Source organism: Flavobacterium shii (assembly GCF_025847235.1).
In the GTDB taxonomy this organism is placed as follows: Bacteria; Bacteroidota; Bacteroidia; order Flavobacteriales; family Flavobacteriaceae; genus Flavobacterium; species Flavobacterium shii.
On sequence record NZ_JAOZEW010000001.1, the window covers coordinates 288,357 to 403,699 of the forward strand.

Genomic DNA, 115,343 nt, shown 5'->3' on the forward strand with positions numbered 1-115,343 from the left:
CTAATATTGTTGATTTACCCGCTCCCGTGGCTCCTGTAATGGCAAAAATCCCAGCCGAACATAGAGGCTCAGTCATAAAGTTAATCTTAGTCTCTCCTTCTAAAGAAGCTAGGTTTTTTATTCGTATAGCTAATATCTTCATTTTATTCCTCTGTTTGATTTACTTCTTGGTCTACCTGTTGAAAAAGTTGCAATATATCTTCAGGGACATTGGTGCTGTACTTCGATTGATATATTTTGGTAAACACTTCTAAAGGCACTAATTCGTTAAGCTTTTCTTGTGTAATAAACTCAGTAGCTTGGTGAGTAGATTCGGGATATTTCACGTCAATCTTGGCAAGTCTTATTTTCTTGCCTACTAATGCTGTTTCTACCTTATGTCGTAAAGCAGGTTCGGGTCCCTCAAGTAATACCCGAACTTCAAGGTAGGGAGCTGTTTCTGGAGTAGTATCCATTGCAGGTAATTGCTCTAGTAGCGCAATGACTTCTGATAAGGGTCGTGAGGTTAGCGGAATTCTTTGAAGTTGAACAAATAATGGAATTTCAAGCGATTTCATATTGCTAATCTCTTCATCTAGTTCGAAGACTATAACTTGATGCTTATAGTTAAGCTCGGAAAAAGACATGGGTAAAGGACTACCAGAATATCGGATATTTTCTTTTCCGCCAATTCTTTGTGCTTTATGTATATGACCTAGTGCAACATATTTGATGTCTGGATCAAAAGCTGAAGCAGGAATACATTCTACACCTCCCATTATCAATCGCTCAGTTTTATCCAGATCTGTTATTTCTGCATGATGCGTATGCAAATGTCCCATTGCAATTATTGTTTGTCCTTCTTTTTTCTTCTGTTGGGCATAATCAAAAGCTTCTTTATATAGTGTCGTGACTCCTTCCGTATAAGGATTTGCACAATCTGGAATTGCCGTATAATCACCCATACGTAAAAATGGAATAGCAAGGCACCATACTTTGACATTTCCCAATGCATCATGTATAGGAATAATCAATTTTCCGAAATCTATATTACCCTCGGAATCTTTTTCAACTAATCCTATAATGTAGACATTTGAAGACTCTAGTAGTGGTTTAGGAGCTTCTAAACGTGAGGCAGAGTCATGATTCCCAGCAATGATGATAATCTGCAAATTAGGATTTACTTTTGTTGCTCGATTCAAGAAAGTATAAAACATTTTTATCGATGTTGCAGCTGGATTTGAAATATCAAAAACATCCCCACTGATAAGCAGAAGGTCAATTTGCTCTGCTTGGAGTGTCGCAACCAGCCAATCCAAAAACTGTTGATGTTCATAGTTACGATCATACTCATGAAATAATTGGCCTATATGCCAATCCGCAGTGTGTAATATTTTCATATTAAAAAGATATTGAATTGGACATATTTAGAATAGCTGGATTTACTATGTTAAGTAAACTTATTCACGATATTTATTAAAAAAGTGACTACCATGTTACTTTCCTTATCGACTGCCCTAAATCGAAAATTAGTGAGATACATTATCTATCACAAAATATTAATTATAATCTAGTTATCTGTTAATGTAATACTATATGTCAACACAACATTGAGTGATCTAATTTTTTCTTTTATTGTTTTACTTATTCTAATATTTCAACTATGAGTAAAACTACAAGATTATCATTAACCATATTTATGGTTTTCCGTAATCATTTAATATTTTGTATAAATTACTCATACTTTACTAAGTAATTTTTGTAAGATCACGATGGATAATTAATGTGAGTAAAATGATTATTTTCATTTCCAAACTTCTGATCTAAAGTTGTCCAAAACCGTGAAGGACTGTACGGATGAGTTTTTGGACCATATTTCGTATCGACTGTAAACTTCTCTGATCTAACCAAAATACAGCTCTTTTTTGCCCTACTTACACAAACATAGCACAACCTTTGAGCTTCAGCTAAAAGTATAGGATTCTTAACATCTAAATAAAATGGAAAATGTCCTTCTTCCATGCCTAGGAGAATAACCGTTTCAAACTCTAAACCTTTAGCGCTATGCCTAGTGGTAATTGTTACTTCATTGTTAGGAATACCAAGATGTGCAAATCGTTCCAAGGGCATATCCTTTAGATTGTGGCTGGTGGCTTCATCTAACAAAATTTGAAGATTTGCAATCTCATTTGGATACATATCCGAAAGCTCCAGAACTTTTGCAAGTTCTAGATTATTAATCATCAGGCTTAACCAATCCAATACAATTTCCTTTTCTTTTCCTTTCTTTAAAAGTTTATGAAAATCGACTTTTAGATCAATAGTTTCAAGAAATTTTCGTGGATCATTATGATTAATCAATAAGTTCTTCCAATATTTAAAAAGATTTTCAAAAGACTGTTTATCAGGATCTATACACCAATTAGCGCATTCTTGCAGCCAAGTTACTGTGGCACTTTTTTCAAAATCCCACTTTGAAATATAAAAAGGAATATTATTCTTTCTTAAAGCAGCAGCCATTAATCTGACATCAGTATTTGACCATGTAATGATACCAATTTCATTTAAGGCAACGTCATTTTGTATTAATAACGGCACAACCTTATTAGCAACTACATCGTATTGCTGATCCATCTGATGATTGCAGGTGACAAATGTAAAATCTGGATTTTCCTCTAATCTTTTTTTTGCAAAATATGATAAAGGTTTGGATGGTTCAAGAGTTTCTAAAGAAGCCGCAATGATATGCTGGTTGCTTCTATAATTATTAGTCAACAACACAGGATGAATATCATCCCGTTCCATAAGTTCCATCAGAAAATCGGGATATCCGCCATTAAAGCCATAAATTGATTGGTTCATATCACCGACCGCAAAAAGTTTTATATCTGCATTAAAAACAAGTTCCAGTACCATTTCATGTAATGCCTTCCCTAAATCCTGATATTCGTCGACCAGTAACCAAGGAAATCTGCTTCGAAGAGCCATTCTAACAAACTCTTGTTCACGAATTATTTGAGCAGAAATATTAATTATACTTACAAAATCGAGATATTCTGTTTCCAAAAGCTTCTCTTCGAAACATCTTGCAGCATTTACAATCAGATCTGTTGAATCAAATGTAACCTGGCTGACGCCCACTATAGAAAGACTTCTCTGTCTATTGATCTCCATCAATTTTAACTCTTTGCTCGAAACTTGAAACTCTGCAAGTACACTGTTGAAAATTTTTAGCTCGTTCTCTTTTTTAATAATCCTGACTGGATATTTGACCCCATACTGAGGATAAAGATGTGCAAAAGGCTGTATGACATGTAAGAGTGTAAAACTGTGAACAGTACCAATATAATCCTTATTAGTTGGTTTGTAACCATATTCTTTAAGACGTTTTTTAATTTCTCTTACAGTCTCCCTGCTATAACTGATACATGCCAGACCAGAAGGTTTTTTAATGGTGCCATGTGCTAAGCTAGCTGCTTTCAATGCAAGTACTCTAGTCTTTCCGCTTCCTGGCCCAGCAATTACAACTGTATTACGTTGAGAATTATAAGCCTCAATCTGACTTTGGTCTCTTTTAATCAGCTCTAAATCTTCAAAAAAGGAACTATTCATAATCTTCTTTTACTTCTTTTACAAAATTTTCAATCCCATCTTTAATATATTTAGGTATCAGTTCTTCAGTTAGATTTCCTGCCAAACGCTGAGCAAATCTTCCTTTACTTATATTCGATTCAATTTTTTTCAAGGCTGACCAATAGTCAACCGCGTCAAGTGCTTCATCAAAATTTTTCTGCATTTGATCTCCCCCAAGAATAAGTTCCCCGTAGATTTTCTTAATTAAACTTTTTCCATGTGCACTCGTCTCGTTCATCATATCCACCTCAAAAGTATATGTACCTACATTGGCACCACTCTGTTTGAAAAATTCTTTTATATCTTCAGGTGATTGTGGAACATCTGCAGGATCTACAATATTTAGATCTACGAGAAGTGCATTCACATTTTCAATTCCTCTGTACCCGAATGGTCGCCCAGTAAGATCATCCATTATATGATATATTCTTTCCTCTACGACACTTCCATCAGCCTTAGTATTACTGTTAATTTCATAATAATCTCCATCCGTAATTAAATGCCATGGTATATTCAATGCCTGCAATAATTGAATATATGGCTTAAAATTGGTTGAATCTATGTTGCAAACCACAATACCAAAGTCATCCAATGGTATGTTTAGTATATTGGCTGCTGCCGGAATAATATATTCTTCTGTAATTCCTTCAACAAGAATAACTCCTTTTCCAAAATATAATTCTCCTCTCTTTGCATCAATGTATCTCTCTATATCCTTTCGTTCTCTATCATTAATCATCAAATTTGCTGTTGAAAAAACATCACTAGCATCACCAATTTTTCTGATGTGTACTATTGATGACAGCGGTGCCACAGAACTAATAAAAGTAGAGTGTGTGGTAAATATCACTGATGTATTGCTTTTATTTAGTACTTCCCTAAATATAAGCCTTTGAAGAATTGGATTTAAATGTGCTTCTGGTTCTTCAATGGCTAGAATGGTAAATGTTTGCTGTACACCATTATTTTCATCCATCCAAGAATATAAAATTTCCATATCTTCATCGGCAATCTGGGACTTTAATATATACTTTGATTGGGCACTTATATCATAAAAATTATTGATTATTTGTGTTTCATCTAATAGTAATAGTTCCTGGAATCTTTCAGCCTTGATAATGGGAGGAATAGTCCTATCTTTCAGTAAAACAAGCATTAATGTAATGTAGAGGATATTACCAAGACCCAAACTGAGTTCCCCTACAGGCCTTTCGCTCACACCAAAATAGACTTGAAGTGTATACAATAGTCTCTCTGTGTCGATATCGAAAGTACTTAAAGTAATATCATTGTCGGTTTGCAGACCAGAAAGTGAAGCAAATCTATCTTGTATAACATCTTTAATATGGACAATTTCATCCAATTGCAATAAATCATCGGCAGCAGCTTTCATTGATTCGGAAATATTTTCTAAATCTTCCTTTGAAATATCATACTTCTTAACCAGTTTATAAAGTGGGGAATTTTTATTAGCCTTTAATTCGCGCTCTACGTCTCTCAGTGCCTTAACAACATAGATGTTAATAAATCCACGGTCTTCACTTGTAAACTTAGACAACTCTTTGTTTCCTTTGTAAATCTCATATTTGTAATTAAGAATATTTCCTAATGGTCCAACATTTGGGAAAAATCTATATACAAATTGAAGTGTGGGTGGTGCATCATCAATTACAGCATCAACAAATTGTCCTATTAACCTTGAGTTGTGCTCAAAACCTTGGATTTGAATCATAATTTCGATAATTTGTCCATTTACCATAGGATCAGGTAAACTTTCATGAAAGTCACTTTCAGATAACTGTCGGTCATTATCTGAGAAGTCTTTATCTAATATCAATTGAATAGCTCTGAGGAAATTAGTTTTTCCTATATTATTTTCTCCAATTATGACCTGTTTGTGATCCAGAGTAACATCTACATTCAAAAAATTTCTAAAGTTTTGTATTTTTACCCGTGAAATATAAGGATTCTTGTATTCTGCCATAAAATGTATTTTAGTTTTTAATCTTCTATTTAATTCGCGTAATAATATGAAGCAACTTGCAATATAATTTTAAATTAAAATTGAGGACGATTTGAAGATTTTTGATCGAGCAGAATATTTATTTAAATTACTTTATTTTTTGTTAAAATTATGGCAATTTAACAAAAAATAAAGTACGAATAACACTATCTAAAAAAAATCAGTTTTTCTTTTTTAGATTCCCAGATGGTTTTTAAATCTAATACTATATAAACTTAAAGAATTGTCTATAACTAATTTGCTTTCAGAAAGTGTTGAACTCAATTTTGGAAATTTAATTTTGAATCACTTAACATTTTTATTTTCATTTTTGAAAATAAGTTAATAAACACGTGTCCGCTAGCGTGAACTGCCAATAAAGGCATGTTCTGTGCAAGCGGGCGCATCCGATTAGAACGCCCCGCAATTGTCCCGACGAAGGAAGTGGAATTGTGGGGCGGCGGGCATCAGCCCACCAGTATGGGTTCTGCCCTGAAAGTACCCAAATTTAAAAAGAATCCTCTTTGGGCGGTCATACCTTCACGGAATAGCTTCCAAAGTAAAGAAGCCCCCATACTGGCTAGTGTAGCATTAATAAACAAATCCTGTTTTTCGAGTGCTTCGGCTAGGGAACAACTCGGTTCATTGTTTTCGGTTTGTGCTTCGAGAAGTTCCCTAAATTCATCCGTTACCATTGGAAGATTGGATACAGTCCTGTATAGATTAGAGATTGGTTGCCTGATTGCTCCAATAGTAGACAATAGCGCCTGTCCAGTATTTCGGGAATTACCAAGGTCAAGCCAGTACAATGCTTTGTTACGTTCCCAACTGCTATTTCCTGTACAGTCCTGTAATGCTTTTGCAATATCAAATCGTGCTGATACAGTATCGACACAACTGATATACATATTTGCTTTTCCACGGTTGGGTAGGGATTTGAGATTTGTTGTAGAAAACTGCTCCGTTACAGCTTTCCAATTCGTACCGAAAAAACGATTCGTTCGGTTAATAAGTGCTACCGATTTGTATAAGCCAACCTCTGCATCTGCAAAAAGCTGTCTTCCCTGATTGGCTTGGGTTACTTTATCATCATCGTATAAATTAACCTGCAATCCTGTATGCCCTAAAGCAATAAGGCTATGGTTCATTCTTGCGAGTTCTGTGAGCATCCTACTTCCTGTTCCTCCTGCGCCAATCAGGCTTATCGTGATTGGATTGGTTGGATTTATCAGGTAATTATCTGCGTAATGCATGGTTTTTAAGGTGTTCATGATAGTAGTTTTTTAAGGGTTTGACCATTTTTTATTAGGACTTTCATAGGAAACTTTTTGCGGGTATTTATAAGGTTCTGCCACAACTGGATAATGTTTCCTTTTACGGGACTTTTCTCGCTAATGAGGTGGCTGAAATAACTGTTGAAAAAATACTGTTCCCACAAAGCAATAAATTCTTCCAAGAGGCAATCTGTCTTAATATTTACTGAAACTGTACCCATACAAACCCTACCATCTTCATAAAGATTAAAAAAAGGTGCATGGTATAAAGGGGTAGCTTCTGTAATGGCTGTAGTTTCCTCCAAAGCATATACCCAAAGTGTGTTTTTAGAAGCTTTCCAAAGCAAAGACGGTATTGATGCTTTACCGTTTGAAATGCCCAAACTCTCGACAAAAAACAAGTCTGCCTTTTGGGATGGTGTGTGCCAAATGGCATAGCCATCATGGTCGGGACTTATGTACAGTACATTTTTAGGAAGCAGTCCTAAAGGTTTCAAAAAGTTGCGTTTAAGTTCATCAGAAGTATCTAAGGCATTGGCAAGCTGTGTACTTTCTTTTAGGCTCAACGGATGGGCATTGGTAGGATAACCATTTTTATCCATGTCATAACTCTCCAGATAAATACTTTTATCGGGCGAATTTTTCTGATAGATTACCAAGGCTTTTACAGGAGAATACAATGTTCCGAATGTTGCAGTTATATCTTTCATGGTATATGGTTTAAAAGAGAACATAATTCATTAATCAAAGGAAAAATTCGGTATTCGAAATCAAGTGCTTCTTTAGACGGACTATTTTGGTTATCATAGATTTGCTGTATAGTGGGTTCTTCTATTTCCCCACATTCATTAAATTCATCATTCACAACACGGGCAATGTTCTCATACAGCAAACCATCGCTATCGGCAATAAAAGAGATGTATTGTTCTGCGTGTATGATGTTATCCTCCTCATCACGTTCCTGATTCAGGGTATTTCGAAAAATGGAAGCATTGGGATACTCTGTCAGCAGGGCAAACGCTTTTTGTACAACGTCTAAACAGTCCCTACCGAAAGAAGACTTTGGCTTGTAGGTAGCAATGCGCTGTTTAAAAACATTGAGATGATAGGGATTGTATATTTTTCGAAGCATAACATCACCATAGTAGCTTGCCTGATTAAACTCCGAAGTTTCATGATTCTCATCACTTTCCAAATCATCTATTATCCATTCTTCCATACATTCATATTGATAAAATAAATAGGTGTGGGATTCCCTGTAGTACGGAATCCCTGCAATATGGTAGAGATAACTAAACACAGACAAGAGAAGTTCGGCAGTTTGTTTCTGTTTTTTGTCCTGTAACAAATGGTACAAAGGCAATACAGGAATATAATATAGGGTCGTGCCTGTATTGTAACTGTGGGTGGTTGCGAGTTTTACTGTTCCATCAACGTCCTGCATAATGGCAAGTTCAATATCCTGTCCTGACTTTTTAAGTTGTCTCTGAGCGTACTGATGCGCCAATAAGATATTGTAAGGGTACGGTTTGCATGCTACTTCTAGCTGTTCGAATCCATATACCCCTGTCAGGATATTCAACGAATCGAAAAATCCTTTTTCAGCTTGGTCAGCATTTGGTGTTTCTTTACCCTGTTCAAATAGCGGGAGAAACTGGTGTTTTAGAAAACCATCGGCAAGAGTTCCAAAGGAACTGAGGCTGGCTTGTTGTTTTTGAGTTCCTGCGCATCGGGCAAGCGGTTGGTGTTTTCTGCCCATGTGCCTAACTGTCTGTATAGTTTGCATAACTTTTTGTTTTTAGGCAGAATGATACTGCCTGTTATGGATTTCGTTTTCATGGTTTATCCTTTAGTTCCTATCTGTGATACAAATTTGTATTGCACAGCATCGTCATTTATTACAGGTCCTTCGATGGTTGCTGTTGTTAGTATGGGATAAGTTTGCGCATAAAAATTGAGTACCGCTTCGGGGCTGAATGAGGGAGATGGGTCGGCAAGTTTAATATCCTGTTCTTTATCCTTAAAGGAAAAGACTCTTTCTAGTAGTGTGGCTGTTAACATGGTTATTCGTTGTTAGGGTCGTTAAAAAGGTCTATTGGAAATTTATCGGAAAGTTCCGCTTTGCGTTGGTGAATGATGTCCTTATGTTCGGGATAGAGGTTAGCTTGTGGTACTTTCATCCATGCTTCTTTAAATTTACCGAGTGCTTCGAGTTCATCGGCTTTTTTCATCGCTTCTTCGTATTTTTTCTGCATTTCAGTTTTTTCCTTGCCCATCTTAAGGATGTTGTCTTTTTCCATTTGTGAGCTGATTTTTGCCTGTGCCGATTCTTTTAGGAATTGCTCCATATTGGCAAAAAGCTGTGCCGTATCTTTTACAGGCTGTTCTATAGCCTCAAAAAATCCTGCATCCAGTTCCTCTGCTGTGCCTTTAAGCAAAATGGGTGGTACTTTTTTACGTGCCTCATCGCCGATGGTATCATTAAAAAACAATACCGATACGATAAGCCTGTCGGCAGTTTCTTTGACTATGTTTATTTTCCAGTCGCCCGCAACCTGCAAGGCGATTAGGGATTGAAAGAAATTCATAATATTACGTTTTAAGTTGATAAAAAAAGGTACAGGCAGGATGTGCCTGTACCCATTGGATTAGTTTAGAAGTAATACATCAGAACCTTTGCACGAAAAATCCATGCACAAATTAAATGCAGTTTGTGTGCGTAGCTGTCCTGTACCACCCATTAAAAGGGAAGTTAGTTTTGCTTCATCGTCTTTGTAATTTCGGACATTCTGAAAGTAGCCCGTCACAGCATTGTATGCCCCAAACACAGTTCCTTTGGTGGTGTCCATAAGTTGAGTAGGGTCACTCATGGCATATTCAAAAGCACTATCAACCATATTGGTAAAACAGGTAGAAAGTTCCTCATCTTTTCCGTCCTGTATGGATTTTAAAACCTCTTTATTGGGAACAAGAGCGGACTGTATTAGTTTTTTTACTTCGTTGTCCGTGATGCGCACTTTTGCCCAATCGTTAAAAATGGTTTCCATTTGTGACGATAGCATATCGGATATGCCCATTACCTTATGTGCCTGTTCCAAGCGCTGTTTGGCATTGGAGGTATGACGAATGCGTACCGTATTGGTTTTGCTGTTCATAGCAGCATTAAGGGTATTAGCGCATACAATTCGTATGGGGGTAAAAGCAGCGGTTATGCTTCCGCTTCCATCATGCGAAGTGGTAAGGAATAAGTATTTTTCGATGAGGTCGTCCTTGCCGACCCTAATGTAATCGGGCAGTTTAGCGGTTATAAAAATGCGTTCGCCCTTACCCAAAGCCCCTGCGGTTTCGTATAGAATACCGTCACCGCCTACGATGTTGTCAAAAAAAGAAAATGCATCCCTGTTCTGTACGATTTGATAGTCCTTACCCACTACACCCAAGACGGTATTATTATCAGTACGTACCGTACTGAAATAATTAGGTACTTCAATTTCATTGCGGAGGATTTCGCTTTCAAAATCTATTGTATTTGAACAGGGTGTAAATAGCTTGCGTTTTTCGACTTCGTAATCCAAACCTGCGTGTAGTATTGCTTCTGCACTTGTTGGGTAATCCGAAATTATCTGTCCCAGATTGTGCCATGCTTTTTCTTTTACACTGAAAAAACTATGTTTTTGGCTTTGCTCGTTATAATTTATATGATGTGCCATGATGTTTAAATTTTAAATGTTATTGTTTGAATGAATTAAAAAGGCAGGTCGTCTGCGGTTTCTTGTTTTACTCCCTCGGTGGATTGAGGTATTATTTCGGTTGGGGTCTGTTCTGCTTTTTTGGCAAAAGCCAAAATTTTGATGTTGTTGGTATGAAATGTTAGGCTACCCAAAGCCTTACCATCACTACTACTATATACATTCAGACCGATACGCCCTGTTACTTGTACCAGTGCGCCTTTTTTAAGCCACTCGGCAATCTTTGCATTTAGCCAATAGGAGCAATCGATGTAGGTTACGATTTCTTTTGCCTTATCACTGTTTTTAGGCTTGTAAGTGTCGTTGATGGCAATGGAGAAATTGACTACTTCTTTGTCCTTGTTCACTTTGTAAATTGTGGCATCTTTTGTAATGCGTCCTGTGATTTCCATGATGTAAAATTTTAGTGATTACTACTGTTTAGATTTCTTCCCCAGTCCCCGCATAAATGTTTTCAAAAGAAAAAACGGAAAAAAAGAAAGCAAGAGTCAGGTGTCCGGTTTAAGGATGCGGAGTGCTATAAGTCCCGTAGGGTGGCAAACGCAGTACTGCCATTATGCGCATGCAGCAGCCGGCGGACACTATCTTAGCTGCCCTTTTAGTCCGTTTCGAATGAAAACTTCACTTAAAATAATTTTGAACATGACTTCAGAAGATGCGCCATTGCGCAGAAGTACAGTATAAATAAGGTTAGAAGAAAGACGTCATAGCAATTATTAATACTAAAAAGACATCAATGATAATGGAAATCCTTTTCTTTTTCGAAAAAGGTTAAAATGAAAACTGCAACCTACCTTGGGAATGCACAATGATTGATAAGAATGTTGATTCATTTTTAAATAAATATTTGAATCCATTTCTTTTAGGAAGAAACAAAAATCTCAAAAGAAGAATCTGAAAAAGGCAACTTAAGTAAATTCCTTATCTTTATAATTATTATGCATAACAAATTATCAGTAAAACAACTTTAAAAATAAACGTATGACATTAAAAACTAAAATTCTATCAGTAGCATTTTTTGCAGTTTCTTTTATCGGGTTTGCACAAAGTAATTGTAAAGAATTAAAAGGATGTGAAAGGAAATTATGTGAATTAAACACAAAATTAGAATCTGCTAAAAAAGCTGGCAATCAAAACCAAATCAAAGGAGTTGAAGATGCTATATCTCAAACCAAAAAGAACTGTACTACAAAAACAGTAAATAATGACCTTGACAAAAAAGTCAAAGAAAAAGAGCAAGAAGTCAAGGAAAGAACCGATGAGCTGAATAAAGCGATTAAAAATCAGGAAGCGAAAGAAAAGATTGATAAAAAAAGAAAGAAATTAGATGAAGCCAAAGCTGAATTGAAGAAAGCAGTTACAGCTCAAAAAACGAAATAAAAGACACTATCTCAAATAGTTCCTACCATTTTTTGGGAATTCAAATTAATAACCGGTATTTTTTTACTTGTGTAAAAATATTTTCTTTACAGAAAACCTCATTATTATAATTTTATAAAAAAACCTAACTACTGGATTATTGCTCTAGTAGTTAGGTATAAATTATGGTTCAGAAATGTTCTTATTCTTTATGCTATTCTTTTCAGAATATGAGGCGCTTATAAATCTACATCTAATTGTCTTTGTATCGAGTAAGAAAATGCTAGTAAAGATTCTTTTATAATATAAAGTTATAACTTATAAAAAATGAGTAATGAGTTAACATACTCATTACTCATTTTTATGGCAATAGCCTAAGTGACAATTTGCACAATGAATAGTAATCTTATAACTAAATTAAGGATTAGGGAAACCAGTATGCTGAGGAAGTTTCTTTAATTCCGTTGCACCCCTTTTGGTCTGTAGCCTCGAAATATGGGGTTCTCGTTTGATCATCCATACCAGCAGGCATATAAGTAGCATCCCAATAAGCTGTAAAATTCCCTATATTATCAGTGGTTACGGTACCCGCACTCACAGGTGTATCCACCTTAGGCACAGGTTGATTAACAACAAATAAATGTATCACTGTTCTTATAGGATAGCCAGAACCTTTTAAGGTAAATTGTGTATTTGTTGATGTTCTCTTGGGCTGGACATCTAATGTGGCTTTACAATTATTATTGCATTGCTGTGATTGCAAAATAAATGAAATAAGAATGAGTACAACACCGACTCTTAAAGGGCGTATTGCACCCAACGATAAAAAGTTAATAATTTTCATGATAATTAATTTTAGATATTAATAAATAAAACAATACAACATCTCGATATCCCTTCCTATACCACCTATATTTCGATAGAAAGAGAATGGTAGGCAACGGTGACAAATATCTGTTCTAGATCTTCAAGATATTTTCTTTGTCTTTTTGAAGTGCTGGTTCATCCATAAAATACTTTATAGCAACCTTTTCCCATACATCCTACATCAGCTTGATATCGTTTGCATAGGGCGATTTTTCTCTGAATGATAGAGCAACTGGAGATTTACCTTGGAAAGAATCCCTTTGGCGTATATTGTAATCAGCGGTTTTTTCATCGTTTTCAATATGTCATCCCTATCGGGGTCACATTGTAATTAGCACCGTGTTACATGTAAATTAGTATATCGTGTAAATTTAGTAAATTAATCAATAGATTTACCAATTTACAAGACATAACTACATCAAAAAGAATATGTTACGTTTTTTTTATTTCAAACAATTGATTTATATAAATAAACGTAGATATCTATTTTATATGAAAAATGTAAATGGATGGGCATAGTTCTCAGATTTGTTTAAGGAAGATATTTATGAGGTCTCAAATAAAAAAGGACAAAAAAATTACAAACGACACAAACAACATAAAATCAATAACTTACGTTTTTGGATAAAATTCTTAAAAATCAAGAGCCTAGGAATGACGGGGGCTTTGCTTTAGGGACTAATCCGGTAATTTTTTTGTCCTTTTGATGATTAAGCATTAATTTATAGAAATAAAAAAAAATCATTATCAACCATATAAACTTCGAAAAACATAAAACACACGATTGATACACTACCCAAAAATTACATTTTATTTTCATGACCTATTTTGATACACTAGGTTACAACAAAAGCATTTTAAGGCTTTTTAAAAAACTAAAAATGGAAGAGACAACCAACAGGCAGTCTCTTTACTATTCAAAATTTATAATTTTATATTATTTTTCAGTTAGTTACATCGCCATTTTGTAAAAACACCTGATCTGATACATTACCATTATAATTGTAGGTTCTTTCATTTATTGAAAAGACCACAACATAATTATTTCTGTAGGATACTGGTAAAAGTGAGTACTGTAAATGTAGTAAATACTACTATATACCTAACAAAAGAAAGCAAGTAGTATTTTTATCACAAAATAAAATACCAGAAAATTGAATTTTCTCAAAGGACTTCATAATTAATGGATTAGTTTTATTCTCCGATTTACTCAATAAAAATTATCCCGGATGAACATCCTTATCGTAGATGACCACCCAATGAATGTAGAATTATATGAAAATGTACTTCTACACGATTTTGCATCCTATAAGCCTCTAGTTATTACAAAGGCTTTTAACTGCAAAGAGGGTTATACAGCAATTGAATCGGTAACGTTAGATCATGAATTATTTTTTGATTTAGCAATTATCGATTATTCCTTACCCATCTATCAGGAGAAGAATATTTTATCAGGAGCTGACCTAGCGCACCTGGTCAGGGATTATTTTGAAAACTGCAAAATAGTAATTATCACTTCACATACACAAAAGCTTTTGGTTTATGATATTATAAGGAAAATTAAACCCGAAGGAATTGCTATAAAAGCTGATGTAACCACTTCAAATTTCATTGAAATTATATCCTCTGTCTTAAAAGGCAATCTGTATCAAAGTGCATTAGTAAAAGAATATATAAGCGAAATCTGGAAAAAAGAATTAATAGTCGAAAAAACCAACAGACAGATTTTGTTTTATTTAGCCAAAGGCTACCGAGTTAAGGAGCTGGAAGAAGTAATACCATTAGCTGGCAGCACCATTGAAAAACGTATTGTAGATTTAAAGAAAATCTTTGCTGTATTAGATGACAGTACTCTCGTAAAAGAAGTAATTAGACAAGGTTTTTTATAAATGTTAAAAAAATTAACACAAACAAGGGTTCTACTATCTCATTTGTTAAATCTATATATTATTAAATTTTCACTGCTAATTTATTTTTATATTTCCAAATAATTAACAGGAATATTCATGTGCCTGTAAAATGAATTCGATTTTTAATAAAGTAAAATAAGCAATCTAAATACACCTAAAGTAATATGATCAAAAACAATGTAATAGTTGTCCTTCTTTTAGTTATTATTCTTTCTTGTAGTAGTATGAAAACCAAAGACAATTACACTGTCAAGAATGAAACTTCATCAAAAAATGAACTAAACTATATCCCATATTATCTAAAGATGTATAAGGCCGACAGCCTGTTTTTAATAAATAACTTCTCAGAAAGCTATAAAATACTAGATAGTTTATTTAGGGTTTATCCTCCACGGGCAACAGATAATTATGTCGAATATGGGATATATGTATGTTCCGCAGTAATGTCTGGTCATCTGGAGGATATTGAAAAAAAAGCTCGCTTTGGTTATAGTCATTTTGGGGGAATAGCTACGGTACATAAGGATGCTTATAACATGGAACAGGCTGTTATTAGAGCTGCGGCGCTTAGCGAGAATGAAATCAAATTTTTGAAAGCTATTTATCAAAAAAGTCTTAACCTAGAACTTAGGAAAAAGATGCTAATAATGTTTAAGGAAGACCAACTAGCAAGAACAAATGGGGATAATGCGCAGATGGATAGTATTGACCATATAAATAGAAGTCAACTGGAAGAAATATTTAAAGATTATGGCTATCCAGATATAAATTTAATAGGTGCTTCAAGTGCCTGGGATATGGCTGATGGTGATATACGTGAAGGAATTTTGTTTGTACATCAACCTGACGATTTTAAAGAAAAATATTTACCGTTCCTGCTCGAAAATATAAAAAATGGGAAATGTGACCCTGATACGTATGCTTTGGTCTACGACAGGATGATGATGGATAAATATGAAAAACAGTATTTCGGAACATATAATTGCAGTAGCACCGAGTTTTGTAATTTAATAGAACCTAATAAAGTAGATTCTATACGAATTTCAATTGGGCTTCCGCGTCTTAAGTATTATCCTTGGAGGATGATGCAACGTAGTTAGTAACCTTAAATTTTATATATTTATGAATGTACTTAAATCTTTGGAGGATTTCAAAAAGGAATCCAATGTGTTAGAAAGTGCCCAGCTTAAACAAGTTTCGGGTGGGTATATTAGGAAATGGCAAGAACCCACCTGTGTTGGTGATCGTTCTGACATTTCGTACATGGAAGCAGAATATCGCTATAACGGCAGAGAGTATGTGTTATATGGCGTTGCCTTTCAAAGGAAAGTAGTATGGGGCAGTTTAGAAGGAGGAACCTAAAACTACTAAGCCCGGTATAATATCGGGCTTAAATTATTTTGATGTGCTTGCAAGCCATTGAGTATATAGCTTATGGTATTAGGAAGTTAACTCAATACCCGATAATTATAATTTTTTGTAATAAATGATACTAATTATTTCGGAGGCATTTGATTCTTCAACCACAAACGTGATTGAATGGCTAGATTTTTTAGAAAAAAAATGGATTAGAATCAATGCCCAAAATGACCTAGAACTTAATTTTATAGGTAATGATGTTGTTTTTAAAACACAGGACACTACTTTTAAATTATCAGAAATTAGCTCTTGTTGGTACAGAAGAGGGTATCTACCGATGAAAAATAGTTACAAAACAGGTATCGCACAATTTGATAATTTGCAAGTTGGAGAGTTTGATAATGTGGTTCAATTTATTTACTATAAACTAAAAAAGAAAAAACATTTAAATTCCTTTTATCAAGCTGATGTAAACAAATTAATTGCAAATGATATTGCCTCTGAGCTAGGAATACTGGTCCCATCTGATTTAATCTTTTCTAATGCCCAAGTGTTGAAAAATGAATTATCAGCTTCCTCAAAAGACTTTATTACTAAAGTAATGAGTGGTAACTGTATGCAAAAGTTTCAGGGTTTTACTATTTATAATTACACGAAGGACTTAATAACAGATAATATTCCTGACGATTTTTTTCCATCCCTAGTACAAGACAAAATTGCTAAGAAATACGAACTGAGAATATTTTATTTAGACAATAAGTTTTACTCCATGGCTATTCTCTCTCAGAGTGATCCGCAGACAAATGTTGATTTCAGAAATTACAACAATGAGAAACCTAACAGAACAGTTCCTTATAAGCTACCTGAAGAAATTGAGGATAAACTGTCATTACTAATGAATAAATTAGATGTAAACTGTGGGTCTATTGACATGATAGTTACACCTAAACATGAGTACGTATTTCTGGAAGTAAATCCTGTTGGTCAATTTGGAATGGTATCCCATCCTTGTAATTATGAACTCGAGAATAAAATCGCTCAATTTTTATAAAATGGAACAGAAGAATATAGAAAAATATATTGATGATCATAGACGGAGTCTACCGTTATCATATAATAAAAATTTAGTTCTAAGGGAAAATAACAGCTCCAAAAGTTTGCCTGTTACTATTTCAAAAAAATATAACGATGGTAATCTTATTATAGAAAGATTTTATAAACCAATAACCCGTTTTTTATAATCTACAATTATGTACACTGATTCATATTTTAAAATCTTCACAAACTGTTTAGTTGTAAAAGGATTCAACAGGAGTTTAATAATTGATATTGGGAGAGACTATTTTACAACAATACCAGATTCAATGCATGAGGTTATAAATCATTTAAATAAAAAAAAAAGTCTCGCAGACGTATTTGATATGTATGGAGAAGATAACAGGGAAATCATAGATGAATATCTTAATTATTTGCTTGCGAATGATTTTGGAATTATAACTGATTACAATGAATTTGATCAGTTTATTGATATGAATAAGACATTTCGTTCGCCATCCTCAATCAATAATTGTGTTCTAGAATTCGGAAAGGAAAGTATTCTTTATCTGGATAGAATAATAAGTGATTTAGAGAATTTACATTGCAGTTATTTACAAGTGATTTGCTATGAAAAAATTGACCTATCAAACTTCATATTATTACTACAATCCACAAACGGTGGCAACTTTAGATCTATTGAACTTGTTCTAAGCTATTCTGAAGAGCTGGTCAGCTTTCTTCCGACAATTGTTACATATAACACCCGTATTACATCTGTGATTATCCATAATGCAATGGATAAACAAAAAAGTGTTGAAGAGAATTACTTCCCCATTTCTTTTATTGATAAGGAAATAACCAGCTTTTTGCATTGCGGAGTTATTGATACTAAATATTTTGAAGTAAACAGAGATAAGGTATTAGAGTCTTTAAGCTTTAATTCATGTTTAAACAAAAAAATTTCAATAAATAAACTTGGAGAAATAAAAAATTGTCCAGCAATGCCAACAAGTTTCGGAAATATAAAAAATACCACCTTGCAGGAGGCATTTGATGATATAAATTTTAAACAACACTGGCAAATCAGTAAAGAAAAAATAAATGTCTGTAAAGATTGTGAGTTTCGTCATATCTGCACAGATTGTCGGGCTTATGTTGAAGATCCCAAAAATATTTATTCAAAACCATTAAAGTGTGGCTATGACCCCTATACGAACGAATGGAGTGATTGGAGTACTAATCCGCTGAAACAAAAAGGAATTGAATATTATGAGTTGCAAAAAATGATACAAACAAATGCTTAAGAAGTTTCCTTTTTATAAGCAAGCTGACGAAAAAGATTGTGGACCTACCTGTGTAAAAATTATTGCCAAACATTACGAACGAAAACTCGATATTGAAAAGCTTAGGCAACTAAGTGAAACTACAAGAGAAGGAAGTAATTTACTATCCTTAAGTGAGGGGGCTGAAGAAATAGGATTCAGAACATTAGGAGTAAAAATATCACTAAAAAAACTTCAGGAAGCACCACTGCCCTGCATTTTACACTGGAATAAAAACCATTATGTTGTATTCTATAAGGCGCGCAAAAATACTTTTTATGTATCGGATCCAGCTTATGGTTTACTGGAATATTCCAAAGAAGATTTTTTGAAATTTTGGATTGGGAATAATGCAACAGAGGATACTGAAGAAGGGATTATCTTGTTAATGGAACCTACACCGAAGTTCTATGAAATAGAGTTTGATAAAGAAGAAAAAAGAACATTCAGTTTTCGTTTTTTTTCGAAGTATATTCTTCGTTACAGGTCTTTTCTAATGCAGCTTATTTTAGGGCTACTCGCTAGTAGTTTAATACAGCTTATTTTTCCTTTCCTGACTCAAAGCATTGTTGATGTAGGAATTCAAAATCAGAATATTCATTTTATCAACCTAATACTGTTTGCACAGCTTTTTCTCTTCTTTGGTCGTACAGCTTTGGAATTCGTTAGGAATTGGATATTATTACATCTATCAACAAGAATCAATATATCCCTAATCTCTGACTTTTTTATAAAATTAATGAATCTTCCAATTTCTTTTTTCGACATAAGAATGACAGGAGATATTATGCAGCGTATTAATGACCATCACAGAATAGAAAGGATTTTAACTAGCTCATCTTTAAATATCCTGTTCTCTTTTGTGAATTTAATTATAATGGGAGGAATACTGGCTTATTATAATTTACAAATTTTTGCTGTTTTTTTCATAGGTAGCTTTTTATATTTTGCCTGGGTACTTTTGTTTTTAAAGCGCAGAGAACTACTCGATTATAAACGTTTTTCTGAGGTAAGCCAAGAACAAAGCAAAGTTATAGAACTCATCAATGGAATGCAGGAAATTAAGTTGCATAACGCCGAAAAACAAAAACGTTGGGGTTGGGAGTACATTCAAGCTAGATTATTCAGGGTTTCAATTAAAGCACTTATACTTGAGCAAACTCAAAGTATTGGCTCAAATTTTATTAACGAACTTAAGAACATCATCATTATTTTCCTTTCTGCAAAACTTGTTATTGATGGAGAAATAACCCTTGGTATGATGATGGCAATTAGTACTATTGTAGGAAGTCTAAACGGGCCAATCGGTCAATTGATCAGTTTTATTCGTGAAGCACAAGATGCAAAAATATCGTTAGCAAGGCTTGCCGAAATACATGATAAGGAAGATGAAGTAATGAGCGATAACCATAAATCGCACGATTTCCCACACGATGCAGATGTTTTTATAAAAGACCTCTCATTTCGGTACACTGGCTCAGATGCCTTAGTTTTAGAAGAATTAAACTTACATATACCAAGAAATAAAGTTACTGCTATCGTAGGAGTTAGTGGTAGTGGAAAAACTACATTAATGAAAATATTATTGAAGTTTTACGAACCCCAGAATGGTAAAATATTACTTTCAAAAACCGATGGGGTAGAGATTAATCTTAGTGATATCTCACAAAAAACATGGAGAGCTAATATTGGTTCTGTCATGCAAGAAGGATATATATTTAGTGATACTATCGCAAATAATATTGCGATAGGAGTTGATATCATCGATAGAGAACGACTTCAATATGCAGCTGATGTTGCTAATATCAAAAGTTTCATAGAGGGACTTATACAGGGGTACAATACAAAAATAGGTATGGAAGGTGTTGGTATGAGTACAGGACAAAAACAACGGCTGTTAATTGCGAGGGCTGTTTACAAAAATCCTGAAATGTTATTTTTTGATGAAGCTACCTCTGCTCTTGATGCTAATAACGAAAAAGAAATCATAGAAAAATTAGATACTTTTTTTAAGGGCAAAACTGTTGTTGTAATTGCTCATAGGTTAAGTACAGTAATGAACGCAGACCAGATAGTTGTTCTTGACAAAGGGAAAATAGTTGAAAAAGGAAATCATAACGAACTTATTGAGAAAAAAGGTAATTATTATGAACTGGTAAAAAACCAATTACAACTAAGCTATGCCTAATCAAGATATTGAATTAAGAAGTGAAGAGGTACAGGAGATATTAACCCGGGTTCCTCATTGGATGATACGTTGGGGTAATGTCATTATTTTAATTATTCTGTTAATGATATTTTTATTGGCTTGGATCATAAAATATCCTGATATTGTTACCACTGATATTACTATTACCACCTTGACTCCACCAGAGAAACTTATCGCAAGAAGCTCAGGGAGACTTGAAAAGATTTTAGTTATTAATCAACAGAATATAAATAAGCACACGCCCTTAGCTGTTATCGAAAACACAGCTAATTATGAAGATGTTTTTTACCTGAAAAGTATTACTGACACACTAAAAGTTAATAATGTACATTTTGAGTTCCCTTTTGAGAAACTAAGAGGCTTACAATTGGGAGATATTGGGGCGGCATTTACTGTATTTGAAAAAGATTATATTGCCTATACACTTAATAATAATTTACAGCCCTATTCCGTAGAAGGTAATGCTCAAAGCTATGAGATTGTTCAGTTAAAACAAAGATTATCTTTATTAGTTGAACAAAAAGAGATTGCAGATAAAGAAATAGTAATAAAAAAAAATGAGATATCACGATATCAAAAACTATATGACAAAGGTGTTATAGCGACACAAGAATGGGACACAAAAAATCTTGATTATCTACAATTCGAAAAAGGATTACGGAATTTAAATGCCTCCATTTCTCAAACCAAATCTTCGATAAATGATTTGGATAAGAATACAAAAACAACAAGAATAAATGAAACTAAAGATGAAGTAAACCTTTTCAGGAATACCATTCAATCGTATAGCCAATTAAAGAAAGTAATTGGCGATTGGGAACTGGCTTATGTATTACGATCATCAATAGCAGGAGAAGTATCTTTTTTACAGGTTTGGAAAGAAAACCAAAGTGTAACTTCAGGTGATAATATATTTACTGTCATTCCTAGAAATGAGACCAATTATATTGGTAAAGTAAAAGCAATTGCGCAAAACTCCGGTAAACTAAAACAAGGTCAGAAAGTAAATATTCGTTTGGCTAACTATCCAGATCGTGAATTTGGTGTACTCAATGGAAATGTAGAAAATATTTCGCTGACTCCTGACAAGGAAGGCAATTTATTGATTGATGTTTCATTGCCCGAAGGATTGAATACATCATATAACAAAAAAATATATTTCCAGCAAGAAATGACGGGAACAGCCGATATTGTTACAGAAGATTTACGTTTAATAGAGCGCCTGCTTTATCAATTCAGAGATATCTTTAGCAGATCAAATACTCTCAAAAAAGAGACTAAAGAGTCTGCAAATAAATAATTAAGGGTTATTAATTCTTTATAAATTTATTTTCCCAACTTCCCTTATTTGTATGGAGTTGAACGTGGTATATACCTGGACTAAAACCACTCACATCAATTTGTTCATACTTTTGAGTATCAGAATACATCCTTTGTCCCAATGCATTCCAGATTGTGAGGTTTTGTACCTCAAAATTTTTATTTTCTGGCATACATAAATTTAGGATATTTGTTACTGGATTTGGATAGAGTGTGATACTATTTTTCGTACCGATAACTTCTTCTAGTCCCAAATTTTCTTCTACTGTAAGATGCAAAGGCATAGTGGTGGTTGTACCACATTCGTTTAGCATTTCGCAGGTATAATCACCACTATCACTAATGGTCATTGCTGTAAGATTCAAAATACCGGTGGTTTGTGCTGGAAGTACAACTCCATTTTTTTTCCAGATGTAAGAAGTTGCATTTGTATTTTTAATGTCAAATGTAAAAGATTCGCCGATGTTGGAGGTATGTGTATCAGCATCAAAATATTCATAAGTAGGCTTACGGCATATTTCAATAAGGTCGCTGCTGTCAGATGGATAAAAATAATCAATTGAGGTCATTCCGGTCAGAGTTACCTCATTAGTGATGGGATTAAATTTAAAAACACCATGACCGTTTATACCATATAAATTCCCGTCAGATGATAAGAGCAAGCTGTTAAGAGCTGGTGTGAGTCCGGTAGGGTAAGCATTACCTATTTTTGCGAAATAATGAAGAACTGTTATATTCCCAGTGGTAAGGTCATATTCATATAAAGATCCTTTTACTTCCTGTTCGGGGTTTTCCTGATTTTTTCCTTTACCAGTCAGTACTCCATAAAGTTTATTATTTGGACCAGCTGTTAATGGACCTGGTAAAGAACCCGTGGTATTGCCATTGAAACTAATTTTTTTTGTAAATGTATTTGTAGCTATATTATATTCAAATAATGTACCATCACCAATGCTATTGTTCTCATAACCATAGTCGCCACCTCTCATTGTTGTGCCATAGAGCTTTCCTGATGCAGTTTGTACTAATGAGCCTGTTGGGCCTGCACCGTCGTAATAGGTACAATTAAAAGGATAAATGTAACTAAACGAATTATTAGAAGGGTTAAATCGTATTATGGATCCTAAAAGAGGGGTTAATGTAGGACAGGAGGAGTAATATTGAGTTGTGCCATATAAATTCCCGTCAGATGCTCTTATAAGTTCTCCTGTTATTCTGTTAGGAAATGCATTCATTCCGTTGTAAGGATTAACTACCAATGAACCAACAGTAGTGATTTCATTCAGCATATTATATTTAAAAATACCTACTCCTGAAGCTACACCATAAAGTGTTCCATTGATTGGCTCTATTATACCAGACTGAGGATTTTTCATAGTAGGCAATTGAGTGTTTCCAAAGGAGGTAACAACCTTAAAACGGTTTATAGTTAAATCATATTCAAATAAAACACCACCTGTGTTATCTGTCTGAGGTATATTATATCCACCTTGTGATGCCGTACCATATAGTTTTCCGTTAGAAGCGACAAATAATCTGCCGTAAGGCTTCATTCCGTTCGTTGAATCAAAATTATATACAGGCTGGGGATTGGCGCCATTTTGATCTGTCTTAAAAATAGATCCATTACCATATAATGTAGTAGCTGCCGTTGTGCCATTTATCAGTCCCCAATATTCTTTTTGAGCCGAAGCATAAGTAAGAGAAAATAAACAATAAATAAGGAGTAATTTTTGTTTCATCATATTGAAATGAACTAATTTAAAACGGGAAAGTTCTGGTGTAATATACCAAAACTTTCCAATTATTTAAATATAATCTGTCTGGATTCTTTTTTGCCATCTAAAGCTGCAAAACTAATTTATCGCTCTAGTAAATATAATCCGATTACAAGTTTAAACCCATCCTGAATTACTTGTGAAGTTATTCTTTTTACAAGTTATGAGTAGAAAATCAATCAAAGAGTTAAAGTACTAATGTATTGGCATTTATCCCTGAAAATAAGAATGATTATATTGGAAAAATTAAGATTGGACCAGCAGTAAATATAAGGCTGATTAACTTTCCTTTTTCATACCGTGAACTTTCCCTGGATGTTTCTCCGCATACGTATAGATTAGCTGCATGATATAATGATTGCTTTTATAGGGTGTAATATAATCCTTGATCTCCGATGGCTGCGTAATTCCTACCTCCGATGCGATATATCCCATTCCATAAAAGTGCCCCTTTTCAATCCATATAAAACTACGTTCCTCTGCCGTTCTGCCTTTATCTTTAATAAAAAAGCTTGCCCTATTTTCTAAAACATATTCAATGGCATTTTCTATTTGCTGATTATGATGCTCAATTGCAGGCAGATTTGTGAGGTCATGTTGTTGAGGAGATTCTGCTTCTGTAGAGGTGCAGTACTTACAAAACCTGTAGTCGATCTCAAACTTTTCTGTCAAACTCTGTAGTACGTTTATGCCATCATAAATTGTATTGAAAACTTCGATGCAGTTCTGAAATTTATTCACCTTGCCAATTACCAGATACTTGTAGCCATTACGTGCTTCATATTCGTAAAGTCCAAATTTTGCCTCGAAGCGCTTCAATGCCTTGTTATATATTGGCCAAAGTTTCTTAATTTCAGTACACTCTAGTAGCAGTGCCATTAACTCAGTGGCACATATCTCAAAGGAAATAGCATATATGTCTCTTAAGAAATGCTGTCTTTGGGGCGTAATTTTGTGCCCACTAAAATGTGAAGCGACACGTTTTTTTAAATTGACAGCCTTACCTACATAAATGACTTTTTTAGCCTGATTATAAAAATAATATACGCCAGGTTTTTCAGGTAGTTGCTCAAAGTCAGCGGGAGGCAGATTTGGAGGCAGGCGCTGGTCTTGTGCAGTCATCTTTACCATTTTTGCAATCTCGCCTTCTTCGTCCCATTGCAGTAGTCGGAAAAATAATATGGCGGTAGCATCTGCATCCCCACCTGCACGGTGCCGATTCTCCAGAGGTATATCAAGTGAATGGCAAAGTTTTCCCAGACTATATGAGGCTAACCCAGGTCTTATTTTTCTTGCTGCCCGAACGGTGCATAGTTTTCTTGCTGTCCATTTAAACCCAGATTGCTCCAATTCATGGCGAACGAACGAATAATCGAAGTTGACATTATGGGCAACGAAGACACGCCCCGTAAGCATCTCTAATACCTTCTCTGATATGTCATCGAATATCGGCGCATTTTTTACCATTTCATTGTTGATGCCAGTCAATGCAAAGATGGGAAGAGGTATTTCCTTCTGCGGATTTACAAGTGTTTCGAAACGGTCAATTACGTTTGTACCATCATGGATTACAATTGCAATTTCCGTAATACAGCTGCCACTGGCATTACCGCCTGTGGTTTCTATATCTACTATGGCATATTCCAGTTTTTTCATCTATTATATAACGTAATTTTTTGCATTCTTGCTAATGGGACAATGTGAAATATCTTATTTTCACTGTCCCATTTTATGGCGTGGCATGTTGTATTCATGCTCTTGTGGGTATGGGGCGCGATGTGTCATACTCACATCTTCCCGAATATGTTCATGTACTTTAAATTGCCTGTCGTTAGTATTAGAATAACGTGGATCTGGTATAAAGGGCATCTTAGCCATTTTGGTAACGGTTATTGTTGGAAAATGATAATCAACCTCAACATTTCCTAATAGCAGATAACATCCTCCACCTTGGAAGGGATATTTTTCCAGTGAATCTGTAAAATGTGCTGTATCGAAATATTCACCTTCTACGTCGATCCAGGTACCAAAGTACATTGTTCCTCTTTTGGTAGGAACATGTTTTCGAGAAATCAGATAAGCGAGCATTTTTATCGATTTCTTATGGTGCTTTACCAAGTCTTTAGCCATTATAGTACCTCTATATGTCGTTTGCAAGAGATCGAAAGGAGAACAAGACACTGGAAAACTCAATAGTTCTATTTCGTCAAAGGCATCTTCAAAAGCAGAGCGTTCCAATACAGGTAGCTTATATTCTTTAACGGGTTCCTGAATGAGCATCAGATTTCTATTTTCCGGCTTAAAATTCACCAGTATTAACCGGGCAATTACCAGTAATTGATTTTTAGTTTTACCCGTAAAGTGAAATGCACCAATAAAAATCAAAATTTGGATGCCTTCAATTCCAATGGGAATGCGATTGATAAAGTCTTCCAGGGATTTAAATTCCCCATGCATATCCCTTTCTTTGACTATAAACTGAGCTATTTTGGTTTCTAAACCTTCCAGATGCATCAAACCAAGATAAATATCAATACCATACAGATTTGTTTCATACTCACTTTTGTTCACACAAGGATTATGCACAATAGCACCTGACATTCGTGCCTCATGAATGTATACCTCCGTACGATAAAAGCCACCTTGATTGTTTATAACTGCAACCATAAACTCAACAGGGTAGTGTACCTTCAGGTATAAACTTTGATAACTTTCTACGGCATAAGATGCGGAATGTGCTTTGCAGAAAGAGTATCCTGCAAAGGATTCTATCTGCCGATATATTTCTTCGCTTAATTTTATGGGATGTCCTTTTTGCAGACAAGAAGCAAAGAAGTTGTCCTTTACTTTTTGTAAAGCTTCTTTCGAACGCCCCTTGCCGCTCATGGCACGACGTAAAATATCTCCATCAGCAGCTGGCAGACCTCCATAGTACAAAGCAATTTTAATAACATCTTCCTGATATACCATTATTCCATAGGTTTCTCCTAACTGTTCTTTGAATACCTCATGAAAATATTCAAACTTATCAGGATAGTTGTGACGGAATATATACTCTTTCATCATTCCTGATTGAGCTACCCCAGGGCGGATTATGGATGAAGCTGCAACCAATGTTTTATAATTGTCACATTTTAGACGACGTAGCAATCCACGCATGGCGGGGCTTTCAATATAAAAGCATCCAATTGTTTTTCCACGTTCTAAAAATAGATTGGCATTGGCTTCATTTTTAGATAGTGAAGTATTGCGTATATCTACTTTAATACCACGATTCTTTTCGATTAGTTTCACACTGTCATCAATATGCCCGATACCACGCTGGCTAAGGATATCAAACTTTTCAAAACCTATATCTTCTGCAATATGCATGTCGAATAAAACAATCGGAAAGCCTTTGGGTGGCATTTCCAGTACTGTATAGTTCGTGAGTGGCTCTTCTGAAATTATTATCCCACAAGAATGCATACTCCGCTGATTAGGATATTTTTCAAGCATCATGCCATATTCCTGTATATACTTTACCACTGAATTTCCACCATGCAAAGCCATCGGATTTTTAGCCAGCATATCCAATTCTTCTTTGGGTAGTCCGAAGACTTTACCAACTTCCCGAAATATAGACCGGTATTTGAACTCTACATTAGTTCCGCAAAATGCCACGTGATCAGCACCATATCGATTGAAGATATATTCCAGTATGGTATCGCGTTCCTTCCACGACCAGTCAATATCAAAATCAGGAGGGCTTTTACGGTTTAAATTCAAGAAACGTTCGAAGTATAAATCGAGTTCTATTGGACAGATATCAGTGATACCCAGACAATAACTTACGATGCTATTGGCTCCACTTCCACGTCCAATATGCAAAAAACCACAACTATTGCTATAGCGTATAATATCCCAGGTTATTAAAAAATAGCCACTAAATTCCAGTTCTTCAATTACTTTTAATTCCTTTTCGACTCGTGCTATAGCCTGAGTGTTAGTAGTGCCATATCTCCAAAGAAGACCTTGCTTAGCGAGACTGGTAAGTAAAGCCATATCACTGGTTCTACTGTTGGTATAGTACTTTTTATTTTTCGGGGTTTTAAAATCAAATTCGAAATTACACTGGTCTATAATTTTTTCGGTATTACCAATAATCTGAGGATAATCGCTGAATTTTGAAACCAGTTCTTCAAGTGGTAGCATCACTTCAGATGTTTTGCAATAATCGTTTTCGGTAAGTTTCGATAGAATAACATTGGTATCAATTGCTCGAAGTATTTTATGCAGATTAAATTCCTTTTTAACCCGGAAAGTAACAGGTTGAAAAATAACCATTTTATCAAGTCTTTGTTTCCATTGGGAACCAAATAATTTAGAAAGCTCTTCGGGACGGATACCGATATACTCGTGTTCTTTCAAAGTTGTCGGAGCATTCTCAAAAGAATAAATTATAAAGACCTCTTTGAATTCAGGTGCTTCTAAAGGCAAAACTGTATTGTCGAAATTATGCTTGGTCAAAAAACGATTCATTTCTGCAAGACCTTCAGCATTCTTGGCTAGCCCAATATAACGCAGTTCATTATTGCAACGAAATTCGATACCAATAAGTGGTTTAATAGCTACTGTTTTGCATTCTTTGATAAAATCATAAATACCTGTAACGGTATTAATGTCCGTGAGTGCCATAGCTTTCACATTGCATTGCACAGCTTGCTGCACCAAGTCAGTCAAGGGTATCGTACCATAACGCAGCGAATGGAAAGAGTGACAATTAAGATACATGATGCGTTAGTGTTTACGTTTTAAAATTTCTGCTTTGTTGTTGGGTTTGAATGTAGCACCGGCGCAACGCATCACGGCATCGAAACCATAGCGGCTTTTCATTTTATCCATCGCCTGATATAATGCTAACATTTCTTCTGTATCCTCAAAGAGATTGATTTGATAGGTACCACGAACCAGTCCACTAAAACGAATACCTATCAATCTGAGACGCATACGACGTTGGTACAACTTATCGAATAAATCGGTAATACTTTTAGTTAATATATGATCTGCAGAAGTGTATTGTATTCTGCATTGTTTGGTTTCTGTATCGAAATTAGAGTACCGTATTTTAATAACTACAGTAGAAGTCAACCACTGCTCAGATCGCAATTGAAAAGCCAGTTTTTCCACCATACCCACTAGTATTGATTTGAGTCTTTGGATATCGATTGTATCCTGGGTGAAAGTATGTTCTGTTGAAATTGATTTACGCTCTGTATAGGGTTCAACGGGGTTGTTATCTATACCGTTGGCTTTCTTCCATAATTCGACACCATTTTTACCAATCATTCGCTGCAACACCTCAGCAGGCATTTCTGAAAGCGTCTGGATTGTTCGGATACCGATTCTGGATAATAATTGAAAAGTAACATCACCGACCATAGGGATTTTCTTAATTGATAGTGGATTTAAGAAAGGCTGAACCATTTTTTCGGTTATCTCCAGATTCCCTTTCGGTTTTCCCTCGCCAGTAGCAATTTTAGAAACGGTTTTGTTTACAGATAAAGCGAAACTTATTGGTAGACCTGTTTCTTTAGTAATCGACTGAGCCAACTCATTTGTCCATTTATAACCTCCATAGAATTTATCCATCCCACTAATATCCAGATAGAACTCATCAATACTTGCCTTTTCCATAACTGGGGCTTTCTCTTCAATAACCTGGGTAACATCATGGGATAATTTAGAATACAATTCCATGTCACCTTTCATCACTCTTGCTTGTGGACAAAGTCGAAGCGCCATTTTAATAGGCATAGCTGAACGCACTCCAAATGTGCGTGCTTCGTAAGAGCAAGAGGCTACCACTCCACGGTCGCCACCTCCAATAATCAAAGGAATTCCTTCTAGTTTTGAGTTCCCCAGTCTTTCACAGGACACAAAAAAAGTATCTAAATCCATATGTACAATTGCTCTTTCCATCGTCGTCTCATTTTATACATGACAAAATTAGTACAGATTATAACAAAATGTTTTACATTTGCTGTTACAAATTATAACAAAATCGACATGTCTTTATTTTCCGACAACATCAGAAGCCTTAGGCTGAAAAAGAAGATTTCACAGGAAAAAGTCGCTGAAAGTCTTCTAATAACGCGAGGGAGATACGTTAAGTATGAAGATGGTAGCTCTGAAGCTCCCTATGAAATATTAAAAAAAATTGCCCATTATTATCATATTAGTATCGACCTGTTACTTTCTGTGGATGTTCGGAAAATCCCGATGGATGATCTATTGAAATTGGAAGGTAATAGACTAGTATTACCTATCACTGTAAGTCAAGATGGCGAGAATTTTATTGAGGTTGTCACGCAAAAGGCTAAAGCTGGCTATCTAAGTGGTTACGCTGATCCAGAGTTTATTGAAAGTTTAAATCATATTTCACTTCCTCATTTGGGACCTGGAAAGTTCAGAGCTTTTCCGATAGATGGTGATTCGATGCCTCCCCATAAGAATACAACATGGATTGTCGGCAAGTATATTGAGAATCTGCGCGAAATACGCAAAGGAAAAACATATATCTTACTTACTTTCAATGAAGGAATGACCTATAAACGACTGGAAAAAAAGGGTCTGGATTCATTGACTGTATCATCTGATAATATCAATTATAATCCTTATGATATTAAGTTATCTGACATACTTGAAATATGGGAATATGCTGCCCATCTGGGAGGAGATGATAGCAAATTAGAAGCGGGTGATTCAGAATCTTTAGAATCTGTCATTAGAAAATTGCAAATTGATATAATGGAAATTAAAACTAAGATTTCAATATAAAATTAATACAAGACTAGAAAAGCTTTTAGAACTTATGTTTAATTAGTTCATAAGTAGGATAAAGAAGGTCAAAGCTTTTAATTATTGTTTCCAAAATATTTTTTTCTGAAAGTTTACTATCCCCTGGGTGTATTTCAACACCAATAATAAAATAAAAATTATAGTCGGCTCTTAGAAGATAGTCCGCCAGTTGATTCTCATTTTCGAAAGTTCTAACAAATCTTCTCTCGTTATTTAATTGGATAAAATATTCATCAGGAAATCTTTCAATCAGATTAAACATTTCTATTCTATATCCAGAATCATTCTTTAAATTTGATTTTAAATTGTCACGATCAATTTGACTTCCCCTGTCTTTCCCGATTCGATTCCAAATACCAATATTATTATGATGTATAATAACTTGGAGCCTCATATAATCCAAAGGGGTTTGGTTTTCACCATATTCCTTTATCTCATTCATTCCACGTCCATAATGAAGCCAAATTGCACTAAGATCTTGAGCAGTATGCTGACTATGAATAGCTGAAGAAACAACATGTCCAGGGCTATAATGACGATCTATATTCCATTTTTTTGATTCAACTAAAGGAAATAATTCTCTATTGAGTTTATAAAGTTTTTGCCTGACATTCTCTCTCTGTTTAACTGCATCAGGAGATTCATCCCATGGTTTTCTACCTTCAAATGCTTGAAAATGTTCTTTTTTAAAGAATTGATTTGCAAAGTCAATTTCATCTAAATTGAACACATCACTTTCATTTTTAAAAATCTTTTTTAATTCCGCACGATCCTCACGCATTCTTTCTTTGCGTTTTTTAAACAATATCTCATATGATTCTAAAAAGTCTTCAGTTATTTCATTTGAATGCTTATATAAAGTATTGAACCACTCTATTAATCCATTACAAAAATCTTGATCATGGATTTTAATGCTTAGTTCTATGTTTTTGTCAAAACCACCTTCAGTGCAATTACCAGAACCGACGTATGCAATTAAATTGTCATTTGTCCTAATAATATAGGCTTTTGGATGAAATAATGTCTCCGTTTTGTGATATACACGACTATTAAATCTGTCCAGAGCATTTAATTCTTTCAATTGTCTAAGTACCTGTGGTGAAGTTGGAAGTCCTATACCAACTAAAAAGTTCTGTTTTGCATCATTATCGATATGATTCTGAATATAATTAAAACCACTATCAGAAACCATCGCAACAGCAATCCAAATTTCATCACAATTTTGTAGCTCTATTTTTAAATCGCTTATAAGTTTTAACTTTCGTTGTATCATATCTTAAATATTATAGTTCAAAGCTTTTAGCCGATTGCCGTATATCTGTAAAAGTAGCCTTTGTCATTATGTAGATTATTCATTTGGGTATTCCGTAATATTCCGTTCAATTCTCTTTTCATTCTGGAACCATCCGAATTGTGCAGCTAGATTCTGTAAATAGTTTTCAGTTATTTCAGTTATTTCGGAAGCTTGAAATAATCCGAATTTCCATTGCTTCATTCCACGAGTGGAAGCAAGCATAACTATCTTGTCATTTTTTTTAAAGTACGCATATAGTTGTTGAGCACTAAACAAAATTGCATCAATTTCTTTTTGTTCCTTTTCGATGGGATAATATATAAAAAGAAAACCAATACCATTGAATACTGTATATCTTCTAGCTAGAATACCTTCTTGACCTTCATACTTATTTACAAGTTCAAATAAATTATTTGCCATAATTCTTCTTTCAAACCTACTCATGGTCATAAATTCTTTAGCCAAGAGTTCTCCGTCCTTTAATGGAAGTACATCAGTTTTTACTAAGTGATCGATAAAATAACTCTTCTCTTCTTCTAATTTTTTCAAAAGAACATCTTTATTAGCATGATATTTTTGCCATTTTCCCTGTAAAGATTTGGTAAAATTTTCAAAATCTTTTATTAACGCCTCTGGAAATTCTCGAGCATTCATTAAGTACTGTGCTATTAAATCTTTTTCGTTACAATTACAAGGAATTCCTTCATTAGTAATAAGCAATTCTTCTCTTACTTTTAAATACTCTGTCAAATCTTTAATTGTATCCAATTCGAAAATTATAGCTTCAAATGTTTCACGATTGAAAATATTGACTGTTCCTTTGACTTGATCATGGTCAATAAAGTCATAATTTTCAAAATCTTCACCAACACTAACAGTAATTTTAAACACATGCTTAAAATCATCGGGATTAAATTTTTTCTCGCCTTGCTGCATATGATGCAGAACTATTTCTTTAGAACCGAACAATTTTCTTTGGGCACCGAATAATTGTTTTGATGATTTTTCAACTACTCTTTTTAAGAATCGTTCATAATTACCATTAACATTATAGTTTTTAACCGATACAATAATAGCTGTATCGAAAAATAGAATGAGCAGGTCGCAAATTTCTTTTTTATCTCCAACGACATCCTTCGGATTAGGGTAACACCAATATTTTAAATAAGATGTTTCCGCAAGTTTTGTCACGAAATTTTCACCTTCAATACCTTTATCTACAATCTCTTCTGATTCCATTTTTTTTATTTATACAAATCCCATTGCTATTAATTTTCTGCAAAATCCGCTATTACTTCATTAATTTCTTTCATACATTAAAAAAAAAAAATCATTTATATAACGTATAAATAGTGAAGTAAGTTTTAGTATGCTATTCTTTATATGATTCTAAATATTCAATTGTGTTCGCTAATATTTCCTTAACCCTATGATGGTCAAAAGTTTTATTATCGCTTTTAAAAGTTTGTGTGATTCCTTTTTTAGTATTCTCAAAAGCTGTTTGATTTAAATTCCCTTTAATTAAGTGAAGTGCATATTCTTCTCCCATATCTGGATAAGGCTTTTTATAAGGGACTTTATAAAGCTTTGCAAATGGCTGTAAGAATTCTATAACATCGGTCTGATCAGCGATATTTTCAATTACAGTCTGATCAATTACAGAACCAGACCAATTTAAATTATCACCTTTAATATGAGCGTTCGCTAATCCTTTTCCATAAATTATGTTTGCACTATAAATAGAGCCAACTGTATTAGTTTGTTTTCCGGAAATCATTTCCAATTCGTCACAGTATATAACCCCTCTTATTGGAAAATTCAATAAAACTTCTTGCCCGTTAAATCTGTGAGCTACAATCAGTAATTCTTCAAGACTTTCAATACTATCATCGTTTGTCCAAAAAATGACTGTATCCGAAATATTCAAACAGTTAATTCTCGTTTGGCTTGTGTCAGATAAAATTCGACCATTCTTCGGTTCTTGATATTTCCCCTGTCCCAGTGCCATTTCAATATCTCTTAGAATATGACTTACTCTTTCTTTTAAATATTTACTATCATTATTAAGAATAAACTCCTTATATCCCAAAAAGTCAAAATATGCTATATATTTTTTCATATTGTCTTGATTTATATAATCCTATTTTTACTATTATTTTTTTTAACAAATCTAACTATGTTTTAAATATAAAAATGTTAATGAAAGTAATTTCTAACAGAAAACTATAAGGACTGTTTTTATCAATTGAATTATATCGGTAAATTGTTCTTATAGCATCATTTTACTGTTTACGTTTTTTACTAAGCCTTATTTTTTCTTAATTACCAAATAGATCTGTCTGGGATCATTAAGTAATCGCTCCATTTCAGAATGAATTATATCCTGAATGTCCTGTTTTATTTGAAGATAATTGCGCTGGATCATTGCGTTGTCCAATTTGCGCACCGGAGGTATTTCTTTATAGCTTTCTTCTTCTTTTTTAATTGCCTCATGGTCATTTACAATTTCGCAGTGGAAGGTTTTTAAATCAATTTTGCAATCGGGATCATCTGCGACCATCCCTACAAATTCACCAGAACTAAGACCGGAAATTTTGGAAGGTGGTACTGCCGATTCCAACTGTTTTGAACGACTGATTGAAGTATCCCCACTGTTAATTGATAGGCTTTCCCTGTCTTGCATAATCTTTCCAAAACGTTCCGATAATTGTTTGGAGGTATCTCCAGTTACTTGTCCACTGATGATATTTCCGGTAATATTCATAATCACATCAGCCTGTTCACGACCATAATCTTTACGCAACTGGCTAAAGTCCTGGATTCCCAAACAAGTGGCTACTTTATTGCTACGTGCAGTGGCAATTAGGCTATCTACATTATTGAGGTAAATAGTCGGAAATTCATCAAAGATGAGGCTGGATTTCATTTTACCTTTTTTGTTTACCAGCTTCACAAGTCGGTTTACATATAGCGATAAAACAGCTCCATAAATTTGTATTTTCTGTGGGTTATTCCCCATACATACAATTTTAGGTTCTAGTGGGTTATTAATGTCCAAAGTGAAGTCGTTTCCCGATAGTACATAATACAGTTGTGGTGATGAAAGCCTTGCCATTGCTACCTTTGCTGAAGCAATTTGTCCTTCTAATTGCTCCATCACATCATTGAGGTATGCGTTCACAAAGGGGTTAATCAGAACCTCAATTTCTTTTTCTGTCCTAAGTAATGTAAAGAGACTGTCGTAATCTACTTGCATGAGTTCAATTACATGAGGTAGGGTACAAAATTCCCCATCTTTATATCTCCTGAGATACCATATAATAGCCGATAAAAAGTTAATAGGAGATTCCACAAAAAAATCTCCTTGCCGTTTGATCCATTCTCTGTTCAGTCCCATTAAGATCGTACGGGCAGACTCAGAAGCATCGGTAATATCTTCCATACTCTGAGGGTCTAAGGGATTACAACGGTGCATGATTTTATCGAAATTTATAAAATAACATTTAGGCAGTACCTTATAAACATGCTTATATTTTTCAAAAGTATTATAGACTATTTTGGATAAGTCATCATACTTAAAATCATACACAAACATGCTGAATCCTTTTTTGATATGCTGAGTGATCACGTGCCTAATTACAAAGTAAGATTTACCGGAGCCGGGAGTGCCCAGAACCATCAGTGCTCTGAAGGGATTAATAATATTTATCCAGCTGTTTCGTACTTTATCTTTTAAATGATAGCGAGCCGGCAGATTAATAGAATATTCATTTTCAAGAAGCCGTTCTTCCTGAGGAAAGGTCTCGTTTTCTTTATTGAAAATATCCTTCTGGTTAAGTCTGTTTTTTATAATTCGGGATAGTAAAGTACCACCTGAAAGTATCAAGAGGAATCCAATTACAGTCAAGCTCATATAGATTGTAGCAGCTTGTACGATTTTTATTTTTAATAGCAAAGAAAGATAGCTTATGAAAAAAACCAACAGCCCTGTAATTATATAGGCAAAAGCCGTTTTATAATTGAGTTTTTCGTCCTTACGTCCTTTAGCTCCAATGAGTGAAATCAGTAAAAATCCTAAGGCAAATAGCTTGGACTTATGAAAATTACTAAACAACCCAGTGTTGTATACATTGCCCAGAATTTTATCACTAAAGGCACTAACAAGATGCCAATCCTTAAAAGCGGCATAACAATAATAATAAAAGTGAATACTTAAAATAATGATACTGATGAGTCTTGTCATATCCAAGATCTTTCGTAGCGCCTGTTCATTTTCTCCTGTCTGCATTGCCATGATTTCAATTTTTATTGATTATCAGATTGTCCTCTTCTTTTTTTCTTTTTTCGTTTTCCCTTAAGCTGGTTTGGAACATAATTGGCGGCATGCTCAGATTGGGTTAACAAATCGAGAAGTTGTCCCAGATTCATATTTAATTCAGCAGGTTTATTATTTTCAAAAGCATCACTTAAAGGAGTCTTATTACCATCTGATACTGCCTTTTGAAATATATTGTCATCTATTTTTTCAGTACCAAAAAACAATACTTTTTGTCCCACTAATGCAGATGCTTCGCAACGTTCCTGTATCGCTTTAGCACTGTACTCTTTTCCAAGTACACTGCCATTAAAAACACACTTGGTAGTGTGGTCTACATAAGTAATTCCATAAAGTAATCCTTCTGCATTTTTTCTAAAAACAGTATTGATACCGTCTTTTTCCAATAGTCCTACCAATTCAGTTAGTGACATTTTTGTCCTTAAAAATGCCTTGTCAATAGCATTTTTTATTCTGCTTTTATCCGAAATTTTATCAGTAGATTTTGATGTGAATTTGTCTTCTAAAAATTTTAGAGTTGGTTTGTCGTAAAAGTCACTAGCCTTTATGGGTACTCCCATAGGTTTTCCATTTTCATCCAGTATCCGATACACCAATCCTTTAGTTTTAAATATCCTTGAATTTTCATTTCCCCGGTCTGCCAAAACATTATATTGCTTTAAGATAGCATTGAGTTCAGCAAGACTACCATATTTATAAGACGAAAGTACCTCGGACAACACATTTGAAATTGCTTTTTTCGACTGGATTCTTCCGTATCTGACTTTACCCATAACAATAGGCTGGATTTCTATATTCTGATTTTTTCTACGTCCTTCAGCTATTACAAGACCAAAGGATTTTTCAATTTCTTTTCTTGCCGTTTCAGATTGATTTCTACCTATATTATGCGTGTCAATCCGACTACCATCAGCCCGTACTTTTATGGAGACCAAATGAATGTGTGGATGTCCCGAATCGTGATGCTGGTATACCAAATAAGGTTGTTCTCCAAAACCAATTTTATCCATATATGTATGGGCAATATCCATCAATTTTTCTTTGGAATAATTTTCTGATGGATGAAAATTCAGTGAAATATGAACACTGTTTCGCTTTACATTATCATTCAAAGCTGCTTGTTTTAAGAACCTGTTCACCTTCATAGTACCACTCATTTTATCCACATCCATAGGATAATTCCCTTCACCGATACATGCTGCTACACCCTGTTTTACTTTGTTTTCGTTATAGTTAAAAATGTTATGTATCGAATGTCCTGTCTTTATGATAGCAACCATCTTGCTGAAAATTTTTGGATGTATTCTTTGATTTCTTCCACTTTGTCCAAGAGCTTTTTTTTATCTTGTTCTGAACTGATAATCCAGACTTTAAATTCTGGAATTTTGTCAAGGGTATGGAGCTTTTTTACTACTTGGTTGAAGTTGTTCCCTAATGCACTTAACTCACCTCTGAGTCGTATAATCTCAAGCATAAATTCGTCAAGAGATTTGTTACGATAATTGGTCGTAATAGGCTTATTGAATAGGTGGTTGCGAATGTAGTCACTTAGCTTACGGGAGCTACTGGCTTTCCATTTACGCTCAATTTTCAAATACTCTTCGGGCGTAAATCGCAAGCCCACAATACGTGTCCTGTTTGAATTTTCTCTTTCCATCATCTTTCATTTTCATCATTATCAAACTCTTTTTATCCTTTCAGTACCACTGCGAACGAGTCCCGAGTATAGAGCAGCCAGAATCGGTTGTTTAACAACCGGACATCTGGCCGATTGCAGGAACGTGGCAATCTTTCTTCTACTTTAAATGTTTTTTAGACATTCCAAATATTTATAAAATGTTCAAAACTCAAATTTTTCATTTATAAGCACTTTTTGGAAATTTTGTATTCATAGTCCTATTTTCGTCATTCAATTCGGCTCTAGCTGACGCAATAAATATTTGCAGCTTCTGAGAAAATTATTTTTAGTTCTACTTTCAAGACTCAAGGAAAGTGCATGCTGTCGACAATTTTTCTCTGTTCTAATTACTGAACAGCGGAGCCAAATCAAATTCACTTTTCTCATTAAAAAAGACATGCTCTTTCAAAGAGATAACTTCTTTTAAAAACAATAAGATCCTGACTATTTTCGGGAAGGTTTTTATTGTTATTTTCAGGAATAAAAACAGTTCAAAGACCGCTTGAATTGAATTCGTTTTTGAAACAATATTTCTTAAAAAAGCAGCCTTAAAATTCCACTTTATACCCCTTATGGTTTTATGTAATTCTAATCAACTTAGTGAGTGAAACCTTTTATATTTTTTTTACTCTCTTTCTCCATTTCAAATGCGAAGTTAGATAAGCTAAATGAATCCAACCTATCATGGGTATATTATGCCCATGATACTTTGACAATGGCTTTATACCTTTGTAGAAAAGATTATTAACTTAAAACGTGAAGATTATGACAACAAATGATGCAGCCAAGATTTTAGATACTGTGCTTAGTATCCCTGGTATGAATGAAGTGGTGAAAATTGATTTAAAAATTTCACGAAAGAATGTATTGTTATTAACTCACGTTATTGAACGTGGATTATCTGTTAAAGACAGTGAAAAAACATCGATTCTTTTAAAGAGCCTTTCTGATGAAAATCTGCAAGAATTAAAACTACTTGCAGGTGAATGCCTTCAAAAAGCAGGTCTGATAGAATTCAGTGAAAAGCTTACTAATCTGAGTGAACCTAGTAAGTAAATCAAAGCTATTTAATTCAAAATGAAGTAATGCCATTCAATAGTAACTATTGAGTGGCATTTTTTGTTTTGCATAGTTTGTTTTGTAAGAAAAGAAATACTGTTTTTGTTTTCGATAGTAAAATGGCGGGATTTTCTATAATTTTTGGGGTACATTGGCGGGATTTTCGCAACACGTTGTAAAACAAACTACCATAACTTTGTTCCTGGTTCGATTTCAACTTACTTACCCAAATCCCAAACACTTAACATTTTACACCTTACAGAAATTGAAACCAGTACCAAAAGCATGTAAAAATCTTTACTCATAAAGTAGCACGCTAGCAAATAAAATTCTAATAAAGGTTATGCGCTTTTACATACCCTATAACTGTATTCGTTTTAAATTAAATACTCAAATGTTATGAGATTGAATAGGAATATCAAGAGAATCATTCTAGATGTAATTTGTATGTTATATGTCTTTTTATTTGTGTACGCCGCCTCAAGTAAATTATTTGATTTTGAGAACTTCCGTGTACAATTAGGACAGTCACCCTTATTGAGTGCATTTTCCGACTGGATTTCTCTACTTGTACCCATTATAGAACTCATAATTTGCGTGTTGCTTATTATTCCTAAATTTCGTTTTATTGGACTGTTCGCATCATATGGTTTAATGGTTATGTTCACTGCTTATATTTTCATAGTACTTCATTATACAGCTTTTGTACCTTGTTCTTGTGGAGGTGTTCTCGAAAAATTGAATTGGACACAACATTTAATTTTCAATTGCATTTTTATCGCAATGGCAATATTGGCAATAATCCTATATTACTGCAAGGATGAATCAGTAAAAGATAAAGTAAAATCAAAAACACTTTTTTCAATATTTTTCATTACTACATTTTGTAGTATCGCTATAATAATTATCTTATTCTTAATGTCTGAGAATATCATCCATTACCATAATAAATTAACCAGACGTTTTCCTCATACGCCGATTCAGACAACTAATAGCACCAATCTTAAACTTAATTCTTACTATATAGCAGGAGTTGACAATCATAATATATACTTAGGAAATACTACAGCTCCTTTATTGATTACTGTACTGGACCGAGAACTACATCAAACCCAAAAAAAAGTTATCGATCTTGACCGAAAAGATCTTCCTTTTCAAGCAGTAAATATTATAGTACAAGCACCATATTTCTTTGTGGTGGATGGAAGAATACCATGTATTTATAGAGGTAATATAAAAGATTGGAAAGCCAAAATTAGAAAAAAGGGAGGAGAGTATTTTACAACGGCAGAGGCAATCGATTCTACTGCAATTGCAGTACGAACCCATTCCTCAATAAATGGCGAAAGTATTTTGGGTGTAATTAATTTAGTGGATACTACACAAACAATTTTAAATCCTCAAGTTCTAGAAAAACAATTTGATGGTGTATTTGATACAGACGGTCAGCTACTGTATAGCACCGGTCTCAAAAGAATTATTTTCCTCTATGCCTACCGCAATCAATTTACAGTTGCAGATAATGATTTAAAAATTGATTTTAGAGGAAACACCATTGATACTATAACACGCGCAAAACTGAATATTGTAAAAGTTGAGAAACACCGTCAACGAAAATTTGCAAAACCGCCTTTATTCGTTAATAAAAGTAGTGCCGTTTATAATGACCTTTTGTATGTCAATTCAGCAATTCCAGGACGATATGAAGAAGATGATATGTGGAAAAGTGCCAGCATAATAGATGTTTATGATATCATTGGTAATCGATATCTGTTCAGTTTTTGCATCTATGATATAGAGGGCAAAAAAGTGAGAAATTTTGTTGTGTATGACAATAAATTGTTTGCCTTGATAGGTAACCATATTGTTCGTTGTGACCTGGATAAAAAAATTATTTCTAAGTATAAAAAATAAATGAACTGTATTAAAAATCTATTGGCCAATAGCAGGGATCTGATCGAAAACCTGTAAAAAAGAGTAGATCATTAACTATAAATTTTATTATTATGAAAACTAATTTTTTAAAATTCGTATTGCCAATGGCAGTAGTAGCACTTGGATTGACTAGTGCTATGAGTACTAACGCTATGGATAAAAGTAGCGAAGAATTGGCACCAATTATGGGATGGAAACATGTTTCTGGTCCGAACCCTTGTGAGAGAGTACAAGTATGTTCCAATTCAGGAAATTTTGACTGTACAACTCCGGATGGTGAGCAACTTTACGCCAAACCGATTTCAACATGTCTAACTCCTCTAAAAAGGAACGTACAATAGTTGAGACTTTGGTGTAAATTTTGATGCCGTCTATTAATTAGACGGCATCATTTTTTATTAGTCTAGGAAAGCTTTTTATTGAAATCCATTTTCCATCCAATCTTTTGGTTGGTCATTCTTTAAGTAATAACCAAACCATTGTTCAATACGTTCGTTGAGATCTTTTTGATTTTCTCGCTTTGATAAACTGTGACCTTCTTCAGGATAAACCAGTAGGATATGAGATCTATTAAGCCTTCGCAGAGCCAAATAAAACTCCATACTTTGAAGGTAATGTATATGCCTGTCCTGCTCACCTGTCCATCCAAGTAAAGGGGTCTTAACGTTAGCTGCTTTTAAAACTGGTGAATTGTTCAAATAGCTATCCATATCTTCGAATAGCGATTTACCAATGCGCAATTGATCGTGTTCAGCACGATAAAAATCAGGTCTGCTAAAAGTGCTTCCTACGTAGAGATAACTACTTACAAGGTCAGTCCATGCAGCGCCAGAAACGGCTGCTGCAAACCGGTCTGTCTGTGTTATAATCAGATCCGTCTGATATCCTCCAAATGAATGCCCAATTAATCCAATCTTTTTTTGATCAACAAAACCTCTCGCAATAACTGCATCAACTGCTGATAAGACGCATTGGGTTGCCGACTGACCTACGTTCCCTTTTTCAAAAACCATATCGGGGAGAAAGACAAAATAGCCTTGTGTGGTAAGATTTGTAATATTGAAACCATCACTGGTATAAGAAGTAGGATTCACATAATTATTAAAGTATTGAAACTGTCTTTCGTATATATGCACCACCATTGGGTACTTAATCCCTTCTTGATATCCAGCTGGAAAATATAAAATACCTGATAATTTTTCACCTCCAACAATAAAGCGAATAGGCTCGGTTTTACCCCAATAAAAATACTTTTGCTGGTTGTTCGTTTGGAAAACTTTTTCCGATGACTTCTGGTAAGACATAAGTGTTGGAGCTACTTCATAACTCTGTTCTACATAAATATAACTATCACTATTGAGAGCTTTGGCAATCTGATTAATCCTTTTTGATTCCCATACCAATTCTTTTTCTCCGGTTTTAAAAGTCCACTTAAAGAATCCGGATGCTCCTGAATTTTTATCCGCAGCATCAAGTAGAAGTCCTTTTTCTAATTGCAGGGATATACCCTTAGTTTCAATTTCATGTTCTGGGTAAATTGGGGCTTGTTTTAGGTTTTTAATTCGGTAGGTTCTTTCTATTTCTCTACCTCTTGTAAGGCGCTTTTTAATTTTACCATCCACTGATATTTGCCATAAATCATACTGATCGTACAGGACAATACAATTGTCCTGTACCGTCCACCCAGCATTTCCATAAGGAGTTGCTTCAATGGGTTTATCCTGATCCTGTCGAAAAAAAGACAGCGGTATTGAAGCAGTGATGTTGGCATGTGTGTCAGTATTTATATCATATATCCACCAGTTCCCTTCTTTTGGATAGGCTAAATATTTTCCATCAGGGGAAGGAATTGTTAGATTATCGCCAGAGTATTTTTCTAGAATTCGTTTTCTTTTTCCTAATTGTAGATTTACAATATACAAATCAAAAGGACCATCAAAATTACTTTGAGGTTCATAAGCTATAGGATCATAAATAAATGCATTTTTATAATCGCTACTGAGAAATCCTTTTGGAATTTCCCTGTCGGTAATTTGCACAAATCGGTTGCTTTTCACGAACCAGACTGCCATTTTATCCATAAGTGTATATTGTCCAACATACTTTTTGTGATCAAAGAGGAGTTTATCGGTAGTATTCCAAACTTGTACAGCCTTGGAATCAATATTTGGATGGTGTTTTATATCTTCTTTTATCCAGAAAAAAATACAATCTCCATCATCCGATATTGTAAGGGATTGATACGTCTCATTTGAAATTTTCATATCTTCTGGAAAATTATGCTGTTTACGTGAATCAAAACAATGTAGTCTACCGCTTACTACATTGTAACTAAAAAGTTGAGGAGCTTCTTCGATATTTTGTACAAAAGCAATTGTAGTACCACGCCAGTTCAAATTCTGAAATTTTCCTTTAGTGTCAGATAGTATATGATGGTTTTCCACCTTAGGTCCCAAAGTAAGATAGGCAATTTCATTACCCACTAAGGACTCTTTACAATAGAGTACACCGTTGCGATTGGGTTCAAGACGCCACTGGCTTACATTGGGTATTTCAAACTTCTTTTCTCCATTTAGATCCTGAACAACAAGTAGGTATTTATCATTGGATTGTTTTAGCAGCATTAACAAAAACCGGTTGTTTCCAGAAAATGAAAAATCTTGAACATTTGCTATTTTTGTTAGTGTACCCTTCTTTAGATTAGTAACAGTAAGTGTATCATTTGCAATACATGCAAACTCTGACTCACCGTTAAAAGTTCCATCTTTCGCACTGGGAAAATTGTATGTGATGTTGCCTTTAGTACTTTTTACAAACAAGCTATCTTTCTTAGATTCATACATCAATAGATAACTTACCCATAGACCGTTATTTGATAATTTTCTTGTCAGGATTTTGCTCCAAAGATGATAATCGGCTTTGCTCAATGCACGTTTTGGTATTTCCTGCCCCCAAGAAGTAGTAGCCATTACCAAAACTATAAAGCATATAAAAAACCTTAAAAAGTTTTTGTGTCTTTTCAATGTATCTGACATGCATATTTGATTAATATCCTGCATTTTGGGGAGCTAAATTTGGATTGAGTAATAGTTCCGATTCAGGAATTGGTAATAAACGGTCTGTTGTTCCCCATTGCGGTTTCACTGATGATAATGTGGTATCTAACCGACCAGTTCTTTTTAAATCGAAAAAGCGATGTCCTAATTCGGTAAAAAACTCCAAACGGCGTTCTAACAATACCTCTGTTATAATTTCTTCTGCGGTAGTAGCAGAAGTTTTATTTAACCCTGCTAAGTTTCTTGTTTTATCCAAATCTTCTTTTGCCCCAATAATATCACCCTGATGCGCACGTGCCTCAGCTCTTATGAGGTATTGTTCGGCTGTCCTCAGCACAATTGAATACTCAACTGAAGAACCCGTATTAGTCTGTTCCTTATACTTATTTGCATGATACCATATACTTGTACCATCAGTGACTGCTTTTAACCAATTATCCTTACGTAAATCCTGAGTAGTAAAAACTTTGACTAGTTCATCGTTGATTGCTAATGATGATGGTGGACCTTGTGTAAAAACAAATGTTTCTGCCTCATGTGTATTCATACCATCAATTGCCGGCATCAATTGCCATATGGTTGCGGAACTTCCTTTAAGAAATACTGAACTAAGATCTGTAGGCCATACATACAAACCTGTCTGGTTCAATACAGAAGAAGAAGCATCTGAAGCTTCATCCCATTGTTGTAAATAGAGACATATTCGTGCCAATAAAGCCTGTGAAGTCCATTTGTTAGGACGAACCCGCTCTGTGCCTGTATATTCTTCCGGTAACAATTTACTTGCCTGTTCCAAGTCTTTTTTGATTAAATCATATACTTCATTCTCAGGCATTCGATGAACAATACTATTTTGCTTGTAATCTGTTGTTATGATGTAAGGAATATTTCCGAAAACATTAGTGAGATAAAAATGAATTAACCCCCGAACAAACAATGCTTCTCCCATCAATTGATCTTTATCTTTTGCTTGGAGTGCATTAGATGCATTAACTCCTTCAATGATTGCATTAGCGGAATAGATTTGATTGTAACTGCTTGTCCATAATTCTGAAATTTCTGTATCGGAAGCCAAGAGCGAGTTATTATAGAAATTAGCCTGACCGCTACCAGATACACCATAAAAGGTAAGTTCATCTGTATAAAGCCCAAGCTGACTTGAAATACCTGATGGCCCTCCAGTAAGTAAGCCGTTTTCGCGAATTTTAGTATATATGTCAACCATTGCTGCATTTGCTGTAGCTTTATCTTCAAATACATCTTCAGCAGTTAGTTGTGAAGAAGGCAAATCTACATCAACAAAATTGTCGCATCCTGTTATAAAACAAGAAAGTATACTCCATATTACGAATAAGAATATGGCTCTAACATTATAATTTTGGTGATGCCTAAGACCTTGGAATAATTTACTATTTTTCATAAGGTTGTTTTTTGAGGTTAAAAAGTAACTTGCAGACTTGTTGTGATAATACGCAATGGCGGTAAATATCCAGATGATCGAAACTCAGGGTCAATACCTTTATAAGGCGTTATGGTTAGTAAGTTCTGCGCTTGCAGACTAATCTTACAGAAGAATTTCTTAGTCCAGTCTCGAGGTAAATCGAAAGAGATTGACACATTCTTTAAACGGATAAAAGAGGCATCGCTTATTGCTGCATCGCTTTGAGAGTACCTTATACTTGCAGCTCTTTTCTCAGCATTATTATTACTATAAGATTGATAAGGACCTTCATCCCCCGTTTTTTGCCAATGATTAATGACAGCTTCGGGTTGGTTGACCATAGTACCCGGCATCGATGTTCTGAAATTTTCATTAAAATTCTGCTGCTTCACAAACTGAAACATAAAATCTAATTGCACATTTCCATATCGTATTTGATTTTGAAATCCGCCATAAAACTTTGGGCTAAGATTTTTAATAATCTTTTTATCATCTGCTGCTGATAAATTCCCATCGTTGTTATAATCTTCAAATTGATAAGAACCTGTGGTTTGATTAAGTCCTGTATAATGATACACCTTTACGATATTAATGGGTTGACCAATTACGTATTGGTTTTTATAGGATGAGCCTTCCAAACCAGGAAAGGACAGTAGTTCGCTTTTGGCACTGGTAATATTAAAATTACTAATCCAACTAAAATCTTTGCCCTGTACATTTACGGTACGAAGGCTAAATTCCATTCCACTATTTTGAACTTCGGCATCCAAATTGGCTCGTAACTCTGCGAATCCAGTTGTTCCCGGCAATGGTATTCCTACCAATTGACTTGAAGAGCGATTGCGATACCATGCTATTGTAGTGGATATTCGGTCATTCAAAAATCCCATCTCCAGAGCAGCTTCTAATTTTCGATTGGTTTCCCATCCAAAATTCGGATTATAAAGGCGGGTTGGCTGCAAGCCGCTAACCCCCTGATAAGTGTATCCCGAAGTACTATAGGTATCCAAATATTGATAATCGCCAATCTGATCATTACCAGTGGTTCCATAACTAGTCCGTAATTTTCCAAAGCTTAAGAAATTTATATTTTGCTTTATGAAACTTTCGTCTCCAAAAAGCCATGCTGCACCAACTGCTCCGAATGTAGCAAATTGCCGACCGGGTCCGAAGCGGCTCGATCCATCCCTTCGACCTGTAAGATTTAAAATGTACTTTCCTTGCCAATTCAGATTTACACGCCCAAAAAATGCCTGATACTTGTACAATGTCTCGTCACTATTTAAAATAAGGTAGTTTGCTGCTGAAGCAGGATTTTCAATCAGGCTATTACTGGCAAAGCCTTCTGCGGCGCTAACTAACTGATTGCTTTTTTGTTGTTGGAAAGTCGCTCCGGCTAGCACTTCAATTTTTCCTTTACCAATTGTATAACCCCATCCCAGTTGTGGTTCTGCAATCCACGAATTACGATTAACTGTATTTGAAAATACGGCAGAAACTTCGCTTCCAAGTCCATATGCTGGATTGTAGGTCGTAGAAGGAAGTAAATTCATCTGACTTTGGCGAAGGTCTGTATAACCAAGGCTGGTCTTTGCGGTAAAGCCCATTCCTAAATCATATGAGAGCAGAATATTAGCCAGAAAGTCATACGTTTGTCCTTTTATTTTCCCTTCAAGTTTTGCCAGAGGATTTTCAAATGTATTGTTCTCCCAATTTAGTTTTCCAGCGGAATCATAAAGTGATGGAGCATTAGGTACTAAAGTAATTGCATCACGTGTGAGATCTACTGAGGGTAGGTTATTAAATTGCGCCGTATAGCCTGTAGTAAAAGTAACTTTGAACTTTTGGTCTAATGATTCATGGTTTAGATTAAAATGTCCATTGGCTTTGATGTAATCAAAATCTCCGGGATATACTGTAGTTTCTTTATTGTAATTTCCACTCAATAAAAACTGTGTTTGGGCTGAGCCACCCGATAGTGAGGACTGAATATTCGTGTAACTGGCTGTACCACCTATAAGCTGTTTCTGCCAGTTGGTGTTCCTATCCTGATTCCAAGTCCCATTAACATCATAAGCCTCCGCTGGATAGTCTGTAATGCCATCATTAGCAAAAGCTTCTCTTCGCATTGCTAAATACTGTGGAGTATCCATAAGATCGATAAAATGTGCTACCTGTCCGTATCCGTTTGAATAGTTCGTACTAAATGATGTTTTGCCTTCTCTTCCTTTTTTTGTGGTAATAAGAACAACACCGTTTGCACCGCGTGAACCATAAATAGCTGTAGCATCGGCATCTTTTAGAACTTCGATGTTAGAAATATTCCCCGGATTAATACTATTAAGCGGACTATTTTGCGCAGGCATATTACCTGATGTATAAGAACTGCCAATCTCCTGTGAAGAGTAAGGAACACCATCAATGATATACAGGGGACTGTTACCATCAAGTCTCAAACTATTTTGTCCACGGATTTCAATATCAAAACCTCCACCCGGCATTCCAGTATTTTGAGTTATATTAACACCTGCCATACGACCTTGCATGGTAGCAAGAACATTAGTTACAGGCTGCTTTTCGATATCTTTTGAAGTTATTTTAGTAATACTTCCAGTACGCTCGCTATCTTTTACAGAGTAATAACCAGCATTGATAGTTACTTCCTGAAGGTCGGTTGCATCTTCCTTCATTTCCAGATTGATAATAGATTGTGAACCAATCGGAATTTCCACCGTTTTATACCCTATATAAGAGAAGACCAGTATATCTGTATTGGTAGCATTGATTGTGTATTTACCACTTAGATCAGTAATGGTTGATATTGTAGATCCCTTTATTCCTACAGTGACTCCAGGCAAAGCACCGATACCATCAGTGATAGTACCGCTAATTTGCAACTGCTGCTGTGTGGGGGAATATTTTGTTGTGGGTTTAGCAAAGGTGTCTGGGCAGGTTAGATACATTGTTGAAATAAACGCATACCACAGAACCTCTCGACCCTTGCAAAATGAAAAATTTTTCATAATTTTGGATAAGATTAATAAACAGAAGTTTTTTAATTATGACTCTCTACTCTTGTTGCAAACTGTGGGTAGAGGGTCTTTTTTTTGTGCAGTTTAGATTTAACATTACATTAAATCACTACATCCATTCCTTTTTTAATTGCCTGCAACTGTACAGTTACTAACTCAAAAATTAAAAAAGACAGAGCAGGCATCAAAAAACAAACCAAGAGTTTTTTATATCATAAGCACACAAATTTAGTATTGGTTAAACAATAGCTAATTGCGAGACTTTGAAATTAAGGAAGTTATACGCGATGAATGAAAGCGGAGAATAGTCTATAAAAAATATAGAGGCGTGGGGTGTTCTCAGCTTACTATGCATTAAAGGTACTGGAGACCTGCGCGCAAATAAGTGAGCCCACGCCAATATAAATATGGCGTGAACATTCACACTTATCGTCTTGCGCGCTCAAAAATTTCCAGTTTTTTAATGCAAGATTCAAAGCGAATGCTTCAAATATTTTTAAATGAAGTATCGCAAATTTAACAATTCTATTCAAAAGTATAGAAAAAATTTATGTAATGCAAATGCATTACATAAAAATCATCAAAAAAAAGAAACTTGCTGTATGGGTAAATTAAGAGTAGAAGACATAATATTGCGAGATCAGATTAAATTAAGGCTTAAAGAGTTACGAGAAAAATCCAGTCAAAATAAATCTGACCTATCAAAAGATGTTGAGATAGATAGACAAAATTTTCAAGCATGGGAGAAACTTGAAATTGATAGAGGTATGAGTATTTATTCTGTTAGTAGAGTCTGCAAAGTTCTTGGAATAACTCTTAAAGACTTTTTTGATAGCAATATATTTAATGAAAAATAGAAAGATGCTTAGGCATCTTTTTTTTTAGGAATATTCGTCTGGATTAAAAAATAGAATTTTATTTATTAGAAAAATTTTAACATTAACTATAATGTCAGCTAACCGCAATTTAGAAAATTTAATTAGTCTTAATGCTAGACATCTCTCTCTTAAGCAACAAGATACATTTACTGATTCAGAAATAACAACAGAACTAAGAAAGCTCCCCTTACATATATATCTAATTTGCAGATCACCTAAAATACTTTTAGATATGTCTAATTCATTAATTACAACGGAGAATATAAAATTGAACTTTTATACCAACTTAAATGGAATACGTAAAGATATATTTGTTTCTACATTAAATAGAGCTGATCAACAAATCAAAGAAGTAGATTGCCCCTATCCTTATAATTATTTTCATGCTTATTCAGATAATAAATCATTTCATTCTGAAGGAAAAACAAATTTGCTTTTTAAACATTTTTCAGCCCAAAATGATGTCTATCATGATGAAGCAAATTTAGAAGTATTGTATGTAGGACAAGCCTTTGGAAAAAATGGAAGCAGGATAACTATAGATCGTCTGCAATCACATGAAAAAGCACAGAAAATCTATTTTGACACTCAGAATAAATATCCTGACTATGAGATATGGTTTTTAAGCCTGACTTTTGAACCAACCCTCATGACAGTCTTTGATCCACGTTCTTTCTATAATCCTGATCAAATGCATATTGATCTTGAACATCAAGTAAAAATAGAGTCTACTCCAATTAGTCTAGACCAGCAAATAACAATCCTTGAGGCAGCTTTGATAACATATTTTGGCACTTCAGAATTTAATAAGGAGTATTTAGGTTTTCCTTCAAACAAACATATATCATATAAAGAAGTATACGATTTGGATTTCAATTCAGTAGGATTCGAACTGTCGACTTATAGCATTTGGTCAAAACTCTTTAGTAAAACCGTTGATCCAAATTTTTTACATTACAAAAAATTCTTCCTACATAGTGATACGGAACGTAAAGAAATACTTCAAAGATTAGAAGAATAACATATAAGGAGTAAACACATATTTAAAAATAAGTAATGCTATAACAAAATAAAAAAAGTATCTAAATTATATTATGTTATTTATCAAATAATTAATTTACTACTTAAAAAATAGCTCATTATGGGAAACCGTAAAAGGAAATAAAAGATATGTTGTATGTTTAATATCAAATAAGAATATTTTGATGACTTTATACAAAACTTTGGAAATAAAAATACAATATGATAAATTTTGAAATTTTAATTGATGATGCTTTTTCTGTAATTACTGGTGATTCCACGCTAACGCCAATTGAAAATAAAAGAGTTTTTAGCTTAATTAATACATTTGAAGATGGTTTTTGGCATCATAGTAAATTTCACAAATTCATTTGGAATAATATAAAAGAAACCGCTTTAAGTTATAGAGAAAGACAAGCATTGGCTCTTGAAGGTGAAGATTCATTGTTGACGGAAGCTGCTATTAATTTAAGACTTTCAGAAAGTGAAAATGATATTGGAAGAGGAAGTGAAATATCTGAAATTTTACTTTATGGTATAATGAAGAAATACTATTATGCCTTACCGATAGTCCCAAAAATCTTCTATAAACAAAATACACAAGATAATGCCAAAGGTGCTGATAGTGTTCATATAGTAATTGAAAATGAAAATTCATTTTCATTATGGTTTGGCGAATCTAAATTTTATAACTCTATTGAAAATGCAAGATTAGATGTAATCATTGATTCTGTAAAGGATTCCTTAACTCTAAGGAAAATTAAGAAAGAAAATAAATTAATTACTAATCTTTCGGATATAAATGATTTTGATGAAATTTCAACAGAGTTAAGAGCAAAAATTGTACAATCCCTTTCACAAGAACAATCAATAGATTCAATAAAGCCAATTTTAAACATTCCAATTCTATTACTATATGAATGTAGTATTACAAATGGAACAAGTCATTTAACAGAAGAATATAAAACACAAATAGTAACTCATCATAAAGAGAGGGCTATCGAGTACTTTAAAAGACAAATACATAAATGCAATGATGTTGATTTATATTCTGAAATAAAGTTTCATATAATTCTTTTCCCAGTTCCTGAAAAAAAACCGATTGTTGATAAATTTATTGAGAAAGCACAAGTATATAGAAATTAGTTATGGAAGATATTATATTTGATAATTGTCACAAAATAAACGAATTGCTAATTTCTGATAAAGATAATGAAGCTAGGGAAGAATTAATTAAGCTGCTGGATTTTCATAAAACTGAAAAATTAGAGTATACTCCTTTAGTAAATCATTTAATTAGGGAAACTGGATTGTTTCCATATCTACAGCAAGAAACTTCTAATTGGGAAGAAAGGTATATTTATGAAATTTTTAAAGTAAATATTGGAGAAGAAAAACCTGTAACATTGCATCGTGAACAATCCTTTCTATTAAAAAAGCTTTTAGAAGGTAGAAATATTGCAGTAAGTGCACCCACAAGTTTTGGTAAAAGTTTTGTTATAGACGCTTTTATAAAAATTAGAAAACCCAAAAATGTAATAATTATTGTTCCAACAATTGCATTGACCGATGAAACCAGAAGAAGACTATATAAAAAATTCGCACATGAATATAAAATTATTACAACCACTGAAGTAGAGCCAGCAGAAAAAAATATTTTTATTTTTCCGCAAGAAAGGGCTATAAATTATTTAGAAAAACTTGAATACTTTGACATAATGATTATTGATGAATTTTATAAAGCAAGTAGTTTATTTGATAAAGTGAGATCACCAAGTTTAGTTAAAGCGATTATTAAGATTGGTAGCAAGTCTAAACAAAAATATTTCTTAGCTCCAAACATATCAACTTTAGAGGATAATCCTTTTACTGCGGATATGGAGTTCATTCAATTAGACTTCAATACTGTCTTCTTAGAAAAATACGAACTTTACAAAGAAATAAATAAAAATATAGAATTAAAAAGTAACATTTTAATAGAAATTTTAAATAAAAAACCTACAAAATCATTAATATACGCAGGTACATATACAAATATTGAAAATGTATCTAATCTGATTTTATCTAGTTTTAAAGAAAAAAACAGTATTCTATTGGACCAATTTGCAAATTGGTTAGGTAAAAATTATGATTATAACTGGAGTTTGACAAATCTTATAAAAAGAGGAACTGGAATACATAATGGTAGGTTACATCGTTCTTTGAGCCAAATTCAAGTTAAACTGTTTGAAGATAAAGAAGGTATTAGCAATATTATTTCAACCTCTTCAATTATAGAAGGTGTTAATACATCGGCAGAAAATGTAATAATTTGGATGAATAAAAATGGTAATTCAAACTTGAATGATTTTACCTATAGAAACATTATTGGGCGAGGCGGTAGAATGTTTCAGCATTTTATAGGTAAAATATATATACTAGATAAACCGCCATTAAATACTCAAACTGCTTTAAATATTGAATTTCCAGAAGAAATATTGGGTGATTTAGATAATAAAAAATATGATAAATTATTAACAAAGGAACAAGTTGCAAAATTAATTCTTTACCAAGATGAGATGGGTGTAATATTAGGCGTTGAAGTTTACAATAAATTAAAAGATGCCTCGGTATTCCAATCTAGTAATTCAGAATTAATTAAATCAATTGCAATTGATATGTCAGTTAACCCTGAAAGTTGGAACGGTCTCTCTTACTTAAATTCTACAACGCGCAGTCAATGGGATAAATCATTATATAAAATAATTAATTTACAACCTGGAAATTGGGAAGTAAAAAACAGCACATTTGTTGAATTTATTAAAATTTTACGTAATAATTGGTTCAAAACAATCCCTGAATTATTAAAAGATTTAGAACCTCATGATGTAAGTATTGATGAATTTTTCAAACTTGAAAAAAATGTAACTTTCAAATTTGCCTCTCTTTTAAAGGATGTTAATACGCTACAAAAAGAATTACTTAAAGGTAAAAATTATGACATATCTAAATTTATTTCATACATTTCTCATGCCTTTTTACCAACGGTAGTTTTTCAACTTGAAGAGTATGGACTACCAAGAATGATATCAAAAAAAATTCACAATTCAAAAGTTATAGATTTTTACAATCAAGAACTAACAATACACAATGTGATTGAAATTTTTAAAGCTATAGGCATAAATAAAATTAAAGAACATGTGAAATTAGATGAGTTCGATAATTACATTTTAGAATACTTTTATGATGGCATAAAAACAAATAATAACGGATAAACAATACTAAACTTTTCTAATAAATTAATTGTTTAAATTCAGATAAAAGAAGTTTTATGCGAGGAACAAATTCAGAAAATATAGTTTCAAAAATAAATTCAAGTGTGTTTTTTAAAGAGTTTACTTTTAGTAAAAATGACTTTAAAGAACTTGATACCAATCAGCAGTTAGAGTTTGCAGACAATGTTGTTTGGCTAGATGATTTGTTCTTTATATTCCAAATTAAAGAAAGAGAGAATGGAGCCTCAAGTGACGAAAAATGGTTCGATAGTAAAATAAAAAATAAAGCTGTAAAGCAGATTAAGTCTACTTTAAAATATATTTCAAAGTATCCTGAAATTTTTATTGAAAATGTGAAAGGACATAAGCTTGATATTACAAAAGCAAAAGCGAATACTAATGTCAAAAAAATAATCATTTATTCTACAAATGAGGATTTCCCCGAAGAGCTGAGGAACCAAAAATTTTACGAAAGTAAGGATGTAAGCCTAATTCATTTATTTCACTCTGAAGACTATTACTGGATTTGCAAATACTTAATTACTCCAACAGAAATAAATGAATACTTGAATTTTCGAGAAAATTTGTTTCGGTTTGATAAACTTAGTAGTTCAGTATTGCCCGAACAATATTTTTTAGCCCATTTTCTTGAAACTCCTGAAGCAGATCATTTTGATGCACGTTATATAGATAATCTTAAAAATAATGATATCAAAATTCAAGAATTCAATATTTCAGATCTCATAGAAAATTTCAACAAAAATATTAAGCTTATAAACCATCAAACTGAGTACTATCCAATAATTCAAGAAATTGCGAAACTGAACAGATCGGAACTTATTGAATTTAAAAAGCGTCTTAGCCTAAGTATTGAAAAGTCAGAAAGTGAAGAATTGATAACTCCCTATAGAATTTACTTACCAAGAACTGACTGTGGCTTTGTTTTCATCCCACTGCACTCCAGTAGGTCTGTTCATTGGCAAAATGCACTAAGTAACTATACAATGGCACATAAATATGATGCTAAAGCAAAGAAATGTATAGGCTTAGTTATTTTCAGAGATGAAAAACAATTAGACTATTTTGAGTTATTCTGGCAATATATTGAAGATGACTGGCAATTTGATGCAGAAATTGAAAAACTACTAAAAGAAAATTTTCCTTTCCGTGTTGTAAAAACAAAAATGGTTAACAACAGGTATAAAATGTAACGTCACATAGCCTTTTAATATAAAAATGAAAAAGTATGGTCAATCTTAATTTGAATGGAATTAGTAATACAGTAAATGAGAATAATTTTCTAAATGTTTCAGTTAATTTAAACAGGAAGAAAGAAAAGCAAACAATAGAACCGGTAGTTCCGGGATTAATTGAACTCGCAACATTTAAAGATCGAAAAACAACTTTAGGAGGTCCTGAGATTGAATTGATAGATAAAATAAAAGACGATATAATTGTGTATTTATTTATACAAAAGAACAAAGAACATAGCGCTTGGAATTTGATTGCCCCTGTGATAGTAGAAAGAGGAAGTGGAAAAACGTATCAATATCACTATAATTACTTTGCCCTTGAAGGCACAGGTGGTGGCTTATCAAATACATCTTCGATTCTTTACCACTTAAAAAAACATTCAGAAAAAGGTTTCCAAGTTTTAATTGCACCGAAAATTACAAATAACTTATTGATGAATGGTTTTGAATATGCTGACAGTGGCATTAAGCTAAGTGATTTGTTGGAAGACTCCATCGATTTACATAACTACAGAAAAGATTCGTTTGAATGGATATACAAACAGTATCAAGAATTGATTACAAAGCATAGATTGGAAGAATAACAATAGTTCTTCAACCTCATTAATAAAAAACAAACCTCGCTTAAAACGTCTAAGCGAGGTTTACTTTTAACCAAAAATATTACTTCTTAGATTCTGCCACAGAAACTTTTCTGAACTCTTTTAATAGCTTCTCCAACTCTAAAGTTGATTTACGAGCTCTTGCTCCTGCTGCTTTCACACCTTTCTCAATTAGTGAGTCAGATTCTGTTTTAAATGTCTCAAATTCTGCATTGATTTTTTCGAATAAATCTTTCATAACTGTCCTTTATTAAATTAGGGAGGTAAAAGTAAAAGTTTACATATCATAAAACAAAATTGTACTCAAAAATTAACGCAATATAAAGTTGGTATTGATTATCTCTTACTGAAGATTATGGTTTCATTTAAAAAAATATAAATATCACTAAAAGTGGGTATTGCATAAGCCTTAAAAGCCTCTTATGTTTGTGAGATAATATTTATAATTTAATTAAAAAGCAATCTAACTTATTTAAGCATATTAATAAGATAACTTTTTAGTAACATACTACTATTAAAAAACTTTAGAAGAACAAACATGGCGGGAAATAGTTTTTATGTGGCTGAAAGAAACGAAGATGATCACGATAAACACCCTATAAAAAAAGGTGACACAATAAAGAGTATTTCCGAAGAACTTGGTATTGAATGGCAAACTTTAAGAACCTATCACAATAGACATTGCGTCTCGGATGAGGATGTTATAAATGCGTATTTACCCAATCATCTAAAGTTTTTACTTTTAAAACCAATCAAATTACAAGCAAATGGGGAACCCGAACAAGAAGCTCTTAAAAAAGCAGTTTTGGGTAAAGGTTTCAGAATACCTTTTCATCACGTAACAGTAAAAACCAAATATGGCGTAATGTATACGGTTGAGAATGGTGAACAAGTTGATACCTTAAAATACGAAGTAAGTGTAAAGTGGCTAGCAACCGACGAAAATGGATACTCCTTTTTTGAAATTGATAGATTATCCAAATTATACATTAATAATATTGAAGCTGACATAATAGCTAATGAATTAGCGGAAAAAACATCCAGTGTTTTATATCCATTGCAGGTAGTAGTTGACCAAGAAGGAGAATGGATAGATATTCATAATTATAAAGAAATAAAGGAACGTTGGCAGACAAAAAGAACTAAAATTCTTCAAGACTATCCTGGAGAGCAGACTAAAAAATATTTGGCACTTTATGAAAAAAATTTAGAAAGCAACCAAACTTTATCATTAGTGCTTGCCAATGATTGGTTTATAAGAGCTTTTTTCAATGGAATCCATACTGAATATACCCAAGAATTAACTTTTAAAGGCTATACCTATTTCCCTTTTATTGCAAAAAGTGATGATTTGATATTTAGTATTGAGCAAAAAGTAGACAAATATCTTGATGAGAATGATTTGATAAATATTGACATGAAAGGTGTGTTAGATGACAACAGAATGAACACTGATTTTGAATATGAATTAGGACTTGCTTCACAGCCACTCTCAAATCAAGAAACTGTTGGTAGTTACAGAGCAAAATATTTTCTGAACCCTAATAACTACTCGATACAAACTTTATTTATAGAATGTATCCTTGCACTTGATATACCTCAAAAATATACTGTTATGGTTTCGAATCTAAATGAGAAAGAAAACCAAATTTTAAAAACAAACTCTCTTTATGTGGGAACAGAGAAGAAAAAAGATGATGGTATTTTCAAAATGATTGGAGATATTTTTAGAGGCAGATAATAATACAACCTATGAGTGAAAAACACATTGTAGTACAGGGTGCTACCTGTAAATGCAAGTTTAGTGTAGAACCTAAAACAGATAAGTTGAAGGTAAAAACACAAACAAAACATTATGCTAATGATAAAGATGGATCGGAAAAGCTAATTGCCACTGACAAAGATATTGGACAAACTTTAGAGAAAAACACCTTTGGTAAATGTAAGAAGCAACCGGCTGGTAACGATTACTTACCATGCCAAACACAAATTACAAAATGGAGTGGTTCTTATGAAAAAATGATTTTATCCAATAAAGGGAAAGCATTGTTGGAAGACAGTAAAGCTACCTGCCCGATGGGTGCACCCGATTGTATCGAAATCACAAAACATGGTCAAGTGGCAGAACCCAGTGAACAAAATTTTAAAAATGCAAATCCCATGATTCACAATCTTATAAATCCTATGGTAGATGTGAGGGATATGTACAAAAAACAGCCAACTTACAAGGGCATGGAAGATAGTGATGGAGAAAATATTAATGACATATATATCGATAAAAAAGACGGATCAGTTCTTGTTAATTTTAGCAAACTTGATGGAAATATTAGAATGATAGCTAAATATGATTGGGATGATTCGAATGAGATTCAGGACCATAAAACGAAAGTAGATGAGTTAATAAAATTAAGTACTATCGTAACTGTTGACAACGAGCAAATACAATTAAAACTTCAAGAAATACATAGATTAACTTATAAGACTGAGCAACAATTGTATATTGTGTTAGATAGAGATACAGCAAAAATTAAAGCGGTTTTGGGACTTGAAGGAATCGATGGAAGAACTACGATTGAATCATATGAGGACATAGATCCAGAAACAAAAAAAGTTATTTCTAAACCAATGGTTAAAGTTGACGGAATAAGGTATGCTATCTTAGGCCAAGCTCATACTCATAACTTAATGGAATCTACACCTAGAAATTCTAATCAAATATTTGGAGGTGAAACCACAGAAAATGGCTTTGGCACATCATCTATTGATAAAGGAACAGCAAGTTCTATGGGCATAAACATATACGCATTAGATAGTTGGAATTATAGCAGTAAAAATGCTCAGGTTAAAATTGGAAGAGTAACACCTTCGGGAATTGAAACAAAAAATATAGGAAAAACTCACGGTAAGGGAGATGGAAAAGAAACAATTAATATTGGTTTAGAATGTTTAAATTTAAGAGTAGGAAGATGAAAAACAACAACTTAATAATTATAATTCTATTGCTATTTAGCTTAAAAGCTAGATCACAAAACATTGATTCTTTATTAAACTTGAGTGACACATTAAAAAATAAATGTGAATTAAGAATTTATAAAGATAAAGGGATAACTAACAGTGGTTTTGTATTTATTTTATATAAAACCAAAAATGATGAATGGAAAACTGAATATATTCAATGGTTTGAACCAACTCATAATAATGAAAAATTTAGGTTTTATAAAAAGGAATTGAAATACAGTAAAAATTATTTAGAATTGTGGCTTACTATTCAAACTAAGAATATTGAATTTTTGCCAAACGAAAGCTATTTTCAATATAAAAAGGAAAAGAAAATCATTGAAAAAGAAAGAAATCAATATACGATGTCAATCCGGAAATTAAATATTATAGACGGGTATAGTTATAAATTAAAATATAAAAATGGTAATATAAAAAATGAAATTGAGTATAATAATCCAGAGAGTTATTTAAAAAGTAATCCTGAAATAGATGAATTATTTGATTTTGTAGAAATTTTAAGAATACTAAGAAGTGAATTTAAAATTGAACTATAAAATAGTTTTATAGCAATTTGATACCGTTTCCACTGAAAGTATTTGGAGTCATCATCCAGAAGTATTTATAACGACAGACAAACATCTTGTTATATTTTTTGAGAATAAGGATGCGAAAGGCTATTTTGATATAATTGATAACCATATAAATATAATATGTAAGAAATGAAAAAAACAATATCAATACCCTTTTTGCAATTATGTATTAGTCATTCATTACCTACTCTTATAATCAAATTGAAGAATATGGAGAAAAAAGAAAAACACGCAGTTAATGAGGATAATACTAAAAAAAATATTTTAATGTTATGGCAAAAGGTGTAAAAAAAATAAAATGGACTGGTGAGGGAACTGTAAAAAGTAGTTTATCCATTCCTAATAAAAAAGTAACGATTGATCCTGACCAATTTGTATTGTTTGCTGTTGGTCAATGGGATGAGGGTATAAGTGAAGCTGAGAAAAAGAAGAATCTAACCTGGATGTTACAAGACAGAAAGGCGAAAACTATAATAAAACAGAAAACATTACCATTCAATAATAAATACGGTGTAAAAATTCCAAGAAATCTTTGTGGTCCTTTTGAATATTATGTGGAAGCAAGTCTTTCGGGTAAAAGAGATATTTCTAGAGAAAGTGGACTTCTAATAAGCGGATATTGCGAACCAAGAATTAAAAATTGCAAATGGTGCACAAGCAATGATGGTGCAGATGTAAGTAAAACACATATCTTTTCGTATGGAAACACCATATACTTAAATGTTGAAACAGAAGGATTAAACGGTCATAAGAATTTGATAGTGGATGTATTTAGATTAGATACGCTAATATTTACTTATACGAGTGTCGATGTTATAGATGGCGAGATAAACCTTGCTATGTCAAATACCTTTTCATGGTATGGAAAAATAAGGCCTATGAAAGAGACCGAAGAGTTTTACATAAAAGTTAAAAACCCAGCAACAGGAAAATACATCGTAAATAATAAACAGCAAATAGAACATGCCAAATTTTTACGAATCAAAAAAAAGATAGCATCTCCTGATATTAAACCTCCAACAAATTTAACTCCCTTAAAAGTTGGCAAACCAAATGAAAATGCTGTTAGGTATGAACCTTGTAAGTTTGAAACAATTACTATAGAGAAAACTATAGTTTTTGATAAGGGTAAAAAGTTAGAAAAAGTAGCGCACCCAAAAGAAGCAATTAAAAAGACCCTTTTTTTTGATATTGACAGTTCTATCATAAATGAGGAGGGAAAGACTAGAATAAATAATGTTTTACAGTTTTTATTGGAACATGATCATTCTACAATTACTATTGATGGATATGCCTGTGTTATAGGAAAAGAAAATTATAACCAAGGATTATCACAAAGAAGAAGCGATGCAGTCAAAAAGTCTTTTATCAATGGTGGCTTAGATGCTCAAAGAATTGTTTCTAAAGGGCATGGTGAAATTAATGCAACCGATGATAAAATGGGGCGCGATAATATAAAATACAAAGATACCAGAGAGTATATTGATTCTCGAAAAGTCGATATTTCTTTTGTTTTTAATGGACATGATGCACAAACTATCATGTATGAAACCATTGCTCCAAGCCATGATAAAAATTTAACTATAGACATAACAGAATATCAGAATAAAGCCTGCTTTAGAGAAAAAGTCAAACATCAAAAGAAGATAATCGTAAGTTCTCCGGAGTACAGTAAACCATTAGAAAAAGCGGGATCTTCTTTGACTTTTTCTGTGCGATCAAATTTGGAATATCTGAATCCCGCTCCACTGCAATATATTTGGCCAAAGGTATTTGCCAACGAATATTTTGTTCATGCACATTCTTGCAGGTATTTCTCAAATGATAAGAATGCAACAATAGTGGTAAATGCATATCCTGACATAAAATGGGAATTAGCATTTGAGTTAAAAATAGATGTAGAAAACTATTCTCATAACCACATGCCCGCAAAATATAGAATTTTTGAAAAGCATCAGAAGATTGCAACAAAAGAGGGATACAAAAGATGGCTATTAAATAAAAATGGAGAAATTCCTATAGTAGTAGGTATTGGATTAAAAGCTGAATGGGATGATGCACAGCGAAAAGTAAGCTTAACAAAAGAATGGGAAAAGAAAACAGAAGTATTAGCTAAAGGACTAGCTAAATCTGTAGATCTAATTCAAGGTGCAATAAATGTGTGCCGAGGAGTATTAGAAGCGACAAGTATACCGATAAGTTTTGGAGTAAATTATCCGAAGTTTGAAGTCGTTGCCTCCTGGTATTTACAAAAAGAGGACAATTATTTGAATCTTGCAATGGTTGGAAAAGTGAATTTTGGAGCAAAACCATTTATAGGCGCAAATGCAACTATTGATCTTATTGCTGCAGCGGTAACTATTGCTTCATATAGTACAACAGGTAGTCCTGCCATTTCTAAAATTGTCTCAAAAATAAGAAAAGCGGGAAAGAAAGTTGGTGCTGAAATTTCTGCAGATGCAAAATTCTATGGAGAAATTGAAATAATGTTTGATGACCTTCTTATAAATAGTATAAAAGGAACTCAAGGCGGTTTTTTGATGATTGGTGGAGAAATGGGGATGAAATTAATTGTAGAAGTAAAAGCAGGAAACAATCCTTGGTATCGAAAAAAAGAACCAATCTTTAAATTTGAAGCAATAGCAAGAGCAACTGGAGATGCTTATTTTGGAGGAGATATGAAAATCGATTCAGACAAGAGAGGTATATATATTGAACCTACCTTAAAATTCTCAGGACTCGAAGTTACATTTGAAGCAGAAGTAACGGTTGGTTGGTTTAAGGACAGTGTCGAAAAGAAGTTATTAGAAGTTGTTCCACCAAAAGAAATTAAACTAAATAAACATTATCTAAACTAAAATATAAAATGGAAAATTACAATATAAAAAATCCTTATTACGAACTTTACCCAAACTTAAATTGTTCAGGAATAGTTTTAGTCAACGACGTACCTGTTTTTAGTTTTTTGGGAGAAGATAGCAAGGACGGTATCTTAGATGGATCAGTACCAATAAATCATATTGTTTTAGAAAGTGGTAAATATAAAGTTGTTGGAAAGTTACTACCAAGATTTGGACAAAAAACCTTAACACAAAATGACGGGATGAATATCAGTTTTAATTTATCTGACATTGACAATTGGAAGGAAACAAAACATAGCTTTTTTCCTGAGTTAAGTAGTCCTAAAGCATTTTTCGGTAAAGATAATAAAATAACAAGCCCAATAAAAGGACTCCCTTTCTTTGAAATTGCCACTGAAATTGAAATAAAGTTACCATTCGTTTTAGATGGTTGGCAAAATTCTGTTGATTTGTCCAAACAGGAAAAATCAAAAATAAAACAAAAAGTATTGGAATATTATATTCAAATTCATGCCATTTTAAGAGAACATAATGCTAGTAAATTTTTAGAACTATCCAAAGAAAAAGAAGATTTGCAAACCAAAGCTTTTTATTTTAACTCAAACAGAAAACAGGAAATAAGAGATAGTATAATAAACCTGTTTAATAAAAATCTGGAAGTACTTCCTTTAAATGAAGAAGAATTAAAGTTAGAGTTTTTTGGTTATGGAAAGTTAGTTTCGCTAGTTAGATTAGATGGAAGTTCAGCACTTCAATTCAAACGCAGTAATGCGGAAGGAGAGAGAAACATAGAATTGGAAATTAAACTTCATGCAAGAACCTTAGAAAAAGGATTAAGTATTATATAAAATTATGATTTCATGAATAGAAGAAAATTTATAACAAACATTGGAATTGGAACATTAGGTTTATACTTTACTCCCACTATAGTGAGTTGCTCAAACAAAGACAGTGTGAATCTAGACTCTATATTAGGTAAACCAATAACTTTACTTTCAAACAGTATTTATCTCGATAAGGAAGGAAATAAAGATTTTGGTTATTATCATTATGATAAAAATAATTTCACAATTGAAAAATATAAAGGAAAAGAATCCTTTATATTTTATAAAGATTCTAAAATTGTTGGCTATACATTGCAGATAGAAGGAGATGATTTTTTTAAACAAAATGTAGAAAGCATTTCAAAATCAATGGGAAACTATAAAACAAATTTTAAAAATGATTTTGGAGAAGAGCTACAATGGAGTAATTCAGGTACAATAATTAAACTATCAGTCACTAATTTCAAGGATTTACCGAAGCTAACCTTTTATAGTGAATTTTTAGAAAACGCTCATTTAGTTCTTTAATTATTAAGGGTATTTAAAAAAGTAATAGAGCAATTACTTTTGAAGAATTTGAGGAAATAAAAAAAATTAATGACGCATAAATAAAATGAGATTATAATAATGTACCAAAATATTATAATCTCGTTTTTATTTCCTCAATAAAATAAGCAGTCGGCATTCCAGTTCTCGCAAAAAAAGCATTTGCAAAACGTTGTGTACTGCTAAAACCTACTTCTTCGGCAAGTGCTTTATTCGTATATTTTCTTAGCTGCTTATTTTCCTTGAGCTGACTGATTAAATAATCCACCTTAAGGTCATTGATATATTCTACAAATTTTTTACCTCTATAATGTTGTATTATTTTTGATAAATACCTGGCATTAGAATCAAAAGCAACAGCAAGTTTTATTGATGTCAGATCTTTTTCTAAAAACTTTTTTTCTCTTTCAAATTTTTCTAATTGACTAAGAACCGAATTGACCGTTTCAGGATTTATATCCAGTACATTGGACTGTATACTTTTGCCTTCTGTTTTGGGCATTTCGTTTTTTTTCATAAGCTCATCAAACTTACGCTTGTAAACGCGCTTATTTCTAATGTATCTGTATGCTATAAATAATAGTAATGAAAATAAACCAACTATAATACTTGTAAGAATTAGATCATTGTATTTTCTATTCTCAAGAGAAGTTTCAATATTTTCTTTTTCAGCTAACAATTGTTTTGTATCATATTCTTTATGAATTCTTCCTGATAAATATCGATATCTTTTATTTAAAATACTGTCAGCCTTAATCAGTTTTCTAATGTAATGAAGTTGTAGCTTAAGATCCTTTTTTGATTTATAGTGATCAATGAGAATCTCAAAATTCTCTCGAAGGTCTGGTCGGATGTATCCTTTTTTTTCGAATATATTATCCACTCTTTTAAAATACGACAACCCTAAGTTTGTTTTTTTAAGATCCCAATAACTTTTTCCAATATAAAAATAACCCACAGCTTCATTACCAAAATCTTTGTTTTGCAGTAACGTTGGAAGCGCATAAGTTATTTTTTTAATAGATATTGACAAATTGTTTTTAAAATATTCATTGATACCTTCTGAATGAATAAAATAATCCTTCATTTCTTCGTTACCAAGTCGTTTCCCTTCAACTAATCCCAGATTGTTAATGTCTGTACATAGTCCATAATTTCCAATTTTATTATAACATAACCCCAAAGAATGAATTGAGTTTAGATAGGCACGGTCATTTTCTTTGTCCGTTTTAAAGTAATCAATACATTCCCTGAACAATGATATGGCTTCATTATAAAATCCCAAATAGTATTTTATACTGGCAATACTGTATTTCACTTTATAAATTAAATATTGATCGTTGGTTTGGGATATAAAATTATTGGCAACCAAATAATTATCCAAAGCTCGTCTGTGTTTCTTTTGTCCGTAATACACAATCCCTTTAGATAGGTACGCAGACCCAATTAATGCGTTGTCTTTTGATTTTACCGCCGTAGAGATCATACTATCGGCATACACAAGCTTTAATTTTTCCGGTAGATAAAATAAGTAGTTTCTGTAACCATTTATTATTTCCTTAGCATTTTTTTCCTGCTTAGCCTTAAGCAAAAAGTATTGGAGGTATAACAATTGTTTACTACTGTCCTTTTCCCATTTTTCGATTCGTTCATAAAGATAATCATAGCTCCTATCACGAAGCGTATCAGAAAATCTGAAATCAGTTTTCTGCGCGTTAATTTGTTCTACCAAACAAAGAGATAGTAATAAGAGGACCACTTTAATCATCGGTTCAATTAAGAATGAGGAATCTTTTTCTCTACAAAATCATTTTTCATTCCAAGATTTAAGCCTTTAGAAATCGTGTAAGGTGATTTTGCGAGAAATTCCCTCAAATATAACATAAACAATTGATTACTAGCGAATAATTTTAAAAAAGAGGTGTGGATTTTCGGAAAATCCATACCATTATTATCGAAAATCCATACCTATTGTGTTGTGAAACCGGAATGCTCCTTTTAGCTTTGCTTCGAATTCAAAAGCAAAAAAAATTTAGCATCGTGCTAAATTAAAGTTCTGCTTACCTGGGTAAAATGAACTGACCAAAAAAAGTCAGCCACATTTAACACATCTTAATCATGAAAACAATATCGTTATGGCTAGTGATTTTACCATCGCTACTAATCTCATGTACTAATGAACAAATTATTACAACCGGCGTTGAAAATATTTCAAAAAAAACGGCTCTAAATTCGAAAAGCTCAATTCTTAGAGACCCTGCTAATCCAGCCAATCCATACGATGCTGCTGGAAAAGCACATAATGCTATTCTCGAGATCTATGAAACGTTGGACACCAGCACTGATACTACAATCCTTAGGATTAGCCAACGCGTCAATGAAATAGCTTTGCAAAACAAAGAGTTAGCCACCTTAAACATGGGAAATGACACTTCTCTTATAAGTCCGAAAGAAATTGAAGAAATTTTAAGAAACCCTATGGTCAAATTTGACCAAAGCCTTTCAAAATCAGCTATGACAAATAGCGCAAAACTTTGCCTTTCCGATTTTATTGATTCGTTACTGTTATTAGAAAAGGAAGATTATGAATTAATTTATCAAACTATTGTTTTGTTTGAAGCTTCTGTTATAAATAATAAAAAATTTACTGCACTTGACAAGAAAATAATTTTGAGTGCGACATCTATTGCAAGATATCTTATTCAAGTTAAAAAGAAACGAAAAGATCCCGATTGGAAAACATCTACAGGTAATCTAATTGGAGGAGTAATAGGTGCAATAGACAATTCGTTTAAGGCAGTTACCGCCTCAGTTATAATTGGTGTTAGCAACCAAAAAAACATTCTAACCAAATGATGGAGCGAATATTTTTGATTGAAAAACAATTAATATGCATTTTTTGTGTGTTGTTAATCGTCTTCAATCTTGTCAGCCTTTACTTCATCATGGACTTACTAAGCTATGATGAAGTAATTGCTTATCTCGCCAATGGCGAGTTGAAGGGTAGTAATCCGAGGAATGTGGCATTTCTTTTCTTCGGAACTACGGTTTCAAACATGTTCTTTGTTGCTGTTTTTTTGATGGTAAAGTACTCAAACATACATGAGCCGTCTCTAAAGTAAGTGGAAATTTATTCATAGTACTTGAAAGCTAAAAATCTATTAGAGGTTATTATCGTGGGAAATAAAAATTTAATTAATCCGCAGTTAGGTTTAAAAGTCTCTGTTCTTGAAAATTTCACATCTAAGATTTCAATTAATGGACTATTTAAAGACAGTTTTTTTTCCATACTAATGGTAAATTCAGGTTCACTCTGTACTAAAATGAACGATGAAAAAATTCACCTATTTGTGAATGATATTATCATAGTTCCTCTCAAAGCTTCTTTTGAAATTCAACATAAAACCAATCCACTGCAAATTTGCATGTTATCTTTTAGCGAAGAGTTTGCTTATGAAAACAGTATAAGTAGGTCACATATGGGATACTTTGAGTTTTTTATTGCTAAATACCCTTTCAAAATTTCACTTAAGAATAAGGATACTTTGCACTTAATTTCTCTTTTTGAACTGTTGCATCGCAAAGCTGTACGAACAAATAAACAGGTTTTTAAAGAAGAAGTTCTTCTTCATAGTTTTAGTTTACTTCTTTATGAAGTAACAGAAAAATACAATAAGTATTATAAATTGAACATAAAAGACAGCCTTAAAGAAAAAATGATGATACAATTCTTCAAAATTTTGGAAACAAACTATAAAGAACAACATGGAGTAAAATTTTATGCTGCTGAGTTATGCATAACAGCAGATCACCTTACAAAAATTGTCAAGGATGGTACCCGAAAAACAGCCAAGCAATTTATTGTTGACGCAATAATTCTGGAAGCAAAACACCTGCTTCAGAAGGAGGATTTAAATATCATTAATATAGCAGAAGAATTGCAATTTGGCAATTCTTCTTTGTTTAGTAATTTTTTTAAAAAGCATACTTCCCTGTCCCCTAGTGAATACCGTTTAAGCTTAAATATTGAGAATACTATGAAATAATTGTTTTGACCGGGTTAGTAATGTTCTATTGCTTTAGAGTACTGAGGCTGCAAGTCTAGAGTACTATTTACTAATTAAAAGTAAAAAGAATGACTCAAACCTATCTTTTAGAATGGATTGACCTAATGGTGACTTCAACTCTTAATCCAAATAAAACAGATCTTACTATGATTACTACAATTCAATCAAGAGAGATTATTGAAAAAGCGACCCAGCAAACTTTATTTATTCAATCACAGTTCACTATCCAGGTATTTTCCTTAACCAAGGAAAAACAGATTAAAATTTTAGTTGGGAACTACTATTCTACATTGCTTTTTCTTCAAGACAAAATAATCGAAATAAACAGTAATAGCACTTTCAGTACGGATAATCTAAGGGAAGTTACATCTACCTTATTTTCTTGTTTAGATGAGCTAATAACTTTTGTAGAGTCAAGGTTTGCAAATTATCTAAGTGAACCTTTTCAAGTTATTGAAAGGAAGACAAATCGCACTATGGTGATAGATTATCCTTCTGGTAAAGTTTTATGCCAACTTTCTACAGATCAGACAGCATTAATACTTCGCGCTTCTGATGAGTTAAAAATTCTCATTTCAAAATCAATGAATCATTTATTTAAAACGATTGTTCCTTTCTTGTCTACACCAAACAAAGTAAATCTTTCGTATGATTCCATGCGTAGTAAAGCTTATGTTGCTGAAGAGCGGGATAAGGAAATTGTCATTGAAACATTGGAACGCATGATTAAACAGATTAAAGAATATTAACTGAATACTAATAATTTAAAATTTAGAAACATGAAAAAATTACCCTTTATTCTTACCGCAGTGATTCTTATAATCACAAGCTGCCAACCTAAAAAGCTAGATGAGAAATTGGCTACCGAACTTATTATAGACAAAAAACGTTATCCTAAAATTGTTGACCATGATATTTTCTGCAATGATCCAGCTCATGCATACACAATTTTTAAATCAGGACTCGTAGAAAAAGGATTTGTAAAAGTACTTCAAAGCAAGAAATTTGGAGATACAACTTCTTTTGTGAGCTTTACCTCAGCAGCAAAACCTTACTTACTGCCGACAACGGCAGATGATAAAATAAGTAAAATACAACGTGTAAAAGTTGCAAATGAAGAGTTTGGAGCAATTGGAGCAATCAGAATTATGAGTTCTGGAAATAAGGCAATTGTGGAATATACTACAATTCGAAGAAAAAATGATTTTGCTGCTGCTATGAAAAATGGCTTGCGAGATACGGTGAATCATGAAGCTTATTTTTTACGAACCGATGATGGCTGGCAACTAATGGATAAAAAGTCGGAAATTGAATTTTTATCATATTAGGATAAAGATAACCATCCTAAAATAGTTTATTTGATCATCAAATTAGCCTCCCATTCGGGAGGCTTTTTTATTTTTTCTACTTTTTTTTATTTTTTTTCTACCTGATTTTACTGGGGGTCCAACGGGGTACAACTGGGGTACAACAAAAAGTTGGACTTGTAGCGGGGATTCAACCAGCGTTTCTTTGCCCTGTAATTATGAACATCCGGATTTGGAACTATTCCCTCTTTTCGGATTGCAAGGAACTAATGTTAAACGATAAAATTACAGAGCGTATGTTTACAAACATTTCATGGACCCATTACATAGTTGTAATTGTCCTTCTAGTAGCAAGTTGGTATTTATTTGTTGGTTTACGATTTTACGTAAATGACATCAAAGAAATTGTAACTGGAAAACGAAAACGTCCAATGGGAGAATTAGGGGATACAAATTCTTACGAATCCCAAGCAATGCTAAATTCTCAGGAAGCACTACAAACTAATGCTGCACAATCTTCATTTGGAGAATTTGATTCCACTTTTCAGCAGGTGGATGGTTTAGTAGAGCGATTGAAAAGTGTTATCGCAAATGCTGCTAAAAGAAAGCTTCTGAAACAAGAATTCATGGATTACCTCAGATTAGTTCTTGCGGAATACCCAACAATCAAAAATTCCTCTTTTAGCCCTTCAGTTAGTGAACTAATTGTCTCAGAATGTGACAAACTCGATGCAGTCACTCTAAGCCAGGAGGAAGCGGAAGGATTATGGAATTAAAAAACTACAATTTTTTTAACGGAGGAAATGCCCCTGTCCGTCCCGGCGCGGTATGGCTTATGTGACAGGAAGAGGAATTGCGACAGCGGTAACTTCCTCCGTTTTTTTACCTAATTATTTGAACTTTAAAATAATGTGTCATGAAAAAATGCGAATGGAATTTTAGAAAGTTTACACCACACAAATTTGCGATTGCTGCTATCATCCTTGCATTGTTGGTATTTAATTATCAGAGCTACGGTCAAGATGGACTTGCGGGAATCAATGAAGCGAACCAACAGGTTAGAAGTTATTTCGACGCCGGTACCGACCTTATGTACGCCGTTGGAGCACTACTTGGATTAATAGGAGCTGTGAAGGTATATCAAAAATGGAATGCGGGTGATCCTGATACTGGAAAAGTGGCTGCAGCCTGGTTTGGCAGTTGTGTTTTTCTAGTGGTTGTTGCCACTGTAATTCAATCCTTCTTCGGTATTTAAAGCGCGGTGCTATGGAAAATCTTCTGAAAGAAAAGTTATGGTTCTATATCATCCATAACAATCCCGATCTGATGTTTACACTTCAGGAAGGGTACCTGGTAACAGATTACCTCAATGAAAAAGTAAATGGTGTACTATCCATTATAGAGGAAATGCAAGCAGACAACATACCTGCTTACATCATCGAAGAAATTTGTCTCAATCTACTTACTGAAGATTTAAAGCCATCTCGATTCCTATATATCAAGAACCTCTTGGAAGAAGAGTTTGAGGAAAGCTATTCCGATTTTCAGGAATCAGGCATTCTCACATATGAGGTAATCAACCTTATAGAAAGTTGCAAGCCCATTTTTGAAACTATCGGTTTTACAAAAGAAAATGAAGAAGATCCTACACTAAGGAATACCCTAATAGGTCAGATTGCTGACTATCTAAGTTGAGCTATTTATAGCAATATGTAGTATGAAAAGGAGTAATTATGGCGTACAATCTATCCCAAAAACTAAGTGCCAATATCAAGGCTATTTCCATTGCCATGCAATGGAAACCAGGTGATGCTTTATCGGAAGAAGCTGTTGCTGTTCTTATGGCATATGCTGGCTTTGGGGGAATCAAGGTTGTATTGTATCCTAATGGTACAATCGAAGACTGGATAAAATCCGGAGCAACTAACGAAGATTTGAAGCTGCATTCAGAGATGACTCGTCTGCACGAATTATTACAGGAACACTATTCTGAAAAGGATTATAATGCGATTGTTTCTTCGCTACGCAACAGTGTACTAACGGCATTTTACACTCCGGAAATTGTGCCCAAAACCCTGTACACTATTTTGCAAGAACAAGGCATAAGTCCCAAAAGATTATACGAACCATCAGCCGGTTCAGGTATTTTTATCACTGAAGCAGGCAAGGCTTTTCCAAATTTGGAACAAATTACGGCTACAGAGAAAGACAAATTGAGCGGTTTGGTTCTTTCGGCATTAAACAGTACGCTGACAATAAAAAGTACCACACATGTTACAGGATTGGAAGAAGCACCCACAAATGATAATAGCAGTTATGATCTGGTAGTGAGCAATATTCCCTTTGGTAATTTTTCAGTTTATGATGCAGCCTATCCCGATAAAGCAATTTCTGGAAAAATCCATAATTATTTCTTTGCAAAAGGATTGGATAAGCTTGCGGATGGCGGTCTTATGGTTTATATCACGACTGACGGTTTTTTAAATAGTCCTTCGAATCAAGGTGTCCGCACATACGTTTTTCAAAATGCAGATTTTGTAAGTGTAGCCGTTATGCCAGATAACCTAATGAAGGAAACAGGAAATACAGATGCCCCCAATCATTTGCTTATTATTCAGAAAAATGAACACAAAGAAACATTGTCTGAAAAAGAAAATGAACTGCTGCAAACTGTTGAACTGGAAAATGAGTTTGGAAAATACAATACCAATAAATACCTGCACAATCGACCAGAACTCATAATTGGAGATGAAGTGTTCGCAGGTAAAAACCAATATGGTCAGGCGCATCAAAGCGTCAGACAAAGTGGTAACATTAATTCTGTTGCAAATCCTCTGGCGCAAAATATTACTAGTGGACTAAAAGATAATTTCAGTTTAGAGCGTTTTGTGTTGGCTCAAAAAATTGGTATCATTCATCAACCTGAAATATCCGGAAAAAAATTCACCTACCTGGCTATGCCGGAAAGTAAAGCAAGTGGTATTTCCGTTCAGCTGGGATTGTTTGATACTGCACCAGCGGAGAATATCAACCGCGCGATGGATTATATAAATCCGCTCGATGAAACTGTAGTGGATAAAAAAACGGCAAGAATACTCAGTACAATCTGCACAAAAGATAATCCATCACATGAAAATGTGGTACTTATTACCGCCAAACAAAACAAGTCCAATAGGTACTTCTATAAATTGTATTCTAATGTAAAAGAAATTGATGGTTTTTCAGCCAATTGGATGAATGGCGGATTATTGCCTCATGAACTATTGGCGCTGTCCAATACTCTTCAAGAATATGACCACTCCTATGTATATCAAGGAGATAGAATACTTGAATCTGCCTTTTATTTAGAAAGACAGCTTTATGAAGAAAATCTTTCATCCAAACCTTTCTATAAAGAAGGAACACTCGTTAGGCTTGGCGAAGCTATAGGAATTATAAGTGACACCAATAGCAAGCACAAACAGGCTTTTTTTCTTCCATTAGCATCACAAGGCAATCTGAAATTTTACGATTCCTATATTAGGATTCGAGATAATTATTTAGAGCTATTTAAAAAAGAACAATCGGATGAAGCTGCAAGTAAGGAAGTCCGTGAAAATCTGGATCAGCATTATACAAAGTTTGTTTCTCAGTACGGTATTCTTAACAGCGCTGAGAATCGCAGGCTAATTATGCAGGATTCCGCTTTTGGCTTCACTATCCTTTCTTCACTGGAACGTAAAGAAGGAGAACGTTATGTGAAGTCCGATATCCTAAGTGAATCTATAGTACAACAACAGGAACGTTATTATACAAATGATCCGGTTGAAGCATTAGCCCGTAGCCTAAATGAAAAAGGAACTGTGGATTTAGGATTTATATCTGCTGCAACTGGACTTGAAGAAAATGAAGCCATAGAAAGTCTTAACCAGCATATTTATCTAAATCCGATACGTCAGGATTGGGAGACTTCAGATTTGTATCTAAGCGGTAATGTAGTAGAAAAATTGCAACAGGCTAAAAATGCAGTACAGCAATATCCTGAAAATATGCAATATTATAAAGCAATGCAGGCGCTGGAAAAAGTACAGCCAGAGCGCATTCCATTTGAGTTACTTGATTTTAACCTTGGGGAGCGATGGATTCCCATTCATTACTATGAAAATTTTGCCAGACAATTATTTGATCAGGCAACTGAAATTAATTATTTCCCATCACTGGATACTTTTAAAGTTAGCACAGGACATAATACTAAAATAGATAGGGAATTTGCAGTAACTCCAAAAAGTGGGAGAACCACTTATGGCTACACCATACTAGAACATGCACTCGAGAATACGGCTCCGTTCTTTACTTATGAGGTGGATGGACCAGCAGGAAAACCCATACGGTTGCCTGACAATGAAGCTATACAACTAGCACATCAAAAAATCGAGAACATCCGTAATGGGTTTATTGAATGGTTACAGGAATTACCAGTAAGTGATAAGAATGAATTGGAAAATTTGTATAACAATACATTCAACTGTTATGTATTACGTGAGTATGATGGCAGCCATCTCAGTTTTCCGGGCTTGGATAAAAAAGCACTTGAAATTGAAGACTTATACAGCTCTCAAAAGAATGCTGCATGGCGTATCATTCAGAACCGTGGCGCTTTAATCGATCATGAGGTTGGACTTGGTAAGACACTTACTATGATTGTGGCTGCCAATGAAATGAAGCGATTAGGAATTATACATAAACCTGCAATACTGGCGCTGCATGCCAATGTAGATCAAATAGCATCGACTTACCGCAAGGCATATCCCAATGCAAGGATTTTAGCTCCTGGAGAAAATGATTTTACTCCAGCTAAAAGAGTACGGTTATTTCATGAAATAAAAAACAACAACTGGGATTGCATCATTTTGACACACGATCAGTTTGGTAAAATTCCACAGTCACCAGAAATCCAGAAAGAGATACTGCAAAATGAACTGTATAACGTAGAACGAGATCTTGATACAGCAAAAGATTTAGGTGGGGATATATCAAAAAAAATATTAAAAGGTCTTGAGATACGAAAAAACAATCTCGATGGTAAACTAAAAAAAGTACTGAGCGATATAGAAGACAAAAAAGACAGTGGCATCAACTTTAGAGAAATGGGTATTGATCACTTGTTCGTGGATGAATCACACAAATTCAAGAACCTAACCTTCACTACCCGTCATGATCGTGTTGCAGGAATTGGAAATATACAGGGAAGCCAAAAGGCGCTTAATATGTTATTTGCAGTACGCACGCTTCAGGAAAAATTTGACTCCGATTTGTGTGTGACCTTTCTTTCGGGAACCCCAATCTCCAACAGTCTTACCGAAATGTATTTGCTTTTCAAATACCTGCGCCCTAAAGAAATGGAACGCCAACATATTGAAAATTTTGACGGCTGGGCTTCCGTTTTTGCCAGAAAAACAACTGATTTTGAATTTTCAGTTACTAATGAGATTATTGCCAAAGAGCGTTTTCGTCATTTTATTAAAGTTCCCGAACTCGCCTTGTTCTACAATGAGATTACTGACTATAAAACGGCAAAACATATTCATCTGGACAAACCTGAAATTGATGAGCAGCTTGTCAATATTAGTCCAACGCCGGAGCAAAGTGAGTTTATTGTCCAACTTATGCAGTTTGCAAAAACCGGTAATGCAACCCTGATCGGGAGAGCACCTCTTACTAGAGAAGAAGATAAAGGAAGAATGCTAATTGCTACCAATTACGCCAAAAAGATGGCTGCCGATATGCGCTTGATAGATGAAGGATATGGTGATCATCCCAATAATAAAGTCAATACATGCGCTAGAAATGTAGCTGAATTTTACAATACCTCTATGGAGCATAAAGGCACTCAGATCGTTTTTTCGGATATCGGGACACCTAAGCCGGATGCCTTTAATATGTATGATGCACTTAAAGATAAACTGGTAACGGATTTTAATATCCCTGCCCACGAAATTACCTATATACACGATTGGACCGATAAAAAGAAAGCTCAACTATTTTACAAAATGAACACTGGCGAAATACGTATTTTGCTAGGAAGCACAGAAAAAGCTGGTACGGGGCTTAATGTACAAAAGCGTGTTGTAGCCATGCATCATCTTGATATTCCCTGGAGACCTTCAGATCTGGGACAGCGTAACGGCCGAGGGGGAAGACAAGGAAATGAAATTGCCAAACAGCATTATGGCAATAAAGTAAAGAATTTCATCTATGCTACTGAGCAATCATTAGACAATTATAAATTCAATCTATTGAAGAACAAACAGACTTTTATCAGTCAGATGAAAAACTGTGAACTTAATGTTAGGACCATTGACGAAGGAGCGATGGACGAGCAAAGCGGAATGAACTTTTCGGAATATATCGCAGTATTATCAGGTGATACTTCTTTACTGGAAAAATCAAAATTAGAAAAAAAAGTAGCGGTAATGGAAAGCCTTAAAAAGGCACATTACAAGGAAGCTTCCAGAACTAAGTATCAGCTTGAATATTTACTTGAGGAAAAATTGGTGACTGCCAAAACACTGGATAAACTCATTGCCGATGATGGATTCTACAAAAAGAACCTGAAGTACGAACCGGATGGAACCAAAGCAAATCCGCTGCAATTATATGGTTTTCAAATGCAGGACTCCGAAAATATTGGCAAACAAATAATTACGCTGTATAAAGACTGGAAACCTCCAGAAGGAGAAAATGAATCCAAACAGATTGGGAAGTTATATGATTTTGGACTCTATATAAAAAGAGAACGCGAAGCCTATCAAAGTGATGGATTGTACCAATACCGCTACTCCAACAGCTTTTATGCACAGCGCTTAGAAGATGGGATTAAATATACTATTAATGGTGGTACTCCAAATATAGATAACCCAAAATTGGCAGCCCGTCATTTTCTCAGTGCCATTGATCGAGTAGAATATCTCAGGGAAAAGTATCAAAAAACCATCAAAGATATTGAAAGGCAGTTACCAGATTTACAAAAATTAGTAGCGAAACCCTTTAGCAAAGAGAATGAGTTGCAACAAATGAAAATTGAGTTGTCTAGTCTCGAAAGAGAAATTGCCTTAAAGATTCAGGAAAATCAACTCAAACAAGGCAATCCCCAAGATAGCAGTACCGCAGAAGAAACTATAGCATCTGGTGTGGTATCAGTAATTCAATTACCAGTAACGAATAAGGAAGGATCTGCACATTTTACAGCAGTTGAGGGTGATGGTGATAAATGGCAGCAACGTGCATTTTCCGAAATGAGACGTAACAGCAGGATGAAATTTTAAATAGTATAATATGTCAAATAGTGTCTATCAAATTAACAAGGGAATAAACCAAAGCATCGAGTTTCGGGGACTTAAGGCGCAGTATATATGGTATTTGGGTGGGGGTGTTATTGTACTTATGATCCTTTTTGCAGCCATGTATATAGTAGGATTACCATCATTTCTCTGCATTGGAATTATCGGGATATCAGGTACGTTGCTGGTTTTAAAAATATACAAAATGAGCCACAAATATGGAGAGTTTGGAATGATGAAATCACTTGCAAAACGACAAGTTCCAAAAGCTGTGAAATCCCAGAGCAGAAAAATATTTATGATGCACAAATGAGATTTGTTCCAAATTAACAATAGGTAAATAAATAGGAAGATGGAAAAGATGATAGATGATATTTTACCGATTATGGATGTGCAGCACGACTGTATACTTTCAAAACAAGGAGATGTAACGGTGGTTTTCAAGGCGGAACTACCCGAGATATTTACCTTGTCGGATCAGGAGTATGAAGCATTCCATCAGACATGGCTTAAAGCAATTAAGTTGCTTCCCAAATTTAGTGTGTTCCATAAGCAGGACTGGTTTATAGACAATAAGTTCCAACCGGATTTTATTAATGAGGACAATAGCTTTCTTACCCGTAGCAGTGAGCGTTTTTTTAATGAACGTCCGTTTTTAGATCATTCCTGTTACATTTTTTTAACCAAAAAACCAGCAGGGCGAAAAACGTCGAGTTCATTATTTTCGAATTTACTTCGAACCTCCATTGTTCCTGAAGAAGCGATGAAGGAACAACTACGTCAGGAATTTATTGATAGCACCGGTCAGTTCGCGCGCATATTGGAAGATAGCGGCTTTGTGAAATTAACTCGTCTTAAAAACGATGACCTCAGAAGCCATAACAGGAAAATTGGTCTTATCGAACGGTATTGCTTTTTGTCTGAAAAAGAAAACTCGTTTGTTTTTAAAGATATTGCTTTTAATGAAGGCTTACAGGTTGGAGACAAACATTGTCAAATTTATACATTAGGAGATGCTGCCGACTTACCTGCCCTATGTGGTTCCCGAATTAACTACGACAGGTATTCTACAGATAAAACCAAGTTTAGTATTGGATTTGCCTCAACACTGGGACAGTTACTTTCCTGTAATCACATTTACAATCAGTACATCTTCATAGAAGATTTTCAAAAGACGTTGCAAAAACTCGAAAGCAAGAGACTACGATTGCAATCCTTATCCGCCTACAGTAGAGAGAATCTTATTGCTCGTGATGCAACTAATGATTTCTTGAATGAAGCGTTTAGCCAGCAGCGTTTACCTGTCAAAGCACATTTTAATGTACTGATATGGACTCAGGATAAAGAAGAATTGAAAGACCTGAAAAATAAAGTATCGTCTGCACTGGCTCAAATGGATGCAGCCGCAAAACAAGAAACGGTAGGCGCTGCACAGATATTTTGGGCAGGCATTCCGGGAAATTCAGCAGACTTTCCGATGAACGATACTTTCGACACTTTCGCAGAACAAGCGGCGTGTTTTCTGAACATGGAAACTGGTTATCGTTCTTCTCTTAGTCCAATTGGGATTCGATTGGGAGACCGTTTAACAGGAAAACCGGTTCATGTCGATATTAGTGACGAACCTGTTAAGATGGGAATCTGTACCAATCGGAACAAATTTATACTTGGTCCTTCGGGAAGCGGAAAGTCTTTTTTTACCAACCATATGGTTAGAAGTTACTATGAACAAGGAACGCATGTTGTTTTGGTTGATGTTGGACACAGCTACAAAGGATTATGTGATATGGTGGGTGGCTATTACTTTACTTATGATGAAAAGAATCCGATCCAATTCAATCCATTTTATATAAGCGAGGGTGATATACTGGACACCGAGAAAAAAGAAAGTATTAAAACATTGTTACTGGCTTTATGGAAAAAAGACAATGAAACTTTCAACCGTAGTGAATATGTGGCACTTTCCAATGCACTGCAATTGTATTATGAAAAACTAGACGGCAATTCCGATTTGTTTCCCTGTTTCAATACTTTTTATGATTTTCTGAAAGATGATTTTGTAAAAATACTGGAGGGTGATAAGGTTAAGGAAAAAGATTTTGATGTGAACAATTTTCTATATGTACTACGACCTTATTATCAAGGAGGTGAATTTGATTACCTGCTTAATGCTACTGAAAATCTTGATCTTTTAAAAGAGCGTTTTATTGTTTTTGAGTTAGATAACATTAAGGATCATCCAATACTCTTTCCTGTAGTAACCATTATCATCATGGAAGTATTCATAAGCAAAATGCGCAAGTTAAAAGGCATTCGAAAAATGATTCTAATTGAAGAAGCCTGGAAAGCCATTGCCAAAGAAGGTATGGCCGAATATATAAAATATTTGTTCAAGACTGTGCGTAAATTCTTTGGCGAAGCCATTGTAGTCACTCAGGAAGTAGAAGATATTATTTCGTCACCTGTTGTAAAACAGGCTATCATCAATAATAGCGACTGCAAGATATTGTTAGATCAGAGTAAATATCAAAATAAGTTTGAGCAGATCCAGGAACTACTTGGACTTACTGAAAAGGAAAAAGCACTTGTACTTTCTGTAAACAAAGCCAATGATCCTGATAAAAAGTACAAGGAAGTATTTATCTCTCTAGGCGGTATGCAATCTAAAGTGTACCGCACCGAAGTATCCCTTGAAGAATACCTCGCCTATACCACTGAAGAAACTGAAAAAGTAAAAGTGCAGGCATATGCCAAAAAATTTGATGGTGACATTAGAAAAGGTATTGCTGCACTAGCAATAGACATGAGAAATGGAAACTAAATTAAAAGTTATGAAAACAAAGAGAAAGATCTTGGTGTGCCTGCTTTGCCTATTGCTGGCAAGTACACCTGCGAGACCTGCACAAACCGTTGCAGCCCTGCCCATTATCGGTGCGGTAAAGGCAGCCATCAAAAAAGCAATTAAGGCAATTGACCTTCGGATTCAGCGCTTACAGAACAAAACAATCTGGTTTCAGAATGCACAGAAGAAAATAGAAAATATCCTATCTAAACTGAAACTGGAGGAGATTTCCGATTGGACACAAAAACAAAAAGAACTTTACAAGGATTATTATGAGGAACTGGCAAAAGTCAAATCCATTATTACCTATTACCAACGTATCAAAGACATTAGTGAAAAGCAGGTTCGGTTGGTTGAGGAATACGAAAGAGCCTGGAACTTGTTTCAAAAGGATGCACATTTTAATACGAATGAACTAGATTATATGCAAAGGGTTTATTCCGGAATATTAAATGAAAGTCTAAAAAATATCGATCAAATATTTTTAGTCCTTGATTCTTTTACCACCCAAATGAGTGATGCCAAAAGACTGGAAATTATAAATAGCGCTGCGGATCAGATTGATGCCAATTATGATGACTTGACCCTCTTCAACAGACAGAACATATTGCTCAGTCTTCAAAGGGCCAAAACACAGCATGATGTCAATTCGCTCAAGAAATTTTACGGGATTCCGTAATAAAACAAGAAAGAAATGAAAAAAATATTTTTAGTGCTGCTTTTTGCAGCATTTACAACAGGAAACTTATATGCGCAGGCTGGCCAACAGAAAGTATTGTTGCAACAAATTGCGGCTCTTAAAATGTATATAGGCTATGCACAAAAAGGGTATGCTGTAGCAAAAAAGGGATTAAATGCCATAGGCGATTTCAAACGAGGAGAACTTAACCTTCATGCTGATTATTTTACTTCGTTGGCTCATGTTAATCCAAAAATAAAAAAGCACACAAAAGTTGCAGAAATTATAGCACTTCAGGTAAAGATCATGAAAAGTTATAATCGGATTTATCAGCAAGTCAAACAGGATGATTTGTTTCATGGCGATGAAGTGGATTATATCAGGCGAGTATTTGAACGCCTTATTGAAAACTGTGATGACAATATGGATGAGCTCCTAACAATTGTAACAGAAGGACAGCTTGAAATGAAAGATGACGAGCGTATAAAACGTATTGATTTTATCTACCAAAATATGTTGGAGAATGCTACTTTTTGTGAAGGATTTAGTAATCAAACCAAATTGTTGACACTATCAAGGGCAAAAGAATTAAATGATGTAAAAACCAGCCGCTCGTTAAGTGGTTTTAAAACTGTCTTACCATGAGAAAGCTACTAATTATAGGAATTGTATCTGTTCTTTTTTTACTGCCTTTTCGGGTTACTGCCCAAATGCAGGAAATACAGCAGCTGGCTTTAAATATAGAAAAACTAGCACAGTTCAGACAGATCCTAAAGGATATGAAAAAAGGCTACGAGATGCTTACTGGCGGTTATAATACGGTGAAAGATCTATCTCAGGGGAATTTCAGCCTTCATGAAACATTTCTTGATGCTCTGATGCAAGTTAGCCCTACGGTGAGGAACTACAGGCGCATTGGAGACATTATCAATTATCAGGTTATTTTGGTAAAGGAATATAAGATAGCATTTGATCGCTTCAGAAGCAACGGGAATTTCAATCCTGAGGAGATTGCCTACCTAGAAAAAGTCTATGCAAATCTGTTTAAACAAAGTCTTAGGAATATTGATGAACTCACCACAGTGATTACTGCTAATAAAATGCGCATGTCAGATGATGAGCGATTAGCATCTATTGATAAAATTTATGCGGATATGCAGGACAAATTATTGTTCTTAAGAAACTTCAACAATACTACTTCTGTTCTGGTCATACAGCGAGCAAAGGAACACAATGATGTAAATGCAATGCGTCGCATTTACAAAGCCAATAACTAAAAAACTACTTATTATGATAAAGATAAATAAGGGGGCATTACTTGCCATCCTAGGGTTGGCGTTACCTTTTACGAGTCACGCACAAGGAATGGCAGATGACTTGAATAGCCTTCATAGCGTACTCGAGCAGTTGTACGATGAGATGATGCCTTTATGCAATAATCTGTTGGGAGTTGGTCAGGGTCTTGCTGGGTTTGGAGCTATCTGGTATATCGCTTCCAGAGTTTGGAGGCACATAGCCAGTGCAGAACCGATAGACTTCTACCCACTGTTCCGTCCGTTTGTGATTGGATTTTGCATCATGATTTTTCCTTCGGTATTGTACATGATTAATGGTGTCATGAAACCTACTGTAACTGCAACTGCCGCAATGGTGGAAGGATCGAACAAAGCCATTGAACGATTGCTTAAAGAAAAAGAAGAAGTACTCAAAGGAACGGATCCGTGGAAAATGTATGTGGGGGCAACCGGAAGTGGGGATCAGGATAAGTGGCACCGATATACCCATGCTGGTGCAGACCCGAACGACCAGGGAATGCTTACTGGTATTGGAAATGATATCAAGTTTGCCATGAGTAAAGTCTCTTATAATTTTCGAAATTCTGTAAAAGAATGGATGAGCGAGGTATTACGAGTTTTATTTGAAGCTGCTTCGCTTTGCATCGATACATTACGAACCTTTCAATTAGTGGTGCTTTCTATTTTAGGCCCGCTGGTGTTTGGGATTGCTGTTTTTGACGGTTTCCAGCATACCCTTACCGTCTGGCTGGCACGCTATATCAATATTTATCTGTGGCTACCTGTTGCTAATATATTCGGCAGTATCATTGGAAAAATTCAGGAAAACATGCTAAAGCTTGATATTGGTCAAGTCAATGAACAAGGAGACACTTTCTTTAGTAGTACCGACGTAGCTTATTTAGTATTTATGATTATAGGAATCATTGGATATTTCACTGTCCCTTCTGTCGCTAATTATATTGTTCATGCCGGTGGCGGTGGGGCACTGGGGCAAAAAGCAACCAGCATTTTCAGTAACTCGGCAAATTCAGTCGTCAATACTGCATCTCAAGGAGCTGGTATGGCAGCAGACGCAATGGGCAATGCCGCAGGACGTATGTATCAAAGTATGTCCGGTTCTGCTAGTTCATCTCCTTACTTTAAAGATAAGGACAGTTATATGGGTGATAAGTTAAAAGGCAATTCATAACCCAAAAAATAGAAATATCATGTTTAGCAAAATGAAAAATATAGATACGGCTTTTCGCCATGTGCGTGGCTTTACTATGTTGGTAATTGGTGGATGCATCATAATCTGTTGCTTTTCTCTTTATAAGAGTTTTAGCCTGGTATCGCAAATGCAGAACAAAGTATACATACTGGCTAATGGAAAAGCGCTTGAAGCCTATGCTTCGGACAGAAAGGATAATATACCTATCGAGGCACGGGATCATGTAAAGACATTTCACCAATTCTTCTTCACCCTCGATCCTGATGATAAAGTAATCAAAAGTAATGTTACCAAGGCACTTTATCTGGCCGACGAAAGTGCCAAGCGAATCTATGACGATCTAAAAGAAAACGGCTATTACTCCGGTATCATATCTGGGAACGTTAGCCAGACGATAAAGATTGATAGTGTGACTATTGACATCAATAATTATCCGTATGCGTTTCGATGTTATGCTACACAAAACATTATACGAACAACCAGTATTGCTTATCGAAACCTGATAACAGAAGGTAATCTTCGCAATGTATCGCGAAGCGACAACAACCCACACGGTTTTTTAATAGAGCGATGGAACACTATTGAAAATAGAGATTTAAGTACGGAAAACAGAAAATAATAGACTACTGATTATGAAATTCACTTTTAAAAGAAATAGCAAAAAAAGTCATGCTGTCCAGACTATTAGAAGTAGTCTGTGGCAACGATTTGATGAAGCAAATCTGAGGTTACAACATAAGTGTGCCAATTGGTTGGAGCGTAAAACGTCGCATTTTTCACAGCTGACCTGGATTACAATCCTCTTTTGTTTTACAATCCTTACCGGTGCTTGTAGCATTTACCTGATTGTAAAGAGTATCACAGGTGATGCAACTCGACACATCTCCATAACACCAATTATCAAACCAACAAATGCGGTACCATTCGAGTATGAAACGGTGAAGCTAAATCCGGTAATAAGTACAACCGAATTTGAAAATATTATTCTCTTCCGCAGGCACATGGATAGTCTGGAACGCAGTCCAACAGGAAAAAAAACCTATGACAGTATAGTCAGATTTCGTCCTGGACTATTGGACAGTCTCAAACTGGTAGAGTATTATTATGAATCTCAATTAAAAAAATAATATCATGGAACAACAAACAAAATCACTAAAAGTAATGAAACAGCGTAAAATGTTATTGGTATTGCCTTTACTAGTGCTGCCCTTTATAACTACTATGTTTTGGGCATTGGGTGGAGGAAAAATGGATGCCGCTAATTTAGCTACTCCAGAGCAAAAAGGTTTTAATATAAAACTTCCTAATGCCAATCTTAAAGAAGGTCTTCCATTAGACAAAATGAATTATTACGATCAGGCTGCTCTTGACTCTGCAAAACTTGACGAACTCATAAAAAAAGATCCCAACTATTTGAGTCAGTCTTTTCCAATTGATTCTACTCTGGATGGTAATGAGTCCAACGACAAAAAAGGGCGAACTGGTTTGAACACATCAGTGTCCCATGATCCAAACGAAGAAAAAATACATAAGAAGTTGGAAGCATTACAAAAAGCAATCAATGCACCCGTTACGACTCCAGTGCAAAATAGGGATTTCAACAGGTATGCAAAATCAAGTGAACCTTCAATGCATTCCAGTGATGTAGACCGATTAGAGCAAATGATGCAATCCATGAATAGCCAAACCAGCGATCAGGATCCCGAAATGCAACAGCTCGGCGGAATGCTCGAAAGCATACTAGATATACAGCATCCCGACAGGGTTCAGCAAAAATTAAGGAAAGCTTCAGAACAACAGCGGGGTCAGGTATTTGCGATTGCCACTAAAACCAAAGAAGATAACATTTCTTCATTGCAAAACACCCCAGCAAAAACGGCAACTTTCGGAGGACAATCTAAACACAATGGATTTTATTCCTTTGATCAAGCCGAAACTATTGATTACATACAAAATGCAGTCGAAGCGGTCATTCACCAAACACAGACGATTGTCAATGGTGCTACAATTAAATTGCGTCTTGTCAATGATATTTTCATCAATGGTATACAAATACCAAAAGATAACTTCCTTTTTGGCACCGCATCTTTAAAAGGAGAAAGACTGGCAATTAAGATCAATAGTATTAGGTATAACAACTCGCTTTTCCCAGTTGATTTAGCAGTTTACGACATGGATGGACTCTCTGGAATTTATATACCTGGAGCAATTAATCGCGATGTTGCAAAGGCATCCGCTGATCGCTCCATGCAAACCCTTGGTGTTACCTCACTTGACGATTCATGGGGATCTCAAGCTGCTGGTGCTGGTATTGAAGCTGCCAAAAGTCTTCTCAGTAAAAAAGTAAAACTAATCAAAGTAGTTGTAAAGTCTGGTTATCAGGTATTACTTCGTGATGAAAAACAGAAACAAAAAGATTCCAATTAAAAACTAAAATTAGCATTATGAAAAACTTCAATCTATGGATGATGGGATATGTATTACTTATTACCATCAGTGCATTTGCACAACAATCAACTAAAAATCGTCTTTCGAAAATAGAGGCTGATTCTTTACTGATAGCCTATTCTAAAACAACCAACATCGTATTTCCTTTTGCCATTAAGAGTGTAGACAAGGGAAGCCAGGACATACTGGTACAAAAAGCAAAAGGACTTGAGAACATTCTTCAGATCAAGGCTGCTCAAAAAGGTTTTTTCCAAACAAACCTTACAGTGGTTACTGCCGACGGAAAACTCTATTCTTTCATATTAAATTATGATGAGCAGTCACCACAATTGAATCTCACTTTAAATAAAAGTAAACCCAAAGAACAAGAAATTTACTTTTCTGAAGAGAATATCAATGATCAGGATGTTGAAGAATATTCCAAACTAGCTTATTATGATAAGAAAAAAGTATACGGTGAAAGAGAAAGTAAATATGACATCGCATTTGCACTCAATGGAATTTTTATTCGCGATGATGTCATGTATTACAGGATAAATGTAACGAACACCTCTAAAATCAATTACGACATTGATCAGCTTCGTTTCTATATTCGAGATACTAAAAAAGTCAAGAGAACTGCCTCGCAGGAGATCGAAATTACACCACTTTATGTTCTCAACAATGAACCCAAAATAGAGGGAGAAGCGGAAAATACCTTTGTATTTGCGCTACCAAAATTCACAATTCCAGAGAAAAAATACCTTGCCATACAGCTCATGGAAAAAAACGGTGGCAGGCATTTGGAACTTAAGGTGAAAAACACAAAGCTGGTCAAGGTAACTGTATTGCCAAAATTATAAACTATTAATCATTTAAAGAAAGTAATCATGAACGAGAAAAATTTTGAATACTTAAAAGACCAAGTTAAGTACACCGGTTTCGGTGAAGGATTGGAAAGCGAGTTGAAGGAAAATATGCAAAAGGAAGAACCAAATTTCACTTTAAATTATACGGCGAAATATGGTGATGATACAGCGCAGGCTACATTAAATTTCAAGAAGTCAACTGAAAGTGATATATATTTCTTTAACTCTTATAAAGTGGAACTGCACAAAGATGATTCAAAAGAGGCTTTGGAACAAACTTTTTATATCAATAAAGCGAGTAACATCACTATGAAAGAAGCCTACAATCTTATGGAAGGAAGAGCGGTGAATAAAGACCTTATCAATAAAGAGGGAGAACTGCACAATTCCTGGTTGCAGATCGATTTTAAACAAGCAGATGATACTACTGGCAACTTTAAGTTAAACCAATACCACCAAAACTACGGTTATGATTTGGAAGCAACCTTGTCTAAGCATCCAATTAAGGAATTGCAAAATCCAAAGTATAAAGAAGATCTTATTAATTCTATGAAAAAGGGAAACCTACAATCTGCTACTTTCTTAAAAGGGGGTATTGAAGTCAAGCAATATATCGAGGCCAGCCCACAATTTAAGACAATCAATGTGTACGATTCAAACATCCAACGTGTTGGTAATCGTCATGCAAAGGAGGAAAAACAGTCGGAAGGTGAAGAAGTTTCCGTAAAACAGAACAACAGAAAGCAAAATCAAACTAGCGACGATGATGGTCCTGAAGTACCGAAGGAAGCAAAGAAAAAAAGGAAAAGTCAATCCAGTTCTATGTAAGTGAAAATATAACAAACAAAATTTGAGTTATGAACGATCAACTTCCCATTAATAACAGAGTAGAAATGGAACTAAGCCAATGGCGCTCCAGGGAAGAACGCTTCAGTAAACTATTTTCTTTTAGTCTTTCAAACAATAGATCACTTCTTAAAGAAAAGCTCAATCATTACGAGCGTATTGGAACAAAGTATAAGGGAACTAAAAATTTGGAGGAACGTTTTGCTTTGCAGATACTCAAGCAGGAGAAGAATAAGATGTTAAAACAACTTTATCCCAATGTATTAGTACGTCTTATTCGTAAGCTGTTTGTTGCACCACTCATAGATCAAATTGCTGTTCGCAAGGATGTAAAAGAAGAGGAAAAAAATAACCATACGCTGCATGAACAGGTGCAGCGTATTGGTTTTCCTAATCTATCGAATGTTATTGACCAAAACGTAAGTCAGGGACATCCCCAGTTCAGTATCCCAGTATCGTATTATGTTAATGAAAAAGAGAGGCTTGATCATGAGTTGTCTTTTGTGAAAGACGAAACGGGACGCTATCAATTTCAAGGTTACAAAACTACTTTGCAAAATGAATCTAAACCTGAAGAAAACAGAAGTCAATATTTCAAAGTACGGGACGGATATTCTGCCGATACTACACAGGCATATAATCTCCTAGCTGGAAGAGCCATTGAAAAACAAGGAACGTGGATTCAATTAGATCTCAATGACAAGGATTCTCATGGAAATCATCGCATAAAAGAATTTCATTCCGGCTACGGTTACGATCTTCAAAAAGCTATTCAGCAATTGCCATTAAAAGACCTCTTAAATAAAACGGAATCAGAAACATTACTGAATAATTTAAAACAAGGGAACAGACAATCCGTAACCTTAACAAAAAATGGAAACGACCATCAGTTTTACATTGAAGCAAATCCACAATTCAAATCAGTGAATATTTATGATCAGAACTCCAGAAAAGTAACACTAGCTACTGCGCTAGGAAACAAGACAATTGAAACCGTAAAGCAAATGCAAAAAACAAATGAAACTCAACAAGAAAATCATTCTAAACATAATGGTATGCGAATAAGTTGAAAAACATAAACCTATGGAACCCTTAAAACCTTTATCAGATTTCTTTGAAGCTATAAAAAAAGATGAGCGAATTAGTATTGTCCATATTGGACTCTATGCTGCTCTACTCCAATTCAGGGCAGATAACGGTTTTATTAACCCTATTTTGGTATACAGGTCTGAGATTATAGCAATCGCTAAAATCTATTCTCCCAAAACGTATCATAAGTGCATGCGACAATTAAATGAATACGGCTATATCAGATATGAGCCGACCCACAACAAATACAAGAGAAGTAAAATATATTTCTTTTCTTCAACTTCTGAGTTAGGGCTAAAATTGCAAAAGTGATTGTACGATGAAAAAATTCACATTTGAAGAACTTCCAGAGGCAGTTACAGAATTGTATGGAAAAATGGAAGCTATAGAAAGACTTTTAGAGGATAACAGGACTAACCTAAAGAAAAGGAAAATATCTTCGAATCACCTTGGGAAAGAGAAATGCAGTACACATTTGAATAAGAGTGATCTGGCACAATTATTTTATATTCTAATGGATGAGAAGATTATCTTTTTTGATGATCGCGATGAAAAACATAATAGAAGCGAAATTCAGTTTTTTGTAGAAGAAAATTTCACCTACATAGGGGATTCAGGGTTTCAAACCACTATAGATACAATAAGTAAGCAATTTTCAGAATCCAAAGGATTTACTTATAAAGACAAACAAATAAGATTTCTTGAAAATATAATTAGCATTCTTGAAAAACGCAGGGAAAAACTAATTTGTTGGTAGTCTTCAAAATCAAAAATTACAAAACAATCAATTTCCTATTCACAATTAATAACAATTGATCATGTCTAAAGAAGGTAAAGAAACACAAATTTCCTATATAGCAGCAATCAAACAATTGCTGGATCCCTTATATACCAGACTAGAAAAAATAGATGCTAAAATAAAGGGGAATTATACGAAAGACAGCTTACGATATTATAGAAATGAAGATCTAAAGAAAATATTTGGACTCTCGAACAATACAATTATTAAGTACCGTCAAACAGGTATACTTCCTTATACTAAGCTAGGTGATATTTTCTTATATGAAGCAAACAAAATTGAAAAGATACTTATCGAAAACGGACAATAAACAATAAAAGTTTAGAGATAAATACAAAAGAAAAGAGGCTGCCTCAGTACTGAGGCAGCCTCTTTTTTTCATGCATACTTCTCTTTTAATTTTGCCATATCTTCCATTACGTTTATATCCAAAACCTTCGCGTAATGCTGGGTCTGTTTAATATTTGTATGCCCCATCATTGCAGAAACATTCTCTAAGCGAACTCCATTGCCTAATGTTACTGTTGTAGCAAATGTATGCCTTGCTACATACCAGGTAAGATGTTTATCAATGCCGCAAAGGTCAGCTATCTCCTTAAGATATGCATTCATTTTCTGATTTGATATTTGTGGAATTAATCCAATTTGCATGTTCCTGTATTTATTAATTATCATCAAGGTGGGGGGAAGAACAGGTACATTTGCCCGAATTGTTGTTTTTGCCCTATTGGTCATTATCCAAAGATTATCCTTACCATCGGTAGATATATTATTTGAGGTAAGATTAGCCGCATCTACAGGTGCATAACCTGTGTAACAGCTGAAAAGAAAAACATCTTTTACGCGTTCCAGACGCTTCATTGAAAATTTCTTGCTTTCAATTCGGTCTAATTCTTCCTGAGTAAGAAATATAGCATCAGTCACATGTAGTTTGCCATCATAAACACTAAATGGATCTTTATCTATTACACCCATTCTCACGTTGTATTTACAAGCCGTTTTGTACATTCTCATGTATTTGACTATAGAATTGTTTTTTATCCCGACCTTACCTTTAAATGAGCTTTCGTATTTTAGGTATTCTTCAAGAGTGAAGACAAAACCACTTGATATATCGTCAGCTGGCATATCATCAATTCCGTAGTGCTTTTTAATAAAATTTCGAAGCAGATCATAAGACCTTTCATACTTTTGAAAGGAGGCTTTGGATCTTTCGCCGGCTTCTACTTTTCTTGCGAAAAATTTATTGTGCTTCTCCAGTATTTCCAGAATTGTAATATGTCTGGTTTTGATTTTTGTTTTTCCTGCCAGTTCTGCTTTTAATAATTCTAATGAAACTTCAGGATCCATTTTAAAGAGTTCAACGAATTTTTTTTCTGCATGAAGCTGAAAAAGATCAATGAAATTTTTTATAACCTTTTCTTTTTCTAGTTTCAGGACATTTCTAAGATTGCCAGTGAATACCCATCTTTCTTTCGAGATAAATTTTCCAGTGCTCATTGAAATTGTTTTGTTCTTGCACGAAATACGGGCGAATATTGGTGATTCGCCGTTTTTGCCAACTTTGGCATACTTTAGATAAAAAATTACTTTTAACATGCTTTCTAGTTTTTAAATTAATACTCAAATTGATTTAAAAATTTTGCGAGAGCCTAGAGTTGACAGGGAATTCCTGGGGAATTCACAACTTTTAGTGTACCTAAAATCAAAAAAAAGCCTGATTTTTTTTAGGTACACCAATAGGTACACTGTTCTTTGATAAAGTATGTGTTTTTTGACAAAGTACAAAAAACAAAAAAGCCTTTAAATACTAGTATTTAAAGGCTTTTGACTTTTAAAGTTTCTTATGAAACTCTATGTGGCGGAGAAAGAGGGATTCGAACCCCCGGACCTGTTACAGTCAACAGTTTTCAAGACTGCCGCATTCGACCGCTCTGCCATTTCTCCAGTATGTCGCTTTCATTACCTGATTGCGAGTGCAAATATAAGACGCTTTTTCGGTTATCAAAACTTTTTTGAAGCTTTTTTGACGATTATTTTAAATTAATTTTTAAGTACTTAATAATCAGTATTTACTTTTTAAAATAATTTTGCGTTAAATCGCAAATTAGTCAATAATCGGGACTGGTTTTTTGTTTTCATCAACCGCAACAAACGAAAATGTGCCTGAAACAACACTCTCACGTAACTCCGAATACATTTGTTCCATAAAAATATCAACATGAATTTTACAACTTGTTCTTCCAACAGTAATCACTTTGGCAACTAATTCAATTAATGTACCAGCCGGAATTGCTTTTTTAAAATCAATTTGCCCAGTCGAGATCGTTACCACTTTCTTACGACTAAATCTAGTCGCACAGATAAAAGAAACTTCATCCATGAGTTGTAATGCTGTTCCACCAAATAAAGTATCGTAATGATTCGTCGTACTCGGAAAAACAGCTTTGAATATATGTGTCTCAGATTTTATAATTCTTTCTTCTAATGTTCCCATATCTCTTAATAGCTTACATATTCAGTTATTTCAAGACCATAACCTATCATTCCGACACGTTTGGTTTGTTCTGTATTCGATACCAATCTAATTTTAGAAATATCAATATCGTGCAAAATCTGTGCTCCTATACCATAATCTTTACTGTCAATAATCACTTTTGGTGCTTTCATCACTCCTTGAGATTGCAGTGTTTTGAGCTCAGCAATACGGTTTAATAAGTTTACAGCTTGCATATCCTGATTAATAAACAATACTGCTCCTTTTCCGTTTTCATTAATAACCTTAAACATATCGTCTAGCTGTTGCTCTGCGTTATTGGTCAAAGTTCCTAACAAATCATTATTTACCTGCGAAGAATTGATTCTCGTAAGAATTGATTCTCCTAAACTCCAAGTTCCTTTCGTTAATGCAATATGGATTTGTTTATTTGTTGTTTGCTCGTAAGCTCTCAAACGGAAAGTTCCGAAACGAGTCTCTATGTCAAAATCTTCTTTTTTTACAATCAAGCTATCGTGCTGCATTCTATACGCAACCAAATCCTCAATAGAAACTAATTTCAAATTGAATTTCTTTGCAACTTCTATAAGTTGAGGCAAACGAGACATCGTTCCGTCTTCATTTAAAATCTCACAAATTACACCAGCTGGCTTAAACCCTGCTAATCTAGCAAAATCAATGGCCGCCTCTGTATGTCCAGTTCTTCTTAATACTCCACCTTGCTTAGCAACCAGAGGAAAAATATGCCCCGGTCTTGCTAATTCATGTGGTTTCGTATTAGAATCTGTCAAAGCCAAAACAGTTTGAGATCTGTCGGATGCAGAAATCCCTGTAGTTACTCCATTCCCTTTTAAATCTACCGAAACCGTAAAAGCAGTTTCCATATGATCGGTATTATTAGTAACCATTGGTCTCAAATCTAATTCCTTACAACGGCTTTCGGTTAATGGTGCGCAAATTAATCCGCGTCCATGTGTTGCCATGAAATTAATCATTTCGGGAGTTACTTTTTCTGCTGCAGCAAGAAAATCACCTTCATTTTCACGATCTTCATCATCCACCACAATAATAACCTCACCTTGACGAATCGCCTCTATAGCTTCTTCGATGGTGTTTAATTGTATTTTATCTGTTGACATAATTATTTTTTGTTTTGAGAGGAAACAAATCTCTCAGAGAATTTTTGAAATATTTTTTGAAATGGAGCCAAAACAACATCCATATTAATCAAACCAATATCGTTTGTTGCGCGATAAGTCAACAAAACAGCCAATGGTGTAAGTATAAAGGTAGACATCCAGGCTCCCATAAAAGGAGTCATTCCGTCTTCTTGTGAAATTCTTTTCCCGAAAGTATTTATAAAGTGAAAAGTAATAAATATCAAAACTGCAAAAACTATCGGTAACCCAAGTCCTCCTTTTCGGATAATTGCTCCAAGTGGCGCACCAATAAAAAACATTAAAAAACAAGCAAATGCAATTACGAATTTCTCGTACAGCGCAGTAAAATGAAGATTGATATTACGTTGTTTCTCCTTTAATTCATTTTTTGTAGCATCAATAGAATATATTGTACTTGTGATATTACTGGTTGCCATTTTTAATATCTCTGCTTTCTTATCATTTGTATAAAGTGATAAAAGATCATTTGGCAAAGGCTTTTTCTTTTTATCCACTTTTGCCACTGGTAATCCTTTCGCAATTCCAACCTTCTGATTAATATTTTCAGAAAAAGATAGAATTTCGTTATTTAGATTTTTACTCAATGAATCCAGAGTATACCTCAACTCATTAACATTAAGCATTCCATTAGTACTACCAACCTCCTGATTATTATCGACTTTATTCAACTCGGACAAATCAATATTTATAATCTGTTTTTTGAATGCTCCTTTTATAAAAGGCATTTTGCTTCTATCTTCGTATTTTTTTGGAATAACGTCTTCGTAGTAATATCCATCATTAAGTACCAACTGAAGAATGCTGGACTTTTCATTACTTATTAATTCACCAGTCTTGGACTTAATAACTACTCTGTTTTCCCCGCTATTATTCGATTTTTCATGGATAGTTACTCCAGTAAGTCTGTTTCCGTTTTTCCCCGACTTTTTATCTACCTTAATATTATAAAAACCAACATCACTAAACTGCCCTTCAGCAATAGCCATTGCAGGTTTTGCCTGAGCGATGCTTTTTCTAAAATTAATGAATTTATATTCAGCATATGGGATTACGTTATTTGCAAAAAAGAAAGCTATTACACTTAAAAAACAAATAAACACAACCAAAATTCTCATGGCGCGCTGTAACGAAATACCTGATGCTTTCATTGCGGCAAATTCATAGTTCTCGGCAAGATTCCCGAACGTCATTATCGAAGCCAGTAAAACCGATAACGGTAATACTAACGGGATAATTCGAGGCATCGAAAACAACAGGAATTTAACAACCAGAATTAAATCCAAATCCTTGCCTGCCAACTCGGCTATAAACAGCCAAACAGTTTGAAGAATGAATATAAAAAAGAGGATTACAAATACCGTTGTAAATGTAACCAGGAAAGTTTTTAATAAGTATTTGTCTAAAATTTTCAACCCGTAATTAGTCTAGTTTATTGATATAGTAATTTGGATATTTACTTTGTGCAAATGTAAACTGATTTTTTGATAAAGGCTGATTGGTTTTAAAAGAATTAACGGTTAAAGTAGTTTTTGTACCGTTCTTACCCATTTCGATTAAATTATAAATATGTTTCGTTTGTACATCAATCCCTAAAAGAATCTCTTTACGTTGATCTTTTGCGCTTGTAGGATTTAATTTAATGTACTGGATTTTTCTCCCTTTAACGTTCTGAACAATGTCCATTGCATATTTATAACCCGAATTAAAGAAAGTCAACATTTTTGAAGGCGTGATAGCATTATCATCTTTTTCATTGACTTTCGAAATCGTAATTTCTTCATCTTCCGGAACAATTGTATATGTTTTTTGTCCGTCGAATATTTTTGTAACACCCATAAAGTTCAATACAAACTGATTCCCTTTTATGGTTACATTTCCTTTACTATCCTGATTAATATTTTCTTTGGCATTATTCAGGGTATATTTAAAATCAATTACGATATTATCATAACTTTTTACCTTTGCAGTAACTTGATCCAGTAATTCTTTTGCTTTTTTATCTTGAGCCTGAGCAGAGAAAGTAATAAGAAATAAAAAAACAATTTGAAAAACCCTTTTAGTCAGGATGTTTACATTGTTTCTTTTGAAGTTTAGAATCGTTGATTTCATGATTTAATTATTTTGTTCATTATTAAAAAATTGATCAAGAGAACTTAAATCTAAAATATTTACACTTCTGGCTTTACTTCCTTCAAAAGGACCTACAATTCCCGCAGCTTCCAATTGATCTATCAATCGACCTGCACGGTTATAACCAAGTTTTAATTTTCTTTGTAATAATGAAGCAGAACCTTGTTGTGCATTCACAATTATCTCGGCAGCTTCTCTAAATAAAGTATCTCTTTCGGAAATATCCATATCAAGATTAATGCCACTTTCTTCCCCAACTACCTCCGGAAGTAAATAAGCTGTTGCATAAGCTTTTTGTGAACCGATAAAATCAGTAATTTTTTCCACCTCTGGCGTATCAATGAATGCACATTGCACACGAACCACATCATTACCGTTGGTATATAATAAATCTCCACGTCCTATCAATTGGTCCGCTCCTTGCGTATCCAAAATAGTTCTTGAATCGATTTTTGAGGTAACTCTAAAAGCAATTCTCGCAGGGAAATTCGCTTTTATCAAACCTGTAATTACGTTTACCGACGGTCTTTGTGTTGCAATAATTAAATGTATTCCAATCGCACGCGCCAACTGAGCCAAACGAGCAATAGGAACTTCAACTTCTTTTCCTGCAGTCATAATTAAATCGGCAAACTCATCAACAACCAATATAATATATGGCAAAAATCGATGTCCAGCTTCCGGATTTAATTTTCTGGCTTTAAATTTATCATTGTATTCTTTGATATTTCGAACCATCGCATCTTTTAATAAAGAATAACGGTTATCCATTTCAACACAAAGTGAATTCAATGTATCTACAACTTTAGCATTATCAGTGATAATTGCATCTTCGGTATCTGGAAGCTTAGCCAGATAATGCCTTTCGATTTTATTGAATAATGTTAGCTCTACTTTTTTAGGATCCACCAAAACAAATTTCACTTCGGCCGGATGTTTCTTGTATAATAACGAAGTTAAAACCGCATTTAATCCTACAGATTTTCCTTGTCCTGTAGCTCCCGCCATCAATAAGTGAGGCATCTTGGCTAAATCGACAACAAATGTTTCATTGGAAATTGTTTTACCCAAAGCAATTGGCAATTCCATTTCGGCTTCTTGGAATTTCGCCGAACCAATTACACTTTTCATCGAAACCATTGTTGGATTCTTATTCGGAACCTCAATACCAATAGTTCCTTTTCCTGGAATTGGTGCAATAATACGAATCCCTAATGCCGATAATGACAAGGCAATATCGTCTTCAAGACTTTTAATTTTCGAAATACGAATTCCAGCTTCCGGTACGATCTCGTACAATGTTACCGATGGACCAACCGTAGCTTTAATTTGTGCGATTTCGATTTTGTAGTTACGAAGTGTATCTACAATTTTATTTTTATTTTCTTCTAATTCTTCCTGATTGATTGTAATTCCACCAGTAGAATATTCTTTTAATAAATCGATTGTTGGAAACTTATAATTGGATAAATCCAAAGTAGGATCAAACAAACCAAAATCGGCAACTAAACGCGATGCCAAATTTTCTTCGATTATATCTTCTTCCGGTGCTTGCTCTATCACAAAAGACTCTGTATGTGGAGCCACTTCCTGAGATGCAGGAGCAATATCCATTTTTATAGGCTTTAAAACCGGATCCAAATTAATCTCGGATGAATGAGTAATAGTAGGCTTTAAGGCTTCTTTATTAATCTCAAATTGAGTATCTGCTGTTTTTAAATGAATATCATCTAACTGATCGTCATCATTAATTGCAAACTCCTCTAAATTATACGCACTCTTCTCCGTATTTGAAGAAGTCATAGCATTCAAATCGGAACGAATCTCTCTTTTGGTATTATCAAAAAAGGACTGAATTTTTTCGGGTGATATTTTAATTTTAAAAATCAAATAGATAACCAACCCAAAAAGCAACATTAGCAGCGTTCCTGTTTTTCCAATATAATCTTGTAAAAACAAATTAAGCTCATACCCTATCGTCCCACCTAATTCTGGTGCCGAAGTGGCAAAAAAACCAAACAATACCGATATTACAATAATAACAAACAGATCCCAAAACCAGATATTCTTGAGTTTTTTTAGCGAAAGCTCCAGAAATAAAAACATTCCTGTTAAGAAAAATAAACGAACAAATATAAAAGACGCTAGACCAAATCCACGATAGACTAATAAATCCGCCAAATAGGCTCCGAATTTTCCGAGCCAATTTTCTACAGGTTCACTTCTATCACTGAACGCACCTAATACACTCTGATCGGTTTGTCCGTAAATATAAAAGGAAATAAAAGCAACCAATAATGCAATTGAAAATAACACCAAAAGGCACCCCAAGACCATTTTTTGCTGCTTGGTCAAATTCCAGGACGGAATCGCCCCGGATTTAGGTTTATTTTTATTGTCTACAGTTTCTTTTTTTGTTGTTTTTGCCATTCTAATTTTGGGTACTAACCGCTTAAATATTTTGTATATATGGTATATATATTGTTAATCCGATTGCTATTGCGGTCATTGCAGCAAAAAATACTGCGCCCGCAGCAATATCTTTGATAAAACCTATTCTTTCATGATAATTAGGATGAATAAAATCGGCTACTTTTTCTACAGCAGTATTTAATCCTTCCACGCTTAATACCAAACCAATAGCCAATATCTGAAAAAGCCATTCGGTACTTGTAATATGAAAATAAAAACCTGCAATAGTCATTATTATTCCTAACGAAAATTGTACCATTACACTATGCTCAGTGCTTATTAATTTTACAGCACCTTTATAAGCATAACTAACGCTTTTTAATCTTCCTTTTACAAAAGTATTATCTTTTTGAAACTCCATTTCTTGGATTTATAGTGCAGCTAGTGCAGCTTCATAATTAGGCTCGTTTGCAATTTCTGCAACTTGCTCAGTATGGGTAACTTTACCGTTTTCATCAACAACAATAATTGCTCTTGAGTGTAAACCTGCTAAAGGTCCGTCAACGATTTCTAATCCATTTGCTTTACCAAAAGCTCCTGCTTGAAAATCTGACAAATTAACTACATTCTCTAATCCTTCGGCACCACAAAAACGTTTTTGAGCAAATGGTAAATCTCTAGAGATACATAAAACTGTAGTGTTCTCAAGATTACTTGCATTCTCGTTAAACTTTCTAACTGAAGTCGCGCAAGTTCCTGTATCGATACTTGGGAATATATTTAAAACTAATTTTTTACCTGCAAAATTGCTCAATGAAGCAACCGAAAGGTCGTTTTGTACTAATTTAAAATCAGCTAGTTGTGAACCAACTTTTGGTAATTCTCCTGAAGTATGAATCGGATTTCCTCCTAATGTTATTGATGCCATGATGTTTGTTTTTTTATGAGGTTCAAAAGTAAGGATTAAAATTTGAATCTAAAAGAATTTGTTATCGGTTTAGGGATTGTTTACTAGTGCAGGTTCGTCTTTGCGAGGAACGAAGCAATCTCATTTAATCTATCCGTTTCAATGTTCTGCAAAGTTTACTTTTATTAGCATGGTTGCTTCGTTCCTCGCAATGACTTTGACTGTCTAGCCCTTTGTAAAAGTAAAAAAAACTTTATGGATTAAGATTACGGAGACGCACTGCGGTGCGTCTCTACCTGTGCGCCTCTACAGTTACGATATCATTACTAATTTTATTTAATAATATATTACTCTATTCCATATATAGCTTTTACTCTCTTTCTTCTATTCTCTTTCTTCTATTCTCTTTCTTCTATTCTCTTTCTTCTATTCTCTTTCTACCGCGAGAGGGATGGTCGCTGGCTACCGAAGTAGCGCAAACAGCCCGACAGCATTAAGGAAAGGGGCGCATATAGACATGCTTGATTTGCCCCTTTTCTTAATGGTGGCTCGCCCAAAACTTGATTATAGCCAATAAAAAAACGCACCCCGTTAAGAATGCGTTTTTAATAATAATTATTTTTTTAAACCTTTTAAGCCTAATAATTATTTATCGATTGATCCTAAAACACGTTTCATAAACGTATTTAATGCTTCTTTTTTATCAGTTCCCTGAACTACCATTTTATGCACTTCTAATGCTCCGTACATATTAGAAATTAATTCGCCGATTACATCTAATTCTTCATCTTTTAAAGACGGAATTTCGGTCATTGCCTCCAAAACCTCAATAGTTTCGATGATATAATCCTGATCGTTTTCTTCTATAAACTGCGTTAATTGTTTTATTACTGGTAATTTCATATTTAGACTTCTTAGATATTTAGACAATTTAGATTTTTAGACTTTCTTTAAATTTCAGACTGCATCTAAGCAGTCTGAAAATCTAAGCTAGTCTAGTAATCTATTTAAACAATCTCGTTTACTAACTCGATTAAAACTTCTTGTTTGTTGGTTTGTGTTTCGTTTACCAATTTACCATTTACGAATGTTGCAAATGTTGGTAAGTTACTCACATTAGCTAATTTTCTTGATTCTGGTGAATTTTCGGCATCTACCAATACAAAAGTTAATGCTTCATTTTCTGTAGCTAATTTTTTGAATTTTGGTTTCATTATGCGGCAATTTCCACACCAAGAAGCCGAATATTGCACGACAACTTTCTCATTTTTAGCAACTAAATCTGCTAAAGTATCTTCATTTAATTCGATTAACATGTTTTTTTGTTTTTAAGGTTCAAAGTGGCAAAGGTTCAAAGGGACAAAGTTTTGGAACTTTGTAAAATAGTGCAACAATTTTTGTTGCTTAATCTTTGCCGTATTTTTAGAGAAATTTTAAAGTAACAAAGGTTCACAGGATTAAAGTTTAAAACTTTGTAGATAGCAACAAAAAACCTTTGTCACTCTGTACCTATGAACCTTTGTACCTTTATAAAAATTAGTTTGCGCTTAAATACTCAGCTGTACTTAATCTATCTGCGCTCATTGCTTCTTTTCCAGCTTCCCAGTTTGCAGGACAAACTTCTCCTTTTTCTTGGATATGTGTGTAAGCATCTACCATACGTAAGTATTCGTTTACGTTACGACCTAATGGCATATCGTTAACACTTTCATGGAAAATTTTTCCTGTTTCATCAATTAGGTAAGTAGCTCTGTAAGTTACGTTTGAACCTTCGATGATAACTGAATCTGTTTCTTCGCTGTATTCTGTAGAATCGATATCTAAAATTCCTAAAATGTTAGACAAGTTACGGTTTGTATCAGCCAAGATTGGGTAAGTTACGCCTTCGATTCCACCATTGTTTTTTGGAGTGTTTAACCAAGCAAAGTGTACTTCGTTTGTATCACATGAAGCCCCAATTACGATTGTATTTCTTTTTTCAAATTCTGGTAATGCAGCTTGAAAAGCGTGTAATTCTGTTGGACATACAAAAGTAAAATCTTTTGGGTACCAAAACAAAAGTACTTTTTTGTTATTGTTTACTGCTTCTTCAAAAACATTGATTTTTAAATTATCTCCCATTTCTGAGATGGCATCAATTGCAATACTTGGGAATTTTTTTCCTACTAAAGACATATCTTTCGTTTTTAAATTAATTATTTATTTGATGCAAAAATAGTATATAACCCCCCCCTGGAACAATAGGATGCGATTATAAATATTTATCTATTAATAAGTTTTAACTATACCGAAAAAACATACTCCTCTAATTTACTGAAGTTCAATATTTACTGGTAATTCTCCTTTGCAATCTGAATTTCCTAAAAATTGAATTCCTGCATTTTTTTGAAACTCAATAAAATCCTGATATACTTCGATAAGTCCTAAGGCTTGTTTTGCATTCGGGATTATTGGTAAAACATATGGATTTCCGAAAACGTAGAGTATACATTTTTTAGTTTTCAATAATTTTCCTAAAAGTGCTAAAACCTGTTCTTCGATGTCGAAGTTGTTTAGTGGTTTTGCTTTTGGTACAAACAATGAAATAAGTATTGTATCGTATGACTCTAAATCTTTTTCGACTGAAGAAATTGTAGTATTTCCTGCTTCGATTGCAAATTCTGGGCTCACTAATTCTGTGTTTAATGTATTGAAGAAATCATTATCGACACCTTTGTACAAGCTTAATTTGGCAAGTGTATTATTTTTATGCGCTTTAAAAACAGTTTCGGTATTAGAATTATCTATAATTTTTGTGATACTGTTTTGCGCTATTTTTTCGTTTAATAAAGCTGTTTTCTCAAAATCCAGAATTCCTGAACCTGCTATTGCCTGATTTAGGATTCCTGCTTTTTCTTTGCATTTCCAGATTCTGTTAAAGCTTTCTTCGATGCGTTCTGGCGATGCGTTTTCTAGAATCGCCTGAATTCCTTCGGGTACATTCTCTGCAAAACACAACACATCGTTTCCTGCATTAAATGCCTCCCACTCTAGTTGTCCTTTTACATCATATAATTTAGATACGCTGTGCATATTTAACGCATCTGAAATCACTAAACCATCATATCCTAATTGTTCTCGTAACAGGGTTTGGATAATAGGTTTTGATAATGTTGCCGAGGTATCTTTTCCTGAGTTTAAAGCCGGAACGGCAAGATGCCCTATCATAATAGAATCTACGTTATGCTCGATTCCTTTTATAAATGGATATAATTCGTTTTCTAGTAATTCGTCTAATGTTTCTTTAAGAACTGGTAATCCTAAATGAGAGTCTACATTGGTGTTTCCGTGTCCGGGGAAATGTTTTAAGCATCCTAAAACTCCAACATCCGACATTCCTCTTAGATATTCTAATGCAAAATGCGAAACTTTTTCTTTGTTCTCTCCAAACGATCGATACCCAATAACTGGATTATCGGGATTGTTATTTATATCTGCCAGGGGTGATAAATTATACTGTATCCCTACCGATTTAAGGTCTTGTCCTATTTGTTTTCCTACTTCGTAAACCAAATCTGATTTACTTTCGGGCAAAGCTCCAAGGGTTATTGCATAAGGATATTGTGGTGTTTTTTCGACACGCATTGCCAATCCCCATTCGGCATCGATACTTATTAAAAGTGGTGTTGGAGCGCATTTTTGGAAACGTTCTATTCTTTCTTTTAACTGTTTATAGCTATCATCGTTAAAAACGATTTTTTTATTGCCTTCGTAATTTGTTGCGGCACTGGCACGACTATGAAAAAATGTAAGTCCGCCAATATTATATTCTCGAATTAATCGTTCGGTTTCCTGAATGTTTTCTTCGGTATTATTTATAAAAACTGCAGGAAAGAAAAACTGTCCTACTTTTTGTTGCAATGTTTGTGGTATTTTGCTCATTGGTTAATTGTTTTTTTCATGCATACACTATTATCCATAACGTCATACGGAGGATAATTGGGTATTATTGAATATTCGGCTTTTTTGTATAGCGATATAGCTTCTGGTTGGTTTATGCCAGTTTCTAATATGGTTTGTTTGTATTCTATTTCCGAAGCCCAAAGTTCTAATTCGGCTAGAATTCTGTATGCAATTCCTTTTTTTCGGTAATCATGATGAACAAACATTCTCTTGATTTCGACAGTTTGATCATCATATCTCCTAAAAGCACCACAACCTGTAGCTACTCCATCTTCATAATACACAACTACATGTTTTATTTTATCGGTTTTATTAAACTGATTATAAAAATCGTGATCCTCTCCATCTCTTATTTTTAAATCCTGATCTAATAAATAAACCAATTTTGTAAAATCGATATTGTCTGATGTTGTTCTTTTTATTGTAATCATAATGGTAAAATTTCTAACAGGTTATTGATTAAGTTTTCTGCTTGAGATAGTACTAAAACATATAATTATATTATTTTAAACCATATAAGTAATGTAAGTAAATATAAGGCGTAGCCAAGCAGTATAAAACTCAAATTTTTAATTCTACGACAGTTTACGCTTCTTCTGTTTTGCGAGTAAACTTTTAGTATGTAAGGCTTTTTCGAGTCTGTTTTTAAATCGAAAGAGTTTTGGCATTCCTTCGATTCGATCTTCGAGCGTGATTTTTTCGTAAATTAGAATTGCTTTTTCTAATATCCGAATTTCATTATCGATATCATTCTGATTTTTGTAAATGGTAGCCAATCGATCATAAGAATGATTGCCTATAAAACCTTCGGTAACATTTTCTTCGTATAACGCAATTGCTTTCTCAATCTCTCCTTCTTTTTCAAATTCAATTGCTTTCAGGTTTCGTTCAACCTGGGTGTTTTCATTGATTTCCATGGGCGTTATATTGTAGTTAAATCTTATTCTGTTTTCTTACCAAAATCTTGTGGAAAAATTAAAAATCGAGATAAAATAATTCCGGGAACTGTAGCTAAGAATACCCAAACAAAGAAATTTGCATATCCTAAATATTCCTGAATATATCCACTTACCATTCCTGGCAGCATCATTCCTAAAGCCATAAATCCAGTTGCAATAGCATAATGTGATGTTTTTGACTCTCCTTCGGCAACATAAATTAAATACATCATAAAAGCTGCAAAGCCAAAACCGTAGCCAAATTGCTCTACAATTACAACAGCATAAATATAATAAATAGAGGAAGGATGAAAATGAGATAATAAAATAAATCCAATAATTGGCAAATGCATAGTTAAGATCATAGGAAGCATCCATCGAGTAAGACCATGTCTGGAAATAGCAATTCCTCCTAAAATTCCACCAACTGTAAGTGCAATTAATCCGAAGGTTCCGTAGATCAAACCGATATCTTCGGTATCCAATCCCATTCCTCCTTTTTCAATTGTTATCTGATTTCCTTTATTTACAATTAATTGATTAACAAAATTTATTCTAGATTTGTTAAGATTTAGATATTCCTTATTATCCTTATTTTCTACCTCCGCTAATGGCTTTTTTAATTTTCTGGTTTCAGCAACTATTGGTAATTTAGAATACAATAATTTTAATTCAGAATCAGATAATTTCTCACCGCTCTTAACCTTTTGATTGTAAATCTCTAATGCTTTAGATTCAGTAGCATCCGAACTCGATTCGACTAATTCGTATTTAATCGGGTCTATTAAAAATGGAGTTAGCATTTTTATTAATTGAGATTCCCCTAATCGGAATAATAAAATGAATGCAAGAATTAAGACAATCTGTTTTTTCTTAAAGAAACTTGCAAATACCGAAGCAAAACTTTTATCCTCTATTTCTTTAGCTGTTCCTCCAGCATTAATTTCTGTTTTTGGTGTCGAAAAATAATTATAAGTTGTAATAAACGTCATTAATAAACCAACAAAAATCATAGTATACGACCATGCTTTGCGATTATCGCCGTATTTATGCTCCAGATAACCTGCCAAAAGCACGATTACTCCATTACCCGCCAACATTGAAAGTCTGTAAAATGTGCTTCGGATTCCCAGAAAAAATGACTGCTGTTCTTTTGGTAAAACCAATAAATAAAACCCATCACTGGCAATATCATTGGATGCCGAAGCAAATGCCGCAACCCAAAATATAGCTAGGGTCATCATAAAAAAACCATTGAGCGGAATCGTGAATCCAACAACTAGGAAAGCAATTGAAATAAGTAATTGCATCGATAAAAACCATTTCCTTTTGGTTCCATTTAAATCAATAAATGGGCTCCATAACGGTTTTACAACCCAAGGTAAATACAATAAACTGGTATAAACACCAATATCTTCATTAGTAATACCTAGATTTTTGTACATAAGTACCGAAACCGAGATAATTACTGCATAAGGTAACCCAGATGCGAAGTTTAATAATGGAATCCACAACCAAGGTTTATTTTCTGTTTTCATCTGTTATTTCGGGTACATTTACTTTAAATCCTTTTTTTAAATCTATAATGGTCTGAGCACTTTCATTTGCATAATAATCTATAAAAGTGATGGCACAAGCCTTATACTTACTCATTTGTGCTTTTGAGAAAACAAAATAAATAGCACCATCAATTTCATGAACTGTCAACTTATCTATAATTTGAGAAGGATCGTTTATATCTAGTTTAGCTTGACTTTCGGCACCATAAGCAACGATATAACGCACTTTAGTGTTCACCGGATATTTCACATTAAACGAGTAGTTTAAACTGTCTTTCGAAAATTCATTTACAACTGGAACATCAACTATGGCCTTTTTTAAGTTTGGAACCGCCAGCGGAAGCGCAGGATATTTATATTGATTTTCGCCCAAAAGACGTACTACATCCTGATTTTTATTCATAAACCATTTGGCACTAAAATAAGCACTTCCGGTTACGTTCGTAAAACTTCGGGCATGATCGACTTGATTTGGAATTTCGGTAGCTAAGTTCCAGCTTTTATCACTATCGGCTCTAATTTTATATGTACTATGCCCTATATAAATAGCGGCATTATTAGAGTTTTCAGACCACCATTTTACTAGTTTCGAATAATTAGCTCTCGTATTATTCATACTCCAATACAATTGAGGTATAATATAATCAATCCATTTCTCGTCCATCCATAAAATAGGATCTGCAAATAAATCATCATAATTAGATGTCGATTGTGTATCCGATCCTCTGGAATCTTTCGATTTATTACGCCAAACACCAAAAGGGCTAATCCCGAATTGCACCCAAGGTTTACAGGTTTTTATTGTATTGGAAATAGTTTGAACAAAAATATTCACATTCGCACGACGCCAATCTGCAAGGCTAAGTCCACTACCGTATTTTTTATAGGAAGCGCTGTCGTTAAATTGTTTCCCAGGAACTGCATAAGGATAAAAATAATCATCAAAATGAATTGCATCGATATCATAATTCTCAACAACTTCTTCGACAATTGCAGTTAAATGTTCCTGTACTTCGGGCAAAGCTGGATCATAATATATTCTTCCCCCATATTCAATCATCCATTCCGGATGTTTATTTACATCATTATCCGGGCTCAAACTATCTTTTTTTAAATCGAATGTTGCTCTGTATGGATTCATCCAGGCATGAAACTCAAACCCTCTTGCATGTGCTTGTTCAATCATCCAAGCCAGAACATCATAGTATGGCTTTGGAGCCTGACCTTCTTTCCCTGTCAAATAGCGAGACCAAGGTGCCAGCTTAGATGGATAAAAAGCATCCCCAACACTCCTAATCTGTACAATTACAGCATTAAAATTTAGTTTTTTATAGGTATCTAAAATTTCAAGATAATCAGCTTTTTGTTTTTCGGTGCTATCAATACCGCTTTTAGGCCAGTCGATATTAACAACAGTTGCAATCCAAACCCCTCTAAATTCATTTTTAGGAAACAGACCTTTTCTCTGAGCATTTCCACTCCCTCCTAAAAATAAAAAAAATAAAAAAAATAGTATTATGTGCTGGTTTTTATGCATTTCAATCTTATTTATACAGAAATCAAAAATAGTTTTTTTAGTGAAGTTTACAGGATAAATTATTAATAAAATTTATAACTCACAGAAATTTAAGCTTTAGCAAATTCTAATACTATTTATCTCTAATTAAAAGACTATATATGAACCCGATATAATTATTTTTATTATAACCTCAACCCTATTTAAAACCGAATTTCCATTATCGTATACTCTTGTTCCGATTTAAAAAAAGTAATATGAGTATCAATTAATCCGATTTTTTCATAAAATTCTTTTTTATTTACTCTCGCATTACACCAAACTCGTTTAATTCCATTATTTCTGGCTCGCAGTAAAATATGTTCCAAAAGTAATGTCGCATAACCACGTCCTTGTTCCTCTGTTAATGTTGCCAATTTTCTAAATTGCATTTCTTCATGATCCTCAAAACAAGAAATTATAGCAACAAGTTCGGCACCTGCAAACAACCCAAAATGAATCCCTAAATCATCCTCTTCCAGTTGTACAAATTCAAGAGGTTTGTCTGGCCACATTACTCTATGACGGATCTCCCATGTTTGCGAAGCGGGAATTTCTTTGATTATCATAACTCTATTTTTGATGTAATAAGATTCCAAATTTAAGGATTAATTATTTCTTTCTTTTATCCAAAAAAATCAGTTCTTACTTATACCTATAAAACAAATTAACAGAATTTACTTATATTAATTTGACATATAAATAACATCAATTTAGACACAAACAATGTCCAGCAAAATCATATCACTCACTATATCAGCAAAATATAAAATAACAACTAAATAATTATCTAAAAATAAATAAGATATATCTTTCGATTTCGGTTAATAATAATTAATTTTAAAGTCTAAATAACAATTACTCTAACAATTAACAAGTATGAAAAAGTTTTTTTTAATCACGCTATTATGTATCAGTGCCAATTCTTTTGCTCAATTGATACAATTCGGTCCTATAGTTTCTTCTAATATAACTTCGATTATAACAAGTGATTATAGTTCAGACAGATCTGGTACTTCGATTGGTGCTGGTGGATTTGCAAGAGTAAACTTATTGATGCTTTACGGACAAGCGGAATTTGGATATGCTCAATCTAAATTCACAGTTTCTGAAACTGGAGTTGCCGAAACAGATTATAAATTATCAGGAACCGAAGCTACCTTAATAGTAGGTTTCAAGGTTATTCCCCTAGGAAAACTAGGAAATGTTAGAATCTTTGGAGGTTATAACTGGAAAAATTATTCAAGTGTAGATGTAAACAATAATTTAAACTACATAGATATTGTAAAAAACAATAATAGCTTCTTGGGAGGTGTTGGTGTAGATTTCTGGAAATTAACACTGGATTATAGATACTTAGCAGGTGTTACAGATATTGATGCATCTCCGCTAAAAGCAAAAACCACAGTTTCGAATATTAGCTTAGGATTTAAATTCTAAAGAAAACGGCATTACATATAAAACGGGAATCTAATTTTAAGGAATTAGATTCCCGTTTTATTTTTACACAATCTCCCTTAAAATAATTTGAAAATTACTGTTACCCGTAATTTCCAAATTATTTTCTTTTGTATTTTTATAAAGCAAAATAACAATTAAAAATATTTTTAACTTAATCAATACCAGAATGGGAAAATTTGTAATTTCTAAAAGAACTAACGGAGAGTTTCAGTTTAATTTAAAAGCCGGTAACGGACAAACAATTCTAACCAGCGAAGGATATACAGCAAAAGCAGGTTGTTTAAAGGGAATCGAATCTGTAAAAACCAACTCAGAAGATGATTCAAAATTCGCCAGAGAAACATCCAAAAATGAGAAACCTTATTTCAACCTAAAAGCAACCAACGGTCAAATCATCGGCACAAGTGAAATGTATGAAAGCGTTGCTGCAAGAGAAAACGGAATTGAATCTGTAAAAAACAATGCACCTACAGCAACTATAGACGACCAAACTACTTAAAATAGTCAAAAAAATTTGCTTAAAAACACTAAAACCACTCTTATCGGGTGGTTTTATTTTTAGGAGCTTTCGTATTCATGATACTATTAATTTAAAGCGAACGGTATCATCTGATTGAAAGGCAGGCAACTAAATTCAGAATTCGACATTAAAATAATAAATTAATTTTAAAAATAAAAACTAATTATCAGTAAGTTAAATAATATTTTAGAGTACATTTACTAATAAAATTAATATAAATTATGAAAACAGGAGTAGTTAAATTTTACAATGAAGCAAAAGGATTTGGATTCATTACAGAAGAAGGTACAGGACAAGATATCTTTGTTCATGCATCAGGCTTAAAAGAACAAATTAGAGAAAGTGACTCTGTTCAATTTGAAATAGTTGACGGAAAAAAAGGCAAAAACGCAGTTGAAGTTACAGTAGCTTAATACTACATTAACGTTAAAATTGCATAGATTACGATTGCCTATTGGTTTAAATATGAAGATAAAAGAATAATATTCGATACACTCTCAATAATAAAACCCTACAAATCACTCACGACAATTAGTAAAAAACAAAAAATCCTGTAAACGATAGTTTGCAGGATTTTTTTTGTGGATTAAACACAGGAAGATATAGAAATTATTTTATGTTTTATTCCACTGATTAGGAATTTTAAAATCAATAAAAATCTGTAACATCTATTCTTTTTAAAGGTCATTTAATAAAGCTGAAACAGAAAATTCGGTTTTATAAAACCTTAAAAATTAAAATTCATGATGAAATTATTTTTATTATTCCTCGTCCTTACCTCTGGCCCATTGGTATATTCACAAAATATTGAGATAAATAAAAAACAAGAAAACATAAAATATACTGGCAGCAGTGAAATCACTTTTCAAGTAAAATTAAAAAAGAATTCTTCCTACTTAATTACTGTTTTCCAAAATAAAATTGACATAAAAGTAGATTTGATAGACCCCGAAAATAAGATTGAACAAACAACGGATTTAGCCGATGGAAATTCTGGATATGACAAAATAGATTTTATAGCCAAACAATCCGGGGACTATAAAATTAGTATAAAGGGAATCAGTAACAAAGTTGTACCTAATGGCGAAATTAATGTTTGTATCACCACATATGGCAAGGCACAGCTCCAAAAAAGAAAAGAAATACAAAAAACACTCCAGACTGAGAATAGTAAAAGTATCTATACTCTTGACATCAAGCAATTTTGGGAAATGTATGACAATCTAAAATTTTGCAAAACAACCAACGATAGCATTCGTACAATACAAACTTTATATTTAGATAGAGGAACAAATGGATTAAGACAATTTGCAAAAGTTCGGGACTTTTCGGCAGAAATGTTCGTAAAGAGAATCTGGAAATACAAAAATTATTATAATTCAATAAGACAAAACTCATTTATAGTCTATGAACTAAATAGCTCTATTGACAGTATTGCCAACAATTTAAAAAAGATATATCCTAATGTTAGTGATTTCAAAGTCGCATTTGTAATAGGTCCAATGCTTGCTGCCGGTACTATCTCATCTAACGTTTTACTAATTGCCGCAGAAATGCAAACTGGCGATAAAACTTCGGATGTGAACGAGATTACTAATCCCAATCTTAAAACAGATATAGTATCGACCAATAACTTAATCGAAGTTAAAGCCAAACTAGAGGAAACCATAACACATGAGCTAGTACACACTCAGCAAAAAGAAAGAAATAAAAATGCTTGCTCCTGCCCTTTATTAGAAAACATCATAAAGGAAGGCGTTGCCTCTTTTATAGCCGAAAAAAATCTAGGCCGTCCAAATAAAATCACCCAATACGCAATTTATGGTCAAAAGAATGAAAAGGCATTATGGTATGAAATGAAAAGCGAACTATGCACTAATAACTATAAAAACTGGCTCTTTAATGCTTCCTCCAGCAAGGATAGACCTGGAGATTTAGGTTATTATGTTGGTTATAAAATCGCCGAATCTTATTATAATCAAGCAAGTGATAAACAACAAGCTTACATTGAAATGATAGAAATGGATAATCCCTTACTATTCCTCGATAAAAGTAAATATGATTTAAAGTTCCTGACTACGACAAACTAACCCAAAACCTAAATAAAATACGGGAAGTCCTTAAAAAAACGGACTAACTAATAATCATAAAGTTAATTACGTTTATTGAGTTCTTATTTACAACCCTAATTTTTATTTGGAGATAAAGTTTCTCTATGAATTTATTTTTTAAAAATTATCAAACCTTTATCTACCTTATCAGAATCCACAAAAGAGCTATTCTCCTGATCAAATTGGATGGTAAAATCCGTTTGATAATCCAGAATTTCAAATTGCGACCCATCTCCAGAAAGAACTATACCTAAATATTCTTTTAAAGCATCTATTTCCTTATCACAAATCAATTCATTGCTGGATAAAAACAGGTCGTAGCTTTTTATTTTCTCATTTCTTCCTGTACTAAATGTTACTTTATAAATTTCTGCATCAAATAATGCCGGGAATACTTCATTATTCACGACATAAAAAGAATTACTTAAATCTATTATATTCCTTATCCTTTTAATCTTAAATACCCGTTCCAATAAATAAGATGTATTTTTAATTGCTGTTTTTAATTTCATTGGTTACGTTATTCTCTCAAATTCAGGAAAAATTACAACCAGTTTAATCTGGGTTATTTATTGTAAATAATAGTAAGTAACATCTTTTTCTGTATATAGAAATCAAAATTAGTATCAATAGTATAGGAGTCGATTCTTTATCTTTCTGTACTATCTATTTTTCTATGTGATATTTTGGGTCGATTGTAATCAAAAGTCTTTTAAATAATTGTACCAAACGATTCCTTATCGATTTAAGAATCAAGGTCATTGCGTCGAAATTTTCTACTTCTTTTTTTGTCCTTATAGCTATAATATTGCTGATTATCGAAATACCATCACTTACAATAAGTAAATCCATTACTATGGTAACAAACCATTTAAAGTTGTAATTAAGTCCTTTACTCATTAATGCCAAAGCTGTTGGTATTAACAATACGGCTAACTTGGAAACAAATCCCAATGCTAATTTTTTAAAGCTAAATGGGTTATTTAATACTATGGTTTTGATAATGCCTAAAAAAGTATCCATTACCATTAAGTAAAACAACACTTTTACAATTTCAATATCCATTTCTAAGTAAATAAAAATTCCATAAAGCAATAATTTTATTTCGTTTGAATATTCTGAAATTTTATGCACCATCGGTTTTTCTATTTTCTTTGTTAATCTTCTACTATAGATTTTTGAGCATGATCAAAATCAATTACTCCTAGTAAATTGGTAAATCTTTTTCCAAAAATTGATAGCGTATTATCTCTTTCATTTTCTCCTAAATTATCGCTTATAGTTTCCTGGACTACACCAAATCTATTTGTAGAGGAAGCTATAATAAAATTATCGTTTAATAATGCCCCAGCTACCATATTTCCGGTAATGTCGATGCTCAAACTAAGTTTTCTTAAATAGCTTAAAAAACCATTCCATTTTATAACAGCATACATAAAACATATAGGATAAACACCTAAAGAACAAATCAATGCAAATAAAAAAAGGATCCATTCTGTATAATGTTTTTTTGAGATAAATAAGGTTGGTAATAATAAGGTTGCTATTGGTATCATTATTAGTATCGTAATTAAAAGCCACAGCAATGCTGAAGCTGTAAAAATAAATTTCACAATTTTATTCATGTATAATATTTTTTTAGTTTAATTTTTTCATACAAATAATCTTTTGGGGCATGAAGCCCCTAAAGATTATTGCAAGTTGCTATTTCTTATTCTCTTTTAATTTCCTGGAGCATTTGGATCTTTTTTATCTATTGGTTTACTGTTGTGAACAACAATTCCCGAAATAACATAATTATCGACATCCTCAACATCTAATAATGCTACTTCCAGAGGCTCTTCTTTAAATAAGATTGATTCAATAGCTTTTGTTTTTCCAGCTTTATCAATCAATAACATACTTTGTTCTACATTCTTTGTACATACGTATTGAACGTTTTCACCATCTTGAGAAATTAATAGAGGATGCTCTCCAGTAACTTTAATTGTAGCATCTGCTGTTTTAATTTCGTAATAATTTGGCTGTGTACTCGTTCTTTTGGCTACCACAGTTACTTCTGCCTTGGTGCCTTCATCTAATTTTCCATTCCATAGCATATAATCTCCCTCAGATTCATCTATCTCATTCGGGAAAGTAAGTCCTTGAAGTTTATCTCCAACTACAATATTTTTTAATTTTTTTGATTGCCCAGATGCCATTGTTACCAAAGATTCTACATCGAAACAGGAGCCTGATGATGGATCTGTAGCTCCTGTAGCTACATTACTACCTTCAGATTCATTTCCAGCAGCATCAAAAGCTGTTACCATAAAGTAATATGTTGTATTTGCATCACCCGAAACAGTAGCATAGGTATCAGGAGTTCCATAATTTATTTCATAATTTCCACCAGCTACTTTTCTATATACACGATAGCGAACAACCCCTACATTATCCGTTGAAGCATCCCATTCAAGCGTTATAAAACGATTTTCTGTTGGGTAACATCTTAAGTTTGTTGGTGCTGTTGGCTTAATCGTATCCTTTACCGTTGTGGTTACATATACTGTATTACTAACGCCTAATTGTTTCCCTGCAGCATCTTGCGCTATAACATAAAAACTGTAAGGTGTTACTGCAGACAATCCAGTAACATTATAGGAAAGAACATTCCCTACTGAGAATGGTAAAGCACCATTTACAGATACCAGATAATTAGCAACAGTTACGTTATCCGTTGCTGCTTTCCAAGTTAAAGTCGCAGTTGTATCAGTAATCTTCGATACCTCTAAATCTGTAGGGTTTGTTACTACAGTTGACCCTGTATACTCTATGAAATGAACTACTCTATATGGTTGCATATTTTTATTAATTCCAGATTCTCCTACAGTTGTTGTTGGTGAAATTAAACCCCATTTATATGATCCTGTTTCAAGACCATTTATACCTGTATTAGGTGTGCTGAATCCATTACAGTCATGACTATGTTCAACAACAACAGCATCTTTACTTCCTCCATAATTTCCAATCTTATTTAGAATAGTATCAAAGAGATCTAACCCAACAGGTACTCTTCCTCTTAACGGTACATATTCTTCCCATCCTTTCGGAAATGGTGCAGTTTTTCCCCAAATAGCAATCATCCCGATAGGTACTGCTGTTGCAGGTTGTTCTTCTAGCTTTATAATACGATTAATCAGCGAATCGATTAGCGTATTATTTTTAGTGACCTGATTTGCATTATCTATTACTAACAAAGATTTAATAGAATCTGATGTATTTAAATTCTCTAAATATACTTTTCCTCCAATCGAAGTATTCTGCCAATCCGAACCGTAATTTAAAGTAAGATTTGTGCTAGTTTGGGTGCTGTTATCTACCAATGCTTTTCCTGTAGGCTCTGTAGGATGTAGTAATCCTCTTCTGTTTATTGATCCTAACCTTAAATCGGCCACCCTTACGGTTGCAAAACCACCTTCTTTTATATCTAATTTGGATAATTTGTAAGAGCTTAAATCTAAATCACCTTGCATAGCTTTTGATCCATTAAGCGGAAGATAGCTTTGATTGATTAGGTTAATATCTGTTTCTATTTTACCTATGTTTGCTTCAACGGCATCAATATTTGCCTCTATTGTATCAATGTTTGTTTCAATCCCTTTAATAATCGTTTCAATTGCCTCAATGTCTTTTACGGTTTTGAAATCTTTTAATTCATAATAATATACTGCTAATGCATCAGTGATTGGAGAAGGTATAGGACGATTTGCAAATTCATCCGAACTTATGTATTGTGCTTCATAATCAAAATAAGCGGTTTGTAATACTCCTGTTCCGTATGTTAAATTTGTACCTGTCCTAGTAGTTTTTAAAAATCCGGTTGGAGTACCTTTTTCAATAGGATATAAAATTCCCTGCAGTATTTTTGCACCTGTTTCATCTTTAGGATCTTTTTCTTCTTGATGAATGATAGCCCAGCCTTTCTTGTCGTTTGTTGCAGGAGCTACGGTATAGTTTTTACCGATCTTGATGCTTAAATGACCTTTTAAAGCTTCGAATAACTCATATCTGTAGGCAGTTTGAAGTCTTTCTAAAGTTTCTTGCTCGAGAGGAAATCCTCCTGGATGACTAAAATTTACTTGTTTCATTTTTATTTATTTAAATGTCTGTTGTTTTTGTATTATTATTTGTCTGTGTGTTTTTATTTCACCTTTTAGTTTAATCTTCCGGCGAATAAGAATAGGTTTCATAACTTTTTCCTGCCAGTTTATAAAAGTTAAGCAGATTATGAAACTCCATATTGGCTACTTTAATAGGTTCTGTTTTTTGTACAGTTCCGTCTTTGTTTGGCTGGACGACTATAGTCTTATTTGCTATTAAATTTTCCGGAATAAATACTCTAAAATTTGCGTAGGCAATTGTTGTGTAATCTTTACGATGAGCGAGATAAACAGGTTTGTTGTTTCTGTTTTTGTATTCAGCGTGAGTAAATATTTTTAATTGCGGAATCATTAACGGTCCATCTACTAAAGTTCCATCTGGTAATTTAATTCTTGGTTCGTAATACTCTTTGTGCAAATACACATATTGTATAGTAGGCCTGACCGATTCGTCTATATAAATTAATTCCTCTAATCGTTTTTGCTCTGTGCTTAAATTAGGATTGTAATTTTTAGTTGGATTGTAGGCATCGTTGAGTATTTTCTCCAGATAAATAACCTGACCTGTATGTTGCATTTTATATAGCGTTTCTTCATAAATAGTATGAAGTGGAGTCAGCAAAACATTGAGCCAGTCAAGATGTGTCTTTTTTCTAAGAATAGGTGGAATAAGCCATAACAATAGCTTTTCCCATTTTAAAACGGTGTATTTATTCATTGTATATATATTAGACTATTGTTTATCTCTGTAAAATGTGTAAGGAATATAGTTTACTTCAACTGTTAGCGTATCCATATCAAAATAACCTGCGTTAGGAATAAAATATTCGATCTTGGTCACATCTATAGGATCCTCCGGTTGGTCACTAGGATTTGTTGCCCAGGCGGTTTCAACCTTAGTCAATATTGGAATTTTAACTCCTTGCGCTTTCTGAATTGCATCAACCAAATATGTTTTTACGAAAGCACCATTAAACTCGATATTTTTTAAATGATCTTTGACAGCATCTAGCACTGGAAATACCTCATTATTTAATATTAATGAACCATTTTGAGGATCTAAAGAATCTTCCTGGGTAAAATCCTTGCCCAAACTCCTTAATTGATAATATTCAATGTCTTTTGGATTGATATAAATACTTAAAGGGTCGATGTAAACATTTAGGCTCAATTTTAGAATATCCCCTTGATCAGATGTGATGTAAACTTGATTTCCTGCATCTTTAATTTTGGCTATGTATTCTTTAAAAGCAAAAAGTTCATTAGGAACGTCGATTCTCGAAATTTTATCACCTTTTACAGTGGCTACTTTTATAAAAACAACCCCAACTTTATTGTGGAAATAGTCTGAGAAAATTTCTTTTATCTCCTTTTTCGGATTAAGCACCGTTTCTAAGTCAATTTCACTTACGGCACAATGTTTTATTATTTTTGATTGTTCAATTTGGTCTTCCGAAAGATCTGTAGTGTCAAATTGGTACGAACCATCTTTCCATACCAGCACCATTCCGTTACTCGAATCTGGATCTAAGGGTGAGCCATAATGAAAATTTAAAGCTTGTTCGCGATACCAGTTTAAAGTGTGTGGTCTTGATATCAGAGCATTTTTTTCTACTATTTTTTCGTGAACCCAAATAGCAGTAGCGACTATGTTGACCCAAAGATTCCAAATACTTGTTTTTGACTTATTTGTTAAGCCATCCAGGGAGGATTGTTTCCCCTTCTCAATCACAATTTCGTTCTGTATTTCAGCAATTGTACGTGCCATATTTTAATTTTTTAATATAGGTTAGCCTGTAAGACATGTGAATATGCTTATAGATACTTGTTTATTTTTTGATTGTAAATACTACAGAGAAGTAGTTTTTTTTAGAGATTTCTAAAAAGAGAATTTTAACATTACCCGAAGATTAAGATAGTAAGGACTAACGTTTCCGG

The 115,343-nt window shown here is 33.8% G+C and carries 101 protein-coding genes and 1 tRNA gene (1 of these 102 only partly in view); 51 read left to right on the forward strand and 51 right to left on the reverse strand.

What is annotated here, in order from left to right:
- The 11 genes from OIU83_RS01185 to OIU83_RS01235 form a co-directional block, all read right to left on the reverse strand.
- Positions 1-142, reverse strand: partial view of an AAA family ATPase gene (locus OIU83_RS01185; protein WP_264204452.1) — the beginning only. It extends 3,590 nt beyond the left edge of the window; 142 of the gene's 3,732 nt are visible here — the first part of the coding sequence; the start codon lies at positions 140-142; the stop codon falls past the left edge of the window.
- 1 nt (position 143) lies between these two features.
- The gene (locus tag OIU83_RS01190) at positions 144-1,379 is read right to left on the reverse strand and encodes an exonuclease SbcCD subunit D (protein ID WP_264204453.1); all 1,236 of its coding nucleotides are present in this window, start codon (positions 1,377-1,379) and stop codon (positions 144-146) included.
- Positions 1,380-1,746: 367 nt separating this feature from the next.
- On the reverse strand, positions 1,747-3,591 hold the full coding sequence (locus OIU83_RS01195; RefSeq protein WP_264204454.1) for a UvrD-helicase domain-containing protein: 1,845 nt from the start codon (positions 3,589-3,591) through the stop codon (positions 1,747-1,749).
- A complete protein-coding gene (locus OIU83_RS01200) occupies positions 3,584-5,596 on the reverse strand; it encodes an ATP-dependent nuclease (RefSeq protein ID WP_264204455.1) in 2,013 nt (670 codons plus the stop codon). The genes OIU83_RS01195 and OIU83_RS01200 overlap by 8 nt, the downstream gene beginning before the upstream one ends.
- Positions 5,597-6,081: 485 nt before the next feature.
- Complete coding sequence (locus tag OIU83_RS01205) at positions 6,082-6,885, reverse strand: PRTRC system ThiF family protein (protein ID WP_264204456.1); 804 nt, start codon at positions 6,883-6,885, stop codon at positions 6,082-6,084.
- Positions 6,882-7,598, reverse strand: a complete 717-nt coding sequence (locus OIU83_RS01210) for a prokaryotic E2 ligase family D protein (protein ID WP_264204457.1) — start codon at positions 7,596-7,598, stop codon at positions 6,882-6,884. The genes OIU83_RS01205 and OIU83_RS01210 overlap by 4 nt, the downstream gene beginning before the upstream one ends.
- Complete coding sequence (locus OIU83_RS01215) at positions 7,595-8,674, reverse strand: hypothetical protein (RefSeq protein WP_264204458.1); 1,080 nt, start codon at positions 8,672-8,674, stop codon at positions 7,595-7,597. The genes OIU83_RS01210 and OIU83_RS01215 overlap by 4 nt, the downstream gene beginning before the upstream one ends.
- Before the next feature lie 56 nt (positions 8,675-8,730).
- The gene (locus OIU83_RS01220) at positions 8,731-8,949 is read right to left on the reverse strand and encodes a PRTRC system protein C (RefSeq protein WP_264204459.1); all 219 of its coding nucleotides are present in this window, start codon (positions 8,947-8,949) and stop codon (positions 8,731-8,733) included.
- A gap of 2 nt (positions 8,950-8,951) precedes the next feature.
- Positions 8,952-9,476, reverse strand: coding sequence for a prtrc system protein e (locus tag OIU83_RS01225; RefSeq protein WP_264204460.1), 525 nt, complete (start codon positions 9,474-9,476; stop codon positions 8,952-8,954).
- Between the two features lie 60 nt (positions 9,477-9,536).
- Entirely contained in the window at positions 9,537-10,598 is a 1,062-nt protein-coding gene (locus tag OIU83_RS01230; RefSeq protein ID WP_264204461.1) for a DUF932 domain-containing protein, read from the reverse strand.
- Positions 10,599-10,633: 35 nt separating this feature from the next.
- Positions 10,634-11,029, reverse strand: coding sequence for a single-stranded DNA-binding protein (locus OIU83_RS01235; protein ID WP_264204462.1), 396 nt, complete (start codon positions 11,027-11,029; stop codon positions 10,634-10,636).
- 589 nt (positions 11,030-11,618) lie between these two features.
- Between OIU83_RS01235 and OIU83_RS01240 the strand changes: the two genes are divergently transcribed.
- Positions 11,619-12,017 (forward strand): DUF1090 domain-containing protein, encoded by a 399-nt coding sequence (locus OIU83_RS01240; RefSeq protein WP_264204463.1) that lies wholly within the window; start codon positions 11,619-11,621, stop codon positions 12,015-12,017.
- 403 nt (positions 12,018-12,420) lie between these two features.
- On the opposite strand, the gene OIU83_RS01245 is transcribed toward OIU83_RS01240, so the two are convergent.
- Positions 12,421-12,816: a hypothetical protein gene (locus OIU83_RS01245; protein ID WP_264204464.1), complete on the reverse strand. Its 396-nt coding sequence runs from the start codon at positions 12,814-12,816 to the stop codon at positions 12,421-12,423.
- A 1,276-nt stretch (positions 12,817-14,092) separates the two neighbouring features.
- Here OIU83_RS01245 and OIU83_RS01250 point away from each other — a divergent pair.
- The 7 genes from OIU83_RS01250 to OIU83_RS01280 all read left to right on the forward strand — a co-directional run bounded on the left by OIU83_RS01250 (position 14,093) and on the right by OIU83_RS01280 (position 22,001).
- Complete coding sequence (locus tag OIU83_RS01250; protein ID WP_264204465.1) at positions 14,093-14,752, forward strand: response regulator; 660 nt, start codon at positions 14,093-14,095, stop codon at positions 14,750-14,752.
- A gap of 185 nt (positions 14,753-14,937) precedes the next feature.
- The gene (locus OIU83_RS01255; RefSeq protein ID WP_264204466.1) at positions 14,938-15,873 is read left to right on the forward strand and encodes a DUF6624 domain-containing protein; all 936 of its coding nucleotides are present in this window, start codon (positions 14,938-14,940) and stop codon (positions 15,871-15,873) included.
- A 22-nt stretch (positions 15,874-15,895) separates the two neighbouring features.
- Positions 15,896-16,135 (forward strand): hypothetical protein, encoded by a 240-nt coding sequence (locus OIU83_RS01260; RefSeq protein WP_264204467.1) that lies wholly within the window; start codon positions 15,896-15,898, stop codon positions 16,133-16,135.
- 124 nt (positions 16,136-16,259) lie between these two features.
- The gene (gwsG, locus tag OIU83_RS01265) at positions 16,260-17,183 is read left to right on the forward strand and encodes a grasp-with-spasm system ATP-grasp peptide maturase (protein WP_264204468.1); all 924 of its coding nucleotides are present in this window, start codon (positions 16,260-16,262) and stop codon (positions 17,181-17,183) included.
- A 199-nt stretch (positions 17,184-17,382) separates the two neighbouring features.
- Positions 17,383-18,474 (forward strand): grasp-with-spasm system SPASM domain peptide maturase, encoded by a 1,092-nt coding sequence (gwsS, locus tag OIU83_RS01270; RefSeq protein WP_264204469.1) that lies wholly within the window; start codon positions 17,383-17,385, stop codon positions 18,472-18,474.
- Positions 18,467-20,680, forward strand: coding sequence for a peptidase domain-containing ABC transporter (locus tag OIU83_RS01275; protein ID WP_264204470.1), 2,214 nt, complete (start codon positions 18,467-18,469; stop codon positions 20,678-20,680). Before gwsS ends, OIU83_RS01275 begins: the two co-directional genes overlap by 8 nt.
- Entirely contained in the window at positions 20,673-22,001 is a 1,329-nt protein-coding gene (locus tag OIU83_RS01280; RefSeq protein WP_264204471.1) for an HlyD family efflux transporter periplasmic adaptor subunit, read from the forward strand. Before OIU83_RS01275 ends, OIU83_RS01280 begins: the two co-directional genes overlap by 8 nt.
- 10 nt (positions 22,002-22,011) lie before the next feature.
- Here the strand turns inward: OIU83_RS01280 and OIU83_RS01285 are convergent, their stop codons facing one another.
- The 4 genes from OIU83_RS01285 to dinB form a co-directional block, all read right to left on the reverse strand.
- On the reverse strand, positions 22,012-23,766 hold the full coding sequence (locus OIU83_RS01285) for a choice-of-anchor tandem repeat GloVer-containing protein (protein ID WP_264204472.1): 1,755 nt from the start codon (positions 23,764-23,766) through the stop codon (positions 22,012-22,014).
- A 312-nt stretch (positions 23,767-24,078) separates the two neighbouring features.
- Positions 24,079-25,455, reverse strand: coding sequence for an exonuclease domain-containing protein (locus OIU83_RS01290; protein WP_264204473.1), 1,377 nt, complete (start codon positions 25,453-25,455; stop codon positions 24,079-24,081).
- Between the two features lie 60 nt (positions 25,456-25,515).
- Positions 25,516-28,572 carry a DNA polymerase III subunit alpha gene (locus tag OIU83_RS01295; protein WP_264204474.1) on the reverse strand — a complete coding sequence of 1,019 codons (3,057 nt, stop codon included), beginning with the start codon at positions 28,570-28,572 and terminating at the stop codon, positions 25,516-25,518.
- A gap of 6 nt (positions 28,573-28,578) precedes the next feature.
- Complete coding sequence (gene dinB, locus OIU83_RS01300) at positions 28,579-29,760, reverse strand: DNA polymerase IV (protein WP_264204475.1); 1,182 nt, start codon at positions 29,758-29,760, stop codon at positions 28,579-28,581.
- An 87-nt stretch (positions 29,761-29,847) separates the two neighbouring features.
- On the opposite strand from dinB, the gene OIU83_RS01305 reads away from it, so the two are divergent.
- Positions 29,848-30,618, forward strand: a complete 771-nt coding sequence (locus OIU83_RS01305; RefSeq protein ID WP_264204622.1) for an XRE family transcriptional regulator — start codon at positions 29,848-29,850, stop codon at positions 30,616-30,618.
- Positions 30,619-30,643: 25 nt separating this feature from the next.
- Here OIU83_RS01305 and OIU83_RS01310 read toward each other — a convergent pair whose 3' ends face one another.
- The 6 genes from OIU83_RS01310 to OIU83_RS01335 form a co-directional block, all read right to left on the reverse strand.
- Positions 30,644-31,912 carry a phospholipase D family protein gene (locus OIU83_RS01310; protein ID WP_264204476.1) on the reverse strand — a complete coding sequence of 423 codons (1,269 nt, stop codon included), beginning with the start codon at positions 31,910-31,912 and terminating at the stop codon, positions 30,644-30,646.
- A 75-nt stretch (positions 31,913-31,987) separates the two neighbouring features.
- Positions 31,988-33,172 (reverse strand): hypothetical protein, encoded by a 1,185-nt coding sequence (locus tag OIU83_RS01315; RefSeq protein ID WP_264204477.1) that lies wholly within the window; start codon positions 33,170-33,172, stop codon positions 31,988-31,990.
- 133 nt (positions 33,173-33,305) lie between these two features.
- Positions 33,306-34,052, reverse strand: coding sequence for a hypothetical protein (locus OIU83_RS01320; protein ID WP_264204478.1), 747 nt, complete (start codon positions 34,050-34,052; stop codon positions 33,306-33,308).
- Between the two features lie 189 nt (positions 34,053-34,241).
- Positions 34,242-36,221: a conjugal transfer protein MobC gene (mobC, locus tag OIU83_RS01325; protein ID WP_264204623.1), complete on the reverse strand. Its 1,980-nt coding sequence runs from the start codon at positions 36,219-36,221 to the stop codon at positions 34,242-34,244.
- 17 nt (positions 36,222-36,238) lie between these two features.
- Positions 36,239-37,549 carry a relaxase/mobilization nuclease domain-containing protein gene (locus OIU83_RS01330; protein ID WP_264204479.1) on the reverse strand — a complete coding sequence of 437 codons (1,311 nt, stop codon included), beginning with the start codon at positions 37,547-37,549 and terminating at the stop codon, positions 36,239-36,241.
- A complete protein-coding gene (locus OIU83_RS01335; RefSeq protein WP_319005339.1) occupies positions 37,534-37,926 on the reverse strand; it encodes a plasmid mobilization protein in 393 nt (130 codons plus the stop codon). Before OIU83_RS01335 ends, OIU83_RS01330 begins: the two co-directional genes overlap by 16 nt.
- Positions 37,927-38,712: 786 nt before the next feature.
- Here OIU83_RS01335 and OIU83_RS01340 point away from each other — a divergent pair.
- The 3 genes from OIU83_RS01340 to OIU83_RS01350 all read left to right on the forward strand — a co-directional run bounded on the left by OIU83_RS01340 (position 38,713) and on the right by OIU83_RS01350 (position 41,282).
- Positions 38,713-39,003, forward strand: a complete 291-nt coding sequence (locus OIU83_RS01340) for a hypothetical protein (protein WP_319005340.1) — start codon at positions 38,713-38,715, stop codon at positions 39,001-39,003.
- Between the two features lie 402 nt (positions 39,004-39,405).
- Positions 39,406-40,920, forward strand: a complete 1,515-nt coding sequence (locus OIU83_RS01345) for a MauE/DoxX family redox-associated membrane protein (protein ID WP_264204481.1) — start codon at positions 39,406-39,408, stop codon at positions 40,918-40,920.
- A 92-nt stretch (positions 40,921-41,012) separates the two neighbouring features.
- Complete coding sequence (locus tag OIU83_RS01350) at positions 41,013-41,282, forward strand: DUF6520 family protein (RefSeq protein WP_264204482.1); 270 nt, start codon at positions 41,013-41,015, stop codon at positions 41,280-41,282.
- 75 nt (positions 41,283-41,357) lie between these two features.
- Here the strand turns inward: OIU83_RS01350 and OIU83_RS01355 are convergent, their stop codons facing one another.
- The 3 genes from OIU83_RS01355 to OIU83_RS01365 all read right to left on the reverse strand — a co-directional run bounded on the left by OIU83_RS01355 (position 41,358) and on the right by OIU83_RS01365 (position 48,461).
- Positions 41,358-43,910, reverse strand: a complete 2,553-nt coding sequence (locus OIU83_RS01355) for a S9 family peptidase (protein ID WP_264204483.1) — start codon at positions 43,908-43,910, stop codon at positions 41,358-41,360.
- 76 nt (positions 43,911-43,986) lie between these two features.
- Complete coding sequence (locus OIU83_RS01360) at positions 43,987-45,417, reverse strand: RagB/SusD family nutrient uptake outer membrane protein (protein ID WP_264204484.1); 1,431 nt, start codon at positions 45,415-45,417, stop codon at positions 43,987-43,989.
- A 17-nt stretch (positions 45,418-45,434) separates the two neighbouring features.
- Entirely contained in the window at positions 45,435-48,461 is a 3,027-nt protein-coding gene (locus OIU83_RS01365; RefSeq protein WP_264204485.1) for a SusC/RagA family TonB-linked outer membrane protein, read from the reverse strand.
- Between the two features lie 509 nt (positions 48,462-48,970).
- On the opposite strand from OIU83_RS01365, the gene OIU83_RS01370 reads away from it, so the two are divergent.
- The 6 genes from OIU83_RS01370 to OIU83_RS01395 all read left to right on the forward strand — a co-directional run bounded on the left by OIU83_RS01370 (position 48,971) and on the right by OIU83_RS01395 (position 55,459).
- A complete protein-coding gene (locus tag OIU83_RS01370; RefSeq protein ID WP_264204486.1) occupies positions 48,971-49,327 on the forward strand; it encodes a helix-turn-helix domain-containing protein in 357 nt (118 codons plus the stop codon).
- Between the two features lie 91 nt (positions 49,328-49,418).
- On the forward strand, positions 49,419-50,369 hold the full coding sequence (locus tag OIU83_RS01375) for a hypothetical protein (protein ID WP_264204487.1): 951 nt from the start codon (positions 49,419-49,421) through the stop codon (positions 50,367-50,369).
- A 221-nt stretch (positions 50,370-50,590) separates the two neighbouring features.
- Positions 50,591-51,514, forward strand: a complete 924-nt coding sequence (locus OIU83_RS01380) for a HamA C-terminal domain-containing protein (RefSeq protein ID WP_264204488.1) — start codon at positions 50,591-50,593, stop codon at positions 51,512-51,514.
- Positions 51,515-51,516: 2 nt separating this feature from the next.
- Complete coding sequence (locus OIU83_RS01385; protein ID WP_264204489.1) at positions 51,517-53,622, forward strand: DEAD/DEAH box helicase; 2,106 nt, start codon at positions 51,517-51,519, stop codon at positions 53,620-53,622.
- 56 nt (positions 53,623-53,678) lie between these two features.
- Positions 53,679-54,833: a hypothetical protein gene (locus OIU83_RS01390; protein WP_264204490.1), complete on the forward strand. Its 1,155-nt coding sequence runs from the start codon at positions 53,679-53,681 to the stop codon at positions 54,831-54,833.
- Positions 54,834-54,868: 35 nt separating this feature from the next.
- Positions 54,869-55,459: a hypothetical protein gene (locus tag OIU83_RS01395; RefSeq protein ID WP_264204491.1), complete on the forward strand. Its 591-nt coding sequence runs from the start codon at positions 54,869-54,871 to the stop codon at positions 55,457-55,459.
- 79 nt (positions 55,460-55,538) lie between these two features.
- Here OIU83_RS01395 and OIU83_RS01400 read toward each other — a convergent pair whose 3' ends face one another.
- A complete protein-coding gene (locus tag OIU83_RS01400; protein ID WP_264204492.1) occupies positions 55,539-55,715 on the reverse strand; it encodes a histone H1 in 177 nt (58 codons plus the stop codon).
- Positions 55,716-56,015: 300 nt separating this feature from the next.
- Here OIU83_RS01400 and OIU83_RS01405 point away from each other — a divergent pair, with 300 nt between their 5' ends.
- From OIU83_RS01405 to OIU83_RS01430, 6 genes are all read left to right on the forward strand, one after another.
- Positions 56,016-57,218 carry a hypothetical protein gene (locus OIU83_RS01405; protein WP_264204493.1) on the forward strand — a complete coding sequence of 401 codons (1,203 nt, stop codon included), beginning with the start codon at positions 56,016-56,018 and terminating at the stop codon, positions 57,216-57,218.
- An 11-nt stretch (positions 57,219-57,229) separates the two neighbouring features.
- The gene (locus OIU83_RS23540; RefSeq protein WP_319005341.1) at positions 57,230-58,447 is read left to right on the forward strand and encodes a DUF4280 domain-containing protein; all 1,218 of its coding nucleotides are present in this window, start codon (positions 57,230-57,232) and stop codon (positions 58,445-58,447) included.
- Positions 58,444-59,031, forward strand: coding sequence for a hypothetical protein (locus tag OIU83_RS01415; protein ID WP_264204494.1), 588 nt, complete (start codon positions 58,444-58,446; stop codon positions 59,029-59,031). The genes OIU83_RS23540 and OIU83_RS01415 overlap by 4 nt, the downstream gene beginning before the upstream one ends.
- Positions 59,032-59,339: 308 nt before the next feature.
- Positions 59,340-61,925, forward strand: coding sequence for an OmpA family protein (locus OIU83_RS01420; protein WP_264204495.1), 2,586 nt, complete (start codon positions 59,340-59,342; stop codon positions 61,923-61,925).
- A gap of 8 nt (positions 61,926-61,933) precedes the next feature.
- Positions 61,934-62,776 carry a hypothetical protein gene (locus OIU83_RS01425; RefSeq protein ID WP_264204496.1) on the forward strand — a complete coding sequence of 281 codons (843 nt, stop codon included), beginning with the start codon at positions 61,934-61,936 and terminating at the stop codon, positions 62,774-62,776.
- 12 nt (positions 62,777-62,788) lie between these two features.
- Entirely contained in the window at positions 62,789-63,280 is a 492-nt protein-coding gene (locus OIU83_RS01430; RefSeq protein WP_264204497.1) for a hypothetical protein, read from the forward strand.
- Positions 63,281-63,392: 112 nt separating this feature from the next.
- On the opposite strand, the gene OIU83_RS01435 is transcribed toward OIU83_RS01430, so the two are convergent.
- Complete coding sequence (locus OIU83_RS01435; protein ID WP_264204498.1) at positions 63,393-65,066, reverse strand: helix-turn-helix domain-containing protein; 1,674 nt, start codon at positions 65,064-65,066, stop codon at positions 63,393-63,395.
- A gap of 350 nt (positions 65,067-65,416) precedes the next feature.
- Between OIU83_RS01435 and OIU83_RS01440 the strand changes: the two genes are divergently transcribed.
- The 23 genes from OIU83_RS01440 (at position 65,417) to OIU83_RS01555 (ending at position 88,360) form a co-directional block, all read left to right on the forward strand.
- Positions 65,417-66,154, forward strand: coding sequence for a hypothetical protein (locus tag OIU83_RS01440; protein ID WP_264204499.1), 738 nt, complete (start codon positions 65,417-65,419; stop codon positions 66,152-66,154).
- An 89-nt stretch (positions 66,155-66,243) separates the two neighbouring features.
- Complete coding sequence (locus OIU83_RS01445; RefSeq protein WP_264204500.1) at positions 66,244-66,420, forward strand: hypothetical protein; 177 nt, start codon at positions 66,244-66,246, stop codon at positions 66,418-66,420.
- 21 nt (positions 66,421-66,441) lie between these two features.
- Complete coding sequence (locus OIU83_RS01450; protein ID WP_264204501.1) at positions 66,442-67,344, forward strand: helix-turn-helix domain-containing protein; 903 nt, start codon at positions 66,442-66,444, stop codon at positions 67,342-67,344.
- A gap of 89 nt (positions 67,345-67,433) precedes the next feature.
- The gene (locus tag OIU83_RS01455; protein ID WP_264204502.1) at positions 67,434-68,114 is read left to right on the forward strand and encodes a hypothetical protein; all 681 of its coding nucleotides are present in this window, start codon (positions 67,434-67,436) and stop codon (positions 68,112-68,114) included.
- 30 nt (positions 68,115-68,144) lie between these two features.
- The gene (locus OIU83_RS01460; RefSeq protein ID WP_264204503.1) at positions 68,145-68,693 is read left to right on the forward strand and encodes a hypothetical protein; all 549 of its coding nucleotides are present in this window, start codon (positions 68,145-68,147) and stop codon (positions 68,691-68,693) included.
- Between the two features lie 197 nt (positions 68,694-68,890).
- On the forward strand, positions 68,891-69,448 hold the full coding sequence (locus tag OIU83_RS01465) for a hypothetical protein (protein ID WP_264204504.1): 558 nt from the start codon (positions 68,891-68,893) through the stop codon (positions 69,446-69,448).
- Between the two features lie 140 nt (positions 69,449-69,588).
- On the forward strand, positions 69,589-69,927 hold the full coding sequence (locus OIU83_RS01470; protein WP_264204505.1) for a DUF4134 domain-containing protein: 339 nt from the start codon (positions 69,589-69,591) through the stop codon (positions 69,925-69,927).
- An 11-nt stretch (positions 69,928-69,938) separates the two neighbouring features.
- Positions 69,939-70,367, forward strand: a complete 429-nt coding sequence (locus tag OIU83_RS01475; protein ID WP_264204506.1) for a DUF1896 domain-containing protein — start codon at positions 69,939-69,941, stop codon at positions 70,365-70,367.
- 38 nt (positions 70,368-70,405) lie between these two features.
- Positions 70,406-75,976: a helicase-related protein gene (locus OIU83_RS01480; protein ID WP_264204507.1), complete on the forward strand. Its 5,571-nt coding sequence runs from the start codon at positions 70,406-70,408 to the stop codon at positions 75,974-75,976.
- 10 nt (positions 75,977-75,986) lie between these two features.
- Complete coding sequence (locus OIU83_RS01485) at positions 75,987-76,304, forward strand: DUF4133 domain-containing protein (RefSeq protein WP_264204508.1); 318 nt, start codon at positions 75,987-75,989, stop codon at positions 76,302-76,304.
- Between the two features lie 39 nt (positions 76,305-76,343).
- Positions 76,344-78,812 (forward strand): TraG family conjugative transposon ATPase, encoded by a 2,469-nt coding sequence (locus tag OIU83_RS01490; RefSeq protein ID WP_264204509.1) that lies wholly within the window; start codon positions 76,344-76,346, stop codon positions 78,810-78,812.
- Between the two features lie 10 nt (positions 78,813-78,822).
- The gene (locus OIU83_RS01495) at positions 78,823-79,512 is read left to right on the forward strand and encodes a conjugal transfer protein TraI (RefSeq protein WP_264204510.1); all 690 of its coding nucleotides are present in this window, start codon (positions 78,823-78,825) and stop codon (positions 79,510-79,512) included.
- Between the two features lie 15 nt (positions 79,513-79,527).
- Positions 79,528-80,157 carry a hypothetical protein gene (locus tag OIU83_RS01500; protein WP_264204511.1) on the forward strand — a complete coding sequence of 210 codons (630 nt, stop codon included), beginning with the start codon at positions 79,528-79,530 and terminating at the stop codon, positions 80,155-80,157.
- Positions 80,154-80,789, forward strand: a complete 636-nt coding sequence (locus OIU83_RS01505; protein WP_264204512.1) for a TerB family tellurite resistance protein — start codon at positions 80,154-80,156, stop codon at positions 80,787-80,789. The genes OIU83_RS01500 and OIU83_RS01505 overlap by 4 nt, the downstream gene beginning before the upstream one ends.
- Before the next feature lie 13 nt (positions 80,790-80,802).
- The gene (gene traJ / locus OIU83_RS01510; RefSeq protein WP_264204513.1) at positions 80,803-81,999 is read left to right on the forward strand and encodes a conjugative transposon protein TraJ; all 1,197 of its coding nucleotides are present in this window, start codon (positions 80,803-80,805) and stop codon (positions 81,997-81,999) included.
- A gap of 31 nt (positions 82,000-82,030) precedes the next feature.
- Complete coding sequence (traK, locus tag OIU83_RS01515; protein WP_264204514.1) at positions 82,031-82,639, forward strand: conjugative transposon protein TraK; 609 nt, start codon at positions 82,031-82,033, stop codon at positions 82,637-82,639.
- Between the two features lie 133 nt (positions 82,640-82,772).
- Positions 82,773-83,147: a hypothetical protein gene (locus tag OIU83_RS01520; RefSeq protein WP_264204515.1), complete on the forward strand. Its 375-nt coding sequence runs from the start codon at positions 82,773-82,775 to the stop codon at positions 83,145-83,147.
- A gap of 4 nt (positions 83,148-83,151) precedes the next feature.
- On the forward strand, positions 83,152-84,447 hold the full coding sequence (traM, locus tag OIU83_RS01525; RefSeq protein ID WP_264204516.1) for a conjugative transposon protein TraM: 1,296 nt from the start codon (positions 83,152-83,154) through the stop codon (positions 84,445-84,447).
- A gap of 17 nt (positions 84,448-84,464) precedes the next feature.
- A complete protein-coding gene (traN, locus tag OIU83_RS01530; RefSeq protein ID WP_264204517.1) occupies positions 84,465-85,310 on the forward strand; it encodes a conjugative transposon protein TraN in 846 nt (281 codons plus the stop codon).
- Positions 85,311-85,337: 27 nt separating this feature from the next.
- On the forward strand, positions 85,338-86,144 hold the full coding sequence (locus OIU83_RS01535; RefSeq protein WP_264204518.1) for a hypothetical protein: 807 nt from the start codon (positions 85,338-85,340) through the stop codon (positions 86,142-86,144).
- 29 nt (positions 86,145-86,173) lie between these two features.
- Positions 86,174-87,232 carry a hypothetical protein gene (locus OIU83_RS01540; RefSeq protein WP_264204519.1) on the forward strand — a complete coding sequence of 353 codons (1,059 nt, stop codon included), beginning with the start codon at positions 86,174-86,176 and terminating at the stop codon, positions 87,230-87,232.
- A gap of 338 nt (positions 87,233-87,570) precedes the next feature.
- Positions 87,571-88,008, forward strand: coding sequence for a hypothetical protein (locus tag OIU83_RS01550; protein ID WP_264204521.1), 438 nt, complete (start codon positions 87,571-87,573; stop codon positions 88,006-88,008).
- Positions 88,009-88,069: 61 nt separating this feature from the next.
- Positions 88,070-88,360, forward strand: a complete 291-nt coding sequence (locus tag OIU83_RS01555) for a helix-turn-helix domain-containing protein (RefSeq protein WP_264204522.1) — start codon at positions 88,070-88,072, stop codon at positions 88,358-88,360.
- 68 nt (positions 88,361-88,428) lie between these two features.
- Here OIU83_RS01555 and OIU83_RS01560 read toward each other — a convergent pair whose 3' ends face one another.
- The 18 genes from OIU83_RS01560 to OIU83_RS01645 all read right to left on the reverse strand — a co-directional run bounded on the left by OIU83_RS01560 (position 88,429) and on the right by OIU83_RS01645 (position 105,740).
- A complete protein-coding gene (locus OIU83_RS01560; protein ID WP_264204523.1) occupies positions 88,429-89,649 on the reverse strand; it encodes a site-specific integrase in 1,221 nt (406 codons plus the stop codon).
- 260 nt (positions 89,650-89,909) lie between these two features.
- Positions 89,910-89,997 (reverse strand) — tRNA-Ser (locus tag OIU83_RS01565).
- Positions 89,998-90,157: 160 nt separating this feature from the next.
- Complete coding sequence (locus OIU83_RS01570; RefSeq protein WP_264204524.1) at positions 90,158-90,547, reverse strand: acyl-CoA thioesterase; 390 nt, start codon at positions 90,545-90,547, stop codon at positions 90,158-90,160.
- Between the two features lie 5 nt (positions 90,548-90,552).
- Positions 90,553-91,686, reverse strand: a complete 1,134-nt coding sequence (ribB, locus tag OIU83_RS01575) for a 3,4-dihydroxy-2-butanone-4-phosphate synthase (RefSeq protein WP_264204525.1) — start codon at positions 91,684-91,686, stop codon at positions 90,553-90,555.
- Between the two features lie 2 nt (positions 91,687-91,688).
- Positions 91,689-93,140, reverse strand: a complete 1,452-nt coding sequence (locus OIU83_RS01580) for an LptF/LptG family permease (RefSeq protein WP_264204526.1) — start codon at positions 93,138-93,140, stop codon at positions 91,689-91,691.
- 7 nt (positions 93,141-93,147) lie between these two features.
- Positions 93,148-93,837, reverse strand: coding sequence for a LolA family protein (locus OIU83_RS01585; protein ID WP_264204527.1), 690 nt, complete (start codon positions 93,835-93,837; stop codon positions 93,148-93,150).
- A 3-nt stretch (positions 93,838-93,840) separates the two neighbouring features.
- Positions 93,841-96,288: a DNA translocase FtsK gene (locus OIU83_RS01590; protein WP_264204528.1), complete on the reverse strand. Its 2,448-nt coding sequence runs from the start codon at positions 96,286-96,288 to the stop codon at positions 93,841-93,843.
- Positions 96,289-96,310: 22 nt separating this feature from the next.
- Entirely contained in the window at positions 96,311-96,691 is a 381-nt protein-coding gene (locus OIU83_RS01595) for a diacylglycerol kinase (protein ID WP_264204529.1), read from the reverse strand.
- 9 nt (positions 96,692-96,700) lie between these two features.
- Positions 96,701-97,198 (reverse strand): thiol peroxidase, encoded by a 498-nt coding sequence (gene tpx / locus OIU83_RS01600; RefSeq protein ID WP_264204530.1) that lies wholly within the window; start codon positions 97,196-97,198, stop codon positions 96,701-96,703.
- Positions 97,199-97,822: 624 nt separating this feature from the next.
- Positions 97,823-98,080 (reverse strand): DUF6952 family protein, encoded by a 258-nt coding sequence (locus OIU83_RS01605; RefSeq protein ID WP_035621165.1) that lies wholly within the window; start codon positions 98,078-98,080, stop codon positions 97,823-97,825.
- Between the two features lie 104 nt (positions 98,081-98,184).
- Positions 98,185-98,493, reverse strand: coding sequence for a thioredoxin family protein (locus OIU83_RS01610; RefSeq protein WP_264204531.1), 309 nt, complete (start codon positions 98,491-98,493; stop codon positions 98,185-98,187).
- Between the two features lie 220 nt (positions 98,494-98,713).
- Positions 98,714-99,352: a peroxiredoxin gene (locus OIU83_RS01615; protein ID WP_264204532.1), complete on the reverse strand. Its 639-nt coding sequence runs from the start codon at positions 99,350-99,352 to the stop codon at positions 98,714-98,716.
- A 135-nt stretch (positions 99,353-99,487) separates the two neighbouring features.
- On the reverse strand, positions 99,488-101,098 hold the full coding sequence (locus tag OIU83_RS01620) for a glycoside hydrolase family 3 protein (RefSeq protein ID WP_264204533.1): 1,611 nt from the start codon (positions 101,096-101,098) through the stop codon (positions 99,488-99,490).
- Positions 101,095-101,550 carry a GNAT family N-acetyltransferase gene (locus OIU83_RS01625; protein ID WP_264204534.1) on the reverse strand — a complete coding sequence of 152 codons (456 nt, stop codon included), beginning with the start codon at positions 101,548-101,550 and terminating at the stop codon, positions 101,095-101,097. The genes OIU83_RS01620 and OIU83_RS01625 overlap by 4 nt, the downstream gene beginning before the upstream one ends.
- A gap of 144 nt (positions 101,551-101,694) precedes the next feature.
- On the reverse strand, positions 101,695-102,036 hold the full coding sequence (locus OIU83_RS01630; RefSeq protein WP_264204535.1) for a hypothetical protein: 342 nt from the start codon (positions 102,034-102,036) through the stop codon (positions 101,695-101,697).
- A 23-nt stretch (positions 102,037-102,059) separates the two neighbouring features.
- A complete protein-coding gene (locus OIU83_RS01635; protein WP_264204536.1) occupies positions 102,060-103,595 on the reverse strand; it encodes an MFS transporter in 1,536 nt (511 codons plus the stop codon).
- Positions 103,579-105,153 carry a glycoside hydrolase family 10 protein gene (locus tag OIU83_RS01640; RefSeq protein WP_264204537.1) on the reverse strand — a complete coding sequence of 525 codons (1,575 nt, stop codon included), beginning with the start codon at positions 105,151-105,153 and terminating at the stop codon, positions 103,579-103,581. The genes OIU83_RS01635 and OIU83_RS01640 overlap by 17 nt, the downstream gene beginning before the upstream one ends.
- A 182-nt stretch (positions 105,154-105,335) precedes the next feature.
- Entirely contained in the window at positions 105,336-105,740 is a 405-nt protein-coding gene (locus OIU83_RS01645; protein ID WP_264204538.1) for a GNAT family N-acetyltransferase, read from the reverse strand.
- Positions 105,741-106,050: 310 nt separating this feature from the next.
- Between OIU83_RS01645 and OIU83_RS01650 the strand changes: the two genes are divergently transcribed.
- The 4 genes from OIU83_RS01650 (at position 106,051) to OIU83_RS01665 (ending at position 109,242) form a co-directional block, all read left to right on the forward strand.
- Complete coding sequence (locus OIU83_RS01650) at positions 106,051-106,611, forward strand: porin family protein (protein ID WP_264204539.1); 561 nt, start codon at positions 106,051-106,053, stop codon at positions 106,609-106,611.
- 187 nt (positions 106,612-106,798) lie between these two features.
- Positions 106,799-107,131, forward strand: coding sequence for a YegP family protein (locus tag OIU83_RS01655; protein ID WP_264204540.1), 333 nt, complete (start codon positions 106,799-106,801; stop codon positions 107,129-107,131).
- Between the two features lie 242 nt (positions 107,132-107,373).
- On the forward strand, positions 107,374-107,565 hold the full coding sequence (locus OIU83_RS01660) for a cold-shock protein (RefSeq protein WP_264204541.1): 192 nt from the start codon (positions 107,374-107,376) through the stop codon (positions 107,563-107,565).
- A 330-nt stretch (positions 107,566-107,895) separates the two neighbouring features.
- Positions 107,896-109,242 (forward strand): DUF2268 domain-containing protein, encoded by a 1,347-nt coding sequence (locus OIU83_RS01665; RefSeq protein WP_264204542.1) that lies wholly within the window; start codon positions 107,896-107,898, stop codon positions 109,240-109,242.
- Between the two features lie 131 nt (positions 109,243-109,373).
- Here the strand turns inward: OIU83_RS01665 and OIU83_RS01670 are convergent, their stop codons facing one another.
- From OIU83_RS01670 to OIU83_RS01695, 6 genes are all read right to left on the reverse strand, one after another.
- Positions 109,374-109,775 (reverse strand): hypothetical protein, encoded by a 402-nt coding sequence (locus tag OIU83_RS01670; protein ID WP_264204543.1) that lies wholly within the window; start codon positions 109,773-109,775, stop codon positions 109,374-109,376.
- 154 nt (positions 109,776-109,929) lie between these two features.
- Positions 109,930-110,400 (reverse strand): phage holin family protein, encoded by a 471-nt coding sequence (locus OIU83_RS01675; protein WP_264204544.1) that lies wholly within the window; start codon positions 110,398-110,400, stop codon positions 109,930-109,932.
- 20 nt (positions 110,401-110,420) lie between these two features.
- Positions 110,421-110,888, reverse strand: coding sequence for a hypothetical protein (locus OIU83_RS01680; RefSeq protein WP_264204545.1), 468 nt, complete (start codon positions 110,886-110,888; stop codon positions 110,421-110,423).
- A 96-nt stretch (positions 110,889-110,984) separates the two neighbouring features.
- Positions 110,985-113,393 (reverse strand): fibronectin type III domain-containing protein, encoded by a 2,409-nt coding sequence (locus tag OIU83_RS01685; protein WP_264204546.1) that lies wholly within the window; start codon positions 113,391-113,393, stop codon positions 110,985-110,987.
- A gap of 70 nt (positions 113,394-113,463) precedes the next feature.
- The gene (locus OIU83_RS01690; RefSeq protein WP_264204547.1) at positions 113,464-114,123 is read right to left on the reverse strand and encodes a hypothetical protein; all 660 of its coding nucleotides are present in this window, start codon (positions 114,121-114,123) and stop codon (positions 113,464-113,466) included.
- Between the two features lie 15 nt (positions 114,124-114,138).
- Complete coding sequence (locus OIU83_RS01695) at positions 114,139-115,173, reverse strand: hypothetical protein (RefSeq protein WP_264204548.1); 1,035 nt, start codon at positions 115,171-115,173, stop codon at positions 114,139-114,141.
- Positions 115,174-115,343 lie beyond the last annotated feature (170 nt).

Bases quoted from the DNA above. Each gene is read 5' to 3' on its own strand.
- OIU83_RS01190 (WP_264204453.1), bottom strand. From the start codon at position 1,379: ATGAAAATATTACACACTGCGGATTGGCATATAGGCCAATTATTTCAT.
- OIU83_RS01195 (WP_264204454.1), bottom strand. From the start codon at position 3,591: ATGAATAGTTCCTTTTTTGAAGATTTAGAGCTGATTAAAAGAGACCAA.
- OIU83_RS01200 (WP_264204455.1), bottom strand. From the start codon at position 5,596: ATGGCAGAATACAAGAATCCTTATATTTCACGGGTAAAAATACAAAAC.
- OIU83_RS01205 (WP_264204456.1), bottom strand. From the start codon at position 6,885: ATGAACACCTTAAAAACCATGCATTACGCAGATAATTACCTGATAAAT.
- OIU83_RS01210 (WP_264204457.1), bottom strand. From the start codon at position 7,598: ATGAAAGATATAACTGCAACATTCGGAACATTGTATTCTCCTGTAAAA.
- OIU83_RS01215 (WP_264204458.1), bottom strand. From the start codon at position 8,674: ATGCAAACTATACAGACAGTTAGGCACATGGGCAGAAAACACCAACCG.
- OIU83_RS01220 (WP_264204459.1), bottom strand. From the start codon at position 8,949: ATGTTAACAGCCACACTACTAGAAAGAGTCTTTTCCTTTAAGGATAAA.
- OIU83_RS01225 (WP_264204460.1), bottom strand. From the start codon at position 9,476: ATGAATTTCTTTCAATCCCTAATCGCCTTGCAGGTTGCGGGCGACTGG.
- OIU83_RS01230 (WP_264204461.1), bottom strand. From the start codon at position 10,598: ATGGCACATCATATAAATTATAACGAGCAAAGCCAAAAACATAGTTTT.
- OIU83_RS01235 (WP_264204462.1), bottom strand. From the start codon at position 11,029: ATGGAAATCACAGGACGCATTACAAAAGATGCCACAATTTACAAAGTG.
- OIU83_RS01240 (WP_264204463.1), top strand. From the start codon at position 11,619: ATGACATTAAAAACTAAAATTCTATCAGTAGCATTTTTTGCAGTTTCT.
- OIU83_RS01250 (WP_264204465.1), top strand. From the start codon at position 14,093: ATGAACATCCTTATCGTAGATGACCACCCAATGAATGTAGAATTATAT.
- OIU83_RS01255 (WP_264204466.1), top strand. From the start codon at position 14,938: ATGATCAAAAACAATGTAATAGTTGTCCTTCTTTTAGTTATTATTCTT.
- OIU83_RS01260 (WP_264204467.1), top strand. From the start codon at position 15,896: ATGAATGTACTTAAATCTTTGGAGGATTTCAAAAAGGAATCCAATGTG.
- gwsG (WP_264204468.1), top strand. From the start codon at position 16,260: ATGATACTAATTATTTCGGAGGCATTTGATTCTTCAACCACAAACGTG.
- gwsS (WP_264204469.1), top strand. From the start codon at position 17,383: ATGTACACTGATTCATATTTTAAAATCTTCACAAACTGTTTAGTTGTA.
- OIU83_RS01275 (WP_264204470.1), top strand. From the start codon at position 18,467: ATGCTTAAGAAGTTTCCTTTTTATAAGCAAGCTGACGAAAAAGATTGT.
- OIU83_RS01280 (WP_264204471.1), top strand. From the start codon at position 20,673: ATGCCTAATCAAGATATTGAATTAAGAAGTGAAGAGGTACAGGAGATA.
- OIU83_RS01285 (WP_264204472.1), bottom strand. From the start codon at position 23,766: ATGATGAAACAAAAATTACTCCTTATTTATTGTTTATTTTCTCTTACT.
- OIU83_RS01290 (WP_264204473.1), bottom strand. From the start codon at position 25,455: ATGAAAAAACTGGAATATGCCATAGTAGATATAGAAACCACAGGCGGT.
- OIU83_RS01295 (WP_264204474.1), bottom strand. From the start codon at position 28,572: ATGTATCTTAATTGTCACTCTTTCCATTCGCTGCGTTATGGTACGATA.
- dinB (WP_264204475.1), bottom strand. From the start codon at position 29,760: ATGGAAAGAGCAATTGTACATATGGATTTAGATACTTTTTTTGTGTCC.
- OIU83_RS01305 (WP_264204622.1), top strand. From the start codon at position 29,848: ATGTCTTTATTTTCCGACAACATCAGAAGCCTTAGGCTGAAAAAGAAG.
- OIU83_RS01310 (WP_264204476.1), bottom strand. From the start codon at position 31,912: ATGATACAACGAAAGTTAAAACTTATAAGCGATTTAAAAATAGAGCTA.
- OIU83_RS01315 (WP_264204477.1), bottom strand. From the start codon at position 33,172: ATGGAATCAGAAGAGATTGTAGATAAAGGTATTGAAGGTGAAAATTTC.
- OIU83_RS01320 (WP_264204478.1), bottom strand. From the start codon at position 34,052: ATGAAAAAATATATAGCATATTTTGACTTTTTGGGATATAAGGAGTTT.
- mobC (WP_264204623.1), bottom strand. From the start codon at position 36,221: ATGCAGACAGGAGAAAATGAACAGGCGCTACGAAAGATCTTGGATATG.
- OIU83_RS01330 (WP_264204479.1), bottom strand. From the start codon at position 37,549: ATGGTTGCTATCATAAAGACAGGACATTCGATACATAACATTTTTAAC.
- OIU83_RS01335 (WP_319005339.1), bottom strand. From the start codon at position 37,926: ATGGAAAGAGAAAATTCAAACAGGACACGTATTGTGGGCTTGCGATTT.
- OIU83_RS01340 (WP_319005340.1), top strand. From the start codon at position 38,713: ATGACAACAAATGATGCAGCCAAGATTTTAGATACTGTGCTTAGTATC.
- OIU83_RS01345 (WP_264204481.1), top strand. From the start codon at position 39,406: ATGAGATTGAATAGGAATATCAAGAGAATCATTCTAGATGTAATTTGT.
- OIU83_RS01350 (WP_264204482.1), top strand. From the start codon at position 41,013: ATGAAAACTAATTTTTTAAAATTCGTATTGCCAATGGCAGTAGTAGCA.
- OIU83_RS01355 (WP_264204483.1), bottom strand. From the start codon at position 43,910: ATGGCTACTACTTCTTGGGGGCAGGAAATACCAAAACGTGCATTGAGC.
- OIU83_RS01360 (WP_264204484.1), bottom strand. From the start codon at position 45,417: ATGAAAAATAGTAAATTATTCCAAGGTCTTAGGCATCACCAAAATTAT.
- OIU83_RS01365 (WP_264204485.1), bottom strand. From the start codon at position 48,461: ATGAAAAATTTTTCATTTTGCAAGGGTCGAGAGGTTCTGTGGTATGCG.
- OIU83_RS01370 (WP_264204486.1), top strand. From the start codon at position 48,971: ATGAAGTATCGCAAATTTAACAATTCTATTCAAAAGTATAGAAAAAAT.
- OIU83_RS01375 (WP_264204487.1), top strand. From the start codon at position 49,419: ATGTCAGCTAACCGCAATTTAGAAAATTTAATTAGTCTTAATGCTAGA.
- OIU83_RS01380 (WP_264204488.1), top strand. From the start codon at position 50,591: ATGATAAATTTTGAAATTTTAATTGATGATGCTTTTTCTGTAATTACT.
- OIU83_RS01385 (WP_264204489.1), top strand. From the start codon at position 51,517: ATGGAAGATATTATATTTGATAATTGTCACAAAATAAACGAATTGCTA.
- OIU83_RS01390 (WP_264204490.1), top strand. From the start codon at position 53,679: ATGCGAGGAACAAATTCAGAAAATATAGTTTCAAAAATAAATTCAAGT.
- OIU83_RS01395 (WP_264204491.1), top strand. From the start codon at position 54,869: ATGGTCAATCTTAATTTGAATGGAATTAGTAATACAGTAAATGAGAAT.
- OIU83_RS01400 (WP_264204492.1), bottom strand. From the start codon at position 55,715: ATGAAAGATTTATTCGAAAAAATCAATGCAGAATTTGAGACATTTAAA.
- OIU83_RS01405 (WP_264204493.1), top strand. From the start codon at position 56,016: ATGGCGGGAAATAGTTTTTATGTGGCTGAAAGAAACGAAGATGATCAC.
- OIU83_RS23540 (WP_319005341.1), top strand. From the start codon at position 57,230: ATGAGTGAAAAACACATTGTAGTACAGGGTGCTACCTGTAAATGCAAG.
- OIU83_RS01415 (WP_264204494.1), top strand. From the start codon at position 58,444: ATGAAAAACAACAACTTAATAATTATAATTCTATTGCTATTTAGCTTA.
- OIU83_RS01420 (WP_264204495.1), top strand. From the start codon at position 59,340: ATGGCAAAAGGTGTAAAAAAAATAAAATGGACTGGTGAGGGAACTGTA.
- OIU83_RS01425 (WP_264204496.1), top strand. From the start codon at position 61,934: ATGGAAAATTACAATATAAAAAATCCTTATTACGAACTTTACCCAAAC.
- OIU83_RS01430 (WP_264204497.1), top strand. From the start codon at position 62,789: ATGAATAGAAGAAAATTTATAACAAACATTGGAATTGGAACATTAGGT.
- OIU83_RS01435 (WP_264204498.1), bottom strand. From the start codon at position 65,066: ATGATTAAAGTGGTCCTCTTATTACTATCTCTTTGTTTGGTAGAACAA.
- OIU83_RS01440 (WP_264204499.1), top strand. From the start codon at position 65,417: ATGAAAACAATATCGTTATGGCTAGTGATTTTACCATCGCTACTAATC.
- OIU83_RS01445 (WP_264204500.1), top strand. From the start codon at position 66,244: ATGGACTTACTAAGCTATGATGAAGTAATTGCTTATCTCGCCAATGGC.
- OIU83_RS01455 (WP_264204502.1), top strand. From the start codon at position 67,434: ATGACTCAAACCTATCTTTTAGAATGGATTGACCTAATGGTGACTTCA.
- OIU83_RS01460 (WP_264204503.1), top strand. From the start codon at position 68,145: ATGAAAAAATTACCCTTTATTCTTACCGCAGTGATTCTTATAATCACA.
- OIU83_RS01465 (WP_264204504.1), top strand. From the start codon at position 68,891: ATGAACATCCGGATTTGGAACTATTCCCTCTTTTCGGATTGCAAGGAA.
- OIU83_RS01470 (WP_264204505.1), top strand. From the start codon at position 69,589: ATGAAAAAATGCGAATGGAATTTTAGAAAGTTTACACCACACAAATTT.
- OIU83_RS01475 (WP_264204506.1), top strand. From the start codon at position 69,939: ATGGAAAATCTTCTGAAAGAAAAGTTATGGTTCTATATCATCCATAAC.
- OIU83_RS01480 (WP_264204507.1), top strand. From the start codon at position 70,406: ATGGCGTACAATCTATCCCAAAAACTAAGTGCCAATATCAAGGCTATT.
- OIU83_RS01485 (WP_264204508.1), top strand. From the start codon at position 75,987: ATGTCAAATAGTGTCTATCAAATTAACAAGGGAATAAACCAAAGCATC.
- OIU83_RS01490 (WP_264204509.1), top strand. From the start codon at position 76,344: ATGGAAAAGATGATAGATGATATTTTACCGATTATGGATGTGCAGCAC.
- OIU83_RS01495 (WP_264204510.1), top strand. From the start codon at position 78,823: ATGAAAACAAAGAGAAAGATCTTGGTGTGCCTGCTTTGCCTATTGCTG.
- OIU83_RS01500 (WP_264204511.1), top strand. From the start codon at position 79,528: ATGAAAAAAATATTTTTAGTGCTGCTTTTTGCAGCATTTACAACAGGA.
- OIU83_RS01505 (WP_264204512.1), top strand. From the start codon at position 80,154: ATGAGAAAGCTACTAATTATAGGAATTGTATCTGTTCTTTTTTTACTG.
- traJ (WP_264204513.1), top strand. From the start codon at position 80,803: ATGATAAAGATAAATAAGGGGGCATTACTTGCCATCCTAGGGTTGGCG.
- traK (WP_264204514.1), top strand. From the start codon at position 82,031: ATGAAAAATATAGATACGGCTTTTCGCCATGTGCGTGGCTTTACTATG.
- traM (WP_264204516.1), top strand. From the start codon at position 83,152: ATGGAACAACAAACAAAATCACTAAAAGTAATGAAACAGCGTAAAATG.
- traN (WP_264204517.1), top strand. From the start codon at position 84,465: ATGAAAAACTTCAATCTATGGATGATGGGATATGTATTACTTATTACC.
- OIU83_RS01535 (WP_264204518.1), top strand. From the start codon at position 85,338: ATGAACGAGAAAAATTTTGAATACTTAAAAGACCAAGTTAAGTACACC.
- OIU83_RS01540 (WP_264204519.1), top strand. From the start codon at position 86,174: ATGAACGATCAACTTCCCATTAATAACAGAGTAGAAATGGAACTAAGC.
- OIU83_RS01550 (WP_264204521.1), top strand. From the start codon at position 87,571: ATGAAAAAATTCACATTTGAAGAACTTCCAGAGGCAGTTACAGAATTG.
- OIU83_RS01555 (WP_264204522.1), top strand. From the start codon at position 88,070: ATGTCTAAAGAAGGTAAAGAAACACAAATTTCCTATATAGCAGCAATC.
- OIU83_RS01560 (WP_264204523.1), bottom strand. From the start codon at position 89,649: ATGTTAAAAGTAATTTTTTATCTAAAGTATGCCAAAGTTGGCAAAAAC.
- OIU83_RS01570 (WP_264204524.1), bottom strand. From the start codon at position 90,547: ATGGGAACATTAGAAGAAAGAATTATAAAATCTGAGACACATATATTC.
- ribB (WP_264204525.1), bottom strand. From the start codon at position 91,686: ATGTCAACAGATAAAATACAATTAAACACCATCGAAGAAGCTATAGAG.
- OIU83_RS01585 (WP_264204527.1), bottom strand. From the start codon at position 93,837: ATGAAATCAACGATTCTAAACTTCAAAAGAAACAATGTAAACATCCTG.
- OIU83_RS01590 (WP_264204528.1), bottom strand. From the start codon at position 96,288: ATGGCAAAAACAACAAAAAAAGAAACTGTAGACAATAAAAATAAACCT.
- OIU83_RS01595 (WP_264204529.1), bottom strand. From the start codon at position 96,691: ATGGAGTTTCAAAAAGATAATACTTTTGTAAAAGGAAGATTAAAAAGC.
- tpx (WP_264204530.1), bottom strand. From the start codon at position 97,198: ATGGCATCAATAACATTAGGAGGAAATCCGATTCATACTTCAGGAGAA.
- OIU83_RS01605 (WP_035621165.1), bottom strand. From the start codon at position 98,080: ATGAAATTACCAGTAATAAAACAATTAACGCAGTTTATAGAAGAAAAC.
- OIU83_RS01610 (WP_264204531.1), bottom strand. From the start codon at position 98,493: ATGTTAATCGAATTAAATGAAGATACTTTAGCAGATTTAGTTGCTAAA.
- OIU83_RS01615 (WP_264204532.1), bottom strand. From the start codon at position 99,352: ATGTCTTTAGTAGGAAAAAAATTCCCAAGTATTGCAATTGATGCCATC.
- OIU83_RS01620 (WP_264204533.1), bottom strand. From the start codon at position 101,098: ATGAGCAAAATACCACAAACATTGCAACAAAAAGTAGGACAGTTTTTC.
- OIU83_RS01625 (WP_264204534.1), bottom strand. From the start codon at position 101,550: ATGATTACAATAAAAAGAACAACATCAGACAATATCGATTTTACAAAA.
- OIU83_RS01630 (WP_264204535.1), bottom strand. From the start codon at position 102,036: ATGGAAATCAATGAAAACACCCAGGTTGAACGAAACCTGAAAGCAATT.
- OIU83_RS01635 (WP_264204536.1), bottom strand. From the start codon at position 103,595: ATGAAAACAGAAAATAAACCTTGGTTGTGGATTCCATTATTAAACTTC.
- OIU83_RS01640 (WP_264204537.1), bottom strand. From the start codon at position 105,153: ATGCATAAAAACCAGCACATAATACTATTTTTTTTATTTTTTTTATTT.
- OIU83_RS01645 (WP_264204538.1), bottom strand. From the start codon at position 105,740: ATGATAATCAAAGAAATTCCCGCTTCGCAAACATGGGAGATCCGTCAT.
- OIU83_RS01650 (WP_264204539.1), top strand. From the start codon at position 106,051: ATGAAAAAGTTTTTTTTAATCACGCTATTATGTATCAGTGCCAATTCT.
- OIU83_RS01655 (WP_264204540.1), top strand. From the start codon at position 106,799: ATGGGAAAATTTGTAATTTCTAAAAGAACTAACGGAGAGTTTCAGTTT.
- OIU83_RS01660 (WP_264204541.1), top strand. From the start codon at position 107,374: ATGAAAACAGGAGTAGTTAAATTTTACAATGAAGCAAAAGGATTTGGA.
- OIU83_RS01665 (WP_264204542.1), top strand. From the start codon at position 107,896: ATGATGAAATTATTTTTATTATTCCTCGTCCTTACCTCTGGCCCATTG.
- OIU83_RS01670 (WP_264204543.1), bottom strand. From the start codon at position 109,775: ATGAAATTAAAAACAGCAATTAAAAATACATCTTATTTATTGGAACGG.
- OIU83_RS01675 (WP_264204544.1), bottom strand. From the start codon at position 110,400: ATGGTGCATAAAATTTCAGAATATTCAAACGAAATAAAATTATTGCTT.
- OIU83_RS01680 (WP_264204545.1), bottom strand. From the start codon at position 110,888: ATGAATAAAATTGTGAAATTTATTTTTACAGCTTCAGCATTGCTGTGG.
- OIU83_RS01685 (WP_264204546.1), bottom strand. From the start codon at position 113,393: ATGAAACAAGTAAATTTTAGTCATCCAGGAGGATTTCCTCTCGAGCAA.
- OIU83_RS01690 (WP_264204547.1), bottom strand. From the start codon at position 114,123: ATGAATAAATACACCGTTTTAAAATGGGAAAAGCTATTGTTATGGCTT.
- OIU83_RS01695 (WP_264204548.1), bottom strand. From the start codon at position 115,173: ATGGCACGTACAATTGCTGAAATACAGAACGAAATTGTGATTGAGAAG.